At 45.9% G+C, this 115,343-nt stretch carries 102 protein-coding genes, 6 tRNA genes, 1 rRNA gene and 1 pseudogene (1 of these 110 running past the window's edge); 14 read left to right on the top strand and 96 right to left on the bottom strand.

Annotated features, from left to right (window positions below; all coding sequences use genetic code 11):
- The 4 genes from C0033_RS03980 to C0033_RS03965 form a co-directional block, all read left to right on the top strand.
- On the top strand, positions 1 to 573 hold the 3' portion of the coding sequence (locus C0033_RS03980) for a GntR family transcriptional regulator (RefSeq protein ID WP_103226584.1). 129 nt of this gene lie to the left of the window's left edge; only the last 573 of its 702 coding nucleotides appear in the window; the start codon falls outside the window, past its left edge; it ends in the stop codon at positions 571 to 573.
- Between the two features lie 246 nt (positions 574 to 819).
- Positions 820 to 1,560, top strand: a complete 741-nt coding sequence (locus C0033_RS03975) for a GntR family transcriptional regulator (RefSeq protein WP_103226583.1) — start codon at positions 820 to 822, stop codon at positions 1,558 to 1,560.
- Positions 1,561 to 1,678: 118 nt separating this feature from the next.
- Positions 1,679 to 3,007, top strand: coding sequence for an NCS2 family permease (locus C0033_RS03970; protein ID WP_103226582.1), 1,329 nt, complete (start codon positions 1,679 to 1,681; stop codon positions 3,005 to 3,007).
- Positions 3,008 to 3,021: 14 nt separating this feature from the next.
- On the top strand, positions 3,022 to 4,782 hold the full coding sequence (locus C0033_RS03965; RefSeq protein WP_242984405.1) for an adenine deaminase C-terminal domain-containing protein: 1,761 nt from the start codon (positions 3,022 to 3,024) through the stop codon (positions 4,780 to 4,782).
- 117 nt (positions 4,783 to 4,899) lie between these two features.
- Here C0033_RS03965 and metA read toward each other — a convergent pair whose 3' ends face one another.
- From metA to C0033_RS03940, 5 genes are all read right to left on the bottom strand, one after another.
- Positions 4,900 to 5,817, bottom strand: a complete 918-nt coding sequence (gene metA / locus C0033_RS03960; RefSeq protein WP_103226580.1) for a homoserine O-succinyltransferase — start codon at positions 5,815 to 5,817, stop codon at positions 4,900 to 4,902.
- Between the two features lie 21 nt (positions 5,818 to 5,838).
- A complete protein-coding gene (gene ligA / locus C0033_RS03955) occupies positions 5,839 to 7,803 on the bottom strand; it encodes an NAD-dependent DNA ligase LigA (protein ID WP_103226579.1) in 1,965 nt (654 codons plus the stop codon).
- On the bottom strand, positions 7,784 to 8,548 hold the full coding sequence (locus C0033_RS03950; protein ID WP_103226578.1) for a pseudouridine synthase: 765 nt from the start codon (positions 8,546 to 8,548) through the stop codon (positions 7,784 to 7,786). Before C0033_RS03950 ends, ligA begins: the two co-directional genes overlap by 20 nt.
- A 14-nt stretch (positions 8,549 to 8,562) precedes the next feature.
- Positions 8,563 to 9,597 carry a tRNA preQ1(34) S-adenosylmethionine ribosyltransferase-isomerase QueA gene (queA, locus tag C0033_RS03945; protein ID WP_103226763.1) on the bottom strand — a complete coding sequence of 345 codons (1,035 nt, stop codon included), beginning with the start codon at positions 9,595 to 9,597 and terminating at the stop codon, positions 8,563 to 8,565.
- A gap of 118 nt (positions 9,598 to 9,715) precedes the next feature.
- Positions 9,716 to 10,612, bottom strand: coding sequence for a hypothetical protein (locus C0033_RS03940; protein ID WP_103226577.1), 897 nt, complete (start codon positions 10,610 to 10,612; stop codon positions 9,716 to 9,718).
- Between the two features lie 112 nt (positions 10,613 to 10,724).
- On the opposite strand from C0033_RS03940, the gene C0033_RS03935 reads away from it, so the two are divergent.
- A tRNA-Arg gene (locus C0033_RS03935) sits at positions 10,725 to 10,796 on the top strand.
- A 166-nt stretch (positions 10,797 to 10,962) separates the two neighbouring features.
- Here C0033_RS03935 and C0033_RS03930 read toward each other — a convergent pair.
- From C0033_RS03930 to C0033_RS03915, 4 genes are read right to left on the bottom strand one after another with little or no spacing between them, the layout of a single operon-like run.
- Positions 10,963 to 11,838, bottom strand: a complete 876-nt coding sequence (locus tag C0033_RS03930) for a hypothetical protein (RefSeq protein ID WP_146043728.1) — start codon at positions 11,836 to 11,838, stop codon at positions 10,963 to 10,965.
- A gap of 36 nt (positions 11,839 to 11,874) precedes the next feature.
- Complete coding sequence (locus C0033_RS03925; protein ID WP_103226575.1) at positions 11,875 to 12,609, bottom strand: hypothetical protein; 735 nt, start codon at positions 12,607 to 12,609, stop codon at positions 11,875 to 11,877.
- A gap of 13 nt (positions 12,610 to 12,622) precedes the next feature.
- Positions 12,623 to 13,348 carry a hypothetical protein gene (locus C0033_RS03920; protein WP_180994551.1) on the bottom strand — a complete coding sequence of 242 codons (726 nt, stop codon included), beginning with the start codon at positions 13,346 to 13,348 and terminating at the stop codon, positions 12,623 to 12,625.
- On the bottom strand, positions 13,326 to 14,507 hold the full coding sequence (locus C0033_RS03915) for a hypothetical protein (RefSeq protein ID WP_103226573.1): 1,182 nt from the start codon (positions 14,505 to 14,507) through the stop codon (positions 13,326 to 13,328). The genes C0033_RS03920 and C0033_RS03915 overlap by 23 nt, the downstream gene beginning before the upstream one ends.
- 371 nt (positions 14,508 to 14,878) lie before the next feature.
- Between C0033_RS03915 and C0033_RS03910 the strand changes: the two genes are divergently transcribed.
- Positions 14,879 to 15,094, top strand: a complete 216-nt coding sequence (locus C0033_RS03910; protein ID WP_146043727.1) for a hypothetical protein — start codon at positions 14,879 to 14,881, stop codon at positions 15,092 to 15,094.
- Positions 15,095 to 15,156: 62 nt separating this feature from the next.
- Here C0033_RS03910 and C0033_RS03905 read toward each other — a convergent pair whose 3' ends face one another.
- From C0033_RS03905 to C0033_RS03875, 7 genes are all read right to left on the bottom strand, one after another.
- Entirely contained in the window at positions 15,157 to 15,579 is a 423-nt protein-coding gene (locus tag C0033_RS03905; protein ID WP_103226571.1) for a PPC domain-containing DNA-binding protein, read from the bottom strand.
- 66 nt (positions 15,580 to 15,645) lie between these two features.
- Positions 15,646 to 16,464, bottom strand: a complete 819-nt coding sequence (locus C0033_RS03900) for a protein-ADP-ribose hydrolase (protein WP_103226570.1) — start codon at positions 16,462 to 16,464, stop codon at positions 15,646 to 15,648.
- Positions 16,465 to 16,466: 2 nt separating this feature from the next.
- Positions 16,467 to 17,381 carry a Sir2 silent information regulator family NAD-dependent deacetylase gene (locus C0033_RS03895; protein ID WP_103226569.1) on the bottom strand — a complete coding sequence of 305 codons (915 nt, stop codon included), beginning with the start codon at positions 17,379 to 17,381 and terminating at the stop codon, positions 16,467 to 16,469.
- Positions 17,382 to 17,411: 30 nt separating this feature from the next.
- Positions 17,412 to 17,882, bottom strand: coding sequence for an Rrf2 family transcriptional regulator (locus tag C0033_RS03890; RefSeq protein ID WP_103226568.1), 471 nt, complete (start codon positions 17,880 to 17,882; stop codon positions 17,412 to 17,414).
- Positions 17,883 to 17,995: 113 nt separating this feature from the next.
- Positions 17,996 to 18,397, bottom strand: coding sequence for a pyridoxamine 5'-phosphate oxidase family protein (locus C0033_RS03885; RefSeq protein WP_103226567.1), 402 nt, complete (start codon positions 18,395 to 18,397; stop codon positions 17,996 to 17,998).
- 237 nt (positions 18,398 to 18,634) lie between these two features.
- Positions 18,635 to 20,743 (bottom strand): hypothetical protein, encoded by a 2,109-nt coding sequence (locus tag C0033_RS03880; protein ID WP_242984404.1) that lies wholly within the window; start codon positions 20,741 to 20,743, stop codon positions 18,635 to 18,637.
- Positions 20,724 to 22,922: an MMPL family transporter gene (locus C0033_RS03875; protein ID WP_103226566.1), complete on the bottom strand. Its 2,199-nt coding sequence runs from the start codon at positions 22,920 to 22,922 to the stop codon at positions 20,724 to 20,726. The genes C0033_RS03880 and C0033_RS03875 overlap by 20 nt, the downstream gene beginning before the upstream one ends.
- Positions 22,923 to 23,281: 359 nt before the next feature.
- Here C0033_RS03875 and C0033_RS03865 point away from each other — a divergent pair, with 359 nt between their 5' ends.
- Positions 23,282 to 24,238 carry a DUF5688 family protein gene (locus C0033_RS03865; RefSeq protein WP_103226564.1) on the top strand — a complete coding sequence of 319 codons (957 nt, stop codon included), beginning with the start codon at positions 23,282 to 23,284 and terminating at the stop codon, positions 24,236 to 24,238.
- On the opposite strand, the gene C0033_RS03860 is transcribed toward C0033_RS03865, so the two are convergent.
- The 9 genes and pseudogenes from C0033_RS03860 to C0033_RS03825 form a co-directional block, all read right to left on the bottom strand.
- The gene (locus C0033_RS03860; RefSeq protein WP_103226563.1) at positions 24,201 to 24,620 is read right to left on the bottom strand and encodes a threonine/serine exporter family protein; all 420 of its coding nucleotides are present in this window, start codon (positions 24,618 to 24,620) and stop codon (positions 24,201 to 24,203) included. The genes C0033_RS03865 and C0033_RS03860 overlap by 38 nt on opposite strands.
- A complete protein-coding gene (locus tag C0033_RS03855) occupies positions 24,614 to 25,393 on the bottom strand; it encodes a threonine/serine exporter family protein (protein WP_103226562.1) in 780 nt (259 codons plus the stop codon). The genes C0033_RS03860 and C0033_RS03855 overlap by 7 nt, the downstream gene beginning before the upstream one ends.
- 21 nt (positions 25,394 to 25,414) lie before the next feature.
- Positions 25,415 to 27,415: a ferrous iron transport protein B gene (gene feoB, locus C0033_RS03850; RefSeq protein WP_103226561.1), complete on the bottom strand. Its 2,001-nt coding sequence runs from the start codon at positions 27,413 to 27,415 to the stop codon at positions 25,415 to 25,417.
- Entirely contained in the window at positions 27,399 to 27,641 is a 243-nt protein-coding gene (locus C0033_RS03845) for a FeoA domain-containing protein (protein ID WP_103226761.1), read from the bottom strand. Before C0033_RS03845 ends, feoB begins: the two co-directional genes overlap by 17 nt.
- 199 nt (positions 27,642 to 27,840) lie before the next feature.
- The gene (gene uvrB, locus C0033_RS03840; RefSeq protein WP_347501035.1) at positions 27,841 to 29,826 is read right to left on the bottom strand and encodes an excinuclease ABC subunit UvrB; all 1,986 of its coding nucleotides are present in this window, start codon (positions 29,824 to 29,826) and stop codon (positions 27,841 to 27,843) included.
- A gap of 195 nt (positions 29,827 to 30,021) precedes the next feature.
- Positions 30,022 to 30,870: an ATP-binding protein gene (locus C0033_RS27750; RefSeq protein ID WP_347501034.1), complete on the bottom strand. Its 849-nt coding sequence runs from the start codon at positions 30,868 to 30,870 to the stop codon at positions 30,022 to 30,024.
- A gap of 273 nt (positions 30,871 to 31,143) precedes the next feature.
- Positions 31,144 to 31,476 (bottom strand): annotated as a pseudogene (locus C0033_RS27745) (ATP-binding protein); the annotation flags it as partial.
- Between the two features lie 692 nt (positions 31,477 to 32,168).
- Positions 32,169 to 32,906: a hypothetical protein gene (locus tag C0033_RS03830; protein ID WP_180994549.1), complete on the bottom strand. Its 738-nt coding sequence runs from the start codon at positions 32,904 to 32,906 to the stop codon at positions 32,169 to 32,171.
- 249 nt (positions 32,907 to 33,155) lie between these two features.
- Entirely contained in the window at positions 33,156 to 34,856 is a 1,701-nt protein-coding gene (locus C0033_RS03825; RefSeq protein WP_180994548.1) for a bifunctional diguanylate cyclase/phosphodiesterase, read from the bottom strand.
- 430 nt (positions 34,857 to 35,286) lie between these two features.
- Here C0033_RS03825 and C0033_RS03820 point away from each other — a divergent pair, with 430 nt between their 5' ends.
- Positions 35,287 to 36,327, top strand: coding sequence for an aminotransferase class I/II-fold pyridoxal phosphate-dependent enzyme (locus C0033_RS03820; RefSeq protein ID WP_103226557.1), 1,041 nt, complete (start codon positions 35,287 to 35,289; stop codon positions 36,325 to 36,327).
- Positions 36,328 to 36,402: 75 nt separating this feature from the next.
- On the opposite strand, the gene C0033_RS03815 is transcribed toward C0033_RS03820, so the two are convergent.
- From C0033_RS03815 to C0033_RS03770, 10 genes are all read right to left on the bottom strand, one after another.
- Positions 36,403 to 37,653, bottom strand: a complete 1,251-nt coding sequence (locus C0033_RS03815; protein ID WP_103226556.1) for a S41 family peptidase — start codon at positions 37,651 to 37,653, stop codon at positions 36,403 to 36,405.
- A gap of 21 nt (positions 37,654 to 37,674) precedes the next feature.
- Entirely contained in the window at positions 37,675 to 38,877 is a 1,203-nt protein-coding gene (locus C0033_RS03810) for a M23 family metallopeptidase (RefSeq protein ID WP_103226555.1), read from the bottom strand.
- 11 nt (positions 38,878 to 38,888) lie between these two features.
- Entirely contained in the window at positions 38,889 to 39,797 is a 909-nt protein-coding gene (ftsX, locus tag C0033_RS03805) for a permease-like cell division protein FtsX (protein WP_103226554.1), read from the bottom strand.
- Complete coding sequence (gene ftsE, locus C0033_RS03800; RefSeq protein WP_103226553.1) at positions 39,787 to 40,473, bottom strand: cell division ATP-binding protein FtsE; 687 nt, start codon at positions 40,471 to 40,473, stop codon at positions 39,787 to 39,789. Before ftsE ends, ftsX begins: the two co-directional genes overlap by 11 nt.
- 12 nt (positions 40,474 to 40,485) lie before the next feature.
- Positions 40,486 to 41,574 carry a helix-turn-helix domain-containing protein gene (locus C0033_RS03795; RefSeq protein ID WP_103226552.1) on the bottom strand — a complete coding sequence of 363 codons (1,089 nt, stop codon included), beginning with the start codon at positions 41,572 to 41,574 and terminating at the stop codon, positions 40,486 to 40,488.
- A 105-nt stretch (positions 41,575 to 41,679) separates the two neighbouring features.
- Positions 41,680 to 42,792: a sn-glycerol-3-phosphate ABC transporter ATP-binding protein UgpC gene (gene ugpC, locus C0033_RS03790; protein WP_103226551.1), complete on the bottom strand. Its 1,113-nt coding sequence runs from the start codon at positions 42,790 to 42,792 to the stop codon at positions 41,680 to 41,682.
- Between the two features lie 229 nt (positions 42,793 to 43,021).
- Entirely contained in the window at positions 43,022 to 43,864 is an 843-nt protein-coding gene (locus tag C0033_RS03785) for a YitT family protein (RefSeq protein ID WP_103226550.1), read from the bottom strand.
- A gap of 21 nt (positions 43,865 to 43,885) precedes the next feature.
- A complete protein-coding gene (locus tag C0033_RS03780; RefSeq protein WP_242984416.1) occupies positions 43,886 to 44,476 on the bottom strand; it encodes a class I SAM-dependent methyltransferase in 591 nt (196 codons plus the stop codon).
- Positions 44,477 to 44,480: 4 nt separating this feature from the next.
- Positions 44,481 to 45,314, bottom strand: a complete 834-nt coding sequence (locus C0033_RS03775) for a S1-like domain-containing RNA-binding protein (protein ID WP_103226548.1) — start codon at positions 45,312 to 45,314, stop codon at positions 44,481 to 44,483.
- A 13-nt stretch (positions 45,315 to 45,327) separates the two neighbouring features.
- The gene (locus tag C0033_RS03770; protein WP_103226547.1) at positions 45,328 to 46,053 is read right to left on the bottom strand and encodes an acyl-ACP thioesterase domain-containing protein; all 726 of its coding nucleotides are present in this window, start codon (positions 46,051 to 46,053) and stop codon (positions 45,328 to 45,330) included.
- A gap of 455 nt (positions 46,054 to 46,508) precedes the next feature.
- Here C0033_RS03770 and C0033_RS03765 point away from each other — a divergent pair, with 455 nt between their 5' ends.
- Positions 46,509 to 47,384 carry an aminoglycoside 6-adenylyltransferase gene (locus tag C0033_RS03765; protein WP_207656853.1) on the top strand — a complete coding sequence of 292 codons (876 nt, stop codon included), beginning with the start codon at positions 46,509 to 46,511 and terminating at the stop codon, positions 47,382 to 47,384.
- 303 nt (positions 47,385 to 47,687) lie between these two features.
- Here the strand turns inward: C0033_RS03765 and C0033_RS26845 are convergent, their stop codons facing one another.
- The 13 genes from C0033_RS26845 to C0033_RS03710 form a co-directional block, all read right to left on the bottom strand.
- A complete protein-coding gene (locus C0033_RS26845) occupies positions 47,688 to 47,906 on the bottom strand; it encodes a hypothetical protein (RefSeq protein ID WP_180994547.1) in 219 nt (72 codons plus the stop codon).
- A gap of 602 nt (positions 47,907 to 48,508) precedes the next feature.
- Positions 48,509 to 49,147, bottom strand: a complete 639-nt coding sequence (locus C0033_RS03760; protein ID WP_103226546.1) for a corrinoid protein — start codon at positions 49,145 to 49,147, stop codon at positions 48,509 to 48,511.
- Between the two features lie 127 nt (positions 49,148 to 49,274).
- Positions 49,275 to 50,471, bottom strand: a complete 1,197-nt coding sequence (gene hemA, locus C0033_RS03755; protein WP_103226545.1) for a glutamyl-tRNA reductase — start codon at positions 50,469 to 50,471, stop codon at positions 49,275 to 49,277.
- Positions 50,472 to 50,483: 12 nt separating this feature from the next.
- On the bottom strand, positions 50,484 to 51,761 hold the full coding sequence (gene hemL, locus C0033_RS03750; protein ID WP_103226544.1) for a glutamate-1-semialdehyde 2,1-aminomutase: 1,278 nt from the start codon (positions 51,759 to 51,761) through the stop codon (positions 50,484 to 50,486).
- Positions 51,758 to 52,843 carry a nicotinate-nucleotide--dimethylbenzimidazole phosphoribosyltransferase gene (gene cobT, locus C0033_RS03745; protein WP_242984402.1) on the bottom strand — a complete coding sequence of 362 codons (1,086 nt, stop codon included), beginning with the start codon at positions 52,841 to 52,843 and terminating at the stop codon, positions 51,758 to 51,760. The genes hemL and cobT overlap by 4 nt, the downstream gene beginning before the upstream one ends.
- A 73-nt stretch (positions 52,844 to 52,916) precedes the next feature.
- Positions 52,917 to 53,060: a hypothetical protein gene (locus C0033_RS26840; protein ID WP_180994546.1), complete on the bottom strand. Its 144-nt coding sequence runs from the start codon at positions 53,058 to 53,060 to the stop codon at positions 52,917 to 52,919.
- A complete protein-coding gene (locus C0033_RS03740; RefSeq protein ID WP_103226543.1) occupies positions 53,050 to 53,370 on the bottom strand; it encodes a hypothetical protein in 321 nt (106 codons plus the stop codon). Before C0033_RS03740 ends, C0033_RS26840 begins: the two co-directional genes overlap by 11 nt.
- A gap of 56 nt (positions 53,371 to 53,426) precedes the next feature.
- Complete coding sequence (locus C0033_RS03735) at positions 53,427 to 54,473, bottom strand: LacI family DNA-binding transcriptional regulator (RefSeq protein ID WP_103226542.1); 1,047 nt, start codon at positions 54,471 to 54,473, stop codon at positions 53,427 to 53,429.
- A gap of 112 nt (positions 54,474 to 54,585) precedes the next feature.
- On the bottom strand, positions 54,586 to 55,977 hold the full coding sequence (locus C0033_RS03730; protein WP_103226541.1) for a uroporphyrinogen decarboxylase family protein: 1,392 nt from the start codon (positions 55,975 to 55,977) through the stop codon (positions 54,586 to 54,588).
- Positions 55,970 to 57,643, bottom strand: coding sequence for a DUF5714 domain-containing protein (locus C0033_RS03725; RefSeq protein WP_103226540.1), 1,674 nt, complete (start codon positions 57,641 to 57,643; stop codon positions 55,970 to 55,972). The genes C0033_RS03730 and C0033_RS03725 overlap by 8 nt, the downstream gene beginning before the upstream one ends.
- A 95-nt stretch (positions 57,644 to 57,738) precedes the next feature.
- Positions 57,739 to 58,641 carry an ABC transporter permease subunit gene (locus tag C0033_RS03720; RefSeq protein WP_103226539.1) on the bottom strand — a complete coding sequence of 301 codons (903 nt, stop codon included), beginning with the start codon at positions 58,639 to 58,641 and terminating at the stop codon, positions 57,739 to 57,741.
- A complete protein-coding gene (locus C0033_RS03715; RefSeq protein ID WP_103226538.1) occupies positions 58,638 to 59,459 on the bottom strand; it encodes an ABC transporter ATP-binding protein in 822 nt (273 codons plus the stop codon). Before C0033_RS03715 ends, C0033_RS03720 begins: the two co-directional genes overlap by 4 nt.
- A gap of 11 nt (positions 59,460 to 59,470) precedes the next feature.
- Positions 59,471 to 60,514: an ABC transporter substrate-binding protein gene (locus C0033_RS03710; protein WP_103226537.1), complete on the bottom strand. Its 1,044-nt coding sequence runs from the start codon at positions 60,512 to 60,514 to the stop codon at positions 59,471 to 59,473.
- A 69-nt stretch (positions 60,515 to 60,583) separates the two neighbouring features.
- On the opposite strand from C0033_RS03710, the gene C0033_RS03705 reads away from it, so the two are divergent.
- Positions 60,584 to 60,829 (top strand): hypothetical protein, encoded by a 246-nt coding sequence (locus C0033_RS03705; RefSeq protein ID WP_103226536.1) that lies wholly within the window; start codon positions 60,584 to 60,586, stop codon positions 60,827 to 60,829.
- Positions 60,830 to 61,249: 420 nt separating this feature from the next.
- Positions 61,250 to 62,341 (top strand): iron-containing alcohol dehydrogenase family protein, encoded by a 1,092-nt coding sequence (locus tag C0033_RS03700; protein ID WP_103226535.1) that lies wholly within the window; start codon positions 61,250 to 61,252, stop codon positions 62,339 to 62,341.
- 125 nt (positions 62,342 to 62,466) lie between these two features.
- Here the strand turns inward: C0033_RS03700 and C0033_RS03695 are convergent, their stop codons facing one another.
- The 31 genes from C0033_RS03695 to udp form a co-directional block, all read right to left on the bottom strand.
- Positions 62,467 to 63,474 carry a leucine-rich repeat domain-containing protein gene (locus C0033_RS03695; RefSeq protein WP_103226534.1) on the bottom strand — a complete coding sequence of 336 codons (1,008 nt, stop codon included), beginning with the start codon at positions 63,472 to 63,474 and terminating at the stop codon, positions 62,467 to 62,469.
- Between the two features lie 86 nt (positions 63,475 to 63,560).
- Positions 63,561 to 65,126 carry a nickel pincer cofactor biosynthesis protein LarC gene (gene larC, locus C0033_RS03690; protein WP_347501033.1) on the bottom strand — a complete coding sequence of 522 codons (1,566 nt, stop codon included), beginning with the start codon at positions 65,124 to 65,126 and terminating at the stop codon, positions 63,561 to 63,563.
- Positions 65,127 to 65,311: 185 nt separating this feature from the next.
- Positions 65,312 to 66,061, bottom strand: coding sequence for a nickel pincer cofactor biosynthesis protein LarB (larB, locus tag C0033_RS03685; RefSeq protein WP_103226532.1), 750 nt, complete (start codon positions 66,059 to 66,061; stop codon positions 65,312 to 65,314).
- A 74-nt stretch (positions 66,062 to 66,135) separates the two neighbouring features.
- Positions 66,136 to 66,882 (bottom strand): ATP-dependent sacrificial sulfur transferase LarE, encoded by a 747-nt coding sequence (gene larE, locus C0033_RS03680; RefSeq protein ID WP_103226531.1) that lies wholly within the window; start codon positions 66,880 to 66,882, stop codon positions 66,136 to 66,138.
- Positions 66,883 to 66,892: 10 nt separating this feature from the next.
- Positions 66,893 to 67,429: an FmdE family protein gene (locus tag C0033_RS03675; protein WP_103226530.1), complete on the bottom strand. Its 537-nt coding sequence runs from the start codon at positions 67,427 to 67,429 to the stop codon at positions 66,893 to 66,895.
- Positions 67,429 to 69,105: an oligopeptide/dipeptide ABC transporter ATP-binding protein gene (locus C0033_RS03670; RefSeq protein ID WP_103226529.1), complete on the bottom strand. Its 1,677-nt coding sequence runs from the start codon at positions 69,103 to 69,105 to the stop codon at positions 67,429 to 67,431. The genes C0033_RS03675 and C0033_RS03670 overlap by 1 nt, the downstream gene beginning before the upstream one ends.
- Before the next feature lie 8 nt (positions 69,106 to 69,113).
- Positions 69,114 to 69,920 carry an ABC transporter permease gene (locus C0033_RS03665; RefSeq protein WP_103226528.1) on the bottom strand — a complete coding sequence of 269 codons (807 nt, stop codon included), beginning with the start codon at positions 69,918 to 69,920 and terminating at the stop codon, positions 69,114 to 69,116.
- Positions 69,917 to 70,882, bottom strand: coding sequence for an ABC transporter permease (locus C0033_RS03660; protein ID WP_103226527.1), 966 nt, complete (start codon positions 70,880 to 70,882; stop codon positions 69,917 to 69,919). Before C0033_RS03660 ends, C0033_RS03665 begins: the two co-directional genes overlap by 4 nt.
- Before the next feature lie 50 nt (positions 70,883 to 70,932).
- Positions 70,933 to 72,609: an ABC transporter substrate-binding protein gene (locus C0033_RS03655; protein ID WP_103226526.1), complete on the bottom strand. Its 1,677-nt coding sequence runs from the start codon at positions 72,607 to 72,609 to the stop codon at positions 70,933 to 70,935.
- A gap of 338 nt (positions 72,610 to 72,947) precedes the next feature.
- Complete coding sequence (locus C0033_RS03650) at positions 72,948 to 74,399, bottom strand: RNA-binding domain-containing protein (RefSeq protein WP_103226525.1); 1,452 nt, start codon at positions 74,397 to 74,399, stop codon at positions 72,948 to 72,950.
- A gap of 63 nt (positions 74,400 to 74,462) precedes the next feature.
- Positions 74,463 to 75,584 carry an AAA family ATPase gene (locus tag C0033_RS03645; protein WP_103226524.1) on the bottom strand — a complete coding sequence of 374 codons (1,122 nt, stop codon included), beginning with the start codon at positions 75,582 to 75,584 and terminating at the stop codon, positions 74,463 to 74,465.
- Positions 75,581 to 76,333, bottom strand: a complete 753-nt coding sequence (locus C0033_RS03640; RefSeq protein WP_103226523.1) for a DUF6414 family protein — start codon at positions 76,331 to 76,333, stop codon at positions 75,581 to 75,583. The genes C0033_RS03645 and C0033_RS03640 overlap by 4 nt, the downstream gene beginning before the upstream one ends.
- Positions 76,334 to 76,888: 555 nt before the next feature.
- A tRNA-Gln gene (locus tag C0033_RS03635) sits at positions 76,889 to 76,960 on the bottom strand.
- 125 nt (positions 76,961 to 77,085) lie between these two features.
- Positions 77,086 to 78,348 carry a zinc-binding dehydrogenase gene (locus C0033_RS03630; RefSeq protein WP_103226522.1) on the bottom strand — a complete coding sequence of 421 codons (1,263 nt, stop codon included), beginning with the start codon at positions 78,346 to 78,348 and terminating at the stop codon, positions 77,086 to 77,088.
- A 7-nt stretch (positions 78,349 to 78,355) separates the two neighbouring features.
- Complete coding sequence (locus C0033_RS03625) at positions 78,356 to 79,033, bottom strand: GDSL-type esterase/lipase family protein (protein ID WP_103226521.1); 678 nt, start codon at positions 79,031 to 79,033, stop codon at positions 78,356 to 78,358.
- Positions 79,034 to 79,042: 9 nt separating this feature from the next.
- Positions 79,043 to 79,897: a sugar phosphate isomerase/epimerase family protein gene (locus C0033_RS03620; RefSeq protein WP_103226520.1), complete on the bottom strand. Its 855-nt coding sequence runs from the start codon at positions 79,895 to 79,897 to the stop codon at positions 79,043 to 79,045.
- Between the two features lie 15 nt (positions 79,898 to 79,912).
- Positions 79,913 to 80,746, bottom strand: coding sequence for a carbohydrate ABC transporter permease (locus C0033_RS03615; protein WP_103226519.1), 834 nt, complete (start codon positions 80,744 to 80,746; stop codon positions 79,913 to 79,915).
- Positions 80,747 to 80,758: 12 nt separating this feature from the next.
- On the bottom strand, positions 80,759 to 81,640 hold the full coding sequence (locus C0033_RS03610; RefSeq protein ID WP_103226518.1) for a sugar ABC transporter permease: 882 nt from the start codon (positions 81,638 to 81,640) through the stop codon (positions 80,759 to 80,761).
- 64 nt (positions 81,641 to 81,704) lie between these two features.
- Entirely contained in the window at positions 81,705 to 83,171 is a 1,467-nt protein-coding gene (locus C0033_RS03605) for an extracellular solute-binding protein (RefSeq protein WP_103226517.1), read from the bottom strand.
- A gap of 26 nt (positions 83,172 to 83,197) precedes the next feature.
- Positions 83,198 to 84,613 (bottom strand): FAD-dependent oxidoreductase, encoded by a 1,416-nt coding sequence (locus tag C0033_RS03600; protein WP_180994545.1) that lies wholly within the window; start codon positions 84,611 to 84,613, stop codon positions 83,198 to 83,200.
- A gap of 1 nt (position 84,614) precedes the next feature.
- On the bottom strand, positions 84,615 to 85,946 hold the full coding sequence (locus C0033_RS03595) for an FAD-dependent oxidoreductase (protein ID WP_103226515.1): 1,332 nt from the start codon (positions 85,944 to 85,946) through the stop codon (positions 84,615 to 84,617).
- A gap of 66 nt (positions 85,947 to 86,012) precedes the next feature.
- Positions 86,013 to 87,056, bottom strand: a complete 1,044-nt coding sequence (locus C0033_RS03590) for a LacI family DNA-binding transcriptional regulator (protein WP_103226514.1) — start codon at positions 87,054 to 87,056, stop codon at positions 86,013 to 86,015.
- Positions 87,057 to 87,142: 86 nt separating this feature from the next.
- Positions 87,143 to 88,495 (bottom strand): sn-glycerol-1-phosphate dehydrogenase, encoded by a 1,353-nt coding sequence (locus C0033_RS03585; RefSeq protein WP_103226513.1) that lies wholly within the window; start codon positions 88,493 to 88,495, stop codon positions 87,143 to 87,145.
- Positions 88,496 to 88,683: 188 nt separating this feature from the next.
- Positions 88,684 to 89,688 (bottom strand): LacI family DNA-binding transcriptional regulator, encoded by a 1,005-nt coding sequence (locus tag C0033_RS03580; protein ID WP_103226512.1) that lies wholly within the window; start codon positions 89,686 to 89,688, stop codon positions 88,684 to 88,686.
- A 376-nt stretch (positions 89,689 to 90,064) separates the two neighbouring features.
- A complete protein-coding gene (locus tag C0033_RS03575; protein ID WP_103226511.1) occupies positions 90,065 to 90,877 on the bottom strand; it encodes a sialate O-acetylesterase in 813 nt (270 codons plus the stop codon).
- Positions 90,878 to 90,915: 38 nt separating this feature from the next.
- A complete protein-coding gene (locus tag C0033_RS03570; RefSeq protein ID WP_103226510.1) occupies positions 90,916 to 91,629 on the bottom strand; it encodes a glycerophosphodiester phosphodiesterase in 714 nt (237 codons plus the stop codon).
- The gene (locus C0033_RS03565; protein ID WP_103226509.1) at positions 91,626 to 92,732 is read right to left on the bottom strand and encodes an ABC transporter ATP-binding protein; all 1,107 of its coding nucleotides are present in this window, start codon (positions 92,730 to 92,732) and stop codon (positions 91,626 to 91,628) included. Before C0033_RS03565 ends, C0033_RS03570 begins: the two co-directional genes overlap by 4 nt.
- Before the next feature lie 2 nt (positions 92,733 to 92,734).
- Positions 92,735 to 93,574 carry a carbohydrate ABC transporter permease gene (locus tag C0033_RS03560; protein WP_103226508.1) on the bottom strand — a complete coding sequence of 280 codons (840 nt, stop codon included), beginning with the start codon at positions 93,572 to 93,574 and terminating at the stop codon, positions 92,735 to 92,737.
- Positions 93,575 to 93,589: 15 nt separating this feature from the next.
- The gene (locus C0033_RS03555) at positions 93,590 to 94,462 is read right to left on the bottom strand and encodes a sugar ABC transporter permease (RefSeq protein WP_103226507.1); all 873 of its coding nucleotides are present in this window, start codon (positions 94,460 to 94,462) and stop codon (positions 93,590 to 93,592) included.
- A 54-nt stretch (positions 94,463 to 94,516) separates the two neighbouring features.
- Positions 94,517 to 95,950 carry an extracellular solute-binding protein gene (locus C0033_RS03550; RefSeq protein ID WP_103226506.1) on the bottom strand — a complete coding sequence of 478 codons (1,434 nt, stop codon included), beginning with the start codon at positions 95,948 to 95,950 and terminating at the stop codon, positions 94,517 to 94,519.
- A complete protein-coding gene (udp, locus tag C0033_RS03545; RefSeq protein ID WP_103226505.1) occupies positions 95,947 to 96,741 on the bottom strand; it encodes a uridine phosphorylase in 795 nt (264 codons plus the stop codon). The genes C0033_RS03550 and udp overlap by 4 nt, the downstream gene beginning before the upstream one ends.
- A gap of 256 nt (positions 96,742 to 96,997) precedes the next feature.
- On the opposite strand from udp, the gene C0033_RS03540 reads away from it, so the two are divergent.
- Positions 96,998 to 97,699 (top strand): phosphatase, encoded by a 702-nt coding sequence (locus C0033_RS03540; protein WP_103226504.1) that lies wholly within the window; start codon positions 96,998 to 97,000, stop codon positions 97,697 to 97,699.
- A 182-nt stretch (positions 97,700 to 97,881) separates the two neighbouring features.
- Here C0033_RS03540 and C0033_RS03535 read toward each other — a convergent pair whose 3' ends face one another.
- The 14 genes from C0033_RS03535 to C0033_RS03470 all read right to left on the bottom strand — a co-directional run bounded on the left by C0033_RS03535 (position 97,882) and on the right by C0033_RS03470 (position 114,250).
- Entirely contained in the window at positions 97,882 to 99,006 is a 1,125-nt protein-coding gene (locus C0033_RS03535; RefSeq protein ID WP_103226503.1) for a hypothetical protein, read from the bottom strand.
- Between the two features lie 344 nt (positions 99,007 to 99,350).
- A complete protein-coding gene (gene lysA / locus C0033_RS03530) occupies positions 99,351 to 100,616 on the bottom strand; it encodes a diaminopimelate decarboxylase (protein WP_103226502.1) in 1,266 nt (421 codons plus the stop codon).
- Between the two features lie 277 nt (positions 100,617 to 100,893).
- Positions 100,894 to 101,460 (bottom strand): hypothetical protein, encoded by a 567-nt coding sequence (locus C0033_RS03525; RefSeq protein ID WP_103226501.1) that lies wholly within the window; start codon positions 101,458 to 101,460, stop codon positions 100,894 to 100,896.
- 96 nt (positions 101,461 to 101,556) lie between these two features.
- Positions 101,557 to 102,333, bottom strand: coding sequence for a hypothetical protein (locus C0033_RS03520; RefSeq protein WP_103226500.1), 777 nt, complete (start codon positions 102,331 to 102,333; stop codon positions 101,557 to 101,559).
- 66 nt (positions 102,334 to 102,399) lie between these two features.
- Entirely contained in the window at positions 102,400 to 105,333 is a 2,934-nt protein-coding gene (locus C0033_RS03515) for an NACHT domain-containing protein (protein WP_180994544.1), read from the bottom strand.
- A gap of 137 nt (positions 105,334 to 105,470) precedes the next feature.
- Positions 105,471 to 106,622, bottom strand: coding sequence for a hypothetical protein (locus C0033_RS03510; RefSeq protein ID WP_180994543.1), 1,152 nt, complete (start codon positions 106,620 to 106,622; stop codon positions 105,471 to 105,473).
- Positions 106,623 to 106,752: 130 nt separating this feature from the next.
- Positions 106,753 to 106,824, bottom strand: a tRNA-Gln gene (locus tag C0033_RS03505).
- A 71-nt stretch (positions 106,825 to 106,895) separates the two neighbouring features.
- On the bottom strand, positions 106,896 to 108,152 hold the full coding sequence (locus C0033_RS03500) for a hypothetical protein (RefSeq protein ID WP_103226497.1): 1,257 nt from the start codon (positions 108,150 to 108,152) through the stop codon (positions 106,896 to 106,898).
- Positions 108,153 to 108,157: 5 nt separating this feature from the next.
- Positions 108,158 to 108,718, bottom strand: a complete 561-nt coding sequence (locus C0033_RS03495; protein WP_103226496.1) for an RNA polymerase sigma factor — start codon at positions 108,716 to 108,718, stop codon at positions 108,158 to 108,160.
- A 73-nt stretch (positions 108,719 to 108,791) separates the two neighbouring features.
- On the bottom strand, positions 108,792 to 109,970 hold the full coding sequence (locus tag C0033_RS03490; protein ID WP_103226495.1) for a cation diffusion facilitator family transporter: 1,179 nt from the start codon (positions 109,968 to 109,970) through the stop codon (positions 108,792 to 108,794).
- A complete protein-coding gene (gene truA / locus C0033_RS03485; RefSeq protein WP_103226494.1) occupies positions 109,967 to 110,710 on the bottom strand; it encodes a tRNA pseudouridine(38-40) synthase TruA in 744 nt (247 codons plus the stop codon). The genes C0033_RS03490 and truA overlap by 4 nt, the downstream gene beginning before the upstream one ends.
- Before the next feature lie 22 nt (positions 110,711 to 110,732).
- Complete coding sequence (locus C0033_RS03480; RefSeq protein WP_103226493.1) at positions 110,733 to 111,902, bottom strand: aminotransferase class I/II-fold pyridoxal phosphate-dependent enzyme; 1,170 nt, start codon at positions 111,900 to 111,902, stop codon at positions 110,733 to 110,735.
- Positions 111,903 to 111,927: 25 nt separating this feature from the next.
- Positions 111,928 to 113,472: a nitrite/sulfite reductase gene (locus tag C0033_RS03475; protein ID WP_103226492.1), complete on the bottom strand. Its 1,545-nt coding sequence runs from the start codon at positions 113,470 to 113,472 to the stop codon at positions 111,928 to 111,930.
- Positions 113,473 to 113,509: 37 nt separating this feature from the next.
- Positions 113,510 to 114,250: a DUF554 domain-containing protein gene (locus C0033_RS03470; protein WP_103226491.1), complete on the bottom strand. Its 741-nt coding sequence runs from the start codon at positions 114,248 to 114,250 to the stop codon at positions 113,510 to 113,512.
- Between the two features lie 137 nt (positions 114,251 to 114,387).
- Between C0033_RS03470 and C0033_RS03465 the strand changes: the two genes are divergently transcribed.
- Together C0033_RS03465 and C0033_RS03460 are read left to right on the top strand one after the other, a co-directional pair.
- A tRNA-Gly gene (locus tag C0033_RS03465) sits at positions 114,388 to 114,458 on the top strand.
- Positions 114,459 to 114,526: 68 nt separating this feature from the next.
- Positions 114,527 to 114,793: a GNAT family acetyltransferase gene (locus C0033_RS03460; RefSeq protein ID WP_103226490.1), complete on the top strand. Its 267-nt coding sequence runs from the start codon at positions 114,527 to 114,529 to the stop codon at positions 114,791 to 114,793.
- Positions 114,794 to 114,927: 134 nt separating this feature from the next.
- Here C0033_RS03460 and C0033_RS03455 read toward each other — a convergent pair.
- The 3 genes from C0033_RS03455 to C0033_RS03445 form a co-directional block, all read right to left on the bottom strand.
- A tRNA-Gly gene (locus C0033_RS03455) sits at positions 114,928 to 115,000 on the bottom strand.
- Between the two features lie 17 nt (positions 115,001 to 115,017).
- Positions 115,018 to 115,092: transfer RNA gene (locus C0033_RS03450), tRNA-Pro, on the bottom strand.
- Between the two features lie 150 nt (positions 115,093 to 115,242).
- Positions 115,243 to 115,343, bottom strand: a 23S ribosomal RNA gene (locus tag C0033_RS03445); the annotation flags it as partial.

Here is a 115,343-nt window from a genome sequence, read left to right as displayed (position 1 = left end):
ATGAATGTCAGCCTTGCCGTGGTAAATGGTGGTATTACCAGACTGACAGCCAACGGATTCCTTCGAGTTGTTCCGCGAAAAGGAGTATTTGTAGCTGACTATGTGCGTGAAGGAAATATCTTTACACTGATAGATATCATGAACTTTCAAGGGCTAGGTTTCCAAGAAGACATTCTGGATCCTTTAATTGCATTCCGTCGTAGTGTAGAGAGTTCCGCACTTCTACATGCCTGTAAAAACCGTACAGATGAGAATCTCAAACAAATGAAACTGCTGACCGAACAAGCTGCTGCCAAAGAAAATATTCGTAATTTCCCGGAAATCGGATTTCGTTTCCATCATGAGATTGCCATCGCAAGCGGAAACATTTATTATCCAATGATGCTGCAGACATTTAAGCCTGTTTATCTTTTCTTCTATAGAAACTATGTCACGATTCAAAATCAATCAGAAAAAGTTGAAGAACTTATTGATCTTTATGAGGCAATCAAAAGAAAAGATATAAATGCTGCCAGTCTGCGTCAAACCGAACTTATCGATCAATGGGCTCGGTGCGCCAATATAAAAAAGTAATAGTTCCCAAAGCCTTGTACTCACTGAAATACTCAGTGTTTCCAATGCTTTAATAAATATTTCTTTCCCGCCGCCCTGATTGTTTTCCGTCTCATTGCTCGTGAATAGTAACCAACGCTGTAAACCGCAAACACGAAATTTATCTATTCTATTGACTAGATAAGGTAAATATGCTACATTGATTCTAAGGTACTACTTTAGGACGAAAGAGAATTGAGCAGTTAGGGATAGTGAAGGAAGGCAAAGATGATTGAGCCAGTTAACAAGAAGTCACTAAGTGACAGTGCGAAAGAGAATTTGAGAAATTACATACAGTCCCTGGATTCCAAAGCGTCCTATAAGCTTCCGGCGGAGAATGACCTGGCTAAGCTGCTGGGAATCAGCAGAAATACCATGCGCAGGGCGCTTAATGAGTTGGAGCAGGAGGGCTTGGTTCTGAGGATTCATGGGCGTGGGACCTTTATTAACCCGGAGGCGCTCCAGATCAAGGTGAATTTGTGCCTTATGATGGAATTTGGCACGGTCATACGCAGATGCGGGTATGACTCTGAAGTTTGCCTGTCTTCATTTTCCGTTGAAAAGGGAGAGAATGATGTATGCGCCCTGCTAAGGATTCCTTCCGGCAGCAAGCTGATACGGATTGAGAGAATCTATTATGCGGATAAGCATCCTGCTATTGTCAGTGTGGGATATATAAGAAGGGATTTGTTTGATGAGATGCCGCCAGAGGAGGAATGGGAGGAGACTCCGTATTTTTCTCTGCTGTCCAAATATGCGGGACGGGCTGTTGTCAGAGACAAGGTGGAACTGGAAGCCATTTCTCTTAACAAGATGGCCCGGTATCTGAAGGGGGACACGGCGCTTCAGAATGAATCTGTCCTTCTGCTGAAAGCCTGCAGCTTCGATCAGAAGAATGAGCCTGTGATGTATGGCATGGCATTTTACGATACCGATTATATCAGCTTTAATTTAATAAGAAATGAATGAATCTGGTACTTGGCACAGTACCAGTTTTCTTCACATTCTTTTAAAGAGGCTACCTTTAAACCTTATGCATTTGCCCGAATGGGCACGGCAAATAAATAATCATATGGAGGAAAATGAAATGGATACTATTGAAAAAAGGTTTCACCTCAGGGAACATGGGACAACCCTTCGCACAGAAATACTGGCAGGTGCCACCACATTTGCCACCATGGCATATATCTGTGTTCTCCAGCCCCTTTACATGAAGCAGGCGGGAATGGATGCGGTGGGGGTCCTGCTCTCCACAGCCCTGGTATCCGGCCTTATAACCATGTTCATGGGCTGGTACAGTAATATGCCAATTGCGTTGGCTCCTGGAATCGCGTCCAGTGTGGTACTGACCTTTTCCATTGTACAGTCAGGACTGGCAACCTGGGAAACGGGACTTGGGATGGTGATGGTTTCCGCATTGCTGTTCCTGATCCTCAGTCTGTTCAAACTGCGGGAAAAGGTGGTCGAGCTGATTCCAAAGAACATCAAGGTTGGAATCAGTGCGGGCCTGGGAGTTTTTATTATCCGTACGGCTCTTGTTAATGCAAAGCTGATTAACCCTGATTTCAGAGGGTTTGGGGATATGTCGGATCCATCCGTACGGCTGGCAGCCATCAGTACGGTGCTGTGCCTGCTGCTCAGCTTTGTGCGGATTCGTATAGGCAACAGGGAGTACAAGATACGCGCATCACTTCTGATTACTATCATTTTAGCTACGTTGATTGGGATTCCTATGGGGGTAACCCAGGCACCGAGCAGTTTGTTTACCCAAGGAGGGATTAAGGCATTGGGAAATGTGGCCTTTAAGCTGGACCTTTTGGGAGCACTGAAACCGGAATATGTGGCATTCATATTTGCATTTTTCATCAGCGATTTCTTTGGTACGCTGGCCACTGCGCTGGGACTGGGGGCACAGATGGGGCAGCTGGATGAAAACGGCAATCTGCCTGTGATCGGGAAAATATTTCTGGCGGATTCCATCGGTTCCGTTCTGGGTGCGGCCATGGGGTTGACCATCGTGACCAGCTATGTGGAGAGCGCGGCCGGCATAGAGGTAGGTGGAAAGACAGGTCTGTCTTCCATATTTACAGGCATATTCTTTTTATTTACGATGCTGTTCGCACCCATATTCCTCATGATTCCCACCGCGGCCACAACGCCGGTGTTAATCATGATAGGTATTTCTATGATGCAGGGACTGAAAACCGTGGATTATGAGGCTACGGAATGGACACCAGTGGCAATCCTGATTATGTCCACGCTGTTTTATGGTATTTCACAGGGCATCGGTATCGGGCTGTTCGCATACTGCATGATTAAAACAGCTTATTACCTGTTTACAGGGGAGAAGGGACAGATGCCGTCCCTTATGACCTGGGCATTTACAGTCCTTGCCTGTCTCCAGTTTGTCTTATAGAAAAGGAGGATATCGTGAAAGCACTACAAAATACGAACCGGAGCCGCCTGATTGAGGCCGTGCTCGGAAAGCGACCTGTTGACCTTACCATTGAGAATATCCGCTTGGTAAATGTGATTACAGGAGAAATATATCCAGCCTCCGTTGATATCGCCGATGGGATGGTGGTGATGGTGCGGGAGGGAAATACACAGACATGCCCCAATGCACTGGAACACTTTGATGGGGAGGGAAGATATCTGATACCGGGTTTTATCGATACCCACGTCCATGTGGAAAGTACCATGATGATTCCAGAAAACTTTGCCCGGGCGGTGCTGCCCTATGGGACCACCACGGTGATATCTGACCCTCATGAAATTGCAAATGTAATGGGAGTTGAGGGCATACTTTTCATGCTGGAAAATGCAAAAAAGGCCCCGCTGCGACATTATATGCTTGCATCCCCCTGTGTCCCGTCCGTTCCGGGCATGGAGGACAGCGGCAGCCTGTTTACGGAAAAAGAAATTGGGTTTTTGCTGGATCAGCCCGGGGTGATTGGAATTGCGGAACTGATGAATTATGTGGATATCAGCCATGACGATGAGCGGATGCACCGGATTATTGGAGAAGGCATAAAGCGGGGCGTATTTTTACAGGGTCATGCGCCCAGGCTCAGCGGCAGTCTGCTGGCAGCCTACAGGCTGGCGGGACCCATGAGCGACCATGAATGCAGGAGCGCTGAGGAAGCTATAGAAAAGACGCGGATGGGAATGCATGTGAACCTGAAGACCAGCTCCCTTTCCAACCATTTGCCGGAGGCTTTAAACGGGGTTAAGCAGCAGCGATGGAATGACAATGTTTCCCTGTGCACGGATGATGTCCATGCCCAGGTGATTTACACAGAAGGACACCTGAACCGGGTAGTGGGGCGCGCCATTGCATATGGGGCGGACCCTGTGGAGGCTATACGGTTTGCAACTTACAATGCAGCCAGGGAGTATGGTTTTGAGGATTTGGGCGCCATCGCCCCAGGATTTGCGGCGGATATGCAGTTGGTGGATGAATTGGACGGAAGACGTCCCTCCTGCGTGTGGATGGAGGGAAAGATGATAAGCAGGGAGGGAATCCTAATATGGGAACAGGAACCGTCCTATATAGAGTATCAATCCACAGTCCATCTTTCTTATCTGAAAGAGGCACAAGACTTTCTGCTAAAGGCGCCGTCCGGTGATATGGAGACTTTGGTGATACACAGCCGATGCGACGGTCCGTTTAACAAGGCATATTATGAGAAACTGCCGATTGTGAATCACTGTGTGGATTTGTCCGGCAATCCGGATCTGGCCTATGTGTGTGTCTGTAACCGGCATGGAAAAAACCAGAAGACCATATCGGTCATCCGTGGTTTTGGGGTTACATCAGGGGCCTTTGCTGCCACCGTGGCCCATGACTGCCACAATCTCGTCATGATTTACAGGAATCCGGAGGACGCCCTTCTTGCAGTCCGGCAGATAGAGGAGATGGGCGGAGGAATGGTTTACGCGGAGAACAGAAGGATTGCTGCTTCCCTGCCTCTTCCTGTGGCAGGAATCATGTCGTCCCTCACCTGTGACAAATTAGCGCCCCAGGTAGAAGCTATGGAGCAAGTTGTGAAAGAACGGTGCAATGGCAACTGGCTTTTAAAGCATGCCACCATATGCCTTGCTGCGCTGCCGGGCACCATTATAACGGACAAGGGGGTTATGGATGGGAACAGCCGGAAGTTCATGGACCAGTTTAGGACAAATATATAAGTATTGAGTCATGAATGCATGATAAAATAAGAATGGTAATAGTTGGAAAATTAAATTTTCTGGCTATTACCATTTTTCTTATGCATAAGTCCTGGAATGCCCATAAATCAATCATTCTCAGGCTTCTTCCTCCAACACATACGGAGTCGTCTGATAAACATAAAAGTTCAGCCAATTCGTATACAAGGTATTCGACATATTCCTCCAAGTCAGTACCGGCACAGAAAACGGATCATTATCCTCATAATAATTGCAGGGAAGTTCCGGCTGCAGTCCCTTCTTCAAATCCCTGTGATACTCGTTATTCAGCGTCATCCTGTCATATTCCGGATGTCCCTGAACAAATACCTGTTTTCCGTCCCTGCTCATAACCAGAAAGATTCCCGCCTCGTCGGATTCCGCCAGAATCATCAGGTCCTGCCGTTTCATCACATCTTCCCTTCTGACTTCCGTATATCTGGAATGAGGAGCCATAATAAAATCATCCATACTGCGCACCAGCGGCACCTTGCGGTTCAAAACACGATGGCGGTAAATGCCGGACAGCTTCGTCTTCCTCTCATACTTAGGAATACCGTAATGGTAATACAATCCGGCCTGGGCGCCCCAGCAGATATGGAGGGTAGACGTCACATGGGTCTTGGACCATTCCATAATCATAGTCAGCTCATCCCAGTAATTCACCTCTTCATAAGGCAGATTCTCCACCGGAGCTCCGGTGATGATCATGCCGTCGTATTTCTTCTTTTTAATCTCCGAAAAAGACACATAGAACTTATTCAAATGGCTGGCCGAAGTATTTTTGGAAATATGGGTGGAAAGCATTAAAAAGCTGCAGTCCACCTGAAGAGGCGTATTGGAAAGGGCACGTAAAAGCTGTGTTTCCGTATCCTCCTTAATGGGCATTAAATTCAGGATCAGAATCTGCAGCGGACGGATATCCTGGCTGACCGCCCGGTCCTCATCCATAATAAATATATTTTCAGCTTCAAGAATGGCCTTGGCCGGTAAATCTTTCTGTATTTTAATTGGCATATTTTTATCTCCTGTACTCTATCACTGCTGGTTCAGCATCTCTATAAAATCTTCTTCCGAAATAATCGGCACTCCCAGTTCTTTGGCCTTTTTATTCTTGGAAGAATTGGACGTTGTATCATTGTTGATCAAATATGTGGTTTTCGACGTCACCGAACCGGTGGCTTTGCCGCCTCTGGCCTCAATCTCCTGCTGAAGCTCCTTACGGTTTGCAAAATGTTCCACCGAACCGGTGATGACAAATATCATACCGTCAAAGATCTGGCTTCCCTCCTCCTGCTGCGGTTCCGCCTCGATCTCCAATTCCTCCAGCAGATGATCCACAATCCGGTTATTCTTTTCATCGGAAAAATAAGCGGTCCATGCGTCCGCCAGCACTCCTCCGATTCCGTCCACAGCGGTCAGTTCTTCCGCATCCGCATGGCGCATATCGTCAAAGTTATTTTTAAATGCCCTGCACAGCATCTTGGCATTGGCAAGTCCGATTCCCGTAATTCCCAAACCGTATATCACCCTTGGCAAAGTGGTATGTGAGGACACTTTGACCGCCTCAATCAGGTTATCATAGGATTTCTGGCCAAAACCGTCCATCTCCACAATTGCCTCCTGGTGCTGGTCCAAATGAAAAATGTCCGCATATTCATGGATGAAACCGGAACTGATGAATTTTTCCAGGGTTGCTTCCGACAATCCGTCGATGTTGAGCGCGTCCCGGCTCACCAGCAGGGAAAAGCTTTTAATCTTCTTAACCTGGCAGTCAGGGTTGGTGCAGTATAGGGATTTCACATCCACAACCTGACGGATCTCCGTCTTTCCGCCGCACACCGGGCAGATCTTAGGAATCTGTACCGTATTGCTCCGGGTCAGGTTCTCCGCAATCTGAGGGATGATCATATTGGCCTTATAGACCGTTATGGTATCTCCCTCTCCCAGCTCCAGCCCCTCTAAAATGCTGATGTTATGCACGCTGGCCCGGCTGACCGTAGTTCCTTCCAGCTCCACAGGCTCAAAAATCGCCACCGGATTGATCAGGCCGGTTCTGGACGGGCTCCATTCGATCTCAATCAATTTTGTTTCCCGTATCTCATCCGCCCATTTAAACGCGATGGAATTTCGCGGAAATTTGGCTGTCCTTCCTAAAGATTCGCCGTATGCGATATCGTCATAGGTCAGAACCAGTCCGTCGGACGGTATATCATATCCCTCCACCGCTTCGGCAAATTCCGCAACCGCGTCAGGCAGTGAATCCTTTGTCACTTCTTTATATTCCACCACATCAAATCCCAGCTTATGAAGCCACTCAAACTGCTCTTTTCTGGAATTGTTAAAATCCACCCCGTCCGCCTTTACCAGGGCAAATGCCTCGAAATTCACATTTCTCTGGGCTGTTATCTGGTTATTCAGCTGGCGTACCGAGCCGCTGCACAGGTTTCTGGGATTTTTGTATTTGGCGTCCACGTCATCGATTTCGTCGTTGATCCTGTTAAAATCCGAATATTTGATAATGGCTTCGCCTCTTAATATCAGCTGGCCGTCATATGCGATATTCAAAGGGATGTTGGAAAAGACTTTGGCGTTATTGGTGATCACTTCGCCAATCTCTCCATTGCCCCTGGTGACCGCCTTTTGAAGAGTGCCGTGGTCATAGGTCAGCACGATGGTCAGTCCGTCCAGCTTCCAGGAAAGCAGCCCCGCCTGATCCCCGATCCAGTCCTGAAGAGCCGCCACATCCTTTGTCTTATCCAGGGAAAGCATGGGGGAATCATGAGCTTCTTTGGGAAGCTCGCTGAGCACCTGATAACCCACGTTCTGTGTAGGGCTGGATGACAGCACAACTCCAGTCTCTTTTTCCAGGCTCAGCAGTTCATCGTATAATTTATCATATTCATAGTTGCTCATCAGCTCCCGGCTCTCCTGGTAATAGGCCTTGCCGGCTTCCGATAAAATACCAACTAATTCTTTCATTCTAAGAATTTTTTCGTCCATCCTGTTTCTCCTTATAGGGCAGATTCGTGGAATCCTTGATTATTTCTAAAAGCGTTTCATATTCTGCGGGAGTCACTTTGCGGTAATCCCCTGTTCTTAAATTGCCCAGTTGGATATTCATTATGCGCGTCCGCTTTAATTCCAGCACCCGATAACCCAGATATTCACACATCCGGCGGATCTGGCGGTTCAGCCCCTGAGTCAGAATTATCCGGAACCGGTCTTTTCCCACCGATTCCACAAAACACGGCCTGGTAACCGTATCGAGAATCGGAACACCGTCTCCCATTGCTTTTATAAATTCCTTGGTGACCGGCTTATTCACCTTAACCAAATACTCTTTTTCGTGTCCATTTCCCGCTCTCATGATCCGGTTGACCAGATCGCCCTGGTTGGTGAGCAGCAAAAGTCCCTCTGAATCCTTATCCAGACGGCCTATAGGATAAATCCGCACCGGATAATTCAGAAATTCCACGATATTTTCCGCCCTGTCTTTATCCGACGTGGTGCATACGATTCCACGGGGCTTATTCACAGCCAGCATCACCGGTTTATCCTTCTGTTTTCCGGCCTGTCCGCCCACCGGCTTTCCGTCGCAGACCACGGTCTGACCCTCTTCAATTTTCATTCCCGTGACCGCAGTTTTGCCGTCCACAGACACTTTGCCGCTTTCAATCAGCCGGTCGGCCTCCCGGCGGGAGCAGACTCCCATCTCGCTTAAATATTTATTCAGTCTAACCGGCATCTATGCCCTCCAGTTCAATGAAGATTGGTAAAGAAACAGGCGTCTCCGAAGCTGAAAAATCTGTATTTTTCCTTGATCGCTTCTTCGTACGCATGAAGCACGTGTTCCCGTCCCGCAAGAGCGGAAACCAGCATAACCAGAGTCGACTCAGGAAGGTGGAAATTGGTGATTAAGCAGTCCAGAATCTTGAACCGGTATCCCGGATAGATGAATATCTCCGTCCAGCCGCTTCCGGCTTTTAAAACTCCGTCCTCCCCTGCCGCCGATTCTATGGTACGGCAGCTGGTGGTTCCCACGCAGATCACCCGTCCCCCGTTCTTTTTCGTATCGTTGATCTTCTTCGCCTCTTCTTCCTCCACGATGTAGAATTCAGAGTGCATATGATGATCCAGAATATCATCCACCTTTACAGGCCGAAACGTTCCAAGCCCTACGTGAAGGGTCACATGGGCAATCTTCACGCCCATATCCTCAATCTCTTTTAACAGTTCATTGGTAAAATGCAGCCCGGCCGTAGGAGCGGCGGCAGATCCGTCATGTTTCGCATAGACCGTCTGATACCGGTTCTTATCCTTCAGCTGGTGCGTGATATACGGAGGCAGAGGCATCTGTCCCAGCTGATCCAGGATTTCTTCAAAAATGCCTTCGTAATGAAACTGGATCAACCGGTTACCCTCTTCCACCACATCCACCACGGTGCCTGTGAGCAGACCGTCCCCAAAGGACAGAACCGTTCCCGGTTTACACTTTTTACCAGGTTTTACCAACGTCTCCCAGATGTCATTTTCTTTCCGTTTCAGAAGCAGAACCTCGATCTTGGCCTGTGTATCCTCTTTGACGCCAAAAAGCCGCGCCGGTATAACCTTTGTGTCGTTGATTACAAGGCAGTCTCCTGGTTTTAAATAAGATACGATGTCACGGAAGATCCTGTGCTCGATTTCACCGGTTTCTTTATCCATAACAAGCAGTCTGGATGCGGAACGGTCATCCAACGGGTCCTGTGCGATTAACTCCTGAGGCAAATCAAAATAAAAATCTTTAACGTTCATACCTATCTCCATTCCTCCGCTGTCAGCGGTTTTACTCTGAAAAACATTTGTATGTAAAGTACAAAAAGCTTTTCCGCCCATAAACCTGTTTTATGGGCAGAAAAGCATCTGCATGCAGCTACTGCGCTGCTGTAGTTTCGATTTGTATATCCATCTCCGTCACCGGTTCCGACTGGGACTCTGTTTCTCCATCGCTTCCCTGTCCGTCTTCCGGCTGGCCTTCTGCCGCCGAAGTCTCACCTGCGTCTCCGGCCTGATCTCCATCCTCTGCCGGGGAACCGGATTCAATTCCGGTATAGATGCTGTTCAGCGTGGAATCATTGGAAATGGCTTCCTGTACCTGGGCATCCACCTGGGAAGAAAGCAGCTTAACATCCTCGGATACGTTCACCTTAGCTATGTAATCGGCAACTGTATCGTCAAAATCCAGGGTCATCACATACTGTCCTTCTGCATTCTTCTGCACATAACACATGGTTAAAACAGGAAGCGGAGTAGGCGCATCCTTGAATTTTATCTCATAATAAGGATAGACCACATAGGAACCTTCCGTCAGACCGTCCTTTGTATAGGCGATAATATTTTCATATCCTTCCACCACCTGAGCGGTCTTTTCCAGTTTTACCCGTTCTTCCTCTAACTCCTCCGGTGTCAGGGTCTGGCCAAATACTTTCGCCAGCGCTTCCGGATCGCAGTCCGTCTTTGCCTCGCAGTATGCCTCGATCAGCGCCTTGATCTCCGGAACCTCATCCTTTTTCAGCTCGTATTCCTCAAAGTTCTGAACATATTCTTTTGTATCCGGCTCTACGGTCTGTGATGTTTCATCCGTCACAGCCGCGGATGACGTAGTAACCGCCTCTGTAGTTGTCTCGTTATCGCTCTTTGGCGATTTGTCTGTCAGTAAGATGACAATGATCAATAATATAACGATAAACGGGATTATCATGAATTTGAGATACTTGCGCACCTCGTCATCCGACAGACCGTTATTCTTTCTGTTTCTTGACCTTCCCATGGCATGTCCTCCTGCAAGATTAGTCTTGCTATATTCTAACAAAAACACAAGCAAAAAGCAACAAAAATAACCACTTGCAGTTTTCGGAAAAATATAGTAAGATATAGGAGATGCGTCTGTAGCTCAGTGGATAGAGCAGTGGCCTCCGGAGCCGCATGCGGAGGTTCGATTCCTCTCAGACGCATTCTTTTTTTACCATAAGGGGAGTCAGACAATGGCTTTCCATTTAAGAGCTGTCATTTCTAACGTCTTACCCCGGTCAGTCAATATTTCAATTTCTTTGGTTTATATTACCATATTTCCCTCGTTTATAAAGATAATTCAATACAGTCGGTTATAATTCCTCAACGTTACTGCCAATAATGATTTAATATAGCGCCTGTATGATTTTGAAATCTTATTATCCGTTCTAATTCTTCTGTAACAGCATCACTATATGTGACAGTATTTTTAATACGGTCAAATGTCATATCTTGAATTACATATGTAGTTATGTTGTCTTCTAAATTTTTTTGCCAGGCAAAGGAAACGAATGCTACTAAAATATCATAATTTTCATCAAAATAAGCGGTTAAAGTATAGTCTATATCCCGAGGTCCATATTTCCCAGGATGCTTGTTGGAGACATATTTATAATAAGAGCCTAAAGTGTACAGTTCTCCGCCATACTCACCTCTATCGCTTATAAATTCCCCTAAAGAAGCTTTAAAAATGTCATATACATTTAGTGCAATATCGTAAACTTCAAGTGTTTTATCGAATCTAATTTCATCTTCATAGGTTTTATCATTTACCCTGTCATACGGTATCCAGTATCCCGGCTTTATTATATAATATTCAGCATAGCCAAAAGCGGAATCCTCTAAAACTTCAATACTATAATTGGGCAAAGATCTGTCGTATTCTCTGATATGATAATTTTTCAAATCATAATTTATGACATACTTTACACTATCAACAGATGAATATTGATAGAAAATATACTCCAAGCTTTTAATTTTAGAAAAATGTGAACCATATTTGTCTTTTTGATTCTTATAAAAATCATTCCATAAATCGACATCTGTTACAAGTTCGGCACTGCCATCATCTTCAATAAAATCCGTTTCCGTATAATAAATCCTATTGCTATTATCTTCCACTTTCTTTTCTGCTTTTTTACACCCTGATAAGCAAACAGACATAAGCAATGATACAATCAAAATTTTTTTATAAAATAATTTCATATTTTTATTCCCCCACATTAAAGCATTGCGTATCCCCTACTTTTTTATCATTCTGCCGATCATTTTCTGAAGATCTTCATCCCTGATTATTTCTCCATTTTCCGTATAAACCGCCCCATCAGAACCGATTCCCAAGCTCATCCGTTCCCGTTCCTCTTCATCATAAAAGTTCATTATAAATTTGATCTCCGCTTGATCCGGCTGTTCTTTTATAACATCATCTTTTTCCAGTATTTCCAATATTTTTCTTACCTCATCTTCCGTTAAATCATAGTCGATCCCTATTTGAAACTCATTTTCCGTGATCTCGTACAAATTAGCACTGACAATCCGATCCGCCGCACCGTTTTTTTCTTCTTTTCCAGACTCAATCAGCCCCTCCACCAAGTCCTGCAGTTCCTTATCTTCCCAACACCACTCAAAACCGGGGCCATCTTTTTCGGAACCGGCGGGCCATAACGCCTTCACAGAATAACCTTCCCCCTGCCATACCCGGACGCTGGAATAGCCTGACTGATTCTTTGTCACGCTGACTAATTCCGCCTGTTTCGGATATTTGCCCTTTAAATAACAAAGGTAATCCGCATAAGCAGGATAATACTCCTCTTCCCGGTCAACCGCCAAGTCCCGTGCCAGCTTGTCATAATCTGCCGGCGGCTGTTCCTCTGCCGTGCTTTCTTCTTTTTTAAACGGTAATCCAATCAATGTAAATGATGCCAATAAGATGATAAATAAACCTGCCAACACAAAAAATCTGCTGTTTTTCTTCATTACAAACACCCTCTCAAATTTCCGTGATCACGACAACCTCAGTTTTAAGTAGTCTCGATAAGATTGTTTCCAGCTGTTTTGATACGGAATAGAAGGTGTTGACTCTTCTCTGGTCTTCGTCCTCATCCTTTATCATCCCGTCTCCGTCATAATCAGCCATGCTTTTTAATCCGATCAAAATAGCTTCTCCCTTTACAATCCCCTCTCCATAGACGGACGGGAATATCTCAAACTGCTGTTTCGGATTCTTGCTGTTAACCGCTAAGACCTGTTTGTAAGTCTGTTCCATCATCTGTCCCGCATCTTTCAGAGTCTGTTCTCCGCCCTGTTTCCGGGCCAGGCGTTCCAACAGATCAATCTGTTCCGGCGTTAGGCGTTCGATGTGGACAAAGCTCCTGAGATAGAGATAATCCAGTCCCATCAGATCGTATTTCTGGTAAAAATCCATGTTGGATTCTCCTGCTTTTAAAAAGCCGCGCTCTTTCAGTCTGTTATCCAAACGATCCATTCCGCTCTGAGCCGTCAGATACATGCTGAACAGATATCTGTATAGGGCCTGAAGCTCCAGATACCGCTCCGTGATCCTTCCTGCCTGGAAAAGAGCGGGATTCTCTGTTATTTCCACCTGATTTACCGCTTCTGCTTCTTTTAAAGAAGGCAGGCTTAAACGGTTAACTGCATTCCACATTTCATCTAAAAATTCCATATTCTGCTCCTTAATTATATTGATAATATTCATAGTGCATGTGAGTTGTATTACCGTCTTTTTCTACAATTTTCTTGGGATCAATATAATACTTTTCCCCCCAGGATGACACGATATATCTTCCGTCTGACGTGCTTCCGGTGATCGTCATGGCATGGCCGCCGTCTATGTACTGAACCGTATTCCCATTGATATCCTGAATATTGCCATAGTGATAAGATATTACCACATACCCGTCTTTACACAGATCATTGATATTATTCAGGTCAACGTCCATAAAGGTTGTAATTTTCACATCCACGCCTTTTTCTTTCAGATACAGCTGGGTTCTGTATTCGCGGTCCAAGGTGCTGCTACCACGCCCTGTTTTATCCTTCAGGTAGTTGTAATTCTCCAATTTTCCGTCCTTTTTGGAATTATAATCCTCATAAAAATTGATGGCGTCCGAGCCGCCGGAAGAAACGTGGTTATCGGTTGCAGAATACAGATCAACCAGCATTTTATTATAATTCAAGTCTCCCTTATAATACATCGGGAAACCGAATGTTTCTTCAAATTCGGCCTCTCGTCCCTCATAAGCCGCAAATATCGTGTTCATAACTGCCACATATCCGCAGCCTTCACTGTTCAGCTTTTTGAGGAATGTCTCAATCTGTTTATCCGTCATGTCAGGATAATATTCCCTCACAATGCTGTACAGCTCCTTTTTCTCCGACCAAAATCCCCACTCGCTTTTCGGCCCTCCCTGATCTCCTCCGTAGGCACCCTCGTCATCGAAAACGATGGAGTCGATCTCATTTTCTTCCACCTGGGTTCCCCAACCGAAGAACGCCTGAACCTTGGCCCACCAGGATGAATCCTTAACATACTTTCCGGTCTCGCCGTCCCCGGAATCCGCATTCTCCGCGGCAGATGCATGGCCTGTAATCCCGTCTTCTGTCTTTTGGTAAAGGTTTGTAATCTGCTCCAACGCCTTGCCCATGCTTAAACTGTTGTTTTTCTGGTTCTCCGCCTCTGTAGCCAGACGTTTCAGCTTCATTTTAACCCTGTCATAGGATCTTGTATCTTCCAAGCTCCCGGATGCATTTAATATAATCTCCTTTATGCGCTCCACTTCGTCCGCGGTTTTTCTAAAATCACTTATCACGTTGCCGCAAGCGGATACCTTTATGCTGAAGCTGCCGTTGCTCATATCCCCGTCTCCTTTTGTCTCCTTGTTATACACTGTTTCTTTACGGGTATCATATCACATCACCCCCTACTCATTTCACAAATCTGATAAATGGTAACTTAATCATGACGAATGGCTGCTTGCTTTTTTGAAATGTTCTGTTTGACAGATATATGATAAACTAATAGAATTGTAACAAGCAGATTATTCTGGTCTTAGAAGAATAATCGATACCTGATAAATAAAGATTTGAAGGTGATATATAATTGATGAACATTAGAAAAGCGGAACTGGAAGATATTTCAAGAATTGCAGAAATTTTAGTATTTACAAAAAGGGTGAATTATCGTTCTATCTTTTAAAATGATAACTATTCGTTTGGAGAGATGCAGGTGCTGTCTGTAGCCCAAGAATATTTAGATAATCCAAGTGTCTTAAATGAAATTTGGGTTTATTATGATGAATTTGTCAAAGGATTCATTCATGTGAAAGATAAAGAAATCAAAGAACTTTATGTTGATCATTTTTTTGAAAATGAAGGTATTGGAGGGAAACTAATTGAATTTGCAATCAAAAATTTTAACGTCCAATATTTAATGGAACGCTAGAAGGAGCCGGAGAGGAAGAACCCAGTTCCTCCTTTCCCACATCCTTCCCGCCATCCATCCGGTTAAAACTTCAATATATTCAATCCGATTTCCTGGCTGAATTCACGATCTAGATCGCCGTCCAAAACTGTAACAAAGATCTCTGCCGTGGCGCTGATCACACACCGGTTCATATGGCCGCTGTAACATTTTTTCTCTTCCGGATTTCCGATGGACATATGTAAATGTATATAGATTTCTCCGTTCATACGGTTAATATTGCCGCCTAATCCCGTAATCTCAAAATTCCCGTCCAGCATTGTGCTGTGATACTTTTTTTCGTCTGCATCGAAAACTCCGAGAACCACCTCATTCGTCGCACCAATTCCGTTTACGATAGCGAGGCGGATATTTTCCTTCCTGGCAAGGCTTTCCAAAGAACTCATCACCTCTTCGCCCGGATCAAGGCGCACTCCAAATGTATTGCCAAACTTCTTATATTCCATATTTATCCTCCTCTTCTGCATTTCATAATATCATAGCATACCGATAGGAATATTACCACATAATTTTTAGGATAAGATCCCTCTGTAAATATTCAGATCATCATCCTTAAATACATTAAATATAACCCGGTCGATGCTTTCCGCATAGCTTTTCAGATAATCAATCACCGTATTTACCGCAATCCGGGCAGCTTCGCCGTTTGGAAAATGAAACTCTCCGGTAGAAATACAGCAAAATGCAATGCTTCTGTATCCATTTTCCACAAGACACTCCAGACATGACCGGTAACAGCTTTCCAAATCCGCTCTCAGCTGATCTGTCAGCCCATATCCCACAACCGGCCCAACCGTATGGATAACAGCCTTACACGGAAGATTGTATGCATTTGTTATTCTGGCGCTTCCTGTGGGCTCTTCATATCCGGCTCCGTATTTTTGACGTTCGGTCTCCATAATGCGGCTGCATTCTTCCCTCAGTTCAATTCCGGCGGCCGAATGAATCGCATTATCAATGCATTTATGACAAGGTATAAAACAGCCCAGCATCTGCGAATTCGCAGCGTTTACGATGGCGTCCGCCGCCAGTCTGGTGATATCCCCCTGCCAGATGCTGATTTTATCCGCAAAATCACTGCTGCTTCCATACTCTTCTTTTATTGTCGCAATATCCTCCAGCCTGACGATCCCTTTTTCTCTCGCTTCCTGCTGTAAAAATGCATCCTGTACTCTTATAACATCCGGATTCATCCTGCGGGGCATTCTGATGTTCATGAGGGACCGCAAAACCATTCGGCGCTCTTCCTTTTCCACCCGTAAATCTTTGTACCGGACCGAATCATTTTTAAATGCCTCCACCAGATAGTCCAGTCTGTCATCCTGCGTCATAATTACACCTCCTGCCCATACAAGTTTTCCATATCCGTCACAGATTTCTGCAGATCCTCGTCGATTCCAACCGCCCGTTCTCCAAAACTTTCCGGAACAAACGCTTCTCCCATGTTCAGACGGATTAACCGGAATGACTTATTTTCTCTCATCATTTTTTCAAATGGAAAGCGGATGATGACCGGCGTGTTAAAACCAACGCCCAGCTCTAAAAGCAGCGTTTTTTGTTTTATACAGCCTTCCAGATATCTGCCATAAGCCTTTGCCCTCTCCTGCCATTGTTCATCCTCCACAAAATACTGGTCGCAGCGGAGGTTCATAGCCATCGGCCCGTTACACACCGGACACTTAGGAACCATGCCGGAAGGAATTTTACAGTCACTTCTGACCTGATTCATCTCCGTAAACAGAGTACCCGCATCATATGTCTTTTGGTGGCATCCCTTTGCACATTGGATCAAACCGTAATCCCCCTGGGTTGGGAAAATGCGCTTTTCCCAAAAACCGGCTTTCCGGAACTGGTGGTCCACATTAGTTGTCAGCACAAAATACTCCTTATGCTTCACCAGATCAAACAGCGTTTGGTACAATGGAAGTGCCGGAGGAGCAATCCTGTTCATATACGCATGCTTCGACCAATACCCCCACCGCTCCTCCTCGGAAGGAAATGGATAAAATCCGGCGGAGTACATATCCGTCATTCCGTATTTTTCAATAAATTCTCCAAAATTATCCGTAAACCGGGCGCCGCTGTAGGTAAGACCGGCGGCAGATGAAAGGCCGGAACCGGCGCCTATTAAAACCGTATCGGCCTCCCTGATAAAGCGGACAGCTTTTTTTATCTGTTCCTCATAGGAATTTTTCTGAATGATATAATCATCCGCCGGCATACTGCATAAAAATTTTGTCCAATCCATCGCTTTCCTCTTTCTAAAAAAGGAATCCCATTAGCGGGATTCCTTAACTTTAACGGCTTCTTTATCCACATCACACAGATACCCGCTCATTTCCTCTTTGATATCTGCCAATGTAATCGATTTCAATTCATTTTCCATTGCCTCCTGTACCCGCTGCAGCTTCGGATCGAGCACTTTGTGAATAGTTCTCCCCACCGGACATTTAGAGTTGGGGTTATCGTGAAAATGAAACAGTTCTCCATTTTCCACACTCTCCACGGCGCGGTAAATATCCAGAAATGTGATCTCATCCAAAGGCCTGGCGGCTTTTGCGCCGCCGCTGCCCCTTGCCACTTCAACCAGGCCATATTTTTTCAACTGTCCTAATATATTTCGGATTATAACAGGATTCACATTGATGCTGGATGCCAGGAACTCGCTTGTTACCTTCATCTCTTCACCAAATGTATCTATACACGCAAATATATGCACCGCAATGGTAAATCTACTTGAAATCTGCATTCGCCACCTTCTCCTCACTTTGACACAGCATTTCGAATCATCTGTTCTCATTAGCCATATTATAACTTTTCGTTCCTGCGGAGTCAATGACTGTCATTTCCAGGTTATGTATTTTATAAGCTGTACTCTCTTGGCGGCCTGCCTGAAAAATCAGCAATCACCGCTTTCGCATCAGCCAGATAAAACACTTCAAAAATCGGATTGGACGGATCATTATACTGTCCCTTTACAATCGGATTCATCATACAAGCTTCTTTTATTTCCATATTGTCCTCAAAAACAGCTCTGCCGTTTAAACGAATCCAGGTAAAGGTGGGATCTGATACCGATACTTCGATTTCCGGGTTTTCCTGCATATCTTTATAAACATCTTTCTGATTATTGGTACAGAACCATAATTTTCCGTCTTTTTCCAAAATAAACATGAACGGGCGGCATTTTGCCTTTCCGTCACGGCCTACTGTTGCCAAATACTGAACCGGATTTGCCTGTAAAAATTCCACTACTTCTTTCATTGATATCCTCCATATGTTTTTCATTGTTAATAGTAATAATTTAGATCTGCGCAGTTGTAATATCTATCATTACATCAGCAATATATCACTATTTTGTTGTAATGTCAACAGTTACATCAAAACATATTTTAAATAAAAGATTGGATTGGAAAGCCAGGAAAAAAAGAAAACCGTGAGGGACAGTTAATCATCCAATCGGATAATTGACCGCCCCTCACGGCGCATTTTGTTTCATAACTAGTAAAAAATCGAAGTTATTGCATTCCAGATTTTCTTAAACACATTTACAATTTTAGCCCAAATCCCCACCTGAACCTCAGCCGGTTCTATATCGATGGAATTGGTATTTAAACTGTCCTCTGATATCTCCTGGGTTCTCAGGATTACCTGTATGCTGGCCGGTGTCGGATTTTTATCGGATGTGAAGGAGATCATATCCTCTTCCACGTCCAGGTTTAAGAAGTTCGTTTCATCTTCCACCTTATCGATCTCAGTTTTCACACTGTCCTTCAGTTCGTGAGTGGCATCCTTCACTTTATCTCTGGAAGACGGTTCCGCCGCCTTTTCAAAGATGTCGATTAATCCGTCCAGTGTCTTTTCAGTTCCCGATTCCACCGCAGCGCGGTTATTTTTTGCGGTCTGCTGTACGACTCTCAGTGCATTTACCAGACTGCTGCTGCCTTCGCTCAACAATGTGGCCGTTTCTCCGGCGTGATCCAGCATAGCGTGAAAACTGTCTTTATTCTCATTCACCGTTTGGTTCAAATCATAGACATTGGAAATCAAACTGTCCATATCTTCCAGCACATCACTTAACTTTCCGGCCACGCTGCTGGTTTCTCCGGCGGCTGACCGTCCTTTGGCTTTCACATCTCCGGTCACTTCTTTTATGCGGCCGATCAGGTTTCTGGAACTGCTGATCGCTTCCCGGTACAAATCGAAGATATCGCTTATCTGGCTGAGATCACTTGGGATATAGTCAGGGTCCAGGCTTCCAAGCTGGGCCATGATGGCCGCCAGCTGATCCGGGTCCACATAGCTTCCAAGCTGGTCCGACAGCTGTTCCATAATCTGTTTCAGCTTAACGACCGCTTCCTGGGCGGCTTCCCCGTCCAGATCAGCCTCGTCTCCCGTCATTCCTTCTTCCAGACGGTCCAGAGTGTTTTCCAGCGCATCCAATTTCCCATTAATCACATCTGCAATGGAATCCATCTGACCGGTATCAGAATGGCCGATATCATACTTTAATTCATCCAGATTTTCATGAAGATCATCCAGCTGCGCGGCCAATCCGCCCACACCGTCGCTGGAATCGCTCAAAGTATCCACCATATGATCCAGATCCGTGCTGATCTTATCCAATGTTTCCTTGCTGTTATTGATATCCGGAGCCAATTCCCCGATCTTGCTGCCAAGAGCCTGAAGCTCATCCAGCCCCATATCCGCATTGGCATAAAATGCATCTTTGGATGCGTCAAAGTTCTCCTTGGCCTTTTTCAGTTCCGCCAGGCCCTCTTTTGTAGAATCCATACCGCTTGTCACCCGGTCCAATTTATCCAGAATCTCATCCATTCCGTCAAGCAGTTCATCCGTGGAATCGGAAACGGTATCCTTGACCTCCTTGATGTCTTTGATCTCCTTCATCTGATCCAGCGTGCCCGGAATCATCAGCATGATAATTCCCATGGTCTCAAAATTGCTGGTTCCAATCTCAATATGAAATGTCTTTTCCTGCCCCGGAACTGCTGCAAATATAATCGCCTTATAAGTACCGATGGACTGGGTCTGCGATCCCGGCGCCGAAACGCTGTTCACATCCTCCATATCCACCAGGGTTCCCACCTGAAGGAGCATATTATTTTTATAATATTCATTTGCGGCCTCATTTGGCGTGCATTCCACGTCAATCTCCACCAGTCCGTCCGCCCCTAAAAGCTTCTGGGCCTCTATAGGCACTCCATTTAATTTATATGATATGTCAAATGTCCACGGCAGGATCACGCTGTCATTATTCAGCTGGCATTCATAGTAAAAACGTTCTTTAACATCCTGATCCAGCTGCCAGCTGACCCCTTCCTCAGTCATCACAGGCTGAGCATAATTGGACATATTGGTCACATCATTATATCTGCCGTAATCGGTAAAAGACCGGATTCCATTTAGATTGCATCCTTTAACTATGCTGGTTTCCTGGGGAGCCCCGTAATAATCCAGGTTCACATACAGCGCCTCATCCGTATCCACAGCAGGCGGTCCTGCAAATACTTCTGCTGCTGTCATGCAGCTAAGAAGTGCGGCGCTGAGTATTGACGCTGCTATTCGTTTTCTATTCTTCCACATTTTCATCCTCTTCGGCCTCCTTCTCTTCCAACTGTTTTTTCAGTCTATTTTGCCTGATCTTCTCCTGCCATATGTTCCACCGCTCTTTCAAGCTCTTTTTCGGATGTTCACCGTCTTTTATGATCCACCGGTCGGCCAGGGTCAGAAGATATGGAAGCAGGAACAGCACCATAACCACACTGATTAAAGCTCCCCTGCCGATCAAATGCCCCAAATCTGCAATGGCCGCAACAGAAGAAATCATATAAAGTCCATATCCCACTATGGTTAAGATGGAGCCGGAAGTCAGGATCGACAGCGCGCTTCTGGACACCGTGTGCTTTACCGCCCTGCCCTTTTCCTTATAATCCCTGCGGCTGTCCACGTAGTTATTGGTCATCAGAATGGAATAATCCACCGTGGCTCCCAGCTGTAAGCAGCTGACGATAATATAGCCCAGATAAAGCATTTTTTCCCCTTTAAAATACGGCAGCGCCATATTGAAGAAAATCGCCACCTCAATGGGGATCAGCACGATTAACGGCACGGTCAGTGACTTAAATGTAATCATAATAACGACCGCAACACCTAAAATGGACAAAATATTTACAAAGTTATAATCTTTCGTTATCGTGGTTTTAATATCCTGCGTAGAAGGGGTTACTCCCGTAACATACGCCCCTTCCGGATAATATTTCTTAACAATACGGTCGATTTCATCGGCACATTGGAATGCGAAATCACTTTCGTCCGATGTCTTTATGTACATCATAATCCTGCTGTAGTTATCCGTATGAAGCAGGCTGGTGGCGCTTTTCGGAAGAATGCTTTCCGGAATCCCTTCCGGTACGGTGCCGGCCAGCGATGTGACCGATCTGGTATAATACAGATCATCCAATTCGTCCGTCAGGGCTTTTTCCGTCACCATATTGGTATTCGGCACAATTGCCAGAATCAGATTGCTCCTTCCGAATTTGGCATTGATCTTCTGCTCATCTTCATACACCTTCGTTCCCGGGCTGGACCCAAGAGCGCTGTTTCCAAATGTAAATGAATTCATATTCTGCGCCACATACATGGGAATCACCAGAATCACAACCGCTCCCAACACAAAATACCGGACCTGGTAAACAAATGTACCAAGTTTATGAAAAGACGGCATAAAGGAACGGTGCGCCGTTCTCTCCACCAATTTCCCCCATCTAAGCAGCAGTGCGGGCATCAAAAACATGACAGTCAAAAGGCTGATCACAATTCCCTTTGCCAGAACAAATCCCAAATCCTTTCCAATGGTAAAACGCATCAGCATCAAAACGATGAATCCCACAATTGTAGTAGCCCCGCTGGAAAGGATGGAGGACATGGAACTCCGCAGCGCATTAGCTAAGGCAGGTTCCGGTTCCAATCCCTTATTCTTTTCCTTGATAAAGGAATGCAGCAGGAATACGGAATAGTCCATGGCGATAGCCAGCTGCAGAATCGACGCCACACTGAACGTCAAAAATGAAATCCGCCCGATGATAATATTCGTCCCCATATTGATGATAATCGCAATTCCCATCACCATCAAAAACATCACCGGTTCAAACCATGAGGTAGTGGTCAGGCACAGGATCACTGCGATCATGATCACACCCAGCACCATTGCGATTGAAATTTCCCGCATCAGCGTTTCACTCAACGATTTGCTCTGCACCGCAGATCCCATAAAATAACCTTTATCGCCGGTTATCTTTTTCATCTCATTAATCGCTGATTTCGTCAGGGCACTGCTGTCCCCTTCTTCAAATATAATATCCATCACCGCATAACTGTCCTTATAGTAATCCTGGATATTATCGTATTTTATGAATATATTGGCGCGGTATACATCCGTAGCCGTATCGGCCCACATCACCATATCCACCCCGTCCACATCGGCAATTCTGTCCTTATAGATCTTGGCCTCGTACAGCGAAACCGGCCCCACCATAACCCTGGCCGTGCCCGGATAGCCAAATTCTTCTTCCATAAGGTTTAATCCCTGCTTCGACGGCACATCGTCAGGCAGGTACTCGCTCAGGTCATAATTCACCTGCACAAAACAGACTGCGATAACAGAGAATATCACCGCTGCCGCAAAAATTTTCTCAATCAACCTGCCCTTTTTAATAATAAAGTCAATCATTCTGTCATCATCCTCTTTTCCATCTCCGCATAATAACATAATACGATTCTATTTCTTTGTAATTATACAAATGCCGCCAGTTGGTTGGTTTTTAGACAAAATTATAAAACTGTCTAAAAAATGATTCCGTAAACTCCGCATTTTCCGCCTGATGTCATATAATATAACGGCTCAGACATCTAAAAGTCAGGACACCGTCTTTTTTCGCATTTTTACGAAATTTCTTCTTGTAAAATATCCTGCCATCAGTTATAATAACCCTACATCTGAAATTTCTATATTTCATATTCCATTCCGGAAAACTACCCATTTCTTTTTTTATCCTTATTATCTTATTCTTTATATGTTTCTGCCCTCGCAGCAGTTTACATAAAACCATTTCTCAAGGAGGTATACGCATGGTATACACGTCATTTCTTAATGCAGTTAAACAACAGGTGGAAGATGCTCTCGGAGATTCCTATTCCGTCCAGATCCGCCAGGTGTCCAAAAACAACGGCCTTATCTTAGATGGGCTCTGCCTCAGCCCGCCGGACGGACAGGTTTCACCCACCATTTATCTGAATCCCTATTATCCCCTATATGAAAAAGGCATGACTCTGCAAGAGATCACCCAGGATATCCTGTCCATCTATCAGGACAATTCCACCCTGCCCAATATCGATACCAACGCTATGACTGATTTTTCCAATCTCAGTTCCAAAGTGGTCTACAGGCTGATCCAAACCGCCTCCAATCAGGAACTGCTGGATGATATTCCCCACATCCCCTATCTGGACCTTTCCATTGTATTCTATCTGTTTCTGGAAGAGACCAGTTCCGGCCAGATGACCGCCATGATCCACAAAGACCATCAGGCCTTATGGAACATATCCACCAACCAGTTCTATGAACTGGCAAAAGCAAACACCCCCGCCCTTCTCCCTCACACCATCAAAAGCATGACCGATGTGATGAAAGAGATCGCGGCCGACTGGCTGGGCGAGGATTATCAGGAAGAATACATGGACCAGCTGGACAACGAGGAACATCTCTCCCCTCTCTACGTTCTTTCCAACCGTTCCAATATTAACGGAGCCGCCGCAATCCTGTACCAGGGAGTATTAAAAAACTTCGCGAATCAGCTGGATCAGGATCTTATCATCCTGCCTTCCAGCATTCACGAAGTTCTGCTGCTGCCCTATGATGAAACTACGGATATCAACACGCTCAATGAGATGGTCATCTCCATCAACCAGTCCGAGGTTCCACCCGAAGACCAGCTTTCCAACCAAATCTATCTCTATTCACGTTCTGAAAATCAACTCTCTCTGCTCACTAACTCTTCTGTCCCAATCGGAACAAAGAATCCATAATAAATACTGCCATCGCTATGGCTCCCGCTATCTGCAGCGTCTCCATCAGATAATACGTGGATAAATCCGACGCGCTGCGGATCATATAATATACACAACGGTAAATCGAAGCTCCCGGTACGGAAGGCAGAATACCAGCCACTAAAAATACGGTAACTGGAACTTTAAACATCCTGGCAAATATATGGCTGATCAAAGCCACCACCAAGGTGGATACAAAAGCCGCAAAAATCACGGAATCCGTATAATTCATGGAAAGCATATAGATGACCCAGCAGGCCGCTCCCACAAACCCGGCATGAAAAACATACTTTGGAGGCACTTCCAGAATCAAAGCAAAACTGATGACTGCCAGAAATGCACCGATCGTCTGAACTACCATACGGAAACACCTCCCGCCAGCTGACTGAAAAACGCCATTCCCATACCTACGCCCGCAGCTACCGCAAGAGCGATGACAACCGCTTCCAGCATCCTGGCCGCTCCTGCCGAATAATCGCCGTTCAGCGTATCGCGGATCGCAGTAGTGAAGATCACTCCCGGCACAAGAGGCATAATGCACCCGATTATGATAATGTCCCGCTGCAGCCCCGGAAACAGCCACTGTTTCAGCGCCAAAGCCGCTACCGCAATGGTGAAAGCCCCCAGCGAAGTCTGGCAAAACGCATTTAAACGGAATCTGCCCGACAGCCACATAACCCCTGCCAGCAGCGCCCCTCCAAATGCCGCCGCAAGACAATCCGCCAACCCGCCGCCCAATAACAGGGCAAAGAACGTACCGGCTCCCACAACCCCTACATTATTCATCCACGGCCTGTACCTCTGCATGGTTCTGACCTGCAATAGCTGCTCATGGGCCTCTTCCACAGTCACCCGTCCATTACAAAACTCTCTGGACACATTATTCACCATGTAGACCTTATTCAGGTTCGTGGACCGGTCCGCCACCCGTCTGGCAACCGTAATCGGCTCAATAGCCGGATCATTTAAGGTTACAAAGATTCCCGTGGACAACACGATGGCCTCCGACGTCTGTCGGTTGGCCCTTCTCAGCATGCGGTTTATGGTATCTTCCACCCGGTAAATCTCCGCTCCGCTCACAAGCATAATCTCACCTGCCAAAACCGCAGTCTCCACAAGCAGTTTATCATTCATCGCCAGTATCTCCCTAAGACTTTAGAATATCAGCCTTCCCGCCTGATAAACCAGCACCGCCATCATCCATGCCAGTATCAGCTGAAAACCGATCATTCCCAATGTCCATCTCCATGATTTAGTTTCCCTTTTAATTGCAGCAATTGCGGCCACGCAAGGGGTATACAACAGGCAGAAGATCATGAGCGCATAAGCATTCAGCCCGCCGAATCCAACCGTTTCCAGCGCCTGTAACAACGCGGCCATGCCCGCCTGAGAATTTACATTATTAATTCCAAATAATACCGAAAAACTGGACACCACCACTTCTTTAGCCGAAAGGCCGGAAATGAGGGCCACTGCCACCTGCCAGCTTCCAAGCCCTGCCGGTCTGAGAACCGGTACGACCACGCGGCCAAACATCGCGGCAAAGCTGTCCGATACGTCCGCCACAAAGCCGTCCGGCCCGGTATTCAATACGAACCACAAAACAATGGATGCCACGAATATGGTAGTTCCCGCCTTTGTAAGGTAGTCCTTCACCTTATCCCACACATAGATCCCAACCGTCCTTCCATTGGGCGTCTTATACTCCGGAAGTTCAATTAAAAGAGTATCCTCTTCCACCGATTTGGAACTTCTATGTACGATAAAAGCGATCATAATGGCCACCGCCAATCCGATGGCATAGAGGGAATAAGCCGCCATCAGCGCATGATCCGGAAAAAACATCTCCGAAAACAGCACATAGATAGGCAGTCTGGCCGAGCAGGACATAAACGGTGTGATCAGTATGGTCCTGAGCCGGTCCCTCTGCGTCGCCAGCGCCCTGGTTGCCATCACAGCCGGAACCGTACACCCAAAGCCCAGCAGCATAGGTAAAAATGCCTTTCCGGACAATCCCACCATCCCCATCGTCTCATTCATAACATAAGCCACTCTCGCCATATAACCGCTGTCTTCCAAAAATGCCAATGCCAGAAAAAGAATAAAAATATTAGGCAGAAATGTAAGGATTCCCCCCACACCCGCGATAATTCCATCCACCACCAAAGATATCATCCACCCCGACACATTTAAGCCCCGAAGCAGATTCAGCGTGCCGGAAGAAATCCCGTCCAGTCCTGTCTGGAAATACTCTTTCAGAAAATCCCCCACCGTAAACGTGAGAAAAAACACCACAGCCATAGTTCCTAAAAAAATGGGAATTCCCCATACCGGATGGGTCAGACAGCGGTCAATCTTATCCGTAAAAGCATCCTTCTCCTCCTTATGAAACAGACATTCCTTAATCACTTTTTCTATATAGTCATATTTTTCATTAATAATCTGTTTTTCATAATTATGATCGATAATGTTAATTAAGTCAACCGGATGATTCTTATAAACGTCTTCATCATACTCCATATATTTAATGGCATACCATCTCAAGTTGTCCCCCACGCCCCAGCGGGCTTTTAAAACAACTTCGATCTTCTCAATCTTCTCCTCGACCACTCTGCTGTAATGAACCACAACTCTCTGTGGTCCTTCATCATAATGATGAACCATCGCCTGCATCAGATCATCCAGCCCGGTCCTCTTCCTGGCGGAAACAGGAACCACCGGAATCCGGCCCAGCATCTCAGAAAGACGCTGAATGTCAATCACCATTCCCCGTTCTTCCACAATATCCATCATATTAAGCGCCAGAATAACCGGCTTTTTTAATTCCAACAGCTGAAGAGTCAGGTACAGGTTTCGTTCCAGTGAGGAAGCGTCCACCACATTGATGATCACATCCACTTCCCTCTCTTCCATGCATTTCCTGGTAACAATCTCTTCCATCGTGTAGGAAGTCAGGCTGTAGATGCCGGGAAGGTCGATCACTTTGACCGTTCTTCCCTCATAGCTCATCTGTCCCTCCACCCGCTCTACCGTTACCCCCGGCCAATTAGCCACCTTTAAGTTGGCGCCTGTAAATGCATTGAACAGCGTGGTTTTACCACAATTAGGGTTGCCGACGAATCCTACGGTAATCGGTCTGTTATCCGCGTGCTGCATCCTCCGAAGCCTCCTTTATCTCAATCCCTTCAGAAATTCTTCTTCCTAATGCAAGCCGGGTTCCCCGCACCTTTATAATGACCGTACCGCTGCCCTTTTTATTCATCATGATAATCTTCGTCTGTTCATTAACTCCAAGGGCTTCCAAACGCCTTGTAATCTTATCTTCCACAATAATGCTCTGTACAATATACGGCCTTCCAATCTCGCCCTCATACAGTTTCACGACATAATCTCCCATTCAAAATTAGCCAAAGCTAATTCTCCCAGCCAAGTGTAACCATATCTTTATTGAGAATTATTGTCAATAAGATTTTTCTTCTGTTTTTATCTCTTAGTTACTATTCACAGCCCCGGTGGTCTCTGAATAGAAACATCCCTTATCGGCCCTTCAAGCATCAGATGTTTGAAGGGCCGGTCTTTTTCTATTCTAATTCTAACAGCATCTTCTTCACTTCGACTAAACGGTCTCTGAGAAGGGCCGCCTCTTCAAAGTTAAGCTCTGCTGCAGCCTGATGCATCTTCTTGGTCAATTCCTTAATCAGCTTATTCAGCTCTTTCGCATCCATGGATTCCGGATCCTTTTTAGACGATTCATTGGAAACGGAAGCCGCTTTGGAAATAGCGATCAGATCACGGACCGCCTTTTTAATGGTAGTCGGCGTAATTCCATGTTCTTCGTTGTATTTCTGCTGGATGCTGCGCCTTCTGTTCGTCTCATCAATGGCCACTCTCATGGAATCGGTGATCTTATCCGCATACATAATCACATGGCCTTCCGAGTTTCTGGCCGCACGCCCTATGGTCTGAATCAACGAGGTTTCCGAACGGAGAAAGCCTTCCTTATCCGCATCCAGGATCGCCACAAGTGTGATCTCCGGAATATCAAGTCCCTCTCTCAAAAGGTTAATTCCCACCAATACGTCAAATACGTCCAGACGCATATCACGGATGATCTCCGCACGCTCCAACGTGTCAATATCGGAATGGAGATATTTTACCCGGATACCGACTTCCCTCATATAATCGGTGAGATCCTCCGCCATTCTCTTGGTCAGTGTGGTTATTAAGATCTTATGCTTCTGCTCCACCTCTTTATTCACTTCTGAGATCAAATCGTCAATTTGTCCTTCAACCGGCCTTACATAGATCTCCGGGTCCAAAAGTCCGGTCGGCCGGATAATCTGCTCCACTCTCAAAAGCTCATGCTCTTTTTCATATACGTTGGGCGTAGCCGACACAAACATCATCTGATCGATCTTTCCTTCAAATTCCGTAAAATTAAGCGGACGGTTGTCCAATGCCGACGGAAGCCGGAACCCAAATTCCACCAATGTGGTCTTTCTGGACCTGTCGCCCGCAAACATTCCCCTGATCTGAGGAAGGGTGATGTGGGATTCATCCACTATGATTAAAAAGTCATCCGGAAAATAATCAATCAGCGTACACGGCGGCTCTCCCGGCGCCGAGCCGGTCAAATGTCTGGAATAGTTTTCAATTCCCGAACAAAATCCCGTCTCCTTCATCATCTCCACATCAAAATTCGTCCGTTCAGAGATTCTCTGCGCCTCCAACAGTTTATCTTCACTTTTAAAATAAGCCACCTGCTCTTTTAATTCTTCCAGTATATTCTGAGCCGCCTGCTCCATCTTCTCCTTTGGAACTACATAATGGGAAGCCGGATAGAGCGCCACATGTTTAAGCTGCGCCTTGGCCTCTCCGGTCAGAGTATCAATCTCCGTAATCCGGTCCACTTCGTCTCCGAAAAATTCGATTCGATACGCCTCTGACCCGGAATATGCCGGAAATACCTCAATCACATCGCCTCTGACCCGAAACGTTCCCCGGTGAAAATCCATATCATTTCTCGTATACTGGATGTCGATCAGCTTATGAATCACTTCATCCCTGTCTTTCACCATTCCCGGCCGCAAGGAGATCACCATCTCCTGATAGTCGATGGGGCTTCCCAAACCATAGATACAGGAAACCGACGCCACAATAATCACATCGCTGCGCTCCGACAGAGCCGCGGTGGCGGAATGGCGGAGTTTATCGATCTCATCGTTGATGGCGGAGTCCTTTTCTATATAGGTGTCGGTGGATGGGACGTAGGCTTCTGGTTGGTAGTAGTCGTAGTAGCTGACAAAATACTCCACCGCGTTCTCCGGGAAGAACTCCTTAAACTCGGAATAGAGCTGGGCGGCAAGGGTTTTGTTGTGGGCGATGATGAGGGTTGGCTTCTGTAATTGCTGGATTACGTTGGCCATAGTGAAAGTCTTACCGGAACCGGTAACGCCTAGTAAAGTTTCGAATTGATTGCCTTCCTTGAAGCCCTTTACCAGGGCTTCGATCGCCTGCGGCTGGTCGCCGGTGGGCTGATATTCACTGTGTAATTTAAACTCCATAATGTGTTTTTACCTCCTTGGTGACCCGATAAAAAGTATTTTATAGACCATAAATTCGTAAAATAAGGTACTCAGCCTCATGGCGCATACAAATTCCTTTTCGTGTCTCTTATAATCATAAGTTTCTGCTATAACATCTTCTCCAACTTATCTCGAAAATTTATATATCTTAACATAGGACCAATTCCATCAATACACCTAATGCACAACCCACTTACCACTCCTACTAAATCCAATGAATTCAGCAACATGTTCTTCTCTCATTACTGCTAACTCCTTCTTCAGCGCATACATCGTAACTCCCAATATTCCCATCATTTCTTTTTTGGAAATAGAAGGATTTTTCTTTATAAGCACCAGTATCTGTTCTCTTAATGACAATCCTCTCAGTTCCTCATGCGCTGAAACTATTGGGGTTGAATTTGGGGTTGATGGGGTTGAATTTGGGGTTGATGCATTTTCAGCCACATATTTTTCTTTCAGAAATCCTTCATGCACAAATAATCTTGTAATAAAATAGCTGCGTGCCTCATCCGTTTCAAACTCTGGCTTTGGAGATCCATTTGTTTCCAATGCATCAAGAATTTTCTTAAAACCTGTATTTCTTCCCTCAGTCAAATGAAGCTCTTTCAAAAAATCTCCTATTCTACGGTTTCGATACCGGCGATTGGATACACGGTAAGATTTTAGTCCTTCCATTGTTACCGAACGATCCGGCCCCGGAAAACTTATTATCTCCATCCGATCATGTTCCACCCGAACTTCAATTGGCTCTCGTTCATCATAAGCACGATGGTACACCGCGTTTGATAATGCTTCCTCAATCGCCGCAAATGGATAGTTAAAAAAACGGTCTGCTTCGGCGCGATCTGGATGTTTTACAACTTTTTCAGTAATAATCGTATTTCTAATATACCGCAGTGCATCTCTTAACTGCTGTTGGATTGGTCCTTTAAAAGTCTGCTCAATAATATTGTCGCCACCTAAACCATCCGGAAATTGAACAACATCTATCTGCGTATATGGAAAAAATCGACCAGGCTCCATGCTAAAAAACATCAATCCTACATTCTTTGGCTTTGTATATTCCGGAAGATTGCTGATAATATTCATATCACTGCATACTTCGACAAAATCTCCCGCTTTAGACTTCTCATATAACGAACTTTTAACTTCCTTTAAATAATTTTGAATGAGTGTAATATTTAAATCTGACATCTCTGCCTGATGGTTTACACGATCATCAAATGGAATTCGATTTGCTAAATTAAACAAATCTTTTTCTTCATCATCCGATGGTTCTATCGTACTGGACATTTTTCGGATGTAATTAATACGTTCTTTATTATCTTTTGTCATCGTTTTGGGAGCAGAATATGGTCTGTTATCTCCACCTGGACACCAAAGAACAATAAATTTCTTCTTTTCATAATCTACGACTTCCACTATTGGCATATACGCAGGCCTAATCAACTTACATTTAGACAAAATACTCTTTTGATAAGCATCAATTTTATTCACAGGAACCCCTTTAAGAGGATAAACGGGTTGTCCCTCATTTTCCTCAACGCCAATTATAATATATCCGCCACCCCAGTTATCCAGATCATTTGCAAATGCACATACCGATTTCAAGGAAGCTTCTGCATCCCAAGTTTCTTTAAATTAAATTCTTGCCCATTCAACAACATTTCCTGATAACAATGTCTTTATGTTTGTTGGTATTGCCATATAGTCCCTCCCATTCATTGCATGATTCCATACTGATGTACTGTTTTCAATTGATTTTAAACGTACACTGTCTACCATTCTGCTTACCTATAATAGACGAAATACTTCTAAATTGATTATTCACACTAATAAAATTCTTTCGTCATCATCTTTTCCCTTATGAATTCGCCACACATGTGCAGTGGTTTTATTATTATATCTCCTAGCCGCCAAAAATATATTTCATTTAATAGATACCGAATAGTATCTATTCACAATCATATTCTTCCTCATGATGTCTTTTAATTTCATAACAAAACCTTCTTTTAAGGTACCAAATTATCGGCCAAAATTCAGTGTTTTTTTAATACAAAACTTCTCCCCAAATTATATCATAGGCCATATAAAAAGTATAGGTACATATAAGAACATTTGTTCTTTTATGCACCTATTTCTCTGCCTCACTGCCATACTCCATCATTTTTATACCATAACTCAAATATACCGCCAAATAGTCACATATAGCTTCATAATTCACTCCACCACCAAATACCAATCTACCACTTGTCCACCATCCCCTAAAAATCCCTTTCCCAAATAAAATACAACTCCCCCAAACCGCCTTCTCTCCTCCACTACCTCTCCTCCCCAAACGGAACAAACACCGGATACTCATATTTATATTTTCCCCTGATCTCATCCGCCCTTTCTTCACTGACAGGCTCTGCATTTTCCGCATCATCTTCAGACTCCGTCGAATAAAACCACGGATTCTCCGCATCCTTCATCCCATCACATATAACCGATTCCACCAAATGAATCTTGGATCCATCAAAAGTAAAATAAGAATAATTAGAATTACCGGCTCCGCTGGAGCCCTCATTTGCAATCATCCCATTTTCGCAAAGATAATATCGATTCCGCACCCAACCGTTCAACACATGAACAAGCTCCCCGTCAGATATTGTATAGATATCATAGATAATACCGCCCTGCGTACCATCCGGTTCACTCCCATTTTCTCCAAATATCAGTTCATCCACCCCATCTCCATCTATATCTTCAATCAAATATCCCCGCGTCCCACCGGAATAATACCCGGATGTTAACATAACATCACTAAAATCATAATTTTCCGGCACCATTATCTCCCCTTTTGAGATGCACTCTTTCACAGCTGCAATTAATTCTCCATAGTAATCCGGTTTTTCCACATCGTCTTCCCGATTTTGTTCAGATAAAGCAGCCGTTTCCGAACCTTCCTCAGTTTGCACCTTCACCTCCGTGCCGGAACTGCATCCAATTGCCAAAGACAATACACAAACAGACAAAATACCAACTAAAAACTTATTTTTCACAATGATTTCCTCCATAATTTCAACGTTTATATGTTTCAGCCTTCTGATAAATAAAAAACTTTAACTTTATCTAGCTATAGTAAATTATAGTAAAACCAAATTTTAAATAATAGTAACTAAGTTATTAAATTTTACCGTCTATTCTAATCCATCGCACCCTATTAATAAACTGCGTCCCCATCTCCCATACCAGCCGGATTTTATAAAAAGGGTGAAGGCATTTCGCGAAATGCCTTCACCCTTTAACTAAAAACCCCTGGTCTGTTACTTTAAAAACTTCCGCAATTCCTCTCCCGGCATCGGCATTGCATAGTAATACCCCTGTATCAGGTCCGCTCCCAGCCCAATCAGGCAGTCCACCTGATCCCTGGTCTCCGTACCTTCCGCGATAACCTGAATACCCAATTCATGAAACAGCCTTACCAGCCCCTGAATCAATATGTAACTCTTGCGGTCCGACTGAACCGCCTCAATCAGAGTCTTGTCAAATTTGATACATTCGAAATTAACCTGGGCCACGGAAGAAAAATTAGAATATCCGGTTCCAAAATCATCCAGATAGAAACGGAATCCTTCATGAACCATATTATGAATCGTCTTTCTGGCTAACGCGGCATCGTCGGAAATCTCCCGCTCAGTGATTTCAAACTTAATCCGGTCGATGGGAATCTCGTATTTTCCCATCAAATCCCTCACCTTCTCTAAAAGCTGAGGATTTTCAAACTGGGGCATGGACAGATTGACGGACACGGATTTCAGCGGCAGGTCCTGATTCTCTTTTATAAACACGCATACCTTTTCCAAAACAAACCAGAAAATCTTGTCCACCAGCCCGATTTCTTCCGCAACCGGTATAAATTCCGACGGAGAGATGAAAATGCCGTTCTCATCCTTCATCCGAACCAGCGCCTCGGCCGACTGAAACTGTTGGCTTTCCTGGCTGTAAACCGGCTGATACCAGACTTCAAATCCATTGTCTTCCACCGCTCTTCTCAGCGAGTCGGCAACATGGCGGTGACGGAGCAGTTTTTCCGCCACTTTATCATCGAACTGAATCCATTTCTGGGCCGAATGTTTGGCCAGAGACATGATATAATCTAAAGCTTCAATCACCTGGTTCGCATCAATCCCATTACCCGAGTAGATGAAATCTGCAAATGCCGCCGGCAGCACTTCGACGCAGTCCCCCACCGCCCAAGCCTCTTCAAAGCGTTTCCGGTAATGGAGACTGTATTGTTCTTCCTGTTCCGGTGTGGTAAACGGCAGCATAACAGCGAAAGTAACTCCCACATAGCGGAACGCCACAGCTTCTTTAAAAGTCTTATCCAGCCAGTTAGCTACCGCATACAAAAATTCGTCCCCGGTCTGATGCCCATACCTGCAGTTGATTACTCCAAAATCCGTCAAGGCAATTAAAATAACATGAAACTTTTGACGGCCTTCTATTTTCAAATTTAGCTCCGAAAAGAAGCTGTACCGAATCCCCAACCCGGTTACACTGTCATTTTCCCGCTTTTGATTGTAAAAACTGACAAATAAGCTGACTTCCGTAAATGCTATAATAGTCCCGTTTAATAAAGTCTGGGGATTGCAGATCTGGATGATGACGATTGTCAAAATAATAGGCGGAACCGTTCTCATCACATGCTTCATGTCCTTGCTCACGCTGGAGCGGTGTCTGAAATAGCAGAAAAGGAGAAGGCACGACTCTATTAACATCACCCAATACCCTATACCATTTAAAACTCCGCGGCAGTAGTTTCCGCTTTCATCAATCCAAAACAGCAGGCCGGTTTTTAAATTTGCCAGAGTCAGGACAAAATAAGCAGCTGTCAAAAGACACAGGATTATTTTGGCACGTTTTATACAGTATTTATCATAAACATGCTCCAGCATCTTTTCAAAAACATACATAGTGATCACAGAACATGTCAAAACAATCAGGATAAAGTAACCGGTATTCATGAAAATGTTAATATAACGGGGAACTTGATGTTTACTGGAGAGAAGAAAGACACAAAGGATATTCCATATAATAGAGACAGACGCGCAAATAAGCCCCGCCCAGAACCATTTGACTAAAGGCGTAAGCGTTCGTTTACTATAAGAAAGATTTAAAATTAATACCAAAATCAGCAGAAAAGAAATAACCTCTGTAATAATTGACCAGTTAAACATCGTCATTGCTCCCATTTTATCTATAGTTATATAATAAATTAAATTACAACAAACTGCAATATTTATTTTATTATCGTAATTCGTAACCATTTTGCAACCAATTATACGGGCTGAGCAGTTACGCCAACTCCTTATATTTTCAAATGTTCTATAGACTTTGTGGTTTTTTTGGTATATGATGTTTACAATATTTTAAAATTTCAGGGAGGAAACATTTATGTATAGTTTCAATAATGATTACAGCGAAGGCGCACATCCTAAAATTCTGGAAGCAATGCTGAATTCCAATCTCGTTCAGCACGACGGTTACAGCATGGACGACGAGCATACTCCTCACGCGAAAGAGCTGATCAAAAAAGAAATTCAGAGAGAAGATGTGGACATCCACTGCATCGTGGGCGGCACACAGACCAATCTGATCACCATAGCGACTGCCCTTCGCCCTTACCAGGCCGTAATTTCGGCAGTTACCGGACATATCAATGTTCATGAAACAGGAGCCATTGAAGCGACCGGACATAAAGTTATCGCGATGCAGACAGAAGACGGAAAGCTGAATCCGGCGCTGATTTTACAAGCCATTGCTTTACATACCGACGAACACATGGTTCAGCCCAAGATGGTCTATATCTCCAACAGTACGGAAATCGGCACTCAATATACGAAAGCAGAACTGGAAGCCATCCATCACATCTGCAGACAAAAAGGGCTTTATCTGTTTATGGACGGCGCCCGCATGGGAGCCGCTCTCACAAGCCCGGTTAACGACCTGACCCTGGCAGATATTGCCCGTTTGGTGGATGTTTTTTATATCGGAGGTACGAAAAACGGCGCCCTGTTCGGAGAAGCGCTGGTAATCTGCCACCCGGATTTAAAGCCGGACTTCCGCTATATGATTAAACAGAGAGGCGCCATGCTGGCAAAGGGCTGGCTGCTGTCCATACAATTCGAAGAGCTGTTCCAGAATCATTTATTCTATGATATGGCGGCCCATTCCAACCAGATGGCAGCCATCCTCCGCAAGGGCATTTCCGAATTAGGATATCAATTCGCATCAGCGTCCATGACCAATCAGCTGTTCCCGGTATTTCCCGACCAGCTGATCGAAAAACTGAGCCGTGACTATCTCTTCTCCATACAGGAAAAATCCGACGATTCCCACAGCGTGATCCGTCTGGTCACCTCCTGGGCCACGAAAGAAGAAGCAGTACGCAGCTTCCTCAATGATCTAAAAGCATTAACACCTGAATCCAGATAAAACTAAAACAGCGCGTGCTGTGGGAAATGATTTCAACCTTTCATTTCCCACAGCACGCGCTGTTTTTACATCTTCTTATTTTAAGGCTTCGATAGCCGCCTGCAGCTGGTTATCCTCTTCTAACGGAATCACAGCTTTGCTCTTCAAAGCTTCATCCAGTTCCACTACCACATCCGGCTCAATTCCCTTTCCGTGAAGGTCAAAACCGTTTGGCGTAAAATAATGGGAAGTGGTCAGCTTAATGGCTGTTCCATCGCCAAGAGGGATCAGGTTCTGTACAATCCCCTTGCCAAATGTGGTGGTTCCCACAATTGTGCCCCATCCAAAATCTTTCACAGCGCCTGTAAATACTTCTGATGCGCTGGCAGAGTTTCCGTTTACCAATACAGCCATTGGATGATCTACCTGATGGCCGTCATCGGAATAATATTTATCTCCTTTTCCGTCACGGTCAGCCGTAGAGACTAAAAGACCGTCCGGCAAAACATAATCCAGCATATCCACGACGGCATCCAAAACTCCTCCGGGATTATCTCTTAAATCCACCACCAGCTTCTCCATGCCCTGCTTCTCCAGATCGTCGATGGCGTCCTTAAACTGCTGTGCCGTAATGGTATCGAACTGAAGCACATAGATATATCCCACATTGTCTTCCAGCATCTGATGTTCCACCGTAGGAACCTCAACCTGGCGGCGCGTCATGGTTAATTCCACCTTTTCCCCTGCTTCTCCGCGCAAAACAGTGATGTGTACGTCTGTTCCCTCTTCGCCTTTAATATAGGTGCCTACCAGAATATCCAGATCCATACCTGTCACTTCCGTACCGTCTACGCTGTACAGAATATCTCCCGGAAGCAGACCGGCTTCAAAACTGGGTGAATTTTCAAAAACACGGATAGCGCTGATAATTCCGGTAGAACGGTTCTGGGATACCATAGCTCCGATTCCGCAGTAGACCCCTTCCGTGTCCTCCATCAGTTTTTCAAAGTCTTCCTTTGTATAGTAGGTGGAATAAGGGTCTTCCAAGCCATACATCATACCAACGTAAATCCCCGCTTCCACTTTTTCAGGATCTTCATCAAACAAATAATATTTATCGATAATCTGTTGTATCAACTCCATCTTATCCTCAATCCGTTTGAAGTCAAGAGTCCCTTCTTCTGAGGAGATTCCTGTTTCCACCTTCTGAGTCTGTACCTGATTATCGATAACGCCTCTTCCGAACAGGAAAATCCCCGCTGAAAACAGAACTACGATCAATCCTGTAAATGCTGTAACAAGTGCTCCCACAAGGGCACCCTTCCAAAATTTATTTTTGTTTTCCACAACTAGTCTCCTATCTATCCGTTACGGACTTACATAATTAGCTGGATTCACATAAGATCCATTTACCCGGATTCCAAAATGCAGGTGAGGCCCCGTTGAATAACCGGTTGACCCTACTTTTGCGATTACCTGCCCCTGCGTAACCTTATCACCTTTTGATGCAATCAGCTGGGAACAGTGCATATAAACAGTATAAACACCTCCGCCATGGTTTATCATAATATAGTTTCCGGCAGAATAGCTGTATGTAGATATGATAACTTCACCAGCTGCTGCCGCTATGATATTGCTTCCCGAGGCGGCTCCGATGTCCATTCCCTGATGATTGGAAGACGCTCCTTCCGTAGGTGAACTCCTTCCGCCAAACGGTGAAGTCACACGGCTGCTGGATGGACAGGGCCATATAAACTTAATATTCCCAATACTTACAGTATTATACTTTTTGCCCGCCGCTTCCGCCGCCTTCCTGGCTTCCTCTTCCTTTCGCTTGATCTCCGCTTCCATCTTCTTGATCTGGTCTTCCTGAGCTTTAATATCCTTCTCATATTCCGAAATCTCATTCTCGGCAGAGGCGATCTTGGATTCGTAGTTCTTCAGTTCCTTTGTTTTTTCGCTCATCAGCTGTTCCACGGAAGCCTGTTTGGCCTGAGTGGCAGTCTGCATATCCACCAGCTGTTCATGCTCCTCCTCCAGCTGCTGTTCATGGGAAGTGATCTCTTCTTTTGTTTCCACGTATTGATCCAGCATCATGCGGTCATATTCCGAGATCTTGCTGATGTATTCCGCCCGGTTTAAAAGCTCCGATAAGTCCTTGGCCTGAAGAAGCATGTCAATATAGTTTGTATCACCTTTCTCATACATATACTTAATCCGCAGTTTCATGGATTCATACTGGCTGGTTTCCACCGCCTTTGCCTCCTCTAACTGAGCCTGCGTAATGGATATGTCGTTTTCCTTGGCCGCGATCTGTCCTTCCAATGCCGACAGTTCACGGTTCAATGATTCCAGATTGCTGTCCAGTTTCTTCACATAGGCCGCCGTGTCTGCCTTGAGTCCCTCCAGATTTTTAAGGGTGCTTTCCACCTTTTTCTTTTCCTCTTCCATGGAATCCACCTTTTTCTTGGCGTCATCCACTCCCGATTTGGTCGCGTAAGCCGGAAGCACCGGAGTAACTGCCAGAACTGCAGCCAGGGCGATGACGATGCAGCGCATCCTAACTTTCATGCCGTTTCCTCCTAAATCTTCAAATGTTTCCTAATGGTGAAAAAGCTGACAACAAATCCGATTCCCGCACCCAGAACCAGCGATACGGCCATCATGGACGGCATCAGTTCCTCAATGGGCAGAAATACCATAATCCCTGATAAATTCAGGAATTTCTGCTGTACATAAACGATTGCATTCTTATAGAGATAATACATTCCCACCAGCGGAAGCACCGCGCCGACCAAACCGATCACGACTCCTTCCACCACAAACGGCGCCCGGATCATATAATTGGTGGCTCCGATAAGCCTCATAATCTGATTTTCATGCTTCCTGAATGCAGCCGCCACTGAAATCGTATTGCTGATTAAGAACATGGCAACGGCCAGCAGCACTCCGATGATCACAAGGGACAGCAGTCCGATCATCTTATTAAAGCTGGACAGCCCCGCCGCCGCGCTGTTGGAATAATTTACCTTTCTCACCCCGGGTATGGCGGCAATAAAAGAAACTACCTGATCCTGGGTTTCTATATCATTTAAAAAGATCTTATAGGAAGCCGATCCCGCCAGCGGATTATCATCTGCAAATCCCTCTGCCAAAGATTCCATTCCGGAAAAATATTCCTGTTTAAAGTCATCCCAGGCCTTCTCTGCCGAGGTGAATTCCATGGTCTTAATTTCCGGCCGTTTCCTGATCTGATCCCCGATTTCCTCAATCTGTGATTCTGTCAAATCTTCCTTAAAAAATACGGTAATCCCAACTGTTGTCTCCGCATTGTGTACCACATTCTGCACATTCATTATAATAGCGTAAAACAGGCAGAATAAAAAAATACACGCAGAAATAGTTGCCACTGAAGCCAGCGAAAACAAAATATTCCTGCATATATTAATCACACCCTGTTTCAGGCAATACCAAAATGTACTAATTCTCATTTTTATATCCGCCTTTTTTTCCGTCACTGACCACAGAACCGCGTTCCATGGTAATTACCCTTTTATTCATCTGATCCACGATTTCCTGGCTGTGGGTCACCACCACCACGGTCGTTCCCTTATGGTTGATTTCCTCCAAAAGTTTCATGATCTCTATGGCATTGTGGCTGTCCAGATTCCCCGTCGGCTCATCTGCCAGCAGAACTTCCGGACGGTTAATCAGCGCCCTGGCAATCGCAACCCTCTGCTGTTCTCCACCGGACAGCTGCTGCGGATATGACTTGTATTTTGAAGAAAGACCCACCATTTTTAACATGGCGGGTACGGATTCTCTGATGGTTTTTGTTGACGCCCCGATCACCCGCTGAGCAAATGCCACGTTCTCGTACACATTCCGGTCCTTCAGCAAGCGGAAATCCTGAAATACCACCCCTAATTTGCGGCGGTATTTGGGCACATATCGTTTCGGCATCTTGCCGAGATTCATATCATTTACAACAATTTTGCCGGAAGTAGGCTCTACTTCCTTTAACAAAAGTTTCAGCAATGTGGATTTACCGGAACCGCTCCGTCCCATAATAAATACAAATTCCCCATCGTCGATCGTAATGTTAATATCCCGCAGAGCCTTATTCCCGGTTTCGTACGTCTTGTTCACACGAGAAATCTCTATCATCTTATCTCCGGCTTAGTAATCTAAGTTCTCCATGTACTTCATATATTTTACAACCATGAGCGCAATCTTAAATGTAATTGCATCCTCAAATACACGAAGGTCCAGACCTGTGCTCTTCTGCAGCTTATCCAGACGGTAAACCAGAGTGTTTCTGTGAATATACAGCTGTCTGGATGTCTCTGAAACATTCAGGCTGTTCTCAAAGAACTTGTTGATCGTGGTAAGCGTTTCATCATCGAATTCATCCGGTGATTTGCCGTCGAAAATCTCTTTAATAAACATACGGCACAGTGGAAGCGGGAGCTGATAAATCAGACGGCCGATACCCAGATTGCTGTATGCAACCACGTTCTTGCTGCTGTAGAAGATCTTTCCTACATCGAGAGCCATCTTAGCTTCCTTATAGGAACGGGAAACTTCCTTGATCTCATTTACGATCGTACCAAATGCCACATGGACTTTGGTCATCGCTTCCGTATTCAGCATATCCAGGATCATGTTAGCGGTCTTTTCCAGTTCCGCATAGCTCTCGCCCGGCTTCACTTCTTTGACTAAAATGATGTTTTTCTCATCAACTGCTGTGATAAAGTCTTTTGTCTTGGTTGCAAATAAGCTTCTCACGGTTTCAAGAGCATTCACATCCTTCTCATGTTTTGTTTCAATGATGTAAACGACTCTCTTTACATTGGTTTCAATGTGCAGCTTTTTAGCGCGGTTATATATATCCACCAAAAGCAGGTTATCTAACAGAAGGTTCTTGATAAAGTTGTCCTTATCAAAACGCTCCTTGTATGCAACTAAAAGATTCTGGATCTGGAATGCTGCCAGTTTACCAACCATATAAACATCGTCGCTTCCGCCCTTAGCTAATAATATATATTCTAACTGATGTTCATCAAAGACCTTAAAAAACTGATAGCCCTGAATAACCTGGCTGTCTGCAGGAGAATCTACAAAAGCTAAAATAGAACTTTCATAATCTTCCGCATCTGAAAATGTCGTCGCTAAAACTTTCCCTTCCGTATCGCAGATGCCAAGATCTATCCTGGTAATTCCCTTTAAACCTTCAATGGTTGTTTGAAGTATCTGGTTTGAAATCATATGTCACTCTCCTTTGTTCAAATTTACCTTATTCTATATTAATGCAAAATATTAAAAAAAGCAAGCGAGTATAACACCCGCCTGCTTAATTTTACTAACTTTTTATTAGTTTAATACAACTTTTTCAGTATCTTTATCAAATACATGAATCTTTGTTAAGTCAAGACCAAGTTTAATTGTATCCCCAACTCTTGCGCTTGTACGAGGATTTACTCTTGCTGTGAAGTTCGCATCATCAACATCGAAGTATAAGTAAACTTCTGCACCAAGTAATTCGTATACTCTGATAGTAGCTTCGATTACGCTCTTAGGAGACATGGAAAGGAAAGCTTCTTCGTCATGTAAATCTTCCGGACGAATACCAAGAGTAACAACTTTTCCGATGTAGCCCTTATCTTCAAGGATTTTTCCTTTTGCTTCCGGAATAGCGATTGTATGTCCGCCAAATGCCAATGTAACGTCGCTTCCGTTCTTACCAACAGTAGCGTCTACCAGGTTCATCTGAGGAGCTCCGATAAATCCTGCAACGAACTTGTTCTGTGGCTTGTCATATAAGTTCTGAGGAGAATCAACCTGCTGAATGATACCGTCTTTCATAACAACGATTCTGGTACCAAGTGTCATAGCCTCTGTCTGGTCATGTGTAACGTAGATGATGGTTGCCTGCAGTCTCTGATGTAATTTAGAGATCTCAATACGCATCTGGCCTCTCAGCTTAGCATCCAAGTTGGATAACGGCTCATCCATAAGGAATACTTTAGGATTACGAACAATAGCACGTCCCATAGCAACACGCTGTCTCTGTCCACCGGATAAAGCCTTCGGTTTACGGTCAAGCAGATGGGATAAGTCGAGGATTCTTGCTGCTTCCTGAACCAGTTTATCAATTTCTTCTTTTGGTGTTTTTCTTAATTTCAGACCAAAAGCCATGTTATCATATACGGACATATGTGGATACAGAGCGTAGTTCTGGAATACCATCGCGATATCTCTGTCTTTCGGTTCAACATCGTTCATCAGTTTTCCATCAATGTATAATTCACCGGAAGAGATATCTTCCAAACCAGCGATCATACGAAGAGTTGTTGATTTACCACATCCGGATGGTCCTACGAAGATTACGAACTCTCTGTCTGCAATATCAAGGTTAAATTCTTTAACTGCAACGAATCCGTTTGGATATGCCTTGGTTACGTTTTTCAATGATAAACTAGCCATTTAAAATTCCTCCTAAAATAGATAAAAGATAGATTTATATGTTATTATGTAAGGCTCAGCCCCCACAGCTTTGCCTTTCTTGTTTCTGTCATTATCATACACGATAGAGGTTTTTTTTGCCATATTGTTATTCACCAAAATGTTTTTTGGGATTTTGTTTAATCTGTATACCAATTTCGAAAAGTGCTTTAAATACCAAATTTATGCTAACAGGGTTGTAATTTTTCTGTCAATATTCAATAAAACCCTCACCGAAAACCTCCCTGGCATCACTTACAATTACAAAAGCGCCCGGATCAATCCGGCCAACTATCTCTTTTAACTGGACAATTTCCTTCTTTGACACCACACAAAACAGCATTTTCTTATCATTTCCTGAGTACATTCCCACCGCATTTACCGCAGTCACCCCTCTTGCGAGGCGGTCCATGACCACTTTAGCGATTTCTTCGTAATGATCGGAAACAATAAATGCCTGTTTGGAAAACTTCAGGCCTTCAATCATGCCGTCTGAAATCTTGGAAACGGCAAAAATCGCAATCAGAGCATAGAGGGCAAACTTCACTCCAAAAACCGTAGCTCCCGCCAGCACCACGACTCCGTCCAGCACCTGCATGATCTGGGCAATGGAATAATGCCTTAATTTTCTCTGAATCAAAGCGGCCAGCATATCCGTGCCTCCGGTTGTTGCCTGACAGATAAATACCATGCCGGCTCCGATTCCGCTGATAATGCCGCCGAATAAAGAAGCCAAAAACAGATCATCGGTGACAAAAGGCATATACGGAATAATATAAAGCGACAGTGATAGAGCCACTGTCGCCACGAACGTTTTTTTTATGAATTTCCAGCCTTTAATTTTAAAAGAGACAAGAAAAAGGGGAATGTTTAAAACCGTATTCGTCACCCACAAGGGCACTGAAAAAAGATTTTTAAAAATGATAGCAATGCCGGACACCCCTCCGGTAACCAGACTGACAGGATCATACATGTTCTTAATCGCAAATCCCATGATAAATGATCCTGCAATGATCATCAGATAATCCGTAAAAGCCGATCTTTTCCAGTTCATAACCTTCCCCATCCATTCTATTTATTTTTTCTGTGCCAGCACATGAATCCAGGTAATATCCCGGTGTTCATCAAACAAATGAGAATCTTCCCATATTTTCAGCGTTTTAAACCGACCGCTGTTTTCTAAAAGCCGTTCCAATTCTTTTTTCGTATAATCGCTGAAAAAGCGTTTTCCGGAAAATCCTTCCAGTTCTCCCTTTCTGAAAGACATATAAAGAATTCCGTCTTCTTTAAGCGACGTTGCCAGTTTGTCCAGAAGAGGGATCATCTCATCCTTAGGAGTATGAATTAAGGATGCGCTGGCCCAGATACCGTCAAATACATCGTCAAATTCCATATCTTCATATGTCATCTGCAATACTTCCAGACCGGTATGTATCTCGGCGAGTTTACACATCTCTTCCGCCGCGTCAAGCGGCGTCACATCATAGCCCAATTCGTAAAATGTCAGGCTGTCCCTGCCGGAACCGCATCCCAAGTCCAGAATGGTATCCCCTTCTTCCAACAGTTCCAGAAACTGCTGCATGATCTCTCCCATATCCTGATTGATCGTGTCTTCATAAACCTTCGCTGCGTACTGGTTATAGTAATCTATCGAATCCAAGTTCATCCTCCTAAATCCGTTCAATGGTCTTTTCATTTATCTTGATTTTGCCTTCTTTTAAAAGATGGCCGACCGCCCGTTTAAATGCATTTTTACTCATATCGAATTCACGTTTTATCACTTCCGGTGAAGCCTTGTCATTAAATGGAAGGACTCCGTCAAATTCATCAATCACCTTCATCACCAGTTCAGAGTCCGCATCCATCTGGATATATGCCTTTTCCTTTGGACTTAAATCCAGCTTTCCGTCATCCCTGACCTTGGTAACACGGGCTTCCACCACATCTCCCTCATGTATGGAAGAGAGAAGCTCCCTTTTAGGAATCAGGCCATAGTATTGGTTGTCCACCGCCACAAATGCGCCCAGCTCTTCTTTAATCTCATACACCGTACCCGTCACCCGGTCCTCTTTCTTATAAGGAGACTGATTGCTCATATAAGCATACACCCGCATGGTGGCCGCAAGCCTCTGGCTCTTATCGATATAAAGGGCTACCAGGCATTTTTCCCCCTGGCGCACCTTGTGGTTTTGTTCTTTAAATGGAAGCAGCAAATCCTTTTCCAGACCCATGTCCAAAAATGCGCCAATCTTCGAAACTTCCTTCACTTCCAGCACAGCAGTCTCTCCAACCTGAAGTTTCGGAACTCCTGTGGTGGCAATCAGGCGGTCTTCCGAATCCTTATAGATAAATACCTCCAGATCGTCCCCGATCTTTGTCCCTTCCGGCACCTGCTTTTTAGGAAGCAGAACTGACAGTTCGCTTTCTGCCGTCTCTCCTAAATATACACCGAAGTCCTTCATCCTGATCACTTTTAACGTTTGTTTTTTTCCTAATTCTATCATATTAATCCTTTCCTTATGCCTGCTTCTTTCTTCCCCGCAGCCCGATCACCGCATAGGGAGTCTCCTGCGTATCACATAAAGCTACAACGTATCCATCCTCTGTCCGGCTGACATGGGGCATTACCATATCCCCTAAAACAGCCGCCTTTTTATACTCCACCCTGACTTCCGCCACTTCAAAATGATTGGGCAGAATCTCTCTTGCCATCTCTACATACTGGGCATTATTAACATGGTGATTGGTATCTATATGGTGTTTTCCCACAATAATCGGTTCTTTTATCTCACATTCGGAAGGAACTGCAATGCGTCTGGGAGCATAATCCATATCCAGCTTTTTCTCTTCTCCCGTACCGTATCCGCGGACATCCTTTTCCTGCACCTTCACCGGCCGTCCGGCTTCCGTGTCGAAGAAAAACCAGATGGAATTAGCCTTTACCAGAAATTCCCCTTCCATATCCCGGATGGTAAAATTCCTGTAACCGTACATGCCCTTAAAATCATAGGGCCATGTGGAAATCACAATCTGCTCTCCCAGCCTGGGCTGTCTCTCAATCACAATCTGCCACGATGACAGCCACCATGCCCTGTGATTCTTCGTTAAATATTCAATTCCCAGTCCCAGGTCTTCCGATTGAAAAGTAGAACAATCCTGCAAATAGTTAATAATTCCCGTAACGGATAATCTTCCCTTCTCATCCGTCTCGCTGTACCGGACTCTGCTGTCAAATGAGTACATTGTATTCCTTCCCTTCAATCAAAATTACAATCATTATATAGTATTTTGCCTGCAATGTCCAGGGATGACGCCGTCTAGTTTACGATTTTTATACCAGTTCCCAGCCCCGCAAGTCTTTGCCGTCCGGCCGGTCCGCAGCGGTTCCCATAGTCTTTCCTGTTCCGGTTTCGGGCATAAGCGATTCTAAACGTGCAGGATTTTTCTAAAAACCAAGGGAAATGTCCAAACTCGTTCCACTCAAACAAGTGGACATTTCCCTTGAACGAAAAATTCTGCGCGTTAAGAATCGCTAATACCCTGCAAAGTCACAGGAAAGACTATGGGAACCGCTGCAAACCGGCCGGACGACAAAGACTTGCAGGGCTGGGAACTGTTGCCGATTTTTCAAGCCAAAGAAAGAGATTTATGGTATATTAGAATTAGATAAATTGTATCGCACAAAATGGAGGCTTTCTATGAAAATGCGCACTGAAAAAGAGATGTTCGACCTGATCCTGGGAACCGCCCGCGACGATGAACGGATTCGGGCTGTAATTATGAATGGTTCCCGTGCCAACAAAGATGTAAAAAAAGATTGTTTTCAAGATTATGATATTGTCTATCTGGTCACAGATGTCCGCCCATACGTAAAAGACAAACACTGGATTGACCGTTTCGGCAGACTCATGATCCTCCAGATGCCGGAAGACCGGTCTGAACATCCCTATGATTATGACAGCGGCAGACCGTTTACCTATCTGATGCAGTTTATGGACGGAACCCGGATCGACTTAACCCTTTATCCGGCGAACGAATACAAAGATAACGGAGAACCGGCTGTCAGCCTTTTGGATAAAGACTCCATTCTGCCGGAATTTTCAGACTGCAATGACCAATGCTACTGGATTAAACCGCCCACCCAACGGGAATTTGAAGAATGCTGCAATGAATTCTGGTGGCTCTGCCCATACGTTGCCAAGGAGTTATGGCGAAACGGTCTCCCTATGGCAAAGACCCTGTTAGAGCGCAACATCCGCTCCGAATTCATGAAAATGCTGGACTGGTACATTGGCTCCAAACACGACTACAAAGTCGGAACCGGAAAAAAGGATAAATACATACGCTCTTACCTGACACACGAAGAATGGATTTCCCTAAAGAAAACCTACCCCGACCTAAAAACAGACAATATCTGGAACGCCCTGTTCTGCATGTGCACCATTTTCCGTGAAAAGGCACAAGCCTTAGCTAACGTATGTGGATATGAGTATCCCCTTGAAGAAGATCACCACGTACTAAACTATATAGAACACATCCGCAAGCTCCCCCGTGATGCCGGCGAAATCTTCTGACCTCCCACCAAAGATAATGCAAATTGTTATTTAACAGGATTGGCGAATGGTACGCACAGAATGGGGAGGCGGGGCCGGAAGGAAACGGTCGGAAGGGCAATCCGGGCCGGGGAGGAAAGATGCAGCCAAATGGGATTCGGGATTCGCCCCTAAGAACTACTAAGACCCGTAAGGACAAAACGAGGCAGGCCAGCGCCATTCGCAGTGAACTCTTGATGACTTCGCTGCTCAGCGGCGCTTTAAAAACTGAGACGGAAATCAGTTTTTACCTGCCTCGTTCTGTCCTTACGGGTCTAAGTAGTTCTAAAGGGGTTCCATACGATCCCATTTGGCTGCATCTTTCCTCCCCGGCCCGGACAGCCCCTCCGCCCTTCGTCTTCCGGCTCCGCCTCCCGATTCCGTGCTGGTTTTCGCTAGCCTGGTTAAAAACAATGTTATTGCATTGGTATTTACGAAAGCCAAATTTAGATAGATCGTAAAGGGATTTTCAGAAACGACTTCAGATTTTACTTTAAACGTCAAGGCATTTCGCGAAATGACCTCACCCTTTATATTAAATGGTGAAGGCATTTCTGAAAAAGCCTTCACCCTTGATGTAAAACCTTACTCCCGCATCCACAAAATCTTTTTTATCCTCAGCCAGCCAAGCAACAGCCGGAAAGAAGGGGAAACCTGGGCGGGCGGCGGAAATGGAAACAGATAGGGGATCGTGTGCAGACCCTTAGTGATACTTGGACGGCAAGAGCGGAAAAAGGCAGACAAATACTGAATTCCGAAGAGGCTGCTGAAAAAGTCCCAGATTTTGTAAATTTTAAAAATGTCATCCCATTTTATACACAATAATTTGATATGAAGTGGTGAAAACATAATTAAAAACCCTGGATTTTTGACATAAAATGGGGAATGAATTTTAAGCAAAACACTTTTTCAGCAGCCTCATTCCGAATCAGTATTTGAGGCGCCACTGAACGATGAAGTCATAAAGAGTTCATCGTGAATGGCGCCGCGCTGCCTTTTTCCGCTCTTGGCGTCCTAGTATCACTTAGGGTCGTAACCCGAATCCCCTATCCGTTTCCATTTCCGCCGCCCGCCCAGGTTTCCCCTTCTTTCCGGCGTCTCTTCGTCTACCTGGATAAAACAGCCTGTTTTGCAACATCTGCGCAGGTAGCTGCGTCCGGGGTGTAGAAATCTGCTCCGATTTGTTTTGCAAAGCTTTCGTTGACAGGCGCTCCGCCTACCATAACTATGTACTTATCACGAAGGCCTCTTGAGTTTAATTCGTCAATAACGTCTTTCATATTCGGCATTGTAGTTGTCAGAAGTGCGGACATGCAGATGATATCAGCCCCAACTTCTTCCGCTTTGTCGATGAACGTGCTGCTTTCAATATCAACACCTACATCGTAGATCTCGAATCCTGCTCCTCTGAGCATCATAACAACCAGGTTCTTACCGATATCGTGAAGGTCGCCCTTAACGGTGCCGATAACCGCTCTTCCCACCGGCTCATTGCCTACTTCGATCAATTTTGGTTCCAGAATGGCAATACCTGCATTCATAGCTCTTGCAGCAACCAATACTTCCGGTACGAAAACTTCGTTATTTTTAAACTTCTCACCGATAATCATCATTCCGGAAAGCAGTCCGTCATTTAAAATTGCCTTAGGGTCCACACCCTCGTCCAATGCCTGCTGTACCAAAACTTTTACATTCTTTGCTCTTCCCTTTTGCAGAAACTCAGAAATCTCTTCAATAATAGCCATTCCTACTTCCTCCTCATAAATATATGCGCTGTATAGCTCAATCTTTTATCTGTATATGAGTATAAGAAATTACGCCGGGAGAATTTTGTACTTTTTTTGGAGTAATTGTATTTCTTTTGGAATCTTATTATGTTTCTGCAATAATTTTAGATACAACGGACATAAATGCGTCCACTTCCCCCAAACTGCCGCCCTCCCTTATCTTGTAAAAGAGGTGATTGATGGCCGTATCGATGCCCTTGTCGTTGGCATCTTCCATCATGGCGCATTTTAAACGGTCCAGTTCAGTGCGGTGGGTCTGAAATAAAAGCCACCTGGAAAATTGATCTTCGTACTCGTCCAGAATCTTATCGGCAGCCTTTATGTCCGCCTGCTTTTTCTCATTATTCTGCCTTGCCAGCTCCTTCATATCTTCTATATTAAAGTAACTGGTGTGCTCAAGATTTCCGATGGCTTTTTCGATATCCATCGGGACTGCCAGATCCACGAACACCCTCGGTTTGTCTGTGACCCGGCATTTTTCAAAATGGTTTTTTGTAACGGTATAGTGAGGGCTGGAGGTTGCGCTGATAATCACGTCCATATCGTCCATGTAAGAATACCGCTCGTCATATGGAATGACCTCATAACGGACATGGCCGCCGCCCGCTACTCCAGGCAAATGATTGCGGCTCGTAACGTATATGGAAAGACCTTTTATGCATCCGGCATTTTTGAGAACGATGCCGCCGATCTTGCCGGAAGCTCCGATGATCATCATCTTTTTGTCCTGAAGTCCTCCCAATTCATGTTCCGCCGCCTTTACCGCCAGCGTTGCCGTGGATACGCTTGTCTTCGAAAGAACCGTATCCGTCTTAATCTTTTTAGAGCAGGTGACCGCATAACGGAACAGCGTGTTCAAATACGTGCTGCACCGGTTCCTGGAATGTGAAAATTCATGGGCATGTTTTACCTGCCCTAATATCTGGTCTTCCCCGATCACCATGGAATCCAGGCCCGCCGCCACCCGGAACAGATGGTGCATCGCCTTCTGTCCCTGATACAGCAGAATATAATCCCTCAGATTTTCCACATGATCCGCTCCGGCCGTTCCTGAAACAATAAAAAGCATCTGTTCAAATATCTTCGAAGCGTCCGCCTGATCGTCGGAATAGCAGTATACTTCCATCCGGTTGCAGGTGGACAATACCACCGCTTCTTCTATATGTTCCTGTCCGCACAAACCGTCCAGAATCATTTCCTGCTGTTCTTCATTAAATGCGAACAGAGACCTGATCTCGATCGGCGTGGTTTTATAGCTGACACTTAATAGTTGTACTCCCATACTCCCCTCGCTTTATGCCTGTAAAATGACCTCACAGGTTTTTTTGATATCCTCCTCGCTGTGAGCCGCCGATACAAACATGGCCTCAAACTGGGACGGCGCCACATAGATTCCATGTTCCAGCAACGCTCCGAAATATTCCGCATAAGCGTTTGTATCCGAAGAGGTGGCGCTTTCATAATCCGTAACCGGTTTTTCCGTAAAAAATGCGCACAGCAGAGAGCCGATCTGGTTAACGCAAAGCCCTCCTCCATTCTTCTGCTCCCCGCGCTGTTTCAGAGCGGCGGCCAGCATTTTGGCCTTTCGTTCGATCTCCCTGTAGTATTCCGGATGCGCCTTCAGAATTTCCAATGTTTTGATTCCTGCAGTCGTGGCAATCGGATTGCCGGAAAGAGTGCCCGCCTGATAAACAGGCCCTACCGGTGAAACCATGTCCATAATTTCCTTTTTACCGCCGTATGCAGCCATCGGCATTCCTCCGCCGATAATCTTGCCCAAGGTCGTCATATCCGGTTTGATCTTATAATATTCCTGCGCTCCGCCGTATCCAAGGCGGAATCCGGTGATCACCTCGTCAAAAATCAAGATCGTGCCGTACTCAAGGGTGATCTGGCGGAGAAACTCCAAAAATCCGTCCTGCGGAAGCACGACTCCCATATTGGCGGCCACAGGCTCCACGATAATGGCCGCTACCTGGTCTTTGTAAGTTTCCATCAGTTCTCTGACAGAATCCTTGTCATTGTACAATGCTACCAGAGTATTTTGGGTATAGGACGCCGGAACGCCGCTGCTGTCCGGAACCGCCGTAGTAAGGGCCGCCGAACCGGCTTTTACAAGAAGACCGTCCGAATGGCCATGATAATTCCCTTTGAATTTAATAATTAAATCACGTCCCGTATATCCCCGAGCCACACGGATTGCGCTCATAACCGCTTCCGTGCCGGAGCTCACCAGCCTCACTTTTTCCACAGAAGGCATGGCCTCGCAGATCATCTCTGCCAGCACCAGCTCTTTTTTTGTGGGCGCTCCGTAGGTCAGACCATTTTCACATGATTTTTTAACCGCTTCTATCACTTCCGGATGGGCATGTCCCAGAATTCCGGGGCCCCAGGAACAAACGTAATCGATATATTCATTTCCGTCCACATCCGTGATGCGGCTGCCTTTGGCATGGTCGATGAACAAAGGCGTTCTTCCTACTGACCCAAACGCGCGGACCGGGCTGTTTACGCCTCCCGGGATTCTCTGTCTGGACGCTTCAAATAGCTGTTTTGACTTTTCTGTATTCATGGCTGTTCGTCTCCTTCAAATTTCTGATAAGCTTCTATATTAATATTTTCAAATGTGCTGTTTTCCAGATAGACCTCGTTGGCCATCTCAAGCATCGGGAATAAAAGCACTGTCCCGGTTCCTTCCCCAAGGGCCAGCTGGCCTAATATCACAGGCTTTAAGCCCAGTTCCTCCATGATCCGCTCGCTGGACGGTTCCTTGCTCATATGGGAAGGAAGCATATATCCTGCCGCATCCGGGCAGATCCGCTTTGCCAGCAGAGCCGCAACAGAAGAGATCAGCCCGTCAATCACGATGGGCACACGGTAAACCGCTCCTCCCAAAAACAAACCGGTCATTCCCGCTATGTCAAACCCTCCCAAAGCAGCCAGCACCCCGATGGGATCAGACGGATCGGGATGATGCAGGGCGATCGCTTCTTTTATCACATTCGCCTTTCTCTTTATCCCCTCTTTTGAAAGACCTGCGCCTTTTCCGGTCACCTGCTCAGGCGGCAGATTCAAAAGGACGCTGGCAATGGCACTGCTGGTAGTCGTATTGCCGATTCCCATCTCTCCGGTACCGAGAATCCGGTAACCGTCCTTCTTCAGTTCCTCCACAAGATGAATTCCCGTTAAAATGCCCTGAAGCGCCTCTTCCCGGGTCATGGCAGGCTCCTTTGCCAGATTCTTTGTGCCATAAGCGATCTTGCAGTTTCTGATTCCCGGCTCCTTCACATCCCGGTTGATGCCGATATCCACCGGAATCACATCCGCCCCCGCCACGGCGGCCATACGGTTTACGCTGGCAATTCCTTTGGCAAAGTTTTCAGAAACCACAGCCGTCACGCTGCTGTCTGTCTGTGTAACGCCTTCAGCCACCACGCCATTATCGCTGCACATAACAACGACTGCCTTTTTCTCCAAAGAGATCATCTCGCTGTTCTGGATTCCTGCAATCTTCGTAATCATCTGCTCCAGCAGGCCTAACCCATCCAGCGGCTTCGCTATATTGTCCCAATGGGCTTTGCTGACGCGCAGAATCTCCTGATCCAACGGCCTGATCTGCCCGCATAATTGCTCTAATTCCATCCTCTGCTCCATATCCAACTCCTTTATTATGCCTAAGTGACGAATTCATTTCATCACTGTCTTCTGCAAATTATATCATATTCAGCTAAAACTTAACATCCTTAAAAAGATTTACATCAACCGGCCCGCAAAAGATACACAAAATCGGGATGCGGACCGTTTCCTTTCCGATCTGCATCCCGATTCCGTGTGTATCTTCCGCCGCATCTGCTGCCGCTTTATTTTTCAAATTCGATGCTGGCCGTGGCCGGCAGCGCAAGCCTGCATTCCACTTCCATACATTTGATGATTCCTGCTATAGCCGGGCAGGATGCATGCCCCGGGAAATGTTCCGATGCGTATTCATACAGCTCGCCGGCGCCAGGCTTCGCCAAACATACGTCAAACGCATCAAACGTATCTCCCAATTCCTCAAACATCTTCCGAATGCTCTCACATCCTGACTGTACTGTAACGGTCACTTCCTGCTGGTCTTCTGACTCTGCGGTCACCGCTGTAATCAAACCACAGATACCAGGATTAATTTTAACTTTCGTCATTACACCTGCCCCTTTCTGCTCTTTGTTTTTGTAATTGTTCCGGTTCTGCCCACCGGTTAATTAATATAATATTCGTAATTTCCCTTCATCACCAGCCCGATAGGAACAAATTCCTGTCCCTGGTTCCGGCTGCCTGTGGACAAATACTGGTATAAAACTTCAACTGCCCGTTTTCCCTGCTCTTTATTGGACTGATAGATGCAGACGGTCAGAATATCACTTTCAAAATAAGGCTGCAGTTCCAGGAATACATCGGTTCCCATAAGAAGCACATCCCTGATTTTCAGTTCCTCGGCCAACTGACAGAGAACATAGGTATTGCGGGCATTGCAGCAGAAAACTGCCGCGATCTGTTCCTCCTTCAGAAGCTGCCGCATGCGGCCTTCAATATCTTCCCTGCCAAAACCGTCGATGGTAAGCAGCTCATTCTCCACTCCCAGATTTTTTATCTCTTCCAAAAATCCACCGGCGTAATTCTGGTTGGAAAAGAGACTGGCATTGCCGGTTAGAACCAGAATCCTGCCCTCTTTCTTATGTATGGCAGTTTTCAAAAACTCCGCCGCCAGCTTTCCTGCCTTTTTATGATCCACCTTAATGCTGCAGAAATAATTTTCACTTCTACCGTAGCTGGAAATCAATACAGTGATCACACCTTGTTTGTAAAACCGGGCTATCCACTCATTTGTTTCACTGGTATCGGAAATGGTGATAAGGCCGTTGATGTCGTCCAGCATGGTATCGTATAAGGTCTGCAGTTCCAGCGCGATCTTATCCATTCTGTATTCCGATTCAATGTAAATAAAATGAAACTTATATTTTTCCAATTCCGCCGCCGCTTCTTTTATCCCCTTCCAGATTCCCCGGAAATAATACTGGTCTTCGCCTTTTGCTTTTGGAAGCACGACGGCAATATTGATCGCTTTTCTCTTTAAGCTGGAGGCGGCGGCGTCTATCTGGAAATTCATCTTTTCCACTTCCGCCAGAATCCTCTTTCTGGTTTCTTCTCCAACTCCTTCTTTCCCATAGATCGCCCGATGCACCGTGCCTATGGAAACACCTGTCTTTTCTGCAATCTGTTTTATGGTCGGCCTTCCATTTTTCATGTCAACAGTTCCTCCTGACCTATGCTCATTCTATCCGATTCCATTTACTAAAACGTTATCTCTAATGGAATTATGGCACAAATCGGTCAAATTGTCCACTGTGATAATAAAATTACCTCTGTTTTTTCTCAACCGCAGCCTTAAAGCAAGCCGTCAGTTCAGGCGTATCCGGTAAAATGCTCTCATATTTGACTTCCCCGTCCACGCAGATGGTGGGAACCTGTTTTGCTCCCAGTTTCATCATACAGGCAACGCCCTCTTTTTCTTTAATCTTATGCTCAATAATGACTACCTGATCCATGATCGGCGCAGCAGCCACGCGCACCGCCTCCATGTTGTACTGGCAGGCCGCACAGGATTCAGAATCCAGGGTGATGCAGTCGATAATCACCTTATCCTCCGCCTGATAATCGGGCAGCTGGTAGCTGATTCCTTCCATCACATCTCCGCCTTCAAAAATGTCTTCGATATCGCCGTGAACCGTCTTCGTAACCGCCTGGACATTCTCAACAGGTGTGGCATACGGCATGTCGCATCCCGGAGCCAGAATAAATCCCTCATGTCCGCCGATCTGCATACAGTTTGTGGCATCCTGCATATTGTCATACGGGGTTCCAAACAGCATGGTGAGGGTCAGTTTAATATTTCCTCCTACGGAAACTTTATTTTTATGACAGATATCCACCACATAGTCCAGAGGAATATTTTCATCCACAGAGACATTATCCGCGTGAATCTCACACATCTTTTCCACATTTCTTTTTGCATTGCCGCATACGAACATGGAACCTAATTTTCCTCTCTCATGGATATAGTCGAAAACAGGAGTTACATATGGGGTTACAAATTCTTCAAAGCTGTCAGGGGAGATTTGGGATGTCATCGGGTCCACCAACGCAACGATATCGACGCCTGCGTCAATATACATCTTGGCCATGTTAATCGCCACCTTCTGACAGAATTCCATCAGCTCTTCCACCTCTTCCGGCTCATCCAGCATATCGTAGAAGATATCCGTTCCTTTCAGATGCAGGGCCAGAGTAAATGGTCCGGTAATCAGGCCATATACGGCAATTTTATCTCCCACAGCCTCCACAATTCTTCTGGTGGCGCTAAGGGCAATCGGCAGACGTCCGTCATTTTCCGTCGGAATCTTCAATTCTTCCAGGCTGGCGCCCTGTTCTAAAACATGGGTGGATACGGCCGGAGGATTGTCTTTCGCATAGGTCAATTGGCAGCCCATGGCCTCCGCTTCCAGCTGCAGGTCAAACATGGTTGGAATGCCGTCAGGATTGTACAGTTCCACCGCTTTTAACACGCCGTTTACGATATCGTCTTCATTTTTAAAATACGTCTCACAATCCACTCCGATCAGGCTGGCCGCATGACAGCCTACAAACGGCACCCACGGGATTCTGTCCACTTTTTTACACTGCATTGCATTCAATACTAATTCTTTCTGATTCATCGTCTTTTCTCCTCCATGTTCACTCTCTTTATTCATAAATATTAACCGGAAATCCCATGATCCTGTCCCACTCCCGGTACAGTTCCTGTTTAAAATCTCCGTGTCCGTTAAGTATCACAACAATCTTAGTCCGCACCATCAGATCCCTCTTTTTGGGGACATACGGTTCAAATGACCACTGATTCTCCGTAGAATCGAATAAGAACCACTCATCTGCAATCTTTGCAAATCCCTTGCCTCTGAGCATGCCGGCCGGAAGGCTTTTGATAAATTCCCTTAATTGTTCCTCTGATATGTCTCCGTCGCATTCCAGCGCATAAGAGGCCGGCCGGTTCCACGGATGATTGCTGGTTTCTCCCACATATCCGTTGTCCTCCAAATGATCCTGAAGGAATTCTAACGGCACGTCGGAAAACATGGTTTCATACTGAACCGCATTGGGATTTAACTCCTTAATGACCGCCCGTATCTCCTCCAACGTCACCTCATTTACCAGATCAATCTTATTGATGATGATAAAATTGCTGGAAATGATCTGATTCTGAATGGGTGTCAGCACCTTCACATGCTTGGTAAAGGATACGGAGTCCACCACGCATATGGCCCCTTTATAATGATAGCCGCGCTCTGTTTTTCCGGTCAGTTCATCCAGCAGAGTATGAATGCCGGACGGGTCTGCCAGGCCTGAATTCTCAACCACCAGGATATCCACATCCAGTTTCGTGAAACCGATCAGGGTTTTTACAAATTCCCCCTTCAGACAGCTGCAGAAAATGGAGCCGTTGCTGATCTCAATCAAATGCATGCCTTCCCGTTCCACCAAAGTCCCGTCGATTCCGACTCCGCCGAATTCATTGACCAGCACGCCGATCTTCTTATCTCCCATGCCCGACAGCATTTTCTTTAAAAGCGTCGTTTTGCCGGAGCCTAAGAAACCGGATATCAGATACAGGTCAATATCCCGCTTTTCTTCTTTTTCCGCCTTCTTTGCAAAATCATCCAGCCCCTGTTTCCATACTCCTGTTTCATCATGATACTGGATGCTTGAGGGGTGAAGCTCGCATTCGCACCGGCTGTCTCCCTCTTCCCGGATCACCACCGCTTCCGTGCCTTCCAGATCGGCCTTGCTTTTCGGGAAAAATGGGCATTCTTTTCCTTTGCATTCTTTATTATTCCTGAAAAACCGGCACACCACCTTATCCTTTTTCTCCAGATGGATTTCTAATTCTTCCTCAAGGAAGTCCACCGCCTCTTCAAAAGCCAGGTAAGTGTTCCGCTTACAGCATCTGGGGCCTTCAACCTCGGCAATCTTTAACAGGCATCTGCCCGTCCCCCTGTTGGGCAGTGCCCAGTTCTTCCCTTCTGTCTTTGGAGTCGCCTTCAGATAAACGCTGGTGAAAATGCCTATTCCCACCGCTGCCCCGCAGTTTCCGTAATTTCCGCAGAAGCCTCCCAGCACATGTTTCGCCCGTTCCAAAATCTGATCAAGATCCTCGTTTAGCTGCGCCGCCGTTTTCTCCTGCATCTTGTATACCACAGTCAGCAATACCGCCGGAATCATATAGTGGTGGGGCGGACAGTGCATGGGCAACCCGTCCAGGCTCATAACCCGGTCGGCTAAATCCCAGATTGTCAGTGTCTCATCCGAGTTAAAATATTCCGTACATATCTTTGTAATATCCTGATAAAAATCTCTTTCCATAAAAATGCCCCCTTATTTCCTCTAAGTATAAAAGGAATTTCAGATATTTCCTTGAAATTATGTCATAAAAATTGTAATTTTTTTAGAATATAGGATTATATCTTCCACCGGATACATCTCTTTTCCAACATATCAAGAAACAGATTGAGTAAAAGGATCACCGCCGCAGTCAGGATGATTCCCGCCAGCACGCAGGTATAATTTCCGTAATCAGCAAAATTTTTAATAAAATACCCAAGTCCCGAGGACGCCCCCATCATTTCCGCCATGGTGAGAAGCATAAATGAGGTGGACAAAGAGATGTGAAGGCTTTTTACCACACCGGGAATCACATAGGGCAGATAAATTTCAGCAAACAGATCCCATTTCCCAACGCGCATGCTTCTCACCGTATCCTCCATGGTCTGCGGCATGGAAGATACCATCAGAACCACATTCATGAACACCGGCCAAAACAGCCCCATCACAATCACAAATATCGACGCGCTTCGAAAGGAAGGCATGACCGCCACCACATAAGGCGTATAAATGATGGGTGGAATGCAGCATGCAATTTTAGCGGCCGGAAGCAAAAACTCTCTGATCCGCCTCACTCTTCCGGAAATGATTCCAAGGGGCACACCCAGAAAAAATGCAGCTCCGAATCCGGCCAAAAGAAGCTGAAAGGACGAATACACGCCTCTTATCATCAGCCGCCGTTGTTTTATAAAAACCTGAAACACCGCCCGCGGCGAAGGGAGCAGAATCGGGCTGGCAACTAAAAACCAGTCTGTCACCCCTTCCCATACGATCAGAACCGCATAAAAAAAGAACATCAGATCACTGTTTCCCCCTGATTTTCCGCCGCCCATTTTCCGCAGCAGATAAAGGATTTCCGCCATCGTGACCATACAGGCGAATACAATCCCATTATCTGTCTGTCCATTAACAGGATACAGCCCCATAATCATGAGGATTATGTAGAGCACGTGAACCGGCCAGTCTTTTATCATCTTCATCTCTCACCCTCCGTTTCGCCGCACCCGCACCGGCAGTTATCCTTCTCTCCGGAATCCTCATGCCCGGTTCCATCATAGTACAAATCGATCAGCCGCTTTCTGATCACACAATATTCCTCTTCCTTCAGAATGGTATCAATCCCCCGTGGCCTCTTAAACGGAATATCAAAATCCGCCCGCACCTTCCTTTCATCCAAAAAGATCACCCGGTCCCCTAAAAAAATGGCCTCGTCCACATCATGTGTAACAAATACGATGGTCTTTTTCTTCTCTCCCTTTTTCCACATAATTTCCAATAGCTGCTGCAGCTCCATCCTGTTTTTAGGGTCCAAAGAAGCAAATGGCTCATCCAGCAGAAGCAGCTCCTGATCCATTGCCATCATCCTGGCAATAGCCGCTCTCTGCTGCATGCCGCCGGATAACTGCCCGGGATATTTCCCCCCGCAGTCCTCCAGCCCAACAGATTCCATATATACGGCGGCCCGCTGTTCCCGCTCCGCCTTCTTCATTCCCGGAAATGCCTGTCTGATTCCAAAAGAAACGTTCTTTTTCACAGTCATCCATGGAAATAAGGAATTATGCTGAAACAGGATTCCCGTACTTCCTCCGGGTTCAAAACAGGATTTTCCGTCCACAACCACCTCTCCGGCGGTGGCGGTTCTAAGCCCTGCAATCAGGCTCAAAAGCGTACTTTTCCCGCATCCGCTTCCTCCCAGCACCACCACGAATTCGCCGTCCTCAATGGTCAAGTCTATGTTATCAAGCACCCTTGTTTCTTCCCCCGGATAGGAAAATCCGGCCCGTTTCAGCTCAATCATAAAAAACCTCTCTAAAAGTTATTTTCCTGATATGCGGCATCCAGTTCCTTCAGTATCTCACTGTCCGGATACCGTTTCATCAGCCCGTCCAACGCATCTTTATAAATGGTGACGTCCACATTTTTATCCGCATCCCATTTGCTGTCCTCCGGAATATCGCCGTTATCTTTCATCACCTCATAAAATGACTTCACTTTATTCTTAGCCGGGTCCATGGTTATCTTCATAGCCCCGTCATACAGGCAGTATTCCACATATTCCCTGTCCTGTCCGGAAAAATCCATCAGCTTTTTAACCGCTGTTTCCGGGTCCTCCTGGCACAGCAGATAAGCCCTCAGATTGGCGGTCTGAAACTTCACCAGCGCATCCCTTTTTTCGTCAATGACTTTTTGTGATGTGGTCTGCCGGCAGCACACCGCCCCGGGCATCACGTCTCCGATTGCAAATGCCTTTGTCAGCCCCTGCTGTCTTGCAATCAGCCCAAAACCGCTGTTCACAAAACCTGCGTCCGCCGTCTTTTTCTGCACGGCTTCGATTACGCTCTGAAATCCGTCCACTTCCACAAATTTAGTGGCCGTATCCACATCTAACCCCTGATCTCTCATCAGGCTCTCCGCTATCATATGGCTGGTCTCCGGCCTGACACAGGCGATTGTCAGCCCTTCTAAGTCTTCTAACGATTTCACTTTGTCTTTCAACTCGTCCGACACAACTACCTCTCCGCCTTCCGCTATAGTTCCTCCAAATACCACATAATCCCCTCCTTGGGACGCAAATGTTACGGTTGGGATGATGCCCATAGGAAGCACGTCCATCTTGTCCGTTCCAATGGCGGTCAGGCCGTCATTTAAATTGTTGATCTGTTCAAATTCCACCTTCAGGCCCTCTTCTTCGTAATATCCCATTTCGTGAGCCAGAACTACCATGGCGGCTTTTATGCTGGTTCCCATATTTCCGACTTTTAAAACCTCAGACTCCGCCGCCTTCTTTGTACATCCGCTAAGACCGGCTGCTGCCATCAATGAAATTGCCAATAAAACTGCTGTCCTTCTCATAACATCCTCTCATTCCGCCGGGTTCCGGCACTTTTATGCAAAAATAATACTAATTTTAAGAGAAATGTTTTGGTAATTTCTTTAGATATTTTACAGATTTTTTTGGAACAGCTCAGCCTTCCGATGCCTGTGCCGGCTGCGGCAGTTTCCATGGCCTTTCCTGTGACTTTGCAGGGCATTAGCAATTCTGCACGTTTAGAAGTGCTTATGTCCGAATCCGGAACTGGAAAGGCCATGGAAACTGCCGCGGCCGGCACAGGCATCGGAAGGCTGAACGGTTACATTTTGGGGGAACGATCCACAAAAAGTCGTTGACAATTCTAAAAAAAGCTTATAAAATATCTCTAAACCATTGAGATGGAGATAAAACCTTCGAAGGCGCCGTACAGAGAATGGGGCATATGCTGAGAGCCCTATGGAAAAGCCGGTAGGTAAATGGACCGTTGAGGGCCAGGGGAAATGTATGTTTACAAAGTATCTGAGGACGTATTCCGGCGTTAACGGTAGGAGATGTGATAGCATTTCTGGTTGAGTGGATTTTCTAATCAAAAAAGGTGGTACCGCAGAATAATAATCTGTCCTTTTCATTAAGGGCAGTTTTTTTATTTTATAGGATAATTATCCTATGAGAAAATATAGTTTCATCACAAACAGAACTCGCAGCTGTTTAAAAATCATTTTCAGGAATGATGGCTTTTGCATAAACGGTTACGCAAAATTACAGGAGGAAATATCATGGAAAATTATAGTATTAATCTGCCTGCCTATTCCATCGGAACGGACGTATATAGAAAGGTTCCCGAGATATGCAGCCCTTATGGAACCCGCATTGTGGCAATCGGAGGCCATCGTGCCATGGAAGCGGTAAAAAAACAGTTAACGGAAGCGGTTAAGGTAAGCGGCCTTGAAATTTTAGATTTCATCTGGTTTGGCGGTGAATGCACCTTTGAACAGGTTGACAGGCTGATGAAACTTCCTGAGGTTGAAAGCGCTGATATAATTTTCGGAATCGGGGGCGGAAAGGCTTTAGATACGGCAAAGGCTCTGGCTGTTAAGGCAAATAAACCTGTTTTTACCTTTCCTACAATTGCCTCAAACTGCGCCGCCTGCACCAGCGTATCCATCATCTATAATACGGACGGCAGTTTTAAACAGCCATTTTTCTTCCCACAACCAGCAAAGCATGCATTTATCCAAACCCCGGTGATTGCCAATACGCCAACAAAATATATGTGGGCCGGAATGGGGGATACCTATGCCAAATATTTTGAAAGCACAATTTCCGCAAGAGGAGACGAACTGGTTCACTATATTGCCATGGGCGTGGGCATGAGCCATTTGTGCTATGAACCTTTAATGAAGTATGGGAAACAGGCTCTGGATGATCAGAAGGCCGGAATCTCTTCCTACGCATTTGAACAAACAGTTCTTTGTATTGTGGTTACCACTGCGCTGGTATCCAATTTTGTAACTGCCGACCACCGGATTGACTACAATACAGGTTTAGGCCATGCCGTTTATTATGCTCTGACTTCGTTTCCTCATATTGAAGAAAAACATCTTCATGGCGAACTGGTATGTTACGGAATTCTTCTGCTGCTTTTAATTGACAGACAAAAGGAAGCATTTGAAAGGGTTTATAATTTTAATAAAAGTGTGAAGCTGCCTGTCTGCATGGCTGATGTGGAGATTACGGAAAAAGATCTGGATGCTGTGGTTAAACAGGCCATCGCCATGAAAGATATTGACCATAATCCATATGAAATAACAGAGGAAATGCTGACTGAGGCAATTAGAGAGCTGGAACGCTATCACATGGAACATTAATTCAAAGTGGCTGTTTACTGCCCAAAAATACAAAAAGGGCTGGATATAAGTTACTGACCTTTCCGTCTGTTTCTCTATCCAGCCCATCATCCCAATGAATGTACTTAATTTTTCATACAGCAAAATTATCTTTTTATAATCACCCCTGGCATTGCATCAACCACAGACCAGTCTTCCACCTCTGTCTTCAATGCAAATAAATATTCCAGGCTCTTCATATTCCTCAAAGCAGACAGATCGGAAACCGCAGTTTCCGAAATATCCAAAACTCTTAATTTCGTCATTCCCGCCAAGGCGCTGATATCCAGAACCGGCGTCTGTTGAAGCATCAGGGTTGTTAACCCGGTAAGTCCTGCCAAAGGTTCCAGATTGTCCACAGGATTTCCCCAGATCCACAATTCCTGAAGGGAATTCATCGTTTTAAGCGGACTGATATCGCTCAAATCATTCTGTGAAAGGTCCAGTGAAGTCAGACGGGTCAAATGTTCCAAACCGCTAATATCCGTAAGCTTATTATTCCACAGCCACAGCCGTTCCAGCCAGGTAATCTGTCCAAATCCGGCGGCTTCCGATATATCGCTCCCATAGATTCCCAATTCTTTCAGCTGATGAAAATGCTTAAAATCCACAGGCGTTTTAATGGTACCGGCCAGCGTTTCATCATAATAATACCGAATTGCCAGCTGCTCCCGATTCTCCATAAAATCCGCGCCGTCTTTGTCTTTTCCGTTAATAAACAGACGGTCATCTCCATACAGATCCGCCGATGTTATAAAATCCAGCTCCGAAGCATAGATGTCCCCCTCCGGCTTTCCCAGGTAATCACGAATCAGCCCCTCGATCACCGGTTCTTCCCACTGAATCACATAGTCGGATTCCCTTAATGCAGCTTCCGCCTTTTCTGCTTCTCCCATCAAACGATAGGCTTCTGAAAGGCCCATCACAGCCTGGGTATCCTTTTGTTTTTTCCCCATTGCTTTTTCAAAACAGGCAATGGCTTCCTCATAATTGCTTTCAGCCAGGTATTTTTCTCCTTGGGACAGATATTCCTGGCGCTTTGCTTCACCGCTGCAGGAACTCAGGGTAAGAACGACCGATACTCCGATTAAAATCTGTACTATTTTCCGTTTCATTGGCACCTCCGTTTCATATAATATAACTCACCCGGCTGTAAAACACGCTGGGTGAGTTCTTTTGTATAGGTGGCGCATTCCGCAATTTATAAATATGTTTGAACTAATTTCATGGCATCTGTCAGTGAAATTCCTTTTTCTCTGGCAATGCGCGCCAGATCCTCGTATTCTGGTTTTTGGCGTTTTACATCCCAGCCGCTGCTTTCCTTGATATGAACCGTGCCGTATGGCGTCTCAACTGCTTTAATCTCTCGTTTCAGTGTATACCGCGCGCAGTCATATTCCCGCACCCCAAGCGTTGTGGTGTGCCGGAATAAAAGCCTCACCATCTTTTCTTTATCCGCCATTTTGCACATGCAGACCAACATCACTCCGGGACGGTTTTTCTTCATTCCGATGGAAACGGTATAGACATCCAGCGCCCCTTCTTCCATCAGTTTTTCCTGCGCATATCCTATGGCCTCCGGGGTCATATCATCCAGATTACAGCAAAGCTCGGACGCTCCGTCCTTTGACTCCTCCGTCTCTCCCAGCATCGCACGTACACAGTTCGCCCGTTCGAATTCCTTCTTGCCCATACCATATCCGATTTTAGATATTTTCATAACCGGCATGGAACCGAATTTCGCCGAAAAATGCTTTAACAGCGCAGCACCTGTAGGTGTGCACAGCTCGCCTCTGATTTCGCCGCCATAAACAGGAACATCCTTCAAGATATAGGCGGTGGCCGGGGCCGGAACCGGCAGAATTCCATGAGCGCATCTCACCTGGCCGCAGCCTACATGAACAGGAGACGCCACCACCTGATCCGGCGCCAGTTCATGAATCAGCATGCAGACACCCGTTATATCCGCTACCGCATCCATAGTTCCCACCTCGTGAAAATGGATCTGATCCACAGGCATTCCATGAGCATGACTCTCCGCTTCCGCAATCAGACCATAAACGGCCAAAACATCCTTGCGCACCTGATCCGGCAGATCCAAATGCCCGATCATATGCTCAATCTCATGCAGCCCGGTGTGATGGTGATGTCCGTGAGCGTGATCATGGTCTGTGTGGCTATGGTCATGGTGGCCATGATGATCATGATGGCCATCCTTGTGACCTGCATGATCATGTTCGTCATGATTATGATGGTGGTCTGAATGACTACGATCGTGATGGCTATGGTCATGGTCTGTATGATTATGATCATGGTGGCCATGCTCATGCTCCGCACAACTATGATCATCATGATCATGCTTGTGTTCTGTACATATGTAATCATCATGGCTATGACCAAGCTCTGCATAACTATGATCATGGTGGCCATGTTCATGCTCCGCACAACTATGATCATCATGGCCATGCTCATGCTCCGCACAACTATGATCATCATGGCCATGCTCATGCTCTGCACAACTATGGTCATGTTGGCCATGCTCCGCACAACTATGATCATCATGACCATGTTCATGCCCATGCATATGCGCATGCCACTCGTCCAAGCTCTCCTCTTCCTCCCCGTTAATCACAACGGACACATGAGTTCCCGTAATCCCGCATTTCACTGCCGGTTCCGCCGTCAACTTCACTCCGGGAATCCCCAGCTTCTCAAATCTCTCTAAAAATCCGGCCCGGTCCGGATGAAGTTCCAGCAAAGCAGCCATCAGCATATCCCCTGCCGCTCCCATATTGCATTCCAAATACAAAGTTTTCACTGTTTTTTCCTCCTGTTTCCTGCCTCGCGGCGCACATATTACACATTCTGCAATTATTCAGTACTCTCACAATTACGAGCAAAAATCCATGATAAACTGCCTGCGGCGATGGAAAATTTCTTCCAACCGCCCTCTCATCCCATATGGTTAATCATACTTCCCAAATACCCGGCTCCAAAGCCATTGTCAATATTCACCACACTGACCCCGCTGGCACATGAATTCAGCATGGAAAGCAGTGCGGAAAGGCCGCCGAAAGATGCGCCGTATCCGATGCTGGTAGGCACCGCAATCACCGGGCAGTCGGCCAAACCGCCAATTACGCTGGCAAGGGCCCCTTCCATTCCGGCAATCGCTATAATCACCCGCGCGTCCATGATCTCGTCAATATGGGCAAACAGCCTGTGAATCCCGGCCACTCCCACATCGTAAAGACGGACCACTTCATTTCCCAAAGCTTCCGCCGTGAGCGCCGCTTCCTCCGCAACAGGCATATCGCTGGTGCCTCCGGTTGCCACCACGATCTTTCCGATACCGTCCGGCACAGGCATCTGCCCTGCAATTCCCACATGGCCCATCTCATAATACTGCATATCAATCTCTTTTTTCACAATTTCAGCCGCTTCCGGGCTCATTCTGGTAATCAGAATCGTCTTTTGGCCCTGCTCCAGCATGGTGGACGCGATCTTTATAATCTGTTCCGGCGTTTTTCCCGCGCCGTAGATCACCTCCGCAATCCCCTGCCGCAGACTTCTGTGATTATCAATCTTCGCAAATCCCAGATCCTGAAATGGTTCCGTTTTCAGGTTAAACAATGCGTCCTCCACTGAAATCGTCCCATCCGCCACCTTCTGAAGCATCTGCTTTATCTCATTTTTTTCCATGTTAACCTCGTCTTTCCCGCAAACTGCGTTCCCATATTCCGAAATGCTGTCCGAAACAAAATGCCTTCCGGGACCTATCTTCCCGCCAAATCCAGCATCACGCCTTTAAAATGTTTTCCTACCGCGCCGCAGACCTCTTCTCTCATCTCAATCATCTTTGCCATCTGGCCCGAAGGGACCTGAATTCTTGCCATTCCCTCCAAAACGCGCACCCGGAAATCCGTAAAGCCCAGCGCAAACAACGCATTTTCCGCCATCTCCACCTGAGACAGCACCTCTGCTGTAATCTGCTTTCCGGAAGGTATTCTGGTAGCCAGACATGCATATGCGGGCTTATCCCAGGTAAAAAGCCCCGCCTCTTTCGACAGCCTGCGCACTTCCGGCTTGGTAATCCCGCATTCCCTCAACGGCGAACGCACTTCCATCTCCGTTAAAGCCCTCATTCCCGGCCTGTCCCCCGCGTCGTCCGAAGCATTGGTTCCGTCGATTAAAACCCGGTATCCATCTTCCACCGCCCGCTTTTTAAGCGCTCCGAACAGTTCCGTCTTGCAGTAATAACACCGGTCGGACGGATTGGCCGCCACCACCGTATTGGACAGAATATCCAGTTCAATCACAGTCATCTCCACGCCTAATTCCGCGCACAACCGTTTCGCATCATCCAGTTCAAACTGAGGCTGAAATGCTGTTTTAATATAATATGGCCGGATCTTTGCGCCATAGTGAACACCTGCATACAAAAGATAAGAAGAATCCACACCGCCGGAAAATCCTAAAGCCACTTTTGGGTTTTCATCAAAAAATTGTTTTAAGCTGTCCATTATTCCTCCTTTAAACGTGAAACCTGTCGTATTCATCATAGCAGTCCAAACACAGCTTCTGGTCCCCCTGCAGGCGGAGCATATGTTCTGCGGTCACCTCTCCACAGCAGTCACATTTGTAAGACTTAAACAGCCTTGCCCGTTCCGGAACCTGATAGGACGGCTGTTTTACAAAAAACAAATCCTCCGGCTCACTGTTTTGCAGAAACTGGAATGACTCCTCCTTTGTCTGAAATTCCGGGCGCTCCTTTAATACCAGGCGGACCGCTTCATTGGTTTTTCTGTTATAAAAAGAAAATGCCTGTTTTCCTCTCATGTGAAACAGCAGATTCCCCTTTCCGATGCTGCATCCTAAAATCACCTGAATGGCATCCACCCCGCAGGCGTCATTTTCGGAAATGCACACCACTTCCTCATCCTCTGAAAAATCCAGTTTTAACAGATCCATGGCGTATAATGCCGCCTTATATCCGATTGTCAGGCCTCCGCACACATGGCCGTGAAACTCCGCACATTTATTCCATAACTCTTTGTTTTCATCTCTCATTATTCAAAATCCTCCATTTGGTAAATGCTGCACTCTATGTTATCAACTACCGGTTCAAACGGCCTCAGCCGCCCGTCTTTCAGCAGATAAATCCTGTCCGAAACCTTGGCCGCGCAGGTCAGGTCATGGGTCACCATCAGCATGCTGAACCCTTTCTGGTTCTGAAGCCCTTTTAAAAGCCTGAGAACATTGGCTTTGCTGGACGGGTCCAACATGGATGTAGGCTCGTCCGCAATCAGAAGAGACGGCTTCATCGTAAGCGCCCTGGCTACCGCTGCTCTCTGCTTCTGCCCGCCGGATAGTTTTCTTATCTTCATCTTTAAAAAATCGTCGTGGAAAGGAAGTCCAACATCTTTCAGCGCATCGATAACCGCTTCCCGGATCATCCCTTCTCCTGACAGAAGCAGCGGTTCTCCCACCGCCTCCAATACGCTCATTCCGGGATTAATGGAAGCATTGCTGTCCTGAAAAACCATCTGAAGCCCGTGCTTGGACCGGTGCAGCTTCTCATAATCCGCCGGCTTTCCCTCAAACAAGATCTCGCCCTCAAATTCATCGGAAAATCCTCCCAATATTCTGGAAAATGTGGTCTTCCCCACCCCTGATTTTCCAACCAGAGACACGAATTCCCCATGCCCGATCTCAAGCCCCGTATCCTGAATCACTTCCTGGCTTCCAAACCTCTTTTTAATATGCTCCGCCTCCAGCAAGGTGATAATCCCGCCCCTGTTGCAGGCCACATAATGATCCTCCCCGCACTGGGAAAGCTGTGGTTTTTGTTCCCTGCACAATTCCAGGCTCTGACTGCATCTGGCGGCAAAGGGACAGCCTTCACCGGATTCTCCGTCTGCCGGCCGGATTCCCCAAATGTCCTTCACCAGATTGATATCCATAGAAGAACGAATCAGCCCCTGGGTATAAGGATGTCCCGGACGGCTTAGCACCCGGTCCGTCTTTCCCATCTCCTCCACGGTTCCGCCGTAAAGCACTAAGATCCTGCTGCTCAGCTCTTTTGCCAGGCGCAGATCATGGGTGATCAGTAAAAATGCGGTGCGGTACCGCTCATTGATCATCCGTATCATTTCCATAAAAGATTTTCTGGATTTGGCATCCATGGAGCTGGTGGGCTCATCCAGAATCACCAGTTTCGGCGTCAGCGCCATGGCATTGGCCAACAGAAACTTCTGAGCCATCCCCCCGGATAATTCCCCGGGATACCGGTCCAGATCCTCTATTTTTAACCCGGTCATCTCCATCAGATGTTCCATCTTTTCACGGTGAAGCTCTTTGGGATATTTCTTAATCAGAGTTTCCGCCAGCTGTTCTTTCAGTTTCATGGACGGATTCAGCCATTCCCCCGAATTCTGGAACACAATGGAAAATGCATCCATTCTAATTTTCTTTCGTTCTTTCTCTTTCATATTATATACGCAATATCCTGCGGTGACAACCTCTCCCGACACCTGAACTTCCCCTTCCAGAAGACAGGAAACCGCCCGGGCCAGCGTGGTCTTACCGCTTCCCGATTCCCCCACAACCGCCAGGATCTCCCCCTCTTCCAGATGAAAGGAGCACGGGCCGAGGGTAAATCCCGGATAGGAAACCACCAGCTGATCCACAGCTAACGCGTATTTTGCAGAATCTCTGCTTCGTCCGTTTACATTTTCCTCCGTCATAAAGTGTTTCAGCCCCTTTCCTCCAACAGATATTTTTCAGCCGCCTGCGAGAGAAGCCGCAGACATAAAATCGTAGCCACCAGCATTACCACCGGCGGAACCAGCCACCATTTCCAATACTCGGTAAAGTAAATTCCTGAAAATGCCGCCGCTTTTTGTATCATAAGCCCCCAGGATTTCGCCAACGGATCGGAAAGTCCGAGATAAGCCAGGGACGATTCCTGAACAATGGTTTTCCCGGTCACCGCTATGGAATTGACCAGCAGAAGGGGCATCACCTCTCCCATCATGTGTTTTCTCACAATATACCACGGCCCGGCCCCATAACTTTTGGCGAGAACCGTATACTCCCTGTTTTTCACCGACATCACCTTCGCCCTCACCTGCTTGGCGATTGGCGCCCAGGAAAATGCCGAGATAATCCAGATGATATTCCAGATGCTCTGCCCCCAGAAAGCTCCGATCACGATCATAACCGGAAGCTGCGGAACCGACAGAAACACATTGATCAAAAATGAGATAATATAATCCGTTCTGCCTCCCCTGTACCCGGACAACACCCCCAAGATCCCTCCGGCCAAAAAGGCGATGGCCGCGGTCACGATCCCGGTCATCATGCTCAGGAAAAATCCTTTGGAAAGCTGGGCAAAGATATCAATTCCCAGATTATCCGTGCCCAGATAATGCGCCGCCGACGGCGCTTCCAAAGACCCTCCGGAAGGAATTACCGGGCTGTGGGGATACAAGGTGAGCCCGTACAGGCAGACCAATGATAAAACAGCCAAAACAATCAAATACCTTCTGATTCTTTTCATGTCCGTTCCTCCCTGTCCGCACCGGCATTTATCACATCAGCCAGAAACAGGCTGACCAGCACAATCATGGTGGATAATAAAAAGAATCCCTGGATCATCACGTAATCCCTATAGCGCACCGCCTCCCGCATTACAATTCCAAGCCCCGGGTATGCGAATACATTTTCCACCAAAAGGGTGCCGCCCACGGCCGTGCCAACGCTGAGAAAGAAACGGGCTACCACAGGAGTCATCCCATTTTTAAAGATGTACTTCCACCGGATTCTCCGCTCCTTCAGCCCCTTGGCCCTGGCGTTCAGGAGATACGGCTTTGACATCACTTCCAGGAAGCTGGCCCTGGCCGTAAAGTAGAATTTAGGCGTCATTACGATCACCAAAGACAATACAGGGAGCAAAGCATGAAGAAAAAGGTCAGATGCCTTTTCAAACCAGTTTCCGTAACGCGCAAATGGAACCGCCCCTCCCGATAGGGGGATAAAGGACACCTTGGAAGCCACCAGAAACAAAAGCAAAAGCCCGATCAAAAATGCCGGAATCTCCGTAACTGCCGACAATAATTTATATATCACCTGATCAAAATGCTTCCTCTGCATGCCAAAAAGAGCCAGCCCGGTTCCGATCGCCATGCTCAGAATTAAGGCCGCTCCCATAATGGAAAGGCTCCAGGGCAGACGTTCTTTTAACACGTCCGCCACCGGTTTTTTGTAATGAATGCTCAGTCCCAAATCCCCTTTTAAATTCTTCCTGACCGTATCGGCAAACTGGATTCCCACCGGCTTATCCATGCCATAATAGGCCCTCATCTGCTCGATCTGCTCTTTTGAAAGCTCCACATTCATATCCTCTCCTGCCACAGAAGAGGTATAGACGAAAGGATCTCCCGGCATCAGACGGGGAATAAAGAAATTGAATATGTAAATCACTAAAAAGGAAACTGCAAAAAGTACTGCCCGCTTTTTCATAAGCTCTGATTCTTTCTCTCCTGTTTTCCGCCTGACACCTCAACTGAACCTTAACGTTCCATAAAGGACAAGCGGTTTTGTTCTGCCTGCTGGTAGGCGTAAGTTTTCATCCAGCCGTCAAAATAATCATTTCTGTACATCGAATAAGAAGATTTATTGGCAACCACGATCAGCGGCACTTCTTCGCTGACTAACGCTTCTAAATCCTTGAACATCTGCTTTCTGGCATCGAAATCCACTTCATTCATCTGGTCTTCCGCCAGTTTTGTGATCTCTTCATTGCTGTAACCGATGGGGCCCATGGAATGAGGATTACCGCCCTGGTTTTTGGATATGTCTGAAAATATCGTTCTCATGTATTTCGGCGGGTTATTGCCCCATCCGCCGTTTCCAACAAGGGCAAATTCATAATCGCCTCCATTTACCCTCTCGTCTCTGGTGGCGGAATCATAAGCGGTTACATTCACTTTAATTCCTGCTGCTTCTAAGTTGAGCTTTATCAGTTCTGCAATTGCCACGTCGTCTCCGCTGTCGGCCGCCAACATGGTAACCTCCAGGCCTTTTCCGTCAAATGCCGCTTTGGCTGCTTCAGGATCATAATCATACTGAACGCATTTTTCATTGTAATAAATGCTTCCTTCCGGCACATATCCTGCGCTGCCCACGCTGCCGGCTCCTCTAAACACTTTATCGACCACTGCCTGACGGTCCAGCGCGGCATATAACGCTTTTCTCAGTTCGATATCCAGAAAATCAGGACATTTTTCGAAATTTATCAACAGCTTATATCCCATATCGTTGGCCTTGTCCACAATTCCGATGGAAGGATCACCGGTATACTTCTCCTTTAAATCGGCCGGCATGGATGTGATGTCAATCTCTCCATTTTCAAATGCCAGCAGAGGATCGCTGACCGGCACGAACAGCACCCGGTCGGCCGCCGGTTTTCCGCCCTTAAAGCCGTCAAATGCGGTGAGTTCATAGCTTCCTGTGGCCCCGTCATAAGCAGTACACATATACGCGCCGCTTCCGGTCAGATAGCCGTCTCCGGTATAGGTATTGGGGTCTTCTACATTTTCCCACACATGCTTTGGGATGATGACAAAGGAACCCACGTTGGTTAAAGTGTCCGCCGCTGATTCTTTGACCGTAATGGTGATCGTGCGGTCATCCACAACGGTGTAATGGTCTATGATGAAACTGTCGCCGGCTCCCAGATAGTTTGAAACCGGAGTGTGCTCTTTGAAATAATCGATGGAAAATGCCACGTCTTCCGTAGTTAACGGTTCTCCGTCGTGGAATGTAGTATCAGGATATAACGTGAAGGTATAGTCGTTTCCCTCTATGGTCCAGGATTCTGCGAGCCATGGAATATCCCCGTTTTCGTCTTCGTCGATCAGACTTGCGTAAACCATATTCATCTTGGCTGATCCCGGCCCTCTGGATGCATTTAAAAATGGGCTTGGAGCGCCCCAGTCGGTTCCGCCTTCCAGTTTAAGCGTTTCCACCAGATGTCCTTCTGCTGTACGTTTCTGTGAATCACCTGCGGTTTCACCATTTCCTGACACCGAAGTATCTGCCGCAGAATTTGAGGCTGCTGCCTGTGAAGTTTCAGTTGTTGCCATTGTTCCTGATGCGGCGGTATTGCTCTTGGTTCCGCAGCCTGCCGCTAAAACTGCGATTAAAGCAGCTCCCAGCACAAGTGCTGATTTTTTTCTTAATCTCATGTTTCTCCTCCTGGATAATAAATGTCGTTTGGACAAAAAAACCACGAAAGCAGCACACCGTATGCGGTGTGTTTCCCTTCGTGGTACTGAATTCATCTTCCTGATGATAATGTAGATATTCTATCATAATTTGCGTAAATTTGCTAACGTTTTTTAGTCAAACGTTTGATCTTTCACCGCAGTTTACTGAAAATGCTGTTTTAATCTTGAAATTCCAAACAGAAAGGATAATAATCCTGTCTTTTCAGATTGAGTTGAATAGCCCCCTCAAATGCAAAAAAGAAACCCAGCGCACTGACTTATCATCAGTATCTGAGCTTCCATTGTTTCATATTCAATTAATCATTGACTTTCCATTGCCCCGAACGACGATTACCAACTCTCTCCAACTTTTCTTTTTCCTGAAGTCTTGGCAGCAACCGTTTGATAGTTCCTAATGTGATTCCAGTAACTTCTTGAAGCTGTTTTTGTGTTATTTTAGGATTACTCCGTATAACATTTAGTACCTTCTGCTCATCTTCCGACAGTGAAGCAGAAAGATTAGTCGCATCGGTCGCATAATTAGTCGCATCAGTCGCACTTTTAGTTTCTGAACCAATTCCCATATCAAAGGAGTAGCTATCGTCCAACGGCACTACAATGCGGAATACATCGTCTTCCTGGAATATCGGATCTTTTCCAGAATATAACTTCGTGTACTTAAATAACTTATGAACGCCAGACCCCAATCGGTCGGCTCTGCCGATATTTCTGAAAAAGGATGCAATCACTGGATTCTTTGGATTCGGCTCAAGATTGTCCAGTGTAATAAAACCATTACTTGTTGCCCTATTGGCATTTTCTGTGTACATCTGGCCGCTTTTAATAATGAGCTTTGCTGTATAGGAACTTGTGTATTCTCGATGCATAAGTGTGTTACTGACAATCTCTCTACCGATGATATTTCTCAGACTAACTCTATTTTCATCCTCCAGAAAGAACTTGTCTGGTAAATGTTTTTTGATAAAATCCATCAGGAAATCGAAGCTCTCTATCAGATTAGTTCGTACAATTTCTCTGTCATCATATCGGTCAACATTCACTTTTCTTACAAGTGCGTCAGTTTCATATGCAGGACAGACATTCTGTATCACTTCGTCCTTCCCAAGAAGTAAAATTGCCGCCAGATTATACCCTGATTCTCCTGTTGCTACATCCGTTCCATACAGACCGGCACTTTGTAAAAGTTTCTCATCGGACATATTCTCCCACGGGTGACTGCCACCAGCATGATTAACTGCCATCTGCCGAATCCTTGGGAGTAAATCCATTCTTAAATCATTGATTGTTGCATAGGGATATATCCTTTTCTCTGTATATATATTTTGCTTGCGGATATACATAGCAGCTATCTGTGCAGTGGAAGTAACTTTTACATCCGCATCATTTACACGGTCGAAAATGTTTTTTTTAAAGCTGTGAACTTCCGCACTTGGAGGTACATAAACATGAATAATCGTGTGTCCTTCATACTCTATTATTTCTGGGGATAAGTATATTGTAGGCGTAAAAAGCGCTGGATTACTGATAATCGTAATAAAATTCTTCACCATATCGGGTGCGGCTTTCGGTGGCACACCAGTTACTGTGCCATCATCCAATACGCCCATAAGTATATCACCACCAAAGCGGTTCAAAAATGAACATACGCTTTCATAGGTATCTGATTCGATACCATTGCCACAGCGCTTAAACTCCACAGCAACTGTTTCTCCAATTTCCAATATTGTTTTTAAGACTTTGGAATCCATTGTGTAAACCTCCCGTCTTTCTTATTATATCCAAAAATCTATTACAAAAAAATAAAATCATCTTCAAGTTTGAATGTGGCATATTTTTTGTATTTGATATAGCGATACCGTATCTTTAACAATCCGGTGTATTTCTCTCGCATTACTAAGCTTTTCTGATGCAAGCACTAACTTTTCCTTCACTTCTTCCGGCAATTCATCACTTTGCGCTATCTTCACCAATTCGTTCTCTGCAATTTTTCTTTTTGCTTCCACGGGTAGGGGAGAAAATTTTATTATTCCATCAAAGCGATTATAAATAGGTATTCCCAGTTTCTCCTTTACCTCGTCCAAGGTCTGATAATTGGATGTGCAAAATATAAGAGCGTGTCGAACATCTACTTTATAATTTGGGTCCACATAAACGCCTTCATCAAAAAGCTGGTAAAATGCACTATGAAATAGCGGATTGGCTTTATCAAACTCATCGAGCAAAATAACATTTGAATCTCTTGCCAGTAAATCTTTTGCAAAGCTCTTTTCGTTATATCTACCGCCAAAAAGGTAATTGGCGAACTCATTATTTTGATACATTGAAAACTGTTTTCTAAATAACGAGCCACCAAGGACTTCTGTTAGATATTGTACTGTCTCCGTTTTGCCTAATCCAGAATCACCATAAAAGAGAACCACCACCGGTTTGCTCTGTTTATTATCCATAACCGGAAAAAGTGATTTCAACAATTGTTCTTTTACAACTTCTTGCCCCAAAATTCTGTTATCATAATTGGTATAAATTTGTCGTATGGCGTCTTTTGTTAGAATACTGTATTCTTGGTGCTTGGATTGAATAATATTTTTATCTCCAAATACTCGATTAATTTGCTCTTGAAGATGTATTGGTGGATTTTGAATGAACATATTAGTAATATCTAACTTCGTTATAAAGTTGATAAAATTTGTCAGCACATGCTCCTGAACGCTATTATATTCATCCGCATTTATTACAAAATTAGTTATCTTTGGCTTTCTCTTTTTGGGTTTTTCCGATGGTTTTTCCTGTTGTGGAAAACCTGTCACCACCATTTCCATTTTTTTATTATCGTCATCCATTTCCGATGCAATAGACGATAAGTTACGATAAACTTTAGGTATGATATCTGAAAATGCTCTGTCCGAGCCGTAGAACATTATAATTTTCTTCATGATTCTACCCCAGCCATCACTATGTCATACACGGTAAGCCTTTCACTTTGCTGAGTGGTAGATCCATTTAGTATTTTCTCGGCGGTTACTTCCTCTGAAGTATTTTGAAACTCAAATTCTTTTTCAATCGACAGCTCATTTGTGGAACAGGTTCCAACTTTAATTCCATAATAAGTTAATTCCATTTTGCTTAAATCTGCAAGATTGTAGCTATTTTTAAATGCATTGATATTAAACCGAAGTACCGAAGCCGGAACGTTTTCTGTTTTCAGAAGCATTCCATAATATCCCCTTTCTCCTAGGACAGCATTATTAAGTTTTTCCATATCAATCGGCGATTGGTCTTTGGGTACTATCGTTAAATAGGAACTACACATTTTATATAAGGTAATCGAATTAGCAGGTGCATATACTCCAGATTTTTTGAATTTCTCAACTCGTACATCTTTATATGCTTCCTCGATATAATCTGTAAGTATAGTGTTCTTTATTGTCGAATCAAACAATTTAGAGATTTCCCCAGATGCTTTGGCATCAACTGAACCGGAAACACTTCCTTTTAAAAAGCTAAGTATGTTAAAGCCACCTTTGGCTTGCGCCTCGATTTCTGTTAGTATTTCAGCTGCTCGCTGCTTATTTTCAGCCTTACTCCAGTCTAATCTGCCACCATTTGTTATGTCTAAGTAGTCCTGAGCTGCGGATTCATCAAAATATACGATTTTAAGAAATAAAGGGGTATCCTTTCCCATCTATAATCCTCCTTCTGTAACGGTATTTCTTTTAACTCAACGCCTTATCCTTTTCATTTCATAAATTGACAAGCAATGTCTAAGTGTTATCTGAACTCGTTTTATCAAATTTTCCCTTGCGGTCAATTTTGCCAAAACTACTTGTTGGGGCATATCCCCAATCCCTATTGAACATCATCTTATAATGATACCTACGCATTTGTTCCGAATGCTACAAATTCCTACGATGATAAGTTCCGCCCTCATCTCTCAGCTCCAGTATTGAGAAAAAGATCTCCAGTTAGTAGTTCAAAACGGTGACTGATTTTTCGATCTCAGAAGTATACTGATAATTAATCATCCTTGTATATTCTGTATTAAATGCATAAAAAGAAAAAACAGATAGCCACACAAAAGGTATCATGCTGGTTATGAGTATAACATCGATAATTTTTTAGTACAAGCGAACCGGAATTCATTTGACCTCCCCTTTTCTTCATGTCATTATTTGACCATCCGGCATATACCTAAAACCAAAAAAATCCTGCAGACCTTCATCTACAGGATTCTATAAAGCTGGGCTACAAGGATTCGAACCTTGAAATGACGGAGTCAGAGTCCGTTGCCTTACCATTTGGCGATAGCCCATCAACACAACAATGATATTTATACACTATCAAGCCAAAATAGTCAAGCCCTTTTTGAAAATTATTTACTTTTATTTCCTTCTGCCCTTCCCTAAGCCCTTCCGCCTCTGAAACCGCCGGCCTCCGTCAGTCCTCCGCCTGCCAATTTTCCAGCAGATATTCCTCCGCCTCAGCACACCATAAATTCCGGTTCGCCTCCACAATATCCGCTAATTTTCCAAAACGGCTGTCCTGCTCTTCCAATTTTCTGAAATCCGTAATCGCCGTCATCGGCATACTGATCTGCGTATAGACCAGTTTCTTTCCGCCCGGCAGCTTTGGAAGGTTCAATGTAGCTTCCGCGCAACTGTCCAACCCGCCCACATGTGTCACCATAACCGCAGGATTGATTTTCCCCAATTCCGTCAAACGCAGGGATTCCAGCATATCATCCGTATTTCCTCCCGTAGTTCCCATAACATGAGTGGAATTGTAATGAACATCATAGAAATTAATCCTGCTGCTGAAATGGCTGTCCGTAGGTCCGGCAAAAAAGTTCAGGCATCCGTCACGGCCCAGAATATCCGATGACAGTTCCACCAGCGCCTCCACCGGAGTAAAACAGAACACGTCATCAAATCCGCCCTCGGACAGCTCTTTTAGATATCCCGCCGCATCTTCCATCTGTGAAGTGTTGATAAAATGCAGCTCAATTCCATCTTTCTTTGCTTCCTCCACAGGAAAAAGATCTTCTGCCCGCAAAAGCCGTTCCTGATTAATATCCGTCACTACAACCATCCCCGGCCTCCGGTCACAGTGAAGCGCATAAGTCAGCGCTCCCAGCCCCATCGGGCCGGCGCCTGCCAGAATCGCCATTTTTCCGCCTTCCCGGATTCCCATCTCATGCTGATAGACTCCCATCTTTGTATGGTAACAGGCGTGAAATGCTCCGATCGAGCAGGACATAGGTTCTGCCAGGGAAGCCTCATAATACGCCCTGCCCTTATATTCCAACAGGCATCCTAACTCCATGACTTCCGCAGGAATGATGCAGTATGTGCTGTCTCCTCCGAAAAACTCGTAACTATATCCCGGCGACCACATGGTCCCTTTATAATTCAGCGCCGGCTGGAGAGTGAATTTCATCCCCGGACGAAACTGCTCCTTATGCTTTTCTCCAACCTCCACAATCACTCCGGCAAATTCGTGTCCCATAATCGCCGGATGCTGTGCCACATCCTCATGAACCCGTTTATGGGCTGTTCCCAATATCGCACATTTATATGTCGACATACAGATACTGTCTGAAATCACCTTCACTAAAATCTCATCATCTTTAATTGCAGGGAGCTCAAATTCTTCCAGTCTGAGATCTGACGCCCCATGCAGCCGCACCGCCTTTGCTTTCATTCTGCTTCTATTCCTCCATCATTTCTTTTACCTTAGCCGCCACAGCCCGCCCGAGCCTTGGATGGCTGTCTCTTGAAAAATGCACCCCGTCTCCGTCATCCGGTTCCGCATAACATGCGGCGTTTAAAAATCCGCATCCATATTTCTTCGCTGTTTGTTCGTATACCTCAGGAAACAGGCGGGAAAGCTTTTCCCCTTCCTCTCCTCCGAAATTGGCATATACGCCGGTCCGTCCTATCGCCTGTTTGATGGGAATCGGCGCCAACAGTAAAATCTGCGGCGGCCGGTTGCCTCTCCCGCACTTATCCGTATTTTTAACCACTTTAACCAACTCATCGATCCCATTTCCCAATCGCTCTTTCGTCAGCGGCTCCCTTTGGTTTCTCAGCTGCAAATCATTGGTTCCCAGCATAATAATCACCAGATCCAGCGGACGGTGGGTTAAAAGACAGGGCAGCAGATAATCAATCCCACGCTTATACAGTTCTTCCTTGTCATCATAGATCGTAGTCCTTCCGCCAAGTCCCTCCTCTATCACATGATAACCGCTGCCCAGTTCCGAAGCCATCACACAGGGCCACCTGGTCTCTTCATCATACCGTTTTGACGGTAACAGGGAGTCCTTCCATCTGGGAATACACCCCCATGTATTGCTGTCTCCATAGCATAAAATCTCTTTTTTCATGGTTCCTCCCTATCTGCTGCGTCCCAGTAAAGTCCTGGCTATTCTGACTAAGTAGCGCGCCATCTCTTCTCTGGCTTCTTCCGGAACTGCCGATACATTAACTTCATAATTAAATGTCCCCTGATATCCGGTCTCTTTAAGCCCTTTTACAAGCATTTCCCAATCAACCGTTCCGAAATAAGGAGGCAGGTGTTTATCACAGTGAACGCCTTCTCCCAATTTTCCGAAGTTATCATGAAGATGCAGCACCTTCAGGCTGTCTTTCAATTCCAATACCGCCTGATATAAATCCATTCCGTGAATATTTCCATGTCCTGCGTCCAGACATACTGCCCGGGAAACCCCGTCTGCGATTTGCAGAAGCTCTTTTACGCTTGTGGACGTCATATTTTCTACTGCCAGCTTTACTCCAAATTTCCTGCCGTATTCGGCATATTCAGCCAGTTCTTCAATGCTCTCTTTCACCAGCGTCTTTTTCCTGTCCCGGCTTACCAGCGGATGCACCACAATATATTCCGCTCCCAATATGGAGGTTGCTTCGATTGAGCGCAGCATCATATCGGTACAAAATGCATATTCCGGGTCCTCCTTATCGTCATACCGGAACTGAAAAGGCGCATGGCTGTGCGAAATCATCAGCCCCAGCTTATCGGCCCGGGCTTTTATCCCCCGTATCCGTTCCCTCCAGCCGTCTCCGTCCAAAACAGGTTCGTGATCCGTCTCTTCCCTGCGTATCACTGCGGAAAAATTAATATCCACCGCTTCAAATCCCGTATCCGCAAAGAACGTCAGGGCTTCCTCCATCGGAATCCGTTCTTTCCCCGGCCTGGCGCTGTGCAGGCCCGAATTCACCGAAATCAACATAATATCTCCTCCCCATCAGCCTTTCACTCCGGCTGTTGCAATTCCTTCCACAAAATATTTCTGACAGAAGATAAACAAAATTACTGCCGGCACGATAGCGCTTGTGGCGGCCGCCATGGTCAGTTCATACCTCTGCAGCTCATCCAGCAGATACCAGCGTATCGCTTGGGCAATTGTATATTTATGGGTATCCGTTATGAAAATCAACGGCGACAAGTATTCATTCCATGCGGCGATAAAAGCCAGCACTACCAGAGATACCATGGCTGATTTGGTCAGCGGAAGCATCACCTGGGTGAATATCCTCAAATGCCCCGCCCCGTCAATCTTAGCCGCCTCCATCAAATCATCCGGCAGCCCTATATAAAACTGTCTCAGCATGAAAATCGCCGTTGCTCCAAACCAGGACGGCAGTATGATCGCCCAATGGCTGTTATACAGACCCATGGATTTAAACAACATGAACCTGGGTATTATCGTAACCTGGGACGGTATCATCATGGAAGATAAAAACAGAAGGAACACCAGATTCTTGCCCGCAAACTTTATTTTTGCAAACGCGTAAGCCGCCATGGATGCGATCGCAATCTGCCCTATGGTGCTGAAAATCACTATTTTTATGGAATTATAATAGGATTTGAGCATGCTCACCTTTTCGTCCGTCCAGACTACAGCATAGTTATCCCATCTTGGCACTTTAGGCAGCCAGTAATAGGGTCTTGCAAAAACCTCGCTGGTGGTTTTTATCGAGGAACAGATCATCCAGAACAGAGGCAGAATAAACAATATGCTGAGAGCCCCGATGATAACGGTTTTAATCAGCGCTTTTATAAAATAATCTCTTTTCATCTCATCCCTCCTCTAGTAATGAACCCATTTTTTCTGCCCCCAGAAATTAAACAGGGTAACGGCAAGGATAATCACAAACAGAACTACCGCCTCAGCGGATGCATATCCGAACTTATAGGAACCGAATGCGTCCGAATAGATCACGGTAACCATAGAGGTATTCCCCTTAGCCGATGTTCCCGTCGTCATGATGTTAATGGCCGAAAATACTTTAAAAGAAGCGATCAGCCTCACAATTACCAGATAAAATGTGGTAGGGGAGATCATGGGAAATGTAATCTTCCAGAACTTCTGCCAACTGGACGCCCCGTCAATTTCAGATGCCTCATAAAGGCTGACAGGCACATTCTGGATCGCCGCCATGTAGATAATCAGCTCATATCCGATGGCAGTCCAGATCAGCAGTATAATGATGGGATATCTGCACAGGGAGGAATCCGTCAGCCATTTTAAAGGCTGTGAAACCACATGCAGGCCGACCAGAATTGTATTAATCACGCCCTCTTCCCGGAACAGAAACTTAAATACTGCCGCCAGAGCCACCGTACTGGAAATATAGGGAATAAAAAAGGTAAGCCTCAGAGTCCGTTTGAAAAACACCCTTCCATTCAGCGAATATGCCAATACCAATGCAATGATGATGGAAACCGGAACGGTTGAAATAGAGTAGACAAATGTATTGATCATCGCCTGTTTGAACAGACGGTCCCTCCCTAATTCTTTAAAGTTTTCTAACCCCACCCATTTAATTCCTTCCATTCCGGAAAGAAAATTCCATTCGGTAAAGGATAAAAAAATAGAAAAGAAAAACGGAAATGCCACCAGGGTCAGAAAAGCAATCAGCGCCGGTGCAATGAACGCATACCCGATCAGATTCTCTTTCTTTTTATTCATAACTTTTATTCCTTTCCTGGTTATCCGCCGCCCCTTTGCCGGTGAAAGGGGCGGCAGATAATCATCACTGATCTTTCTTTATCGCTTCATTTGCAATTTCAGCCGCTTCTTTCATGGCCTCTTCCGGGGTCATTTCTCCGTTGAAAGCATACATTGCATATTCATTAATCGCATTGGTCACATCCGCATAAGCCGCCATCTGCGTCTCCACAAAGGTTGGATTTGTAGGAACGCCCACAACCCGTTTAAAGGATTCCACATCGATCAGTTCCGCAGCTTCCGCTTCCGAACCAAATATCAAGGAGATCAGATCATCCGCAGCAGTGCCTCTCCAGGTGGACTGATGGCCTGCAATCACCAGGTATTTGGAGCCGTAAGTGGAATACCATTTTAAGAACGCCCATGCGGCCGCCTCGTCCTTGCATCCCTGGGTAATTCCGGCATGAGAGAAGACAGAAACTCCCGACATGTAATTGGTCTGTCCTTTTTCTTCGATCGGGAACGGTGCAAATGCCGTCTTATAATCCACCGGATAGTTTTCCTTATCTCTGATAAAACGGATCATATTCGGATTCACCGCGCTGGCAGCCTGACCGGACATATAGGTCTGCTGGGTCTGGATGCTGTCTGAGCGGTAAACCGTCTTTGGATACCAGATCTTTTCAACATTTTCCGCATTAATTTCTCTCTTTAAGGAATTTACGATCAGATCGGAATCAAAACTGGCCAGCCCTGTTTCATCGTCATAATAGCGGTCTGTGCCGTAAACCTGCTGTTTTGGATAAGTAAAATAATCCACTGAATGATAGTCCGTTCCTCCATATACCAGTACGGTTTCCCCGTCTTTTTTCGTCATCTTCCGGCTGGCTTCCAGGTATTCATCCCAAGTCCACTCTTTTGGGATTTCACCCAGTCCCGCCTCTTCCCAGGCAGTCATATTGATACAAACATAATAAGAGAGGCCGCCGCAGGGGAAGGTGTAAATCCTGTCGTTATATTTATATACGTCCGTACTCCAGTTATCAATCAGGCTGATCCCCTCTTCGGCCGCTTTATCCGTCAGATCCAAAAACAGGTTATTGCTCCACCGTTTATATGTATTATTCAGTCCAAATGACCCCAGCACATCGATTTCCCCTGACATAATCGCTGTATTAACGCTCAGATTTCCATCCGAATTGTTGCTGTAGCTGGTCAGTTCCACTTTGATGTTGGGATAAACCTTATTGAACTCCGCGATCATATCATCCATGCCCGCGTCCCCTTTAAACGGCATCCAGAAACGTACCGTACCGCTCATATTGGTATCATCCTCTAAAATCCAGCTTTCAATATCTCCCGGGTCGGTCTTTTGGGCTTCAGCTGCCGTTTCCGCTGCCTTTGCACTTTCCTCTCCTTTTGCACTTTCTGCCGCTGCTGTCGTTTCCGCCGCTTTCGTCGTTTCCGGCGCCGCTGTTTTTCCTCCGCCGCATCCGGCAAGAAGGCTCACTACCATAACTGCTGACAATACTGCTGCGATTTGTTTCTTCATAAAATCCCTCCATACATTTTTATCATTTAATCTGTCCGGGCGGCCTCATTCGATTCCCCCAGATACACTTGGTTCTCAATTAACTTCTCCTTTAAAAGTTCTCTGCTGATATGGCGCGCTTCCTTCCCTGTTTTAACGGAAAGCGCCGCCGCAATCCCGGCCGCCTGGCCCATGGCCATCACCGGAGGCATAACCCGGACCGCTCCGGCCGCCTGTGATTCTGCTGAAATGCACCTTCCCGCCACCAGCAGCCCGTCCACGTCACACGGCACCAGGCATCCATAGGGAATTCCGTAATACTCGCCGTTTTCAATGGTCAGATACTCATTGCTTTTAGGGCCGAAACGGCCATGGACATCTACGGAATTGGAACATACCAGCACACGGTCATCCGGCACCTTCCCCTGAAGGATGTCCTCCAGCGTCAGCCGGTACTCCCCTCTGATATGACGGCTCTCCCGGATTCCCAACACAGAAGCGGTGCTCATCAGTTTTGCGTCTCCGCATCCCGGAATATAGGTGCGGATCATATTGAGAATTTCCTCTGCCTGTCTGCGCCCTTCCATCTCCCCCTTTGATAGGCTCCGGTTATCAGTGGAATCAATCCCCATAACCCTTGAAGTGTTCACAAACCATTCATCCGGCTTCACTCCCCGGTACAGGCCGATGGAAACCCTGTCTAAATTCCAGTCCCCATGCTTTCTGGCCTCCGACACCCACCAGTGGAAGCTGCGGTAATTCACACCGTCTTTCCTGTAAAAATTCTTTTTGTTTTTTTCAATATCCGCCTCTACCGCTCCGGTATCCACATTGCAGATGCGGAAAAATAATGTGGCCGGCTGTATGAGATTCCTCTTCTCATCGCCCAGCTCGCAGGTGACCCCGGCGCGGTAAGCCACATCCCCGTCTCCGGTGCAGTCGATGACCACCTTTGTATTTATGCGCTCAAATCCTGATTTGGAATGAAGGATCACTCCTGTTACCTTCTTGTTCTCCATCACCGGTTCAGTAAATGCGGTATGGTACAGCACCTGCACCCCTGCCTCTTCCAACATCTCATCCAAAACCAGCTTTAAAATTTCCGGATCGAACGGCGTTACATGGTCATGACCTGTCTGAATCCAGGAAGTAAATGCTGTGCCCATTCTCACCTGCGAAGGATGGACAGCTCCCCCTTTTTTAACAAGACGGTCTACAATTTCAGAGAACAATCCCTTGATAATCATGTTTTCTCCATCCTTGTCATAGCAGGTCATAAACGGCCCCACAAGCCCTTGGGTAGCCATGCCTCCGGCACAGCCGCCCTGTTCCGCCATTACCGTAACCGCGCCTTCCCTTGCGGCCGCAACGGCCGCGCAAACCCCAGCAGGCCCTCCGCCGGCTACAAATACATCCGCATAAGTGGTTTTCACCACGTCTCTGTCGGCCAGCTGTTCTGTCATCTTATACTCCCCCCTTATCAAACAGTTCTGCTCCTGAATCCATAAGTACTTTCTGGACTCTTCTGTAATCCAGTTCACGCACTCCCAGCCCATCCATGGCACACACCGCCGCCGCAATTCCGGCCGCCTGCCCGGTGGCGAGTGCAATCCCCATAACCCGGTAAGATCCATGCGCTCTGTGAGTGCCGGAGATATTTCTTCCTGCCAGAAATACTCCGTCCAGATTCTTTGGCATCAGGCTTCGCAGCGGAATATCATACGGAACGGCCGGCTTAGAATGGCCTTCCGCCTGTCCGCCCCCCTTTGGATTATGAATATCAATTAAAAACCAGGCTCTATGTACCACCACATCCGGAAATCTGGCTCCCGTTTCCACATCCTCATCCGACAGCACATATTCCCCTTTAAACCGTCTTGTCTCCCTCACTCCAAGGGCGCTGGCCGATGCTTTTACATAACATGCTTCATATCCCGGAACAAAATCCTTTAAAAATCTGACTACCTGGTCTATCTGCTGCCTCAGCTCCAATTCCGCTTCCAATATTCCCTTTGCGTTTAGCACCTCGCAGCCATTGGCCTGGGTGGCGTTGACCTGCCGTTCTCCCGGATAAAAGGTACGGTGCAGCCGCACGATCGACACATTGCCAGGCAAAATACCGTTATCGCTGGCTTCCCTGCACAACTGTGAATATTTTTTCCCGTCAGGCAGCGTAACAGGATCGCTCCCCCCGTAACAGGACACAGCCCTTGTCTCGTCAACTCCTCCGACGGTAAACTCAATCGTCTCCGGCTGCCTCAGCCCGTCTCCCTCTCTGCCGGTTTCATAAGGCGCTCCGCCCCGGTAAGCCACATAACCGTCTCCCGTGGCATCCACAAACATCTTCCCTTCCACAATGCAGGGACCCTCCGGCGATGTAAGCAGCAGCCGTCTGACCCTTCCGTCTTCTTTTTCCACATCCACAACCGCTGTCTGCAGATAAACATCGGCTCCGCTTTCAACGGCCAGTTCCAAAAGCCTCCGTTTGGCTTCCTCAGGGTCCACGTGGATCTCACTTCCATTTCTCGTTGTTATCCTCTCCACCTCTTCATGTCCCTGATTTAAAAGGCCGCATACTTCGTGGTACATGGTATAAGGAGCCGTCATACCGAGAATCGGCTGGACATGGCCGGATGTCATCATTCCCCCCAACACTCCAAACCGTTCAATCAAAGCCGTTTTCGCCCCGAGCCTGGCGGCGGATACGGCTGCGGCGATTCCCGCAGGTCCTCCGCCTGCCACCACCACATCGTACTGCAATACCTGGTTAATCTTTACCTCCATTTCTTCTTCCATTTCCCCTCCCTTTCATTTTTGGACCGATCCAAATTTTGTCCGGTAAAAAACGCTAAAAAGCGTTAATTACCTCTGCTTCACACTCTGCCTCTCAACCATATACGGCTCTATAACAATGTGTTCCACCCTTTTCTCAGGATTCTGCATCCTCTGCAGCAGGCATTTAGCCGCCTGCTCTCCTAAAGCTTCCTTACGTATATTCACCACAGTCAGTCCCGGCGTAGCGTAACCGCAGAGTGAGGAATCCTCATATGCTACAATGGATACGTCCTCAGGCACCCGGATGTTATTCTCATACAAATATCTCATAACGCCCAATGCAATCTGGCCATTGGCCGTAATCACACCATCCGGCCGGTTCCCTGCCTCCCAAAACTCCTTAAATGTTTCATAACCGCTTTCACCACGGTTTGACTTACAGAAAATAACCCATTCGAAATCAAAATCGATCCCATTCTTACCCACATACTCGCTGACGGCTTTCACACGGGTATAAGAAGAATGGTAATTCTTAGGGCTGTTTACCAGGCAGATCTTCTTGTGCCCTGTCTCTAAAAGATGTTCCAGTTCCATCACGGTGCCTACGCCCGGATCTGCATACACGGAATCAATCTCATCTTCATAGCTGTCTACGCCGGCAATCACCATAGGTATGCCTGTTTCCTGCATCTTCTTCATCAGCTTGGGGCTGTATGGATTTCCAACCAGAAACACACCGTCCACCCTCCGGTTTTTCACCACCCTGGGCAGCTCATCCGGCTCATCCACAGAACAGAACCGTTCTGTTATCACGCCATAATCCGTTTCAGCCAATCCTAACATAATACCATTACTGATGCTGTAGGAACACATGCCTGTGCTCTGGTTAAAATCATAGCTGAACTGGTCGGGACTTCTGGTCTTGTCCACAAATACCACGAGACCCAGGCTATTATTCGTCTTGCTGCTCAACCCTCTGGCATTATTATTGGGAACATAATTCAGTTCTTTTATCACTTCCAGCACATGCCGGCGCGTCTCATCCTTTACCAAAGGATTATTATTCAACACAAGAGATACTGTGCTCCTGGATACGCCTGCCTTACGCGCTACGTCCCGTATTGTAACCATCTGTCCACCACCTTTTTAGACCGTTCCAAATTTATAAGTTGAGTATAGTCAATTTACATAAAAAAGTCAATCTTTTTCGATAATGTTTAGAATATTTTTTCCGCCACCTCCTCCAGCATGCCTAAATCCCATAACAAACGGGAAGCTATGTATTTATCCCGTATATCCTTTGTGGCCATAAAAGATCTTTTAACCATTTCCTGTGATATACCTATCTCCTGCGGCATCACAGGAGCTCCTATCATCAAAAGCTGCTGCGTAAGCCATTCCCGGTCCGGTAGTTCCTGGCGGATAATCTCCTGGATCTCATCCCATTTACTGATAATCCGTTCCAAACGGAGGGCGTGGGACTGCTTATTATATTTCTGCTCCTTCTCTTCCAGTGAGATTATGCTTTCCCCTGCCTTCCCAAATGTACTGCGGACAGATTCCTTCCACTGTTCCAAGTCAAAGTTCTCAACATATGCCAACGCCTTTTCCCGGTCCGGCTTTATCTCTCTGATCTCCTCGTACACAGCGAGGCTGAGAAGAGTCCCCACACCTACCTGAATTCCATGAAGCTCATGGCTTTCATGGCGGGCCAAAGCCGTCATCTCCCATATATGGGAAAAATAATGCTCCATTCCGGAAGCCGGCCGCGACACTCCCGCATAGCTCATGCACATCCCGGCCATTACCAGGCCTTTGGCCACATCAGCCGCCGCTTCCTGATCCCTCTCAGCCAGCTTTCTGCCGGAATCCATGCATATTTTTAACGATTTCCTGATCAGGCCGGCAATTTCCTCACAATAGTACTCGCCGTTAATCAGATTCGAAATCCTCCATTCACAGATGCTGACATATTTTGCGGCCATATCTCCCAGACCAGCTTGGAGCATCTTCATGGGCGCATTGGCTAACACTGAAGAATCCAGCAAAAGCCCGTCCGGGCACTTGGAAGGAACCGATACTTTCAGCCCGCCCCGTACCATGGAAGACGTGCCGGAAACATATCCATCCATAGACGGCGCTGTTCCTGCCAGAATATACGGCAGATTTGTCATATCTGCTATGATTTTACAGATATCATTAATCGTTCCTGATCCCACCGCAATAATACCGTCCCACCGCCGGTCATAATTCAGCGCCACACGGCCAACCCAATATTCATCCGGTACAGGGCAGTCGGTATCCAGACAACAGGATTGATAGGATATTCCTGCATGTTCCAATAGTTTGCAAACCTTGTCCCCTGCTGCCGCATATGTGTTCCGGTCACTGATCACCACAGGGCGTGTCATTCCAAGCTCCGTTGCCATCTTTCCTATCTTCTCTAAAACACCGCTTCCTGCTGCGATCTGCTTAACCGGAGCAGAATGAACCTTTCCGCAGGTGCAATTCATAGAAGCGGGTTCGATCAATGCATTTAAATCAGAAGATGATTCTCTGATTATTCCCATATATCTCCTCCTTTATAGTTTGATTTTTGGATCGGTCTAAATATAATCAAAGCATATACCTGAATTATTTTTTTGTCAATAGCCCTTGATGTAAAAAGGAGGGAACCCAACGCCCATGTCAGGTTCCCTCTTTTCCATCCTATCTTTATCCAACTCAGTTTAATATAAACTTTCGTTATTCCCGCATATCAAACCAATTTTTTAACCGTCCCTCTCCTTATCAAAGAAGTACAGAACTCAACCTTCTTCGCCAAAGTTCTTTTTCTCTGTATCCGTTCCCCCAAAACCTCCACCGCTTCTTTCCCCATCTCAAACGTATGGACATCAATGCTTGTCAGCGCCGGAAACGACAGCATTCCGGAACTGTCCCCATTGACAGCGACGATGGAAACATTCTCAGGAACAGAGATATACCGTTCATTCAGCACTTTAATCGCTCCCACAGCGATGGGATCATTGGACACGAAAAATGCATCCGGGATCTCTCTCTTCTTCAAAAACCATTCGTTCATCAGACTGTATCCGCTTTCCACCCCATGCTCGCCCACCAATGAGCCCGCAAACTCCATCTCCGGATGTTCCTTCAGATACTGCTCAAAATAATGGTATTTGCTGAAATCCGGCGGCGTATCCTGATTATCATAACCGCCCAGATAGGCGATCTTTCTGTGGCCGTTCTCTCTCAGATAATCCATGGATTTGTAGACGCAGTCCTTAATGTTATAAGTGATCCAATCCATCTTTTCCGGATAGTAATTCACCTTACCCACAAAGACAAGATTGGGCGTCTTTATTCTCTGGAGTATCACGTCCACCTGCGCCTTATCAAAATTCCCCACAATCAAAGCGCCGTCCGTTTTCTCCGTTATATTGCCAATAAATTGAAATGGGGTAAACATAAACTTATATTTCTTTTTATAACAAGCTTCCTCAATCCCGCTTCTGACTGAAAAATAAAATGCATTGTCAATCTGATTTAAAAAATGGGTATCCTTATGGACAACCATAATATTTGTGGTGACCTGATTCAGCATCTTTTCCTGCTTCATATGATATCCCAGTGCATGAGCTGCTGCAAATATCTTTTCCCGTGTTTCCTCTGAGGTGGATAACGTTGGATCTTGGCGCAGAACACGCGAGACCGTAGATTTCGCAACCCCAGCCGCCTGTGCAATATCCAATAATGTAGCCATTCTCACTCCCCCTTTAGCACTTTTTTTGTTACGATTCACAGTTCCGGCGGTCTCTGCCGTCCGTTTTGGCAGCGGCTGTTTTGCAGGAACTTTCCAGTTCCGGTTTCGGGCATAAGCACTTCTAAACGTGCAGGATTTTTCTAAAAACCAAGGGAAATGCCCAAACTCGCTCCGCTCAAACAAGTGGGCATTTCCCTTGAACGAAAAATTCTGCGCGTTAAGAATTGCTAATGCCCTGCAAAGTCACAGGAAAGTTCCTGCAAAACAGCCGCTGCCAAAACGGACGGCAGAGACCGCCGAAACTGTGAATCATAACCTTTTTCCATTATATCATACTTCCCCACAATGCGTAACCATATCTCCGCCCCCATTTTTATCAAGGACATTCCGTATTTTCCGTATTCCCAATCCCCACTTCTTCTATTTCCCGTCCATTTTCAAATGCCCGGCACAAACAGATACCTGCCCCTTTTCCAGCCTCTTCTCCCACCAGATTATACCCTTCCTGTTTATAGTGGTAAAGGTCCTTCATAAGCCCCGACGCGGCCATGGTTTTAAAGGATTCCGATACAAGAATCACCTGCTCCATCTCCTCCGCCAGCTCTTTCTGGGCTTCCTGCATGGGCACGTACCGTTTGTCATCATCCCTGTAATTTCCGATCTGGATCAAGAAGATCCGTTCAACTCCAAGGGAAAGCCATCTGCTGAAAAATGCCCGGGTCTTTTCCTTGTACACTTCTTTCTCCATTCCATTGTCCGCATCCGTACATCCCTGGCACCACACCATGCTCTTGGACCGGACCTTAATGCCGTGGCTTTCCAGATACCTTTTTCCACGGTTAAACCGCGTTTTGGCGTCCTCATAATAAGCGGTTCCCGCCTCCCATTCCAGAATGCTGGAGCCGCCCTTGGAGCAGGAAATGCCTACAACCGGTACTTTCGTCTCCCCATAGCACGCATTGATAAACGCGGATACCATAGAACCTGTTTTCATTCCCGGCTCATACACTCCGTCCGGGTTATTTTCAAACACTCCAAACGGTTCCTTTACCGGCTTTAGCGTTTCCGGTCCGCTGACCGCACAATACTCATAGCCGGTTCCTTCCTCCACAACCGGAGCAAGCGAGGCATCACCACGCCCCGCCATATTGCTCTGTCCCATAAACAGCATCAGATCAACCATTTTCATAGGAATTCCTCTTTTCATCTTATAATACGATCGATGTATCAGATGGCTTTTCCCGGATAGTCCGATTCGAACATCGTTACCCCCAGCTCCACCGCGCGGCGGACCCATTTCTCTTCCCGCAGAATGGCTCCGCTGACGTAGTAGCCGTGTTCCTTTAAGTCCCTTATAATTTCCGGCGTCATATTGTAAATGTATGACAGATAGACCAGGGCATCCATGGAACGCATCAGTTCCACAGGATCGGCCGGCACAAAAGGCACGATCAGGCCGATCTGAAGCTTTGGATTTTTCTCTTTCGCGTAGCGGAGAATCTGATAGTCGGCCCCGAACAGAAATACCTGTCTTATCATTCCCGTAGTCTTAATCACCGGCAGCATGAGATCAATTAACTCTTTATTAATCTCATGCATATCAATCGGAACGGACTTTAATTCCAATGCAAAATAAGCGTCTCTTAAACAGCCCCATTCCATCGCCTCTTTCAGAGTACACAAACCGGGAACATGATCTTTCAATTCCTGCAAATCAAAGTCATGGACATATCCAGAGAGATCGGTTTTCGTCTCCAGCCGCACATCGTGAAAAACTACCGGCACCCGGTCCTTTGTCAGCTGAATATCGATTTCCAGATAATCCGCTCCCTGTCTTCGCCCTTCCGCCATGGCCGCAATGGAATTTTCAGGGTACTCACAGCTGCATCCCCTATGGCCTCCGATCAGCACTCTGTCTGCCTGTTCCAGCAATGTTTTCATAATATTAGATTCACCTTCGTCTCTTCATCAAATACGTTGATTTTGTCCGCAAGCCTGATAAACAGCCTCTCCCCGGATTCTTCCAGCCTCTTCATCTCACCGAACCGTCCCGGATCATCGATGGTGACGCGGATATGATCCTGATGGATGTCGCCGGTAATCAAAAGCTCTTTTCCCAGATTTTCCACCATCTGAACATGAACTGGAAGGCTGCCTTCTTCTTTGCCGCCGCAGACCGACATCTGATGAGATCTGACGCCCAGCCTGACATTTTTTCCTGCATGGGGCAGAATCTTTTCCATCATCACACCGGATACCGGAATCTGTAACTCTCCCACACGGTAAATACAGGTATTCCCCGTTTTCTCAATTACCGCGCTGATAAAATTCATAGGAGGGTTTCCCATGAAGTTTGCTACGAACAGATTTGCCGGATACTGATACAACATCTCAGGAGTATCATACTGCTGAATGTTCCCGTTGTCCAGTATTGCTATTTTATCGGCGATGGCCATGGCCTCTTCCTGGTCATGTGTTACGATAATGGAAGTTACTTTCAGCTCTTTCTGAATCTTTTTAATGACCTCGCGGATCTCAATCTTCAAACGGGCGTCTAAGTTGGACATGGGTTCGTCCAGTAAAAGGATCTTCGGTTCCTTCACAAGGGCCCGGCACATGGCCACACGCTGCTGCTGGCCTCCGGAAAGCTGGGTGGGCCTTCTGTCCAAAAGGTGCTCAATCTGAAGTTTCGCCGCCATTTCTCTGGCTTTTTCATGGCGCTCTTCCTTGGACACTCCCTTTTGTTTTAACGGAAATGCGATGTTGTCAATCACTTTCAGATGAGGATACAGCGCATAAGACTGGAACACCATGCCGATATTCCGGTCCTTAGGCGCCTTATCGGTCACATTTTCCCCGTCAAATAATATCTCCCCGCTGGTGGTGTCCAAAAGCCCTGCCAGACAGTTCAGCGTGGTGGATTTGCCGCAGCCGGACGGCCCCAGCAGCGCGATAAACTCCTGATCCTGAATTTCCATATTAATTTTATCCAGCGCCACCACACCATGATCGAATTCTTTTCTTAAATTATTTATTTTAATCATAATTAAACTCCTTTTCCTCCGCCGATATTTCCTTCCATCAGCTGTTTCTGTGAAATGATGAAGAATACAAATACCGGAAGCATGTAAACAATCGCCATTGCCGCGAATACGCCATAGTCTGCAATCATCTGCTCACTTCTGGACAGCGATCTCAGATAAGTGGCAATGACAGGCGTTTTGGAATTAAATATTAATGTATTAAACAGAATATAATTAGACCATGCGCTCAAAAATGAGAAGATGGAGATGGAAGCGATTCCCGGTTTTACCAGGTAGATGATCACCTGGAAAAACCCGCTCAAACGGCTGCAGCCATCCACAAGAGTGGAATTTTCAATATCCCTTGGTATTCCGTCAAAGAAATTCTTGATGATAAATGTGGAGCCGGGAATTCGGAACGCTATGGCAACCAGCACCACTCCCAACAGGGTATTGACCAGTTTTAAAGCGATCAAAACGTATAAAACCGCAATTAAAAGGAGCAGGTTTGGAAACATACGCAGCACCAGCAGCCCATTTTGAAGAAGCTTTCTTCCCCTGAACTCCAGCCTCGATATGGCATAGCCCGACAGACAGCTGATTAAAACCTCGCATGTGGTAACGAATACGGTAAACAACACCGTATTGCGGAACGCCTTTCCGATCGGCTGAATCGTGGTCTGTTTTAGCTTCATCTCTTTATACATGAAATCGAAATTACGCAGGGTAAATGCCCCGTCCGCATCAAAAAACGCCAGGCGGAAAAAACTGATATAAAGGTACAGAATCGGAAGGCATAAGACAACCATCACGATAATTGCTATTCGTTGTTTCTTTTTCTCAACTTTACTGAGTGATATCATTCTCTTTCCCCCTTCCTAACGTTCATTTTGCTTCTGCATCACCTTGTTAATCAGCATCATCAGCACCAGCACAATCAGAATCAGAACAAGTGAAATGGCCGCTCCATATCCGTACTGCTGGTCCGTAAATGCCTTATGATAAGCCGACAGCGCCCAAACCTCGGTCTTAATACCCGGACCTCCGTTGGTGATTAACAAAATGGTTACATAATTTGTCAAAAGTCCCAGCGTCTCCCACAGCGCAATAAACTGGATGTGATAGCGGATGTTGGGAAGAATAATGCTTTTTATAATCTCCCACTCCCCCGCCCCGTCAATATGAGCCGCCTTAAACTGGTTCTCAGGAATACTTTTAATAGCGCTGGAAAATATAGTGGTTCCATAAGCAATGCTCGTCAGCACCGTGGCGACCAAAACGATCTGCATGGGATATTTTGCGATCCAGTTCAGAGCCTGCTGCCCTCCAAAGGCCATATAAATCTTGTTCACCACCCCATTTTCACTGGCCTCCAAAAGCCAGATCCAAAGAACGGAATACACGACCGCAGGTGTGATCATAGGGATCATCAGAATGGACTTAAACAGGCTGGAATACCGGTCCACCTTGATGAAATAAGTGGTCAGTACCGCAAACATCAAATCCAAACATACGGTGCATACAATCGCCACCCCCACGAAAATACAGGTATTTCTTACAATTGTCAGCGTATTGGGGTCCAAAAGGATCTTTCTGAAATTTTTAAAATTATTAAATTCCCATACGAAAGAAGAATCCAGGCCGGTGAATGACATCACAATCGTAAGTATGGCCGGAACCACATAGAAAATGGAAACCAGAATTAAAAACGGCGTCAGAAACAGATACGCCTGCCCATTTTTATTTTTCATAAGTTACCGCCTCTCTTGAAGAAAGGGCACAAGAACAGTGCCCTTTTATATCGACTATTTAAATATAACGTCATCCACGTTCAGTTCAATCTGTGTCCTCATGGCCTTTACCGCCTCTTCCGGCGTGATCTGCCCAAGCTCTAAGGTCACGATCTGGGAAAACAGCTCGCTCTTTAATGATGCAAGGCCGTCCACAGCCGGAATGCTCTTCGCATAATCAGCCATATAAGTTACATTTTTAAGAATCGGATTCTCCATAATCACATCGGATTCATTTTCCGATTTAATACAGGAAAGTGTATAAATGGTGCTGGCATGGTTTGCCAGATAATCGCTGGAACCTGCCGCCAGCTCTTTAAATATCTCCTTGCACAGTTCCGGGTACTTGGTATCCGCGCTGATTGCCATCATCTGAGGCGCTGCAACTGCAAACGGCTTGTCGGAATATTCTGATTTCGGGAACAGCACAAATGTTTCGTCTTTCGCAAATTCTTCCGTGGAAAGCCCAGCCGCCTGAGCCACATAGGTTGCAGAAAACATCGGTCCGTAATAAGCGAATGCCTCTCCATTTCCTACCATCTTATTGATAGTATCCCATCCCAGCTGGTTTAAGTTCTGAGGCGTGATCTTGGAAGTATTGGCATTGTCATATGTAAACTGGAAAAATCTCAAAATAGCCGCTTCATCGAAAACAAGCTTGCCGTTTTCGTCATAATACTCTCCGCCAAGGGCATTGAGCATATCGAAGAAATCATTTCCGGCTCCCGGTCTGTGTACCAGTCCGTACTGAGCGCCGCCCTTTTCTACAACGGTCCCGCACAGTTCGATAAACTGTTCCAATGTAAATTCACCGTCGGCAATCTTCTTTGGAAGGGCGTCAATCTCTTCCTGCGTCCATCCGATTTCTGCCAAGTCCTTATTGGAATAGTAGATTACGCGCAGAGGCAGGTCAAACGGCATCGCATATGCTTTCTGATCCACCATGGTCGGCGTGAAAATCCCGTCTACAAACTCATCTCCCATGATATCGGAAATATCCAGCAGACAGCCGGCATTAACAAATCCGGCCACATCCGCGTCGCAGATAAAGATATCAGGCGCGTCCCCGCTCTTATGGGCGAATACGATATTGTTGTGATAATCCGTATTGTTGATGGTCTGATAATCCGTTTCGAAATTGATCTTAATATTCTTTCCTTCCGCCGCATATTTCTCGTTTAAACGCTCAGCCGCGCCTAAAACCGCTTCTGGCATGGTTAAAAAGTCTCCGTTAAATCCAAGTTTTAAGGTAACCTCTCCCACTTCTTCAATTCCGGCCTGTTCCGACGCCGCTTCTGTTCCATTTTCTGCAGCTGATTCTGCCGCAGCCGTATCTTTCGGCGCCGCTGTGGACGCCGGCTCAGCCGGTTTACTCTGGCATGCCGCCAAGCTAAAAGCTGTGATAACGCTAAGTCCTAATGCAGCTAATCTTTTCCCTGTTTTCTTCATTCCCGTTCTCCTCCATTTTTCTTTTTATCTTCATGAATCAATGTTCTGACCGCTTCCACCGCTGTTTTCACCGCCCGTTTGGTATCGTGGCACTGAATATCCTCCAGTCCCAATTCCCGCCTGGTCTGATTGCCGATTACCAGGAGGACAGAGCCCACTCGAACTCTGCGCACGCCTCCCACGATAAACAGGGTGGCCGACTCCATCTCTGAAGTCAAAGCGCCGCACCGCTTCCACGCTTCCCACCGGTTTTGCAGTTCTGTGTGAATCGGCATATTTTCCGGTTCATGCTGTCCGTAAAAGGAATCCTTGCACTGCACCACGCCCACATGGAACCTCAGTCCCAGCCGTTTGGCGCTTTCTTTCAGCGCGCATACCACCTCATAATCCGCCACAGCCGGATATTCGATGGGGGCATATTCCCTGCCGGTTCCATCCATGCGGATTGCCCCTGTGGCTATCACCACATCCCCGGCCATCACATCCGGCTGCATTCCCCCGGACGTTCCGATTCTGATAAATGTATCCGCATTGCAGTGGATCAGCTCTTCCATGGCGATCGCTGCCGAAGGCCCTCCAATTCCGGTTGAGGTAACGCTGACCCGTTCGCCGTCTAACGTCCCGGTATATGTAACATATTCCCTGTTTGATGCGATCAGCCTGGCATCCTCCAGATACTCCGCAATGGCTTTACACCGTCCCGGATCTCCCGGCAGAATCACGTATCTTCCCACATCTTTCGGGGACACCTGGATATGATATTCACATCCTTCTGAATATACATTTGACATCTGCTGTCCTCCCTTCGTTATCATAATACATCTGTTTCCGTAAAATATTCAAGCATTATTTTGTAAAGTTTTAGTAAAGTTTACTTCTGTTTCCTGACTAAATTATAGCACATACAGCAGTTATGTCAATATTTTTTTGCATTTTTAATGCTTTTTGTCCACTTTTTGCAAATATCGCTTGCTTTTTGTTTCAGTAAACATTATAATGAATTTAGTAAACTTTTTTATTTTAAATTCACAGTCCGGAGGTAAACCTATGAAAACTATTGCCGATTTACATATGCACACAAATGTGAGCCAGCACGCTTACAGCACGTTAAATGAAATGGCGCTCGCCGCCAAAGAAAAAGGCCTCCTGGCATTCGGGATCACCAATCACGGACCCGAGATGATGGACGGCGCCATAGCACACCATTTTTTATGCATGAAAGGCCTGCCCAAACAAATTCACGGCCTCAGATTCTTTGCAGGAGCCGAGGTAAACATAAAATCCTATGAAGGGCGAATCGATCTCCCCCCTGCCATCCTGGAAAACCTGGATTTTGTCGTCGCCTCCTATCATGTGGAAGCCATATCCCCTTCTTCGCTTGAAGATCACACGGCCGGACTATTAAATATCATTGAAAATCCGTCCATAGACTGCCTTGGACACATCGGTAATCCCGTGTTCCGATGCGATTATGAAGCGGTTGTAAAAGCGTGCGCGAAGCATCACAAACTGATTGAAATCAATTCCAATTCCTTTTCCGTAAGGCCCGGAAGCCATGAAAACTGCCTGGAAACGGCCCGGCTGTGCAAAATGCACCGGGTTCCGGTAATCATCAGCTCCGACGCCCATTCCTGCTACTCCGTAGGCGATCACGGGGCCGCCGTTGAAATGCTGGAATCCATCGGATTTCCGGAAGAGCTGGTTGTCAATTCTTCTTGGGATAGGCTAAAGGAGTGGTTTGAAATTTAATTGATGAAAAAATGCATGGAAGAGGAGCGGGAAACACAGCAGCATCGTGCTTTAGGCCAACTTGGTCCGAAGTCCATAAGTTAGAAAAAGAGAGGGAAAAGCCAGATTGCTTTTTCCTCTCTAAAATATTTCTAATACGCCTCTCTCATTAAGGCGAGATAAATTGTACTTAAATAATAACCCTATTTCTTGTCCAAATCAGTTGTTACATCCTTTTCTATACCAGAATCTTTAAGAAAATGCTTTTTACCAAGCTTAGGATTATAATGCAAAAATGGAATTACTAAAGCTGTTAGGCTTAATACACCACTAGCTATGCAGATAAGCAAAAGTCGGAATTCAAAAATAATATAGGACATATAATCATAATTTCTTATTGATATAGACGTGGACATAAATATTACTATTGCAATGACAGTTAACCAAAATAAGTAGTATAACGAATAAAGTATAATTTTCTTCTTCCGGGAAGTATTTATATATGCAGATAGCTTTTCTATAATAAATACTTTCAATGCAAAGGCCGCTGCAAACGAAATCAAAAAACATGAGATTACACTCAAAAGAATACAAATAACATTGTTAACCGAAATCTTAATACATGTAAATTGATATTGTAAGTTGTATACCCCAGAAGATTTGCTTATACCAGCAAAAGAAAATAGCGTCATATAAACTCCAATAACAACACAGTAACAACATTTGAGCAGCAGTCTCCATTTTCCGTTTTTAGGGAAAGTTAATTCCAGCAGTGATGCCAGAGGGTTATACATAAATAATGCAATGGCATATTGTAAAACTGAAAATACCGGAATATTACTAATTATAATATATAATAAAAATAGAACTGCAATTATAATCAAATTCTTCTCTTTTTCCTTGCGTCGATAGTAATCAGGTAATATATTTTTAACCACTATATCAGATATTTGCTCTGGTATCTCTGAGGTCTGAACATCGTAGATTTTTAATTCTTCTTGTATGTGCTGAAATTCAAGATAGTCTTTAACCAGACTATCTTTTAGTTCTTCAAGGCTATTGGTTAAAGAAGTTTTTTTAGCTAACTTTGGTATCTGTTCATTTATTGCCCCTGTCAATTCTGTCTCAACTTGTTTTAGTTGATTTATATGATTCTCCGTTAACTCTTTGTCTATATTCTTTTCTGCAACATCATATAAATACGCTCTAATAGCCTTTTCATTTTTTGCATCCTTCTTGGCAGATTTCCCGTCAATAAAAGCAAGAATTCCAACAATCAAACTGATAATGCCTAAAATATTAAAAATATTTTCTTTTAAAAATTCCATAATAACATCCACATCTTTTTCTAAAGATTTTAGTTCACCCAGTACATCCTTCTCACCGAAGACGAGCCTATTTGTATTAAATCAAGTATACAATAACCGAAACACATCGTCAATCCTCGGTCCACGTTGGCTTAAAAAGTATGGGTATTGTCTTCTTCTCGGCTTTACAACATAAAACGCCGCCCCTAGTCTCAACTTGGGCGGCGCTTGTTCGGTAACCTAATAAGCACTCATTCTATTTTTTCTTATTTTTAAAGGGTATATAGGCACTTTCCCTATATCAGCAGAGCCGCGTTTTCCATCTTCCCGGCACCGCCGTTCTTAACCTAAAAACCATCATTTCCTTAAATATCCAATAAAACCTGATGTTTTACCAAATCCTCCAGCGTATCCCGCTCCCGGATCACAGCCACATCCCCATTTTCACGGATCAGAATCTCAGCCGGGCGAAGTCTGTTGTTATAGTTGGAAGACATGGCCTGGCCGTATGCGCCGGCATCCAGAATTCCAAGCACATCTCCCTGACGAATCTCAGGAAGCAGCCTGTTTTTCGCCAGTATATCGCCGCTTTCGCAGATATTCCCCACAATGGTGACTTCTTCTTTTTTCTCCGACGGCTCATTTCCCGGCCGGTAAATCTCAACGCCATGATAGGAATCATACATCGCCGGTCTGATCAAAACGCTGAAGCCGATATCACTGCCCGCATATTTTTGTCCGCTGTTGTATTTTACAGCATGTACCTTTCCTAAAAGCACGCTGGATTCAGCGGAAACATAACGGCCCGGCTCGATCCTAAGAGTGATCTCCTTTCCGTACCGCTTTGTAAAAGCCTCCATCTTTTCATCAATCGCCTTCCCAAGCTCCTCCAGATCAAGGCGCGCTTCCCCGTCCTCTTTATGGTAAGGGATTCCAAATCCGCCGCCAAGATCCACAAATTCCAGGTTTTCAAACATCATAACCGTTTCAAACAGCTGGTCCATGCTCTTTAGCAGCTCGTCGCCTTTCATATACAAAGATCCAATATGCTGGTTGATTCCCACCAAAGTCAGACGATATTGGTTCAAAAGAACCTTCACCTGATCCAGCTGATCAGTAGAGATTCCGAATTTTGTTTTCTTTCCTGCTGTAACCACCTTTTCATGATGGCCCGCTCCGATTCCCGGATTTACACGGATTGCCACTCTGCCGCCCGGATTCAGCTTTCCAAACTGCTCCAGCTGAGCCAATGAGTCCACGCTGACCAGCACCCCTTCTTCAATCGCATACCGCATCTCATCCTCCGATACGTTATTGCAGATAAAAAAGATATCTTCCGTCCGGAATCCCGCCATTCTTTGAGCATAGATTTCTCCCATGGAAACGGCGTCCACCTTCAGGCCCTCACTTCTTACGATCTGAAGAAATGCAAGATTACAGTTGGCTTTTGACGAATAGTCCACTTCAAATTTGGGGTAAGAGACAAACTGCTTTAACTCCCGGCAGCGGGTTCTTAAAATTCTCTCATTATAAACATAAAGAGGGGTTCCATAAGTTTCCGCCAAACCCACAGGATCTTTTCCCTCAAAAAAATTCATGCGGTCAGTTACATCCGATAAAATCTTTTCCATTTTATTATCCTTCCTTCTTTTGTTTCTCGCTTTATTATAACTGCTGGATATGGGATTGTAAAATAAATATTTTGATTTATGGGGGATAAAATTGGAAGGAGAGGCAAGAAAATGGGTGAATGACGATTCGGTACGAGATCATTTTCCAGTGGTCTCTTCCTGATTCAACATTCACCCTTTTACATAAACCCTCAAGGCATTTTTGAAAATGCCTTCACCCTTTAATGTAAACCCTCAAGGCATTTCCGAAAATGCCTTCACCCTTCATGTAAATCTCTTATGACTCTCCATCTCCAAGACATCCCAAACAAACAACTTTTCCAGTCCCGCCACACCTTCTGCATGAAACCTTCACTTCATACCTTGTAGCTCCCGAACCAAGATTAATGCTGCTCCCCGTCTGAGTCCTTTTCCCCATACCGTCGCAGTCATCACATTTCACTTTCCCTTTTCCACCGCATCTTCTGCATACGGCCGCTGCCCTTGTGGTTTCCTGAGGAACAGTCGTCCGTGGTGTATAGGTATAACCGCTGTAGCTGTTGGATGAAGCTGCCCCGGTGCCAGAGCCCATATAGGAATCAGTCCTGGCCTTTTTTGTTTCCTGTTCCGTTTCTTTTTTGCTGTTTTCAACTTCTTTTTCAAAATCCGCAATGATTTTATCATATGCACTTTGAAACTGTTTATCATTTTCTTCCAGCGTTTTTTCCAGATTCTGAAGCATCGGATCGTATGGATTGGTATAATCGGTGTCTCTTTCTCCTGCAAATGCTGTCATCCCCATGGCTGCCGTCAACGCTGCTGCTGTAACGATACCTGCTAATAATTTTCTTGTTCTGCTCATCATAATGAATACCCCTTTCTTATTTACCTTTTCATTAACTATTCTTTTATTTTCTCTTGTTTGTTATCTGATGTACTCATTATATACGCAGGCAGAAACTCATTCTGCAACTTTTTTCCGCTGCTGTTTTTCCATCTCATAGAGATCTTTCTGATTCTCTCCGATGAAATCCAGCCATTTATCCATGTGTTTTTCTATGTTATCCAAGTAAACCGTAAGCTTTCGCTCCACCGCATCCCGGCTGTTTTCCCAAACCGGGTCTTTCACAGTAAAAGACTCCATCTTATCCAGCACCTGCTGCTTTACATAAGCAGTCTCTTCTTCTCCCCATTCCGCAAACCAATAATTGATTCCGCAGTAATAAAAGCCCTTCATATCTTCCTGTTCTTCCATATCATATTGATAGGTAAATTCCAGGCTGTTTCGTGTTACGCTTCCCTCTCCCTCATTTTGCAGATAGTATTCCAGATAGCCCAGGCTGTCAATATATCCGGCCAGGTAGCCCTTCCTCATATCGGCGTTAATCTGATATTCTTCCGGATCGAAACCGTATTTTGAAAGCAGTTCTGAAAAACCAGGTTCCATCTCATAAGCCGGGCCGGAACCGCTTACTTCTTCCATCTTTTCTATGGTTTCACGGACAACCGTCTGGGCCTCCTTCAAGTTTTCCGGAGTTGAATCTTTAAGATAAATGCCAACACTCTCCAGCGCTTTGGCATAATCTCCATTATCCTGATCCTGCACCAGCGTGACCGCAGCAAAATCATCCACAATTTTCTTATAATCTTCATCAGCCTTCTTTCCGCCCGATCCACAGCCTGCCAGCAATAAACCGGCGGATAAGACAATGGCCATATGTAATACTCTTTTTTTCAACTCTTCCTCCCATTCCACCGCCCGAAACGGCATAAAACGGCATAAAACAACAGTAGACGGCAGAACTTACCAACCGGGCACGCTGATCTTATAATTCTGCATCTTCATTTCGTCCTTTTTTTCCTTCACCTGACGGGCCGCACCCTCCAATTGTCTGGATATCTCTTCCTCAGTTTGGCCGCTCAGCGGATAGGTTAACATAAATTTACTGAACACCTGCATCTCCTGAACCGAATCCAATACGGTATCCGCCGACTCCTGATCCAGGCTTACAAGCACCCGGTTCAGTTCCAGATAGCTCATCTCCGAATAAGCTTCCAGATATTCCTTGTAAGCCTTCACTAAAGGTTCCCTTTTAGCCCTGTCATAATAAGGGCTGTCTTCCCCGCACAGGCTCTCTTCCAGATGATCCAGCGCCTCCGTCATGACCGTCTCCATGTCTCCCGGCTTTGAATAAAGGCTTTGCATGGACGATATGGGAATATCCGTTTTAAGCATTTCAAGTTCAGCCAGCCACTGCGTTCCATCATTGGCCATAACTCCGTATTTATGCAGTTCCTGCCTTTTTTTATCGATCAAACGGCCCAGTTCTTCAACATCCTGAGGTTCCCCATCCAAAACCTTGCCCGATAAGGCATTTTCCAAAACAGTCTGCTGGCCGCTGATCTGTATATCCAGGACCTGCAGGTTCATGACCAGACGGGAAAGAGCATTGCGGACCACCTGCCTGTCTTCCTCAGACAACCGGCCGGGCGCCTGGGATTTCCAGACAGCGATCCCCGAGGTTAAAATCACCGCGGCCAGCAATATTGCTGCACAGCCTTTAATTCCCCAGGATTTCCTCCGGTAACAGGCAATCTTTCTTTTATTTTCAGCCGAGACATTTGCCAGATAGTCGATAAAATTGTCATGAATCAGCCCGTAATTTCCATCCCCGCTCTTCTCCAGAAGGTTTAAACGGTTGATCAGCTGCTCCGAAACCGCATAATCAAACCACTCCCTGTCATTGGCAATTTCTTTAAACATCAGCCTGGATTTCCCCATATATTCGGGAAATGCCATTCCAAAGCTCTTCTGATGGAGAATATGGTAATTCTTCTGTATCAGACGGTACAATTCTTCCAAAGTGATCAAAGTCTTCTTTCTGCGCTTCATCTCACCTGCAATCTCCGGCAAAAGGTGCCGGATCAGATAGCTGTGCCTTAACTGTTCCCCCTGATTTCCTGAATCCATGCGCTGTTCATGTATACAAAGGCTGTCCAGATACCGGCCGATCATGTCTTCCATGCTGCCGGCACATTCCGTTCCTTTTTCACCGCATCCGCTTTCCAGATTCATACCCATGGTCTTCCGGTATAAAGACAGCATCATGGGGTTGCCCAGCATTGTCAGAAACGGCTTTTCATCCGGAACGGGAATCCTATACTGTTCCAATTCCCGAATCACAGTCTGTTCCGACAGCGGCAAAAGCTCGGCCGTCAAAAATCCGTGCAGACCATACTTTTTAACCGAATCCGAACGGTCTGTTACCAGGATTCCAAGTCCCGGCCGCCTTCCCAGATCTTCGATCTCCTTGAGCAGGCTTCCCGTCTGTTTGCCGGCTTCATTCAACCCGTCCAGAAGCAGGATAAAAGATGCCTGGTTCTCCTGTATCCGCAGGTCAAACAACCGGTTTAATTCATGAAGAGCCGCCTCCATATCCTTTACCTGCTGGGAGAAACACAGGTGCCGCAGTATGCATTTTCTGATATAATACGGCTCTTCTCCCGCCTCCTGATAATCGGTCAGCGGAATGTATACAACCACCGGCATGGCCGGCTGGTAACTCTTAATTCCCTGTCTCCATAATTCCATTAAAAACCTGGTTTTTCCCATGCCGCCCGGACCTTTTAACAGAATCCGCCCGCCAGACTGAAGCCAGCGCAGGCAGGCGCTTTGGGGAAGAATTTCCCCGCTGTCCGTGCGCACTTCCCGTTCCAGATAGGAATTGTCAGGACGGCGCTTTTCCTTCCAGGTCTTTCTGCTCACTTCCCATACCGCGCTGTGAGAAATGCCTTTTCCATCAATTCTGAGAATCAGTTCCTCTATCTCTTCCCGCATCTCATCCACGGACTGATATCTTTTTCTCGCCAGAATATTCAGGCCTTTTGACACGATCTGAACCGCCTTTTTCGCGGCCGAAACAGGCTGGTTTCTGAAAATCTCCAAATCCTTAGGAAAACGCCTGCCCAGTTTATTGCCCACAATCTCCTCGTCCGAAAGTCTTCTCCCTGTCAGCATGCGGAAAAATACGGCGCATACAGAATATAGGTCCGTGGAAGGTCCTACGATATCTTCCTGCCTAAGGCGGATCTCAGGAGCCGAATACCCTTCTTTAACGCTGAACAGCCGGATCTCCCCGTTCTTTTGCTCCATCGGCCATACGCTGTTATAATCGATGAGCAGCGCCCGGTCCGCCAGCATCAGTATATTATCCGGACTGATATCCAAATGCAGGATACCATTTTTATGAAAACACTCCAAAGCGTCCAGAATCTTTTTCATCCCTTCTGCCGCCGATCTCAGGTCCTTAATCTCCCCTTCCTGCAAAATCAGCTCCAGATTTTTCCCGCCGTGCACCGACAGGATAGAATAGTAAGTTCCGTAAGCCTTATAGGAATTCAGGTTTCCGGATATCTGTTCCGGCTGAAGTTCCAATAGTTCCAGATTTGCCTGATTCCCCCGGTAAAAGCTTTGGCGGCAGCGTTCCATATAAGCCATACCGTCATTTTCGCAGCAGACATTTCCCGATTGGTCGCGGTAAATCATTCCCTGGGGATGTATAGGAAATAATTCTTTAATCAGCACTTTATGATAACACCCCCGGTTCAGCCGGTCTTCATAGCTGGCCCGGTAAACCACGGAACTGCCTCCGCAGCCTTCCACCGTTTCCAGCCTGTACTCCGTTTCTCCAAGAGTTATAATATCTCCTGCATCCAATAACTGCCTTTTCTGCTCCATGTCCGCCCCCCTTTCCCGCGTTTTTTCGGCAATACACCAAAAGGCATTCATCTTCTGATAAATGCCTTTTGGTGTACTGCATTTTTACACGGTTATCTTATCATATAACCGCCGGCAATCCTGCAACTTTTTTCCTTCTACTCCTCATCAAAAAGGACGCTTAAAACCGCTTCCATCCGGTCGCTTACAAAATCCCCCTCCTGCGTCTTCATAGCATAAAGCACTAAAAGATCAAACGGATTGCCGGGGTCGAGAAGATTCATTCCATAAGAATCCAGAAAAAGGTTCATCTTCTCAAAACGGATTTCAAGGCGGATATCGGAATCCTCATCTTCTTCAAAATCATCCAGATAATATTCCTCATCCTCCTCCCCATCTTCCATTCCGTCAAATGCCTCCGTAATCAGGTACAGAAGAATCAAAACCTTTCTGCTCACATCCTCTTTTCTGCTGCGCATATTCAGCAGATTGCTTTCATTAGGCCAATATTTCTTTACCAGCCGCTGAAGCAATATGTAATCAGACACCTTTTTCGTCTGCGGCACATTCATCCTGATATAATCCCTTACCACTTCTTCCATGGTGAATTTACGCTCCGGCTCGCCGCTTTCCCCTTTAGGATTCTGCAGATAATCCAAAAGCTCCGTAAATTTTGCATATGCAGTCTCATGCAGTATTCCAAGTTCTCCGCTGTGCTTCCGGAAAAATTCAAATAGGTCTTCATCACAGGAGACATGACAAAATGTGTCCCTCACCTGTTTCGTATAAACTGGTGTTTCCTTTTTTCCGCTCCCTTTTTTTCCCACTTCCTCTTCATAAATCCTGCACGCTTCTTCCTTTAAATGCTGCGCTTCCTCATAACTTTTCCCGTTTCTCAGCGCATAGGCATATACCAGTTCTTCCGGATTGCGGTAATGGATTCCAGTTTCAGAAGCCGTTCCCAGCACCAGCCCCGCCTGCGCCTCATCCAGTCCCAATATAAAACAAATCTGAAACAGGGTTTCCCGGTTTTTCGGCATATTCTGCCCCTTAATCCAGTTGCGGACCTTTCTGGATATGCTTCCATATTCTTCGCCGGTGAGTTCCGACAGCCCCTGCGCCAGTTTCGATGCCAGATCTTCCCCCGGATAAACCCGTTCCAACACGTCGTTAAAGCCTCTGAACCGCGCTCCTTCCTTCAGAAATTCCACCATTTGCTGTGGTGTCTTATCAGCTCCCAGCAAAAAAGCCATATTATTTCCGGAAATCACTGTCATATCATCCATACCCATGTATTTCTTCTCCTCCATCTATCATGAAATCCGCGTCTTCAGCCAATCAGCAGACTTTTATCCTACCGCATTTATTAGATTGTAACATAGATAAGATATTTTTGGAATTCAAAAAAATCCCGCAGACACAACGTCTGCGGGATAATTACTGGGCTACAAGGATTCGAACCTTGAACTGACGGAGTCAGAGTCCGTTGCCTTACCATTTGGCGATAGCCCATCACAACAACAAGATATATTATATATGAAGCGCTGTGAAAAGTCAATAGTTTTTTCAATTTTACCAATTTTTCACTCAATAGACCCGATTGTTTCTTCGAGTTCAATATCCAATTCCAGCTCTACGCTTTCTTCCTCAGTCTCCTCTTCTGTTTCTTCCTCTTCTTCCGTCTCTTCTATCTCATCATCCACATCTGCATCCGACTGGGACGCAATCGGTGTGGCATTGGACGGTGTGGCATTGGACGGTGTGGCTGCCTTCATTCCATTTGACGCTGTGGCTTTATCCTCAGCCGCCGGCACTTCCCCTGCAGGCGTTTTAGCCGTTTCCTCCGGTAATTCTCTGCTATTATCCACGATCTCTTCATCCACAGGCCCGTCAGACTCAATCTCTTCCTGAATTTCCCGTTTTAATTCATCCTCGTCAGCCAGACGGCGCACCGGTTCTTCTGTGCTCTCCGGTTCTTCCTCATCGTCCTCGCTGTCTGTAACTGCTTCCGTTATATCCTCTGTACTCTCTTCTTCCGTCTCTTCCTCAGAGATTGTTTCCTCTTCAGGCGCGCTGTTGTCCGCCTGCACAACTTTCTCAAGTTCTGCGCCCTGTGACAGCTGGGCAATATTGAGGGCGGAGAGCTCTTCCATATCGTCCATATCAAGATCTTCGTTCTCCTCAATTAAGCTCTGCACATAATGAGCTTTTCCGCAGGAAATCCCGTATTCCTGTGCCAGTTCCTTTAATTCAGGAGTCACCTCGATCTCCTGGTTATAAACCACCGCTTTTACATCCTTTTCTTTAAGCGTTTTCTCCACGTCCTGAGCCGCCTCTTCACGAATGTTCCTGCTGCCCCGCTTAATATCGGAAACAGTGACCAGGACAGCGTTAAAGTCTTCCTTCAGATATCCCTGATCCAGCATGGAATCCACCAGACTGTTCACAGCCTGATCCAGCTTTTTCCCTTTAATATCCACAGACGATAAAATGCTCTCCCCATCTCCATTAACCGCTTCCGCCTTTAAAATCTTGCTGCTGCGGTTTAAAGACAGCTCGATCCCCGGATTAACGTCAATTCCCACGACAGAGACAACCCTCATCTCCCCATAGGCATAAATTCCCCCTGATATTGAAATCAAACAGACGCAGGCTGCCGCTGCAGCCATTCTTTTCCATACTCTGCTAAATGATATTACAGATGCTTGTTTTACCGCTTGATCCTGCGGCGCCGACAAATCAATTCTGTCCAACACATCGGGAGTAATCTGCGTCACAGCAGAACACAAACGCTGTTCAATTTCATCTCTCGCAATCTTCTTTTTTGCTTCTGCTTTCAACGTATTCACTCCTCTCTTAAATATTTTTCCAACTTTTTCATAGCTCTGTTATATTTGGACAAAACCGTAGCCAGCGGCATCTTCAGTGAAGCTGCAATTTCCCGGTGTTTCAGTCCTGCAGATGCATGCAGCAAAACAATCTGACGCTCCTCTTCCTTCAGTATACTGAGGGCTGCCTGTAAAGCCATCTTATCCGCCGCCTGTTCGATGGGAAGACATATCTCACCAGGCTCCCTGTCCTCCAATTCATCAATTCCGATATCCGCCTGATGCTTCTTCTCCCGGAACTTCATATAACAAAGATTCCGGGCAATGGTGAACATCCATGCCAGAGGTTTGCCCTGCGGTACATACCCCGCCGCCGAAACCCATATCTTCAGATACGCCTCCTGCATGGCTTCCTCCGCATCGTCCGGATTCTTCAAAACAGACAAAATATAGCTATACATAGTACGGTCAGTATTCTGATACAGCTGCCGAAATGCGAACTCATCTCCAGTGCCGACACGCCCCAGCAACTCTTCATCGCTTAACTTCTCATAGTCTGGCGGTATATCACGACTCATATGAATTCCTTTCTATAATGTTAATGCTACATTCTTCCATCTTATTGCATCAATCTGGAATTTTCTCAGACAACTAGCTTTCCGCACAAAAGCTGTTCTCCACTGTAATGACGCAAAAACACCTCTTATCCCTTCGATTAACTGTTTCCGCAACCTTTCTTCTCAAGCTTTTTCTCATATCCTCATTATATTCCCTCGGAACTACCAGATCAAATATCAGATTAATTCTCTCAGTCCCGTCCACAATCCTAAAATCATGGAAAGACAGCCTCGAATCAATCTCTATTAAAACCCCCTTCACCAGCTCTTTGAAGTCCATTACCCTCGCATCACTGGTCTCAACCGGATCCATATGGATAACCATAAAGATTCCAAAACGCTTTGCAGCCTCCCGTTCCACCCGGTCGATAATCTCATGTGACACCTCGATATCCACATGATTTGGCACCTCCGCGTGAATCGAGGCCATGCTTCTGGACGGCCCATAATTATGAACGATCAAATCATGGGTTCCCACAATTCCGTCGTAGCTTTCAACAAACTTGGAAATCTCTTTATACAGCTCCGGATCGATCGCCTCCCCGATTAGCGGAGCCAGCGTATCCTTTGCGATATTGACACCTGCGATCATTACAACTACGGAAACCACCAATCCGATCACGCCGTCAATATTATATCCGGTTGCCACAAAAACTAATATGGACACCATCGTCGCCCCGGTAGTGATCACATCGCCAAATGAATCCGCAGCAGTCGCCACCATAACCGTAGAATTAATCCTCTTTCCAAGCTTCCGGTTAAACATGGCCATCCACAGCTTCACAACAATGGAAAGGGACAAAATCACCAGAGAAATCGCTTTAAATGACAGCTCCTCCGGATTTCTAATCTTTCCAAAAGAAGTCTTAAACAGGGAAAATCCCACCTGGATAACGATAAATGCCACGATAAACGCCGCGATATATTCGATCCTTCCATGGCCGAACGGATGATCCTCATCCGCCGGTTTTTCCGCCATCTTCGTGCCCACGAATCCAATGATCGAAGACGCCGCATCGGATAAGTTGTTAAATGCATCCGCCATAACGGAAATACTCCCAATCAGCAGCCCGATAAACAGCTTTGCCGAAAACAGCACGATATTGCAGCAGATTCCAACCACCCCGGCTAAAAGTCCATATCTGGTTCTCACCGCCACGTCCTCTACATTATTATAGTCCTTTATAAATCTTCTTACTAAAAAATCTGTCATTCATACTCCACCTTTGTAAGAAAAAGCCCTTCCGGCGGCGCCGTATATCCCGCTGCCTGTCTGTCCTTTGCCTGCACAATCTGCTCCATGGACCCCGGATCACGTTTTCCCATCCCCACTTCGATCAGCGTACCGGTCAAAATCCTCACCATATTATACAGGAATCCATCCCCCGTATACCGAATCTCCAACACCTGATCCCGCTGATGAAATGTAATTGAATGGATGGTTCTTACCGTTGACTTTTTCATTTTTTTATTGGAACAAAAGCTTTTAAAATCATGTGTGCCGCACAGCTTCACCGCCGCCTGTTCCATAGCGGACAGATTCAGCTTCTGCCCCAGACCATATACATATTTTCTGGTAAATACGTTCTTTTTCGGTCCCATATCCACGTAATAAGTATAGGTTTTCTTAGCTGCGTTCAGCCTGCTGTGAAACCTTTCATCCACCTCTTCCACGCTGAAAACAGCGATGTCCTCCGGCAGATACCGGTTCAGATAGTCCTTCAGTTCCTCCGAATCCCACTTCTTTTCCAGATGGAAATTGGCCACCTGTCCATATGCGTGAACCCCCGCATCCGTCCGCCCAGAACCGTGAACCTCTGTCTCCGTTCCCGCCATCTTGGAAATCACCGCTTCCAGTTTTCCCTGAATCGTCTGATCCGTATTCCCCTGTTTCTGCCACCCGTCATACCGGGTTCCGTCATACTGTAAAATAATCTTATAATTATAGCTCAATGGCTTTCTCCTATATCTTCTGTTATCTTTTTAGTATACCACTTTCCTCAATCGCTGTAACGGCCTCTTTCAGCTCTTTTTCATCCTGCACCAAAGCCATCCTCACATAACCCTCTCCCGACGGCCCAAATGCGCTTCCCGGCGTCACAATCACCCCTGCCTTTTCCACCAGATCCATTACAAATTCTTCAGAAGTTTTATAATGCTCCGGGATTCTGGCCCATACAAACATGGTCGCCTCCGGTTTATCCATATCCCATCCAACAGCCTTTAATCCGTCGCACAGCACATCCCTTCGTTTTTCATAAGCAGCTCTGGTATCTGCCACACATGACTGATCCCCTGATATGGCCGCGATCGCCGCCTGCTGGATCGGCAGAAACATTCCGTAATCCATGTTGGATTTAAGCGTTTTCAGCTGGCTCACCACCTGGCTGTTCCCCACGCAGAATCCAATCCTGGCTCCTGCCAGCCCATAGGTTTTAGAAAGGGAATTAAATTCCACTCCCACATCTTTAGCTCCCGGAAAACGCAGAAAACTTCCGCAGTGTTTTCCGTCAAATACCAGCTCGCTGTACGCGTTGTCATGCAGCACAATGATCTCATATTTTTTCGCAAATGAAATCAGCTTTTCATAAAAACTATCAGGAGCCATCACGGTAGTCGGGTTATTCGGATAGGATACCACCATGAATTTTGCCCGTCTCGCCACATCCTCAGGAATATCATCCAACCGGATCACATAACCATTCTCTTTCTTCTGCGGCATATAATAAAGTTCTGCTCCGGCCAAAAGCGGCCCGTCCGCAAATACCGGGTAGCAGGGATCAGGCACCAAGACCAGCTCCCCTTCATCTACAACCGACAAAGCGATATGAGCCAACCCTTCCTGAGACCCCAGAAGAGAACAAATCTCTGTTTTCGGATCTAATTCCACCTGATACCGGGTTTGATACCACTGCGCCACCGCCTCTAACAGAGCACTTTGATCATTAATCGCATAGATATAGTTCTCTTCTTTCTGAGCGGCCTCACAAAGAGCGTCTCTTATATGCTTTGCAGGCGGAATATTAGGCGTTCCCACGCTTAAATCTGTCACCCGCTCCCCATTTTCCTGTTTCCGGCGCTTTATCTCCAATAACTTTGAAAATATTCCTTCTCCAAAACGGTCCATACGCTTTGCAAATTCCATTTTCTTATCCTCCGTCCTCTGACCTCTATTTCAAATACTTGTCCGCAATCCCTTTTAACTGATCCCTGTGGCCTGTAAACCACCGGTCAAATGTGGTTCTCTCCGCCGAAACAGCTTCTCCCACCTCTTTTAAAAATGCCGGGATATCCTCTTCCAGCATCACGCCCCAGCTGTCGCCGAAACGCTCTTCCCCTTCTTTGGCACAGCCGTTCACATGAAGGGTAAATGCAGGAACCGGCACCTTATCAATCATTTTCACTCCGCCATGAAATCCCAAAGTTCCAATCTGATGAGTTCCGCAGGAAGACGGACATCCTGAGATATGAATCCTTGGAAGAACACCGTCCGCAAAATCCATCTTTCTCATCTCTTCTGTGAGCACATGCATCAGCTTCTGCGAGTCCCTCACGCCGACCTGGCAGATGGACGCCCCGATACAGGCAACCGAGGATTCAAACAGGTTATTTGCCCCGTCTGAAGTAACTTCAAGCACCCGCTTCGCTTCCTCCCCTGTGCAGTTAATGATATAAAGATCCGCATCCGGAGACAACCTCAGTTCCACCTGATCCATATCTTTAATCACGTCATAAATCTCTCCCCATTTATCCGGCACCGGCGTACCTCCCACAGGATGATAGGAAACCGCATAAAGCCCATCCTGTTTCTGGCTGATAATCCTCCGGTCTGAAATGCAGCTGCCGTCTCCGGTCTTGCTCACCGTTCCTGCGGTAATTCTCAAATCCAGATTCTCTCCGGATTCCAATACTTCTTCCAGCTTCTCCCGATAGGCCGCAATATATTTCTTCTGGCCCAGCGTAATCTGCATATATCTGGTTCTGGCCTTCGCTCTGTTCTCATAATTACCATAAGCGATAAATGTCTCCACCATCGCCTTAATATAGTAGAGAATCTTCTCCGGCCTGACATCTTTTGCCACGCAAAGCCCCTGCCTTGGATTTGCTCCCAGCCCGCCTGCGCTGTATACGTCAAAACGTCCTTCTTTTGTAGCAACAAAGCCAAGATCCCGGAATGTGGCATGGGTTTCATTGGCAGGAGAATTGGAAAATCCCACTTTAAGCTTCCTCGGCATTTTTACCTTGTTAATAAAACTGAGCAGATAATCCGCTGCCGCCTCAGCATATGGCATAACATCAAAATATTCTCCCTGTTCCACGCCGGAAAGCGGAGAAGCCATCACATTCCTCGGAAAATCTCCGCCGCCGCCCCAGGTAATTATATCATGGTCAGCCGCCTCTTCCATAATATCTCCGGCAGTCAGCCCATCTAAATTGTGAAGCTGTATGGTCTGACAGGTGGTAAGATGTACTTTTGTAATCCCATACCGTTCAATACAGTCCACTAAAAATTTCAATTTATCCTTTGTAACACGGCCCGCACTCATTCTGAGACGAAGCATATTGGCATTACCGCCTCTTTGGGCATAACTTCCAAATCTTCCTGAAAAGCCCTTATACTCCTTTGCAGTGATCTCCTGATTATAAAAACGTTTTGTCATCTCTTTAAAGGCTGAAATCTCTTTTTTAAACTCTTGGGCATATTTTGTCTTCATTGCTGTTCTCCTTCAAGTATCTTTTTTACTTCTTCTGTTATAATATCCCCAATAAACTCATTATCAATTGATAAAACAATGGAATAAACATTGCCGGAAGCAAATTACCAATTTTTAGTTTTTTATTCAGCAGCATGTTAATCCCCAGCGCAAAAATCAAAATCGACCCTACGCAGGACATCTGGCTGATTACACCGTCGCTGAGGTACGGCCTAACAATCCCGGCAAGCAGCGTAATGCTTCCCTGATAGACCAACACAGCCAGCGCTGACAAATATACCCCTACTCCTAATGTAGCCGCATATACAACTGCCACCACCCCGTCAATCATTGACTTGGCAAAAAGCGTGCTGAAATTATGGTTCAGTCCATCTTCCAGCGATCCCACAATAGCCATGGCTCCCACACAAAATAAAAGCGAACTGGTCACAAATCCTTCAACAAATGTGCTGCTTCCTTTATTGTCAGACGGAATCCTGGCTCTGCACCACTCGCCCACGCCTTCCAGCCTGCGTTCAATATTAATCCCCTCACCGATCAGCGCCCCGATAAACAACGCTCCAATTATCAGCATGGTATTCTGCGTAGCCAGCCCGTTTCCGTCCACTGAAAGCAGCCCGGCAAGAGCCCCCGATAATCCGATAAACGTGGTTACCAGCCCGGCCGCAGTCATTATAATATCCTGAAACCGCTGAGGCAGGCCTCCTTTAATCAGTAATCCGATTGTAGTTCCAACCACAATCGCCGTCACATTAATCAGTGTCCCTATCCCCGCCATTGCTCTCCTCCTGTTTCGTTTCAGTCCAGTTCATCGCCGAGGCGGAAAGCTGAATTGAAACCCTGATTTTGCATAATCTAGGATATTATAGTACAAAATCCTTGATTTTACAAGAAATGGTGATATACTATTAACATGCAGATATAGTTCATCGGTAGAACACCAGCTTCCCAAGCTGGGGAGGCGGGTTCGATTCCCGTTATCTGCTTTTTTTATATCCATTTATAAGGAAATATTGGTATAAAATTTATTATTTTCAGTAAAGAGGGAATTTAAATGATTAACAGAAGTGATCTCGTACCATTAAACTATTATAAAAAAGAACCATTCTACGGCAGCTATCAGGGAATGCGCTACCGCGTCACCAAAAGTGAAGATATACTCTTAGCTACAGTCTGGCCGGAACCCTACAATTACGACTCCACACCGGACGAAAAAAAGCACTCTGCAGAGTTCGAATTCACACAGGAAGGCGTGATTCAGGCCTATCAGTGGCTGGATGAACAATATGAGATCGGCGAATATAAACGTCCGACTTTTTAAAGACAAACTATTGGTTCTCTTGCTAAATATTAAAAGCAGCTCGTATGCAGGTTAATAAAGATTATTTAACATTCATGCAACACGAAGTACATCACGACATAGAAAAAAGCCTAGTATTTACTAGGCTTAAAAAGAGCGCGAGACGGGACTCGAACCCGCGACCCCGACCTTGGCAAGGTCGTACTCCACCAACTGAGCCACTCGCGCATATTTAGTTTTTAGAATCGGGGTGACAGGATTCGAACCTGCGACCCCCTGGTCCCAAACCAGGTACTCTAGCCAAACTGAGCCACACCCCGTCATATCCCAAAACTATATTTAGTACAGACATGGTTTTAACCAAATCATATGTACCCTCAAAACCACACACTGAATCATATCTATCGGTATCTCTACCTTCCATCCGTTACGGCCTTCGCCGCTTTCCTCTTTTTCTTACCTAAACCAACTTGGTTAAGCCCTCGACCGATTAGTAACAGTCAGCTCCACATGTTGCCATGCTTCCACCTCTGCCCTATCTACCTCGTCGTCTTCAAGGGGTCTTACTACT

This window comes from Clostridium sp. chh4-2, from assembly GCF_002899675.1.
Taxonomy (GTDB): domain Bacteria; phylum Bacillota; class Clostridia; order Lachnospirales; family Lachnospiraceae; genus CHH4-2.
The sequence above is the reverse complement of the archived record's forward strand: the minus strand, read 5'-3'. Positions and strand labels throughout refer to the sequence as shown.

Excerpts from the sequence above, each read along its gene's own strand:
- C0033_RS03765 (WP_207656853.1), top strand. The coding sequence starts at position 46,509 with ATGAAAATGCGCACTGAAAAAGAGATGTTCGACCTGATCCTGGGAACC.
- C0033_RS03525 (WP_103226501.1), bottom strand. The coding sequence starts at position 101,460 with ATGATGAGCAGAACAAGAAAATTATTAGCAGGTATCGTTACAGCAGCA.
- C0033_RS03720 (WP_103226539.1), bottom strand. The coding sequence starts at position 58,641 with ATGAAGATGATAAAAGACTGGCCGGTTCACGTGCTCTACATAATCCTC.
- C0033_RS03670 (WP_103226529.1), bottom strand. The coding sequence starts at position 69,105 with ATGACGGAGGAAAATGTAAACGGACGAAGCAGAGATTCTGCAAAATAC.
- C0033_RS03650 (WP_103226525.1), bottom strand. The coding sequence starts at position 74,399 with ATGGATTCCAAAGTCTTAAAAACAATATTGGAAATTGGAGAAACAGTT.
- C0033_RS03615 (WP_103226519.1), bottom strand. The coding sequence starts at position 80,746 with ATGAAAAGAGATTATTTTATAAAAGCGCTGATTAAAACCGTTATCATC.
- C0033_RS03855 (WP_103226562.1), bottom strand. The coding sequence starts at position 25,393 with ATGAATGATAAACTGCTTGTGGAGACTGCGGTTTTGGCAGGTGAGATT.
- C0033_RS03640 (WP_103226523.1), bottom strand. The coding sequence starts at position 76,333 with ATGGGAAAGGATACCCCTTTATTTCTTAAAATCGTATATTTTGATGAA.
- C0033_RS27750 (WP_347501034.1), bottom strand. The coding sequence starts at position 30,870 with ATGGAGCCTGGTCGATTTTTTCCATATACGCAGATAGATGTTGTTCAA.
- C0033_RS03515 (WP_180994544.1), bottom strand. The coding sequence starts at position 105,333 with ATGGAGCAGAAAAGGCAGTTATTGGATGCAGGAGATATTATAACTCTT.
- queA (WP_103226763.1), bottom strand. The coding sequence starts at position 9,597 with ATGAACGTTAAAGATTTTTATTTTGATTTGCCTCAGGAGTTAATCGCA.
- C0033_RS03490 (WP_103226495.1), bottom strand. The coding sequence starts at position 109,970 with ATGACAGATTTTTTAGTAAGAAGATTTATAAAGGACTATAATAATGTA.
- C0033_RS03930 (WP_146043728.1), bottom strand. The coding sequence starts at position 11,838 with ATGAAATTATTTTATAAAAAAATTTTGATTGTATCATTGCTTATGTCT.
- C0033_RS03605 (WP_103226517.1), bottom strand. The coding sequence starts at position 83,171 with ATGAAGAAACAAATCGCAGCAGTATTGTCAGCAGTTATGGTAGTGAGC.
- C0033_RS03560 (WP_103226508.1), bottom strand. The coding sequence starts at position 93,574 with ATGATATCACTCAGTAAAGTTGAGAAAAAGAAACAACGAATAGCAATT.
- udp (WP_103226505.1), bottom strand. The coding sequence starts at position 96,741 with ATGTCAAATGTATATTCAGAAGGATGTGAATATCATATCCAGGTGTCC.
- C0033_RS03775 (WP_103226548.1), bottom strand. The coding sequence starts at position 45,314 with ATGATAGAATTAGGAAAAAAACAAACGTTAAAAGTGATCAGGATGAAG.
- C0033_RS03460 (WP_103226490.1), top strand. The coding sequence starts at position 114,527 with ATGATTAACAGAAGTGATCTCGTACCATTAAACTATTATAAAAAAGAA.
- ligA (WP_103226579.1), bottom strand. The coding sequence starts at position 7,803 with ATGGACGAAAAAATTCTTAGAATGAAAGAATTAGTTGGTATTTTATCG.
- C0033_RS03975 (WP_103226583.1), top strand. The coding sequence starts at position 820 with ATGATTGAGCCAGTTAACAAGAAGTCACTAAGTGACAGTGCGAAAGAG.
- C0033_RS03820 (WP_103226557.1), top strand. The coding sequence starts at position 35,287 with ATGTATAGTTTCAATAATGATTACAGCGAAGGCGCACATCCTAAAATT.
- C0033_RS03585 (WP_103226513.1), bottom strand. The coding sequence starts at position 88,495 with ATGGGAATAATCAGAGAATCATCTTCTGATTTAAATGCATTGATCGAA.
- C0033_RS03495 (WP_103226496.1), bottom strand. The coding sequence starts at position 108,718 with ATGAGTCGTGATATACCGCCAGACTATGAGAAGTTAAGCGATGAAGAG.
- larC (WP_347501033.1), bottom strand. The coding sequence starts at position 65,126 with ATGGCTGCTTTGCTGGAACTTCATCCGGACCGGGCCGGATTTTTAGAG.
- ftsE (WP_103226553.1), bottom strand. The coding sequence starts at position 40,473 with ATGATAGAGATTTCTCGTGTGAACAAGACGTACGAAACCGGGAATAAG.
- larE (WP_103226531.1), bottom strand. The coding sequence starts at position 66,882 with ATGGACAGCTTAAAACAATTTTTTGATGAAAACCCAAAAGTGGCTTTA.
- C0033_RS03810 (WP_103226555.1), bottom strand. The coding sequence starts at position 38,877 with ATGAAAGTTAGGATGCGCTGCATCGTCATCGCCCTGGCTGCAGTTCTG.
- C0033_RS03700 (WP_103226535.1), top strand. The coding sequence starts at position 61,250 with ATGGAAAATTATAGTATTAATCTGCCTGCCTATTCCATCGGAACGGAC.
- C0033_RS03620 (WP_103226520.1), bottom strand. The coding sequence starts at position 79,897 with ATGTTGATTTCGGTGAATTCGGGCCTGCACAGCGCCAGGCCGGGGAAA.
- C0033_RS03785 (WP_103226550.1), bottom strand. The coding sequence starts at position 43,864 with ATGAACTGGAAAAGATCGGCTTTTACGGATTATCTGATGATCATTGCA.
- ftsX (WP_103226554.1), bottom strand. The coding sequence starts at position 39,797 with ATGAGAATTAGTACATTTTGGTATTGCCTGAAACAGGGTGTGATTAAT.
- C0033_RS03725 (WP_103226540.1), bottom strand. The coding sequence starts at position 57,643 with ATGGAAAGAGATTTTTATCAGGATATTACAAAGATATGTACGGAATAT.
- C0033_RS03715 (WP_103226538.1), bottom strand. The coding sequence starts at position 59,459 with ATGATTGAGCTGAAACGGGCCGGATTTTCCTATCCGGGGGAAGAAACA.
- metA (WP_103226580.1), bottom strand. The coding sequence starts at position 5,817 with ATGCCAATTAAAATACAGAAAGATTTACCGGCCAAGGCCATTCTTGAA.
- C0033_RS03510 (WP_180994543.1), bottom strand. The coding sequence starts at position 106,622 with ATGGAGGAGAAGAAATACATGGGTATGGATGATATGACAGTGATTTCC.
- C0033_RS03590 (WP_103226514.1), bottom strand. The coding sequence starts at position 87,056 with ATGGTTACAATACGGGACGTAGCGCGTAAGGCAGGCGTATCCAGGAGC.
- C0033_RS03570 (WP_103226510.1), bottom strand. The coding sequence starts at position 91,629 with ATGAAAACATTGCTGGAACAGGCAGACAGAGTGCTGATCGGAGGCCAT.
- C0033_RS03735 (WP_103226542.1), bottom strand. The coding sequence starts at position 54,473 with ATGAAAAATGGAAGGCCGACCATAAAACAGATTGCAGAAAAGACAGGT.
- hemL (WP_103226544.1), bottom strand. The coding sequence starts at position 51,761 with ATGAATACAGAAAAGTCAAAACAGCTATTTGAAGCGTCCAGACAGAGA.
- C0033_RS03915 (WP_103226573.1), bottom strand. The coding sequence starts at position 14,507 with ATGAGCAACGGCAGCTTCAGCATAAAGGTATCCGCTTGCGGCAACGTG.
- C0033_RS03795 (WP_103226552.1), bottom strand. The coding sequence starts at position 41,574 with ATGATTTCAAACCAGATACTTCAAACAACCATTGAAGGTTTAAAGGGA.
- C0033_RS03665 (WP_103226528.1), bottom strand. The coding sequence starts at position 69,920 with ATGAAAAGAATCAGAAGGTATTTGATTGTTTTGGCTGTTTTATCATTG.
- C0033_RS03875 (WP_103226566.1), bottom strand. The coding sequence starts at position 22,922 with ATGTTATTATGCGGAGATGGAAAAGAGGATGATGACAGAATGATTGAC.
- C0033_RS03555 (WP_103226507.1), bottom strand. The coding sequence starts at position 94,462 with ATGAAAAATAAAAATGGGCAGGCGTATCTGTTTCTGACGCCGTTTTTA.
- C0033_RS03770 (WP_103226547.1), bottom strand. The coding sequence starts at position 46,053 with ATGTACTCATTTGACAGCAGAGTCCGGTACAGCGAGACGGATGAGAAG.
- C0033_RS03900 (WP_103226570.1), bottom strand. The coding sequence starts at position 16,464 with ATGACGCAGGATGACAGACTGGACTATCTGGTGGAGGCATTTAAAAAT.
- C0033_RS03695 (WP_103226534.1), bottom strand. The coding sequence starts at position 63,474 with ATGAAACGGAAAATAGTACAGATTTTAATCGGAGTATCGGTCGTTCTT.
- C0033_RS03660 (WP_103226527.1), bottom strand. The coding sequence starts at position 70,882 with ATGAAAAAGCGGGCAGTACTTTTTGCAGTTTCCTTTTTAGTGATTTAC.
- C0033_RS03880 (WP_242984404.1), bottom strand. The coding sequence starts at position 20,743 with ATGAAAATGTGGAAGAATAGAAAACGAATAGCAGCGTCAATACTCAGC.
- C0033_RS03645 (WP_103226524.1), bottom strand. The coding sequence starts at position 75,584 with ATGAAGAAAATTATAATGTTCTACGGCTCGGACAGAGCATTTTCAGAT.
- C0033_RS03595 (WP_103226515.1), bottom strand. The coding sequence starts at position 85,946 with ATGGAAGAAGAAATGGAGGTAAAGATTAACCAGGTATTGCAGTACGAT.
- C0033_RS03540 (WP_103226504.1), top strand. The coding sequence starts at position 96,998 with ATGAAAACTATTGCCGATTTACATATGCACACAAATGTGAGCCAGCAC.
- C0033_RS03740 (WP_103226543.1), bottom strand. The coding sequence starts at position 53,370 with ATGACGAAAGTTAAAATTAATCCTGGTATCTGTGGTTTGATTACAGCG.
- C0033_RS03630 (WP_103226522.1), bottom strand. The coding sequence starts at position 78,348 with ATGAAAGCAAAGGCGGTGCGGCTGCATGGGGCGTCAGATCTCAGACTG.
- C0033_RS03890 (WP_103226568.1), bottom strand. The coding sequence starts at position 17,882 with ATGCAGATTTCAAGTAGATTTACCATTGCGGTGCATATATTTGCGTGT.
- C0033_RS03580 (WP_103226512.1), bottom strand. The coding sequence starts at position 89,688 with ATGGCTACATTATTGGATATTGCACAGGCGGCTGGGGTTGCGAAATCT.
- C0033_RS03575 (WP_103226511.1), bottom strand. The coding sequence starts at position 90,877 with ATGAAAATGGTTGATCTGATGCTGTTTATGGGACAGAGCAATATGGCG.
- C0033_RS03600 (WP_180994545.1), bottom strand. The coding sequence starts at position 84,613 with ATGACAGAACAGCTGGCCGACAGAGACGTGGTGAAAACCACTTATGCG.
- C0033_RS03760 (WP_103226546.1), bottom strand. The coding sequence starts at position 49,147 with ATGGCTATTATTGAAGAGATTTCTGAGTTTCTGCAAAAGGGAAGAGCA.
- C0033_RS03610 (WP_103226518.1), bottom strand. The coding sequence starts at position 81,640 with ATGAATAAAAAGAAAGAGAATCTGATCGGGTATGCGTTCATTGCACCG.
- C0033_RS03940 (WP_103226577.1), bottom strand. The coding sequence starts at position 10,612 with ATGGGAAGGTCAAGAAACAGAAAGAATAACGGTCTGTCGGATGACGAG.
- C0033_RS03780 (WP_242984416.1), bottom strand. The coding sequence starts at position 44,476 with ATGAACTTGGATTCGATAGATTACTATAACCAGTACGCAGCGAAGGTT.
- C0033_RS03885 (WP_103226567.1), bottom strand. The coding sequence starts at position 18,397 with ATGAAAGAAGTAGTGGAATTTTTACAGGCAAATCCGGTTCAGTATTTG.
- ugpC (WP_103226551.1), bottom strand. The coding sequence starts at position 42,792 with ATGGCTAGTTTATCATTGAAAAACGTAACCAAGGCATATCCAAACGGA.
- C0033_RS03830 (WP_180994549.1), bottom strand. The coding sequence starts at position 32,906 with ATGGAGGAAATCATTGTGAAAAATAAGTTTTTAGTTGGTATTTTGTCT.
- C0033_RS03710 (WP_103226537.1), bottom strand. The coding sequence starts at position 60,514 with ATGAGAAGGACAGCAGTTTTATTGGCAATTTCATTGATGGCAGCAGCC.
- C0033_RS03920 (WP_180994551.1), bottom strand. The coding sequence starts at position 13,348 with ATGAATATTATCAATATAATTAAGGAGCAGAATATGGAATTTTTAGAT.
- C0033_RS03860 (WP_103226563.1), bottom strand. The coding sequence starts at position 24,620 with ATGGTAGTTCAGACGATCGGTGCATTTCTGGCAGTCATCAGTTTTGCT.
- C0033_RS03655 (WP_103226526.1), bottom strand. The coding sequence starts at position 72,609 with ATGAGATTAAGAAAAAAATCAGCACTTGTGCTGGGAGCTGCTTTAATC.
- feoB (WP_103226561.1), bottom strand. The coding sequence starts at position 27,415 with ATGCAGCACGCGGATAACAGACCGATTACCGTAGGATTCGTCGGCAAC.
- C0033_RS03970 (WP_103226582.1), top strand. The coding sequence starts at position 1,679 with ATGGATACTATTGAAAAAAGGTTTCACCTCAGGGAACATGGGACAACC.
- C0033_RS03730 (WP_103226541.1), bottom strand. The coding sequence starts at position 55,977 with ATGAATAAAGAGAGTGAACATGGAGGAGAAAAGACGATGAATCAGAAA.
- C0033_RS03675 (WP_103226530.1), bottom strand. The coding sequence starts at position 67,429 with ATGAGAGATGAAAACAAAGAGTTATGGAATAAATGTGCGGAGTTTCAC.
- C0033_RS03535 (WP_103226503.1), bottom strand. The coding sequence starts at position 99,006 with ATGGAATTTTTAAAAGAAAATATTTTTAATATTTTAGGCATTATCAGT.
- C0033_RS03905 (WP_103226571.1), bottom strand. The coding sequence starts at position 15,579 with ATGGAATATAAGAAGTTTGGCAATACATTTGGAGTGCGCCTTGATCCG.
- cobT (WP_242984402.1), bottom strand. The coding sequence starts at position 52,843 with ATGGAGCAGAGGATGGAATTAGAGCAATTATGCGGGCAGATCAGGCCG.
- C0033_RS03895 (WP_103226569.1), bottom strand. The coding sequence starts at position 17,381 with ATGGATTGGACAAAATTTTTATGCAGTATGCCGGCGGATGATTATATC.
- C0033_RS03865 (WP_103226564.1), top strand. The coding sequence starts at position 23,282 with ATGGTATACACGTCATTTCTTAATGCAGTTAAACAACAGGTGGAAGAT.
- C0033_RS03565 (WP_103226509.1), bottom strand. The coding sequence starts at position 92,732 with ATGATTAAAATAAATAATTTAAGAAAAGAATTCGATCATGGTGTGGTG.
- C0033_RS03825 (WP_180994548.1), bottom strand. The coding sequence starts at position 34,856 with ATGAATACCGGTTACTTTATCCTGATTGTTTTGACATGTTCTGTGATC.
- hemA (WP_103226545.1), bottom strand. The coding sequence starts at position 50,471 with ATGGGAGTACAACTATTAAGTGTCAGCTATAAAACCACGCCGATCGAG.
- C0033_RS03550 (WP_103226506.1), bottom strand. The coding sequence starts at position 95,950 with ATGAAGAAAACAGGGAAAAGATTAGCTGCATTAGGACTTAGCGTTATC.
- C0033_RS03950 (WP_103226578.1), bottom strand. The coding sequence starts at position 8,548 with ATGCCGGTTAGACTGAATAAATATTTAAGCGAGATGGGAGTCTGCTCC.
- C0033_RS03475 (WP_103226492.1), bottom strand. The coding sequence starts at position 113,472 with ATGAAGACAAAATATGCCCAAGAGTTTAAAAAAGAGATTTCAGCCTTT.
- lysA (WP_103226502.1), bottom strand. The coding sequence starts at position 100,616 with ATGGAAAAGATTTTATCGGATGTAACTGACCGCATGAATTTTTTTGAG.
- C0033_RS03925 (WP_103226575.1), bottom strand. The coding sequence starts at position 12,609 with ATGAAGAAAAACAGCAGATTTTTTGTGTTGGCAGGTTTATTTATCATC.
- C0033_RS03480 (WP_103226493.1), bottom strand. The coding sequence starts at position 111,902 with ATGGAATTTGCAAAGCGTATGGACCGTTTTGGAGAAGGAATATTTTCA.
- larB (WP_103226532.1), bottom strand. The coding sequence starts at position 66,061 with ATGGAAAAAAATGAGATAAAGCAGATGCTTCAGAAGGTGGCGGATGGG.
- C0033_RS03470 (WP_103226491.1), bottom strand. The coding sequence starts at position 114,250 with ATGGCGGGGATAGGGACACTGATTAATGTGACGGCGATTGTGGTTGGA.
- C0033_RS03625 (WP_103226521.1), bottom strand. The coding sequence starts at position 79,033 with ATGAAAAAAGAGATTTTATGCTATGGAGACAGCAATACATGGGGGTGT.